Source organism: Actinophytocola sp. (assembly GCF_050699935.1).
GTDB lineage: Bacteria > Actinomycetota > Actinomycetes > Mycobacteriales > Pseudonocardiaceae > Actinophytocola.
This window is the reverse complement of sequence record NZ_JBOHGB010000007.1, coordinates 1-114503: the sequence shown is the minus strand read 5'-3', so window position 1 is coordinate 114503 and position 114503 is coordinate 1. Positions and strand designations below refer to the sequence as shown.

Here is a 114503-nt window from a genome sequence, read left to right as displayed (position 1 = left end):
CGCATCCCGCCGAACCCGGCGACGGCGACCACCCACGCACCGGCCAGCGAGGCGATGTGCAGGCCGTTGCGCACGTTGTGGTGCAGGTCGTGCAGGTCGGTCAGCGCCGCCTCGGCGAAGTAGTCGAGCGCGAGGTCGAGATGGCCGACCTCCGCGGCGAGCACCGCCTGCGGGCACGCGGACAGCGAGGAGTCCCGCACGGTGCGCGGCTCGTAGTAGGCGACGTTGCGTGCCTTCTGCTCGGCGGTGAACGCGTCACCGCGCAGGTACATCGCCATGACCAGGTCCGCCTGCTTGACCACCTGCTTGCGGTACAGGTCGAAGTACGGGTAGTTCAGCAGCAGCGGGTAGTGCTCGTTCGGCGTGTTCTCGAAGTCCCACTCGGCATGCTCGGTGAACCGCTCCGACTGCGGGTGCACCTCGAGCACGTCGTCGTAGGGCAGGACCATGTTGTCCGCCGCGTTCCGCCAGGCCTTCGTCTCGTCCTCGGTGACGCCGAGCATGGCCGCCGCCTCGGGCTGGCGCGCGCAGATGTCGCTCGCCTCGCGCAGGTTCCGTTGGGCCATCAGGTTCGTGTACACGTTGTTGTCCACCACGGCGGTGTACTCGTCCGGACCGGTGACGCCGTCGATCCGGAAGCCGCCGTGCACGTCGTGGTGGCCGAGCGAGGTCCACAGCCGCGCGGTCTCGACGAGGAGCTCGACGGCGTGGTCGTGCTCGAACTCGGTGTCCTCGGTGGCGGCGAGGTAGCGGACCGTGGCGTCGGCGACGTCGGCGGAGACGTGGAACGCGGCCGTGCCCGCCGGCCAGTACGCCGAGCACTCGGCACCGTTGATGGACCGCCAGGGGAAGGCGGCGCCGTCGAGGCCGAGCGCGTCCGCCCGCTCGCGCGCTTTGTCCAATGTGGAGTGTCGCCAGCGGAGCGCGTCGCGGGCGGACTCGGGCACGGTGTAGGTGAGCACAGGCAGCACGTAGGTCTCGGTGTCCCAGAAGGAGTGTCCGTCGTAGCCGGGGCCGGTGAGGCCCTTCGCGGCGATCGCCCGGCTCTCGCCGCGGGCCCCGGCCTGCAGGACGTGGAACAGCGCGAAGCGGACCGCCTGCTGCAGCTCGTCGTCGCCGGTGATCTCGACGTCCGCGTTGGCCCAGAAGTCATCGAGGTAGCGCCGCTGCTCGGTGAGCAGGCCCGCCCAGCCGGTCTGCAGCGCGCCGGACAGTGCCGCGTCGACCTGAGCGCGCAGCGCGGGCGCGGACCGGCGGGCCGACCAGCCGTAGCCGAGGTACTTGGTGAGGCACAGCTTCGAGCCGGCCGGCACGTCGACCGCGGCGGTGAGCCGGGCGAGGTCCTCCTCGGCGTGGATGTCGCAGCGCAGCCCGTCGTCGGTCTCGAGTTCGTGGTCCATCGCGGCGGCCAGCCGCAGGTGGGACCTCCTGGTGCGGTGGACGAGCACCGCGCGGTAGTCCTTCGCCACGGCGTCCTCGGCGACCAGCGGCGAGGACAGCGTAGCGGCCACGCGGGGGTCCTTGCTCTTGGACTCGATCGGCTCGTTGGCGAGCAGGTCCGACTGGACGACCAGCTGCACGCCGCCGTCCATGGGCTCGACCTCGTAGCGGATCGCGGCGACCGCACGCTGGGTGAAGGAGACCAGCCGCTCGGTGCGCACCCGGACCCGGCGGCCGGTCGGCGACTCCCAGACGGTGTCGCGGCGCAGCGTGCCGGAGCGGAAGTCGAGCACGCGGTGGTGCTCGACCGCGCGGCCGTAACGCATGTCGAGGGGCTCGTCCTGGACGAGCAGCCGGACGATCTTGCCGTCGGTGACGTTGACGATCGTCTGGCCGTCCTCGGGGTAGCCGTAGCCGGCCTCGGCGTAGGGGAGTGGGTGCTGCTCGTAGAAGCCGTTGAGGTAGGTGCCGGGCAGGCCGCGCGGCTCACCCTCCTCGAAGGTGCCGCGCAGCCCGATGTGGCCGTTGGAGAGCGCGAAGATCGCCTCGGTCTTCTCGAGCGCGTCGAGGTCGAGGGTGTTCCAGCGCAGTTCCCAGGGGGAGACCTGGAAGCCGTGGTTGTTCATGACTCGTCCAGCAGCTCGGCGAGGTCGGTGACGACGATGTCCGCGCCGTGGGCGCTCAGCGCGTCGGCCTGCCCGACCCGGTCGACGCCGACGATGTAGCCGAAGCCGCCGGTTCGGCCGGCCTGCACGCCGGAGAGCGCGTCCTCGAACACCGCGGACGCGGTCCGGTCGACGCCGAGCGCCTCGGCGCCGGCGAGGAACGAGTCGGGCGCGGGTTTGCCCTTCAGCGCGCGTTCGGCGATCACGACGCCGTCGATCCGCGCCTCGACGTACCCGGACAGGCCGGCCGCCTCGAGCACGGCCTCGCCGTTGGCCGAGGAGGTGACGACGCCGATCCTGATGCCGGCCGCCTTCGCGGCCTGGAGGTAGCGCACCGAGCCGGGGTAGGGGTTGACGCCGCGCTCGGCGATGATCTGCTGGACGCGCACGTTCTTCCGGTTGCCCACGCCGTGCACCGTGTCGTCGGAGGTCGGAGCGTCCGGCGCTCCCTCGGGCAGGGTGATGTCCCGCGAGGCGAGGAACGCGCGCACCCCGTCGAACCGCGGCCGGCCGTCGACGTAGTTGTTGTAGTCCGCCTCGGTGAAGGGCTCGTACGCGGCGCCGTCCCGTGCCCGCAACAGCGAGTCGAAGGTTTCCTTCCAGGCGGCGCGATGCAGCTCGGCGGTGCCGGTGAGCACACCGTCGAGGTCGAACAGGCAGGCGGTCACGTGGTCTGGAAGGCCGATCACAGGGGGCACGCTACCCAACCCGGGGCCGCCCTGTACGCACCCCGCCCGATCCTCGTAATGAGACTGTCAGGTAGTGGACCGACCCGGCGGCACCACACGGGTGCCGCCGGATCGGATACGTCCACTGGCCCTAGCGGGACAGACCAGACGATCGTCGGGACGCGTCGTTCACCGCTCGCCGTAGCCGCCGCCGCCCGGGGTCCGGATCTCCAGGGTGTCGCCCGGCTCGAGGTCGGCGCTGTCGCAGCCGGACAGCTCACGCACCTCGCCGTTCGCGCGGAGGATCCGGTTCCGGCCCAGGGCGCCGGGCTCGCCGCCCGCCATGCCGTACGGCGGCACGCGGCGGTGCCCGGTCAACGTCGACACCGTCATCGGCTCGCGGAAGCGGATCCTGCGCACCGCGCCGTCACCACCCCGCCACCGGCCCGCGCCGCCGCTGCCCCGACGCACGGCGAACTCGTCGAGGAACACCGGGAAGCGCCATTCCAGCACCTCCGGATCGGTCAGCCGCGAGTTCGTCATATGGGTCTGCACCACCGACGCCCCGGGGAAACCGTCACCGGCCCCCGAGCCCGAGCCCACCGTCTCGTAGTACTGGAGGCGCTCGTTCCCGAACGTCACGTTGTTCATGGTGCCCGAGCCTTCCGCCTGCGCGCCCAGCGCGGCGTAGAGCGCGCCCGTGATCGCCTGCGACGTCTCCACGTTCCCCGCCACCACGGCCGCCGGGTAGGTCGGCGCCAGCATCGAGCCGGGCGGGATGACTATCCGAAGTGGACGCAAGCAGCCGTCGTTGAGGGGGATCTCGTCGGCCACGAGCGTGCGGAACACGTACAGCACGGCCGCGGTCGCGACGGAGGACGGGGCGTTGAAGTTCGTGCCCAGCTGCGGGGACGTGCCGGTGAAGTCGATGACCGCGGAGCGGTCGGCCCGGTCGACCGTGATGCGCACGGCGATCACCGAGCCCGAGTCCAGCTCGTAGCGGTACTCGCCGGCCGCCTGGGACGTGGCGAGGGCGTCGATGACCCGCCGGACCGCCTCCTCGGCGTTGTCCTGCACGTGGCGCATGTACGCGCGCACCACGTCCAGTCCGAAGTGGTCGATCATCTTGCCGACCTCCGCCACGCCCTTGGTGTTCGCGGCGATCTTGGCCCGCAGGTCGGTGAGGTTCGTCTGCGGGTCGCGGGAGGGATACCGCGCGGACGACAGCAGCGCGAGCGTCTCCTCGTCGCGCAGCCGGTCGTCCTCGACCAGCAGCCAGTTGTCGAACAGCACGCCCTCCTCGTGCACCTCGCGGCTCGTGGCCGGCATCGAGCCCGGCGTGATGCCGCCGATCTCCGCGTGGTGACCGCGTGACGCGACGAAGAACAGCAGATCCTCGCCGGAGAACACCGGAGTCACGACCGTGACGTCCGGCAGGTGCGTGCCGCCGTGGTACGGGTCGTTCACCGCGTACACGCTGCCCGGCCGCATCTCGCCGCCCGCGCGCCGGATGACCTCCTGCACACTCGTGCCCATCGATCCCAAGTGGACCGGAATGTGTGGCGCGTTCGCGATCAGGTTGCCCTCGGCGTCGAACAGCGCGCACGAGAAGTCCAGCCGCTCGCGGATGTTGACCGACTGCGCCGTCGACTCGAGCGCGGTACCCATCTGCTCGGCGATCGACATGAACAGGTTGTTGAAGATCTCCAGCAGCACCGGGTCCGCCCGCGAAGCATCCACATCGGACTCATCGGCGACGGTCGCCTCGCGGGCCACGAGCAGGTGCCCCGACTCGGTCAGCGAGGCGCGCCAGCCCGGCTCGACCACCGTGGTCGCGTTCGCCTCGGCGATGATCGCCGGGCCGGTGACCGACTCGCCGGGGCGCATGCGTTCCCGTTGGTGCAGCGGCGCGTCCCGCCAGCCGCCCGCGGTGTAGAGCGACACCGTGCCCGGTTCGGCGGGCTCGCCCGCGATCGCGGCGTGCGAGAGGTCCGGCTGCTCGGTCAGGCCGGTCGCCTCGACCGACACCGCCTCGACGATCAGCGGGCGGTCCATGAGGAACGAGTACGTCCGCCGGTAGCCGCTCTCGAACTCGGCCGTCATGTCCGCCGGTGAGCTCAGCTCGACCTGCACGGTGGTGTCGGTGCCGTCGTAGCGTAGGTGCGCGCGGCGGGTGACCCGGATGCGGTCGGCCGGCACGCCCTCGTCGTGCAGCTCGGCGGTCGTGGTCGCGGCCAGCTCGTCGGCGACCTCGCGCAGCCGGGGCATCGTGCCCGCGTCCAGCGGGGCGACCACGGACTGCTCGCGCATCGCCGTCGTGTTCGCCAGACCGATGCCCAGCGCGGACAGCACGCCGGCCATCGGCGGCACGAGCACGGTCCGGATGCCGAGCGAGTCGGCGACCGCGCACGCGTGCTGGCCACCCGCGCCGCCGAACGTCGTCAGCACGTACTCGGTGACGTCGTGGCCCTTCTCGACGGAGATCCGCTTGACCGCGTTCGCCATGTTGGCGACGGCGATCCGCAGGAAGCCCTCCGCGACCTGCTCGGGCGTGCGCCCAGTTCCGGTGTGCCTGGCGATCTCGCCGGTCAGCTCGGCGAACTTCGCGCGGACGATCTCCGCGTCGAGCGGCTCGTCGCCGTCCGGGCCGAACACGTGCGGGAAGTGCGCGGGCTGGATGCGGCCGAGCATGACGTTGGCGTCGGTGACGGTCAGCGGGCCGCCGCCGCGGTAGCAGGCCGGGCCCGGGCTCGCGCCCGCGGAGTCCGGGCCGACGCGGTAGCGGCTGCCGTCGAAGTGCAGGATCGATCCGCCGCCGGCGGCGACCGTGTGGATCGCGAGCATCGGCGCACGCAGCCGGACCCCGGCGACCTGCGTGTGGAAGACGCGCTCGTAGTCGCCCGCGAAGTGGGACACGTCGGTCGACGTGCCGCCCATGTCGAAGCCGATGACCTTGTCGAACCCGGCGAGCTGGGACATCCGCGCCATGCCGACGATCCCGCCCGCAGGCCCGGACAGGATCGCGTCCTTGCCCCGGAAGTGACCGGCCTCGGCGAGCCCGCCGTTGGACTGCATGAACATCAGCCGCACGCCCGCGAGCTGGTCCGCCACCGCGTCGACGTAGCGGCGCAGCCCGGGGGAGAGGTACGCGTCGACGACGGTGGTGTCGCCGCGCGGGATCAGCTTCATCAGCGGGCTCACCTCGCTGGACAGCGAGATCTGGCCGAAGCCGAGCTCCTCGGCGAGCTTGCCGATCGCCTCCTCGTGCGCGGGGTGGAGGTGGCTGTGCAGGCAGACGACGGCGAGCGCGTCGATGCCGTCGTCGCGTGCCTGTCTCAGCTCGGTGCGCAGCGCGTCGAGGTCCGGCGGGCGGATGACGGTGCCGTCGGCCTGGATGCGCTCGTCGACCTCGATGACCCGCTCGTAGAGCAGCTCGGGCAGCTCGATGTGCCGCGCGAAGATCTTGGGCCGGTTCTGGTAGGCGATGCGCAGCGCGTCGCGGAAGCCCTTGGTGATCACCAGCGCGGTGCGCTCGCCGCCGCGGGTGAGCAGCGCGTTCGTGGCGACGGTGGTGCCCATGCGGACCTGGTCGACAGTGACTTTGCCGCTGACGGCGCCGCTGTGCGCGGGCATGTCGTCGTCGGGTCCGAGGCGCAGGAGCGCGCGGATGCCGGCGACCGCGGCGTCGGCGTAGCGGGCCGGGTTGTCGGAGAGCAGCTTGTGGGTCGTGAGTGCTCCGTCTGGGTCGAGCGCAACGATGTCGGTGAACGTGCCGCCGCGGTCAACCCAGAACTGCCACCCGGTCATCTACCCAGTGTTACCCACCTGGGCTGCGACAGCACACACTCAGTGACCGATATCCAGTGATCGCTCGATGCCGAGATGGGCTCGCAGCACGGACTGGAACGTGGCGTCGAAGTCGTCGTAGCGGGCACGCAGCGCGTCGCCGGGCCAGTCCGGCGGGAGCAGTTCCGGTGGCAGGAGCGGGTCGGCGACGAAGTGCCGCAGGACGGCCGCCGCGAGGATGAACCTCTCCGGCAGGGCCTCGGCCTCGTCGAGGGCGGCGTGCAGCAGCCGGGCCCGGGTTGCCCAGCCGTCCAGGTCCCACAGCGCCACCGCCAGGGCTCCGGGGTCGCTGTGGGACTCCGCCGGACGGCCGAGCAGCACCACGCAGTCCGTGCCGTCGAGGCCCGACAGCGGGCGGGTGAGGTTCGCCGGGCGCAGCCAGGTGCCCTCACGCAGCTCGGCCAGGCGCAGCTCGGCCATCGCCTGGCGGAACGCCGTGCGCTCGGCCGGCGGCCGGCGGTCCGCCGTGACCACGGCGATCTCCCACTCGCCGGACCACGGGCGGATCTCGGGCGCGCGGCTGTGATCCTGGCGCGCCTGGCGCCGGCTCAGCCGGGACGTGAGCGCGTAGTCGCCGTCGGTCTGCACGAGGTCGCCGGCCGCGACCATCCGGGACAGCGCCACCCGGATCGTGCCCTCGGCGATGCCGAACAGCTCGCCGACCTTCACCAGGCCGCGGGCCGCCAGCCGCGGCGGGTGTGCGCCGAGCAGCGTGCTGAGCACGGCCGACCGGGCGGTCAGCGGGCGCAGGCCGGGAACGTCGCGCATCCAGTTCCTTACGGATCTAGCATCACGTGTCCGACAAATGTAACATGGCCGCCATGCCGGCAACTCATGAAGTGACCAACCAGGTACCGCCGCTCACCGGGCACGACCTCGCCGACGACGCCGCGTTGCTCGAGGGCCTGCGTCGGGAGGGCGCCGCCTGGGCCGAGGACGACGTGCACGCGCTGGGCACCCTGGCCGGCGGCCGGGAGGCCCAGGAGTGGGGCCGCCTCGCCAACGAGCACGAGCCGGTCCTGCGGACCCACGACCGCTACGGCAACCGGATCGACGAGGTGGAGTACCACCCCGTCTACCACGAGCTGATGACCGTCGCGGTCGAGCAGGGCCTGCACGCCGCCCCGTGGGCCGACGAGCGCGCCGGCGCGCACGTGGCGCGTGCGGCGAAGTTCTACCTGTGGGGCCAGGCCGAGGCCGGGCACCTCTGCCCGATCTCGATGACCTACGCCGCGGTCCCCGCGCTGCGGCACGACGCCGAGCTCGCCGCGCGCTTCGAGCCGCTGCTCACCGCGGGCGTGTACGACCCGGGCCCGCGCGTGCCGGAGACCAAGCGCGGCCTGACCGCCGGCATGTCGATGACCGAGAAGCAGGGCGGCTCCGACGTCCGCGCGAACACCACCCGCGCGGTCCCGCGAGGCGACGGCGGCTACCTGCTGACCGGCCACAAGTGGTTCACCTCCGCGCCGATGTGCGATGTGTTCCTCGTGCTCGCGCAGGCGCCCGGCGGCCTGTCCTGCTTCCTGCTCCCGCGCGTGCTGCCCGACGGCACCCGCAACCGGATGCACCTGCAGCGCCTGAAGGACAAGCTCGGCAACCGGTCCAACGCCTCCTCCGAGGTCGAGTACGACGGGGCCGTCGCGTGGCTCGTGGGGGAGGAGGGCCAGGGCGTTCGCACGATCATCCAGATGGTCAACATGACCAGGCTGGACTGCGTGATCGCCGGCGCCGCCGGGATGCGTGCCGGGCTCGTGCAGGCCGTCCACCACGCCACGCACCGGCAGGCGTTCGGCGACTACCTCGTCGACACCCCGCTGATGCGCAACGTCCTCGCCGACCTGACCGTCGAGTCGGAGGCCGCCACGACGCTCGCGATGCGGCTAGCCGGCGCCACCGACCGCGCCGCCGCCGATGACGAGCGGGCCGCGGCCTTCCGCCGGCTCGGCCTCGCGGTGAGCAAGTACTGGGTGTGCAAGCGGACCTCCGCGCACGCGGCCGAGGCGCTGGAGTGCCTGGGCGGCAACGGGTACGTCGAGGAGTCCGGCATGCCGCGGCTCTACCGCGAGGCGCCGCTGATCTCCATCTGGGAGGGCTCGGGCAACGTGGCCGCGCTGGACGTGCTGCGCGCGATGCGGTCGGGTACCGAGGCGTTCCTCGACGAGGTCGAGCAGGGTGCCGGAGCCGACGCCCGGCTCGACGCCGCGATCCTCGCGCTGAAGGGGGAGATCGCCGGGCTCGCGGGCGACCCGGTCGCCGCGCAGGCCGGTGCGCGGCGGCTGGTCGAGCGGATGGCGTTGGTGCTGCAGGGATCCCTGCTCGTGCGGCATGGCCACCCGGCGGTGGCCGACGCCTTCTGCGCGTCCCGGCTGGAGCACGACTGGGGCGTGGCGTTCGGCACCCTTCCGTCCGGAGTGGACACCGCGGCGATCGTCGAGCGCGCTCGGATCAAGTGATGGCGCCGGCTGTCCGGACGGAGACCGAGGACGGGGTCCGGTCGATCATCCTGTGCCGTCCCGGCGAGTACAACACGATCACCCCGCAGCTGCGCGACGAGCTGGCCGCCGCCGTCGACGAGGCGGACGCGGACCCGGACGTGCGGGTGATGCTGCTGCGCGCGGAGGGTCGGGCGTTCTGTGCCGGCTACGGCCTCGACTGGTCGACCGAGCTGCAGGCGGACGAGCGGGCGTGGGACTCCGCGCGGGACTACCGGCTGCTGAGCACGTTCGTCGACGTGTACCTGAAGCTCTGGTACGCGGCGAAGCCGACGGTCGCGGCCGTGCAGGGCTGGTGCATCGCGGGCGGGACGGACCTGGTGCTGTGCACGGACCTGATCGTGGCGGGGGAGGGCGCGACGTTCGGCTACCCGCCGGCCCGGGTCTGGGGCGTGCCGACGACGCCGATGTGGGTGTACCGGCTGGGCTTCGAGCAGACGAAGCGCTACCTGCTGACCGGCGACGAGATCCCGGCCCGGCGGGCGGCGGAGATCGGCCTGATCTGTGAGTGCGTCCCGGACGAGGACCTGCTGGCGCACGCTACGGGCCTGGCCCGGCGGATGGCGATGCTGCCGGGCAACCAGCTGGAGATGCTGAAGCTGATGTGCAACCAGACCGCGGAGAACATGGGCCTGCGCTCGGCGACGACGCTCGGCCGGCTGTTCGACGGCGTCGCCCGGCACACGCAGGAGGGCCAGGACTTCGTGGCCAGGTCGCGTGAGGTCGGCTTCCGCCAAGCGGTCCGCGACCGAGACGACCCCTTCGGCGACTACGGCTCCCGCACCCGCTGACCAACCCGCGAGTCCAACGTTCCGGACCCGCGAGTCCAACGTTCCGGACCCGCGAGTCCAACGTTCCGGACCGGCGAGTCCGGCGTTCGGGCATCAGGAACAAGGGTCCAATTGGCGGAAATTGTCCAACTATCCGTTGACTTTGGTAGATCTGCGCTGCCACGATCTTCGCGGCGACGGACACCCCTGCACCGTCGCGTTTCCTTATGTGGAGGCGTAATGCGAAAACGTCTTACCTTCCTCCTCGCCGCTCTGGTCCTCGCGATCGCGGGCACGGTCACCGTGTCCATGGTCGCTTCGCCCGAGGCGGCGGCGGACGAGTGCTACACGTGGAACCGCACGCTGTCGCAAGGAGCGAGTGGCTCGGACGTGACCCAGCTGCAGATCCGGGTGGCCGGCTGGGTCTCGTCGGGTGAGAACCTCGCGCTCGACGGCCAGTACGGCCCGGCCACGGCCAACGCCGTGAAGCGGTTCCAGGCCGGGTACGGCCTCGGCGCGGACGGTGTCGCCGGCCCGCAGACCTTCGGCAAGCTCTACCAACTCCAGGACGGCGACTGCACCCCGGCGCACTTCGCCTACTCGGAGTTCGACGACAACTGCGGCGCCAACAACTTCAACGGCGGCCGGGTGTCGGCGGCGACGGCGAAGCGGAACGTCCTGCGAGTCATGTGGCAGCTGGAGGCGATGCGACACAAGCTGGGCGACCGGCCGATCGTGATCACCTCGTCCTTCCGCAGTGTCTCCTGCAACGCCTCGGTCGGTGGCTCGTCCACGAGCCTGCACATGTACGGGCAGGCGGCCGACCTCGGCCTGTCGAGCAGCCCGTCGCAGTGCCAGATGTGGAACGCGGGCAAGTCGGCCGGATTCGAGGAGCTGCTCAGCCAGGGCTACCCCGGCCACAACGACCACACCCACGTGGGCAACAAGTCGAGCCGCTTCTGGAGCGCGCCGAACTGCTGAGGTGAGTCACTGAGAAAGGCCCGGGTCCTGCGCGGACCCGGGCCTTTTCGGCAGGATTGCAGGCATGCGTGCGTGGCGAGTCGAGCGGCCGGGCCCGGCGGCGTCCGGCCCGATGCGGTTGCGGGAGGTCCCAACGCCCTCACCCGCGCCCGGCGAGCTGCTGGTCAAGGTGCGCGCCTGCGGGGTGTGCCGGACCGACCTGCACGTGGCCGAGGGCGACCTGCCCGTGCGCCGGCCGCTGGTGGTACCCGGCCACGAGGTCGTCGGGCAGGTGATCAACGGGGCCGGAGACTTCGTGCCCGGTGACCTGGTGGGTATCGCGTGGCTGCGGGGCACCTGCGGCGCCTGCCGGTACTGCCTGCGCGGCGCGGAGAACCTCTGTCCCGACTCGCGCTACACCGGCTGGGACGCCGACGGCGGCTACGCGGACCTCGCGGTCGTGCCGGTCGACTACGCGCTGCGGCTGCCCGACGGGTACAGCGACAGCACCCTCGCGCCGCTGCTGTGTGCGGGCATCATCGGCTACCACGCGCTCGTCCGGGCGGAGCTGCCGCCGGGCGGGCGGCTCGGCGTGTACGGGTTCGGGGGCAGCGCGCACCTGGCCATGCAGGTGGCGATCGCGCGGGGTGCGAGCGTGCACGTGATGACCCGCAGCCCGGCGGCCCGGCGGCTCGCGCTCGAGCTGGGTGCGGCCACGGCACAGGGGGCGGCCGACGAGCTGCCCGAGCCGCTGGACTCGGCGATCCTGTTCGCACCGGCCGGTGAGCTGGTGCTGCCGGCGCTGGCCGCGCTGGACCGGGGCGGGACGCTCTCGCTCGCGGGGATCCACCTGACCGACATCCCGCCGCTGAACTACGAGCGGCACCTCTTCCAGGACCGGCAGCTGCGCGGGGTCACGGCCAACACGCGTGCGCACGCGCGGGAGTTCCTTGAGTTCGCCGGGCGGCACCGGCTGCGCGTCGAGACGACCGACTATCCGCTCGAGACGGCCGACCGCGCGCTGCTGGACCTCGCCGAGGGGCGGGTGACCGGCGCGGCCGTCTTGGTTCCGTAGCGCCGCCGGCGGCGGGCCCGTTCAGCGGCAGCCACAGCCAGTCGAGCAACGCGGAACCAGCACGAACCGCGTACTTGCCTACCGCACCCAAGGGGAACGGGCTGAAAACCAGCTACCGGTACGTGCCGAACTGGACGGCACCGGCCCACGGTGACCACAAGGGTTAGATTCCGGGGAGGCGGATCTGTCTCGCACGGGCACACTCCGTCGTCCCGAATGGACAGCAGGTCGCGGATGTCGCGCAGGCGCAGCCCAGCCGCTGGCAGCCCTGGATGAAGCGCGGCCGGTCGACGGTCTCCGGCGGGAACCGCCGGTAGCCCCCGGAGGTTCGCGGCGGCGGCGCGAGCAGCCCCGCCCGCTCGTCGTAGCCGATGGTGTCCGGACCGACCCCGGCCGCCGCGGCGAGTTCGGCGACCAGCAGGCCGGCAGGCGCGCTGGTGGTCATGGCAGTTCCGCCTCCCCGGAATTCACAGTGTTGGTTTCGTTGAAGGACGGAAGGGTCTGCTTGGTCACGTACTTGTGGCTGGCTTGCGTCACGTTCCCCTGAGGTGCGGTCGCGATGCCCTCGGCCTGATTTGCTCTTGCGGTTGACACAAGGGGTGTCATGAACCGACGGTAAACCTTGGAGTCCGGTCCAGGGTCAAGCCTGCCGCTGCGGTCCGACCAGGGACATGCTGTGCTGTGCACACAACGCACACCCCCGCAACGAGCCGCAGGGAGTTGACATGCCGGGTACCGAGGTGGATGTCGTCGTCGTCGGGATGGGACCGGGCGGCGAGGACATCGGTGCGCGCCTGGCCAGGGCGGGCCTGTCCGTGGTGGGCGTGGACGCGCGCCTCGTCGGAGGCGAGTGCCCGTACTACGCCTGCGTGCCGACGAAGATGATGATCCGGGCCACCGACGCGCTCGGCGAGGCCCGGCGCGTCGAGACGCTGGCCGGCTCCGCGACCGTCCACCGGGACTGGTCGCCCGTAGCCAGGCGGATCCGGGAGGAGGCGACCGACAACTGGGACGACACGGTCGCGGTCGACCGGTTCACCGGCGCCGGCGGGACGTTCGTCCGTGGCCGCGCGAAGATCACCGGGGACCGCGAGGTCACGGTGTCCACATCGGACGGTTACCGGGTGTTCCAGGCCGGCCGCGGCGTCGTGCTGAACACCGGCACGGACCCGGCCGTGCCACCGATCGACGGGCTCGCCGAGACGCCGTACTGGACCAACAGGGACGCGGTGGCCGTGGACGAGGTGCCCGGCTCGCTGGTCGTGCTCGGTGGCGGTCCGGTCGGCTGCGAGCTGGCGCAGGTCTTCTCCCGGTTCGGTGCCGCGGTGACCGTGGTGCAGCGCCCGGAGCGGCTGGTCCCGGTCGACGAGCCGGAGGCGGGCGACCTGCTCGCCGAGGCCTTCGCCGCCGAGGGGATCACCGTGCGCACGGGGTTGTCCGCCGCGCGTGTCCACTACGACAGCCAGTTCTCCGTCAAGCTCGACAACGGCGAGACGCTCACCGCGGACCGCCTGCTCGTGGCCGCCGGCCGGAAGACGGACCTGGCCGCGCTCGGCGTCGGCGCGATGGGCCTCGACGAGTCGGCCCGTGGGGTGGAGACGGACGAGCGGATGCGTGCCGCGGACGGCTTGTGGGCGATCGGCGACATCACCGGCAGGGGTGCCTTCACGCACGTGTCGATGTACCAGGCGCGGATCGCGGCGGCGGACATCCTTGGCGAGGACGACCCGGAGATCGCCGACTACCGCGCGGTGCCGCGGGTGACGTTCACCGACCCGGAGATCGGCTCGGTGGGCCTGTCCGAGGCGAAGGCGCGGGAGCGGGGGCTGAACGTGCGGACCGCGATCACCCAGGTCCCGTCCTCGGCGCGCGGCTTCATCCACAAGATCGGCAACGACGGGTTCATCAAGCTCGTCGAGGACGCCGACCGCGGCGTGCTGGTCGGTGCGACGTCGGCCGGGCCCAACGGCGGCGAGGTGCTCGGCGCGCTCGTGGTCGCGGTGCACGCGGAGGTGCCGACCACGTTGCTGCGGCAGATGATCTACGCGTACCCGACGTTCCACCGGGCCATCGAGGACGCGCTCGGCCGGCTCGGCGCAGGCGTAACGACGCCGTGACCGCACCCGATAGCAGGGATGCCAATCGGCCGCGGACCAGTGAGACTGGTTCGGCCAGGGGCGGGAGTGGTCATGCCGGACGTCGCACGGGAGGAACCCCGGAGGTCACCCGTGGGCGCCCCGCTCGCCGGCCTGCGCCTCGACGAGCTGCTCAGCGAGCTGCAGGACCGGCTCACCGAGATCACCAACACCCGGGACCGCCTGCAGGGCCTGCTCGGGGCGGTCGTCGCGGTCGGCACCGGACTCGAGCTCGAGAGCATGCTGCAGCGGATCGTGCAGACCGCGGTGGACCTGGTCGACGCTCGCCACGGCGCGCTCGGCGTGATCGGTGACGAGGGGCTGTCGGAGTTCGTCTACGTCGGCATCGACCAGGCGACCCGCGAGCGGATGGGCCACCTGCCGGAAGGCAAGGGGCTGCTCGGACACCTCATCGAGCACCCGTACCCGATCCGGCTGCCGGACCTGACCGCCCATCCGTCCTCGGTCGGGTTTCCGTCCAACCATCCGCCGATGCGCAGCTTCCTCGGCACTCCGATCCGGCTGCGTGGCGAGGTCTTCGGCAACCTCTACCTCACCGAGAAGAAGGGCGAGGCCGAGTTCACCGCCGACGACGTCGTCGTGCTGGAGGCGCTCGCGGCGGCCGCTGGCGTGGCGGTCGAGAACGCCCGGCTGTTCGAGGAGGCGCGGCTGCGGGAGCGCTGGCAGCAGGCATCCGGAGAGGTCAACGCCCTGCTGCTGGGTGGCGCGTCCAGCGCCGAGGCGCTCACACTCATCGCCCGGCGCACCCGCGAGCTGTCCCGGTCGGACTGCGCGCTGATCCTGCTCGCCGACGGGGTCGAGGACACGCTCGTCGTCCGCGCCGCCGACGGACCGCGCGGCGAGCAGCTGATCGGTCGGACGATGCCCGCCGCCGCGGCTCCGTTCGCCGCCGTGCTGACCGACCGGACGCCGACCGCGTTCGTCGACTTCACCTACCTCGCCGGCGAGGACGCGGCGATGCTCGGCGACTTCGGCCCGGCGCACGCGGTGGCGCTCGGTCCCGGGTCCGCGGCCGCGGGCGGCCTGCTGCTGGCATTGCGCAACAAGGGCGGCGACCGGTTCGGACCGGAGCAGCTGCGCCTGCTCGCGTCCTTCGCCGACCAGGCCGCGCTCGCGCTGGAGCTCGCGGACAAGCAGCGCCAGCAACGGATGCTCGACCTGCTCGCCGACCGGGACCGGATCGCCGGGGACCTGCACGATCACGTGATCCAGCGGCTCTTCGCGGCCGGCATGAGCCTGCAGGGCATCGTCCGTCGCATCGCCGACCCGAGCGCGCGCGGCCGTGTCGGCCAGGTCGTCGGCCAGCTCGACGAGACCGTGCGCGAGATCCGGACGTCGATCTTCGACCTGCATGCCGTGCACGAGACCGAAGCGGGCGGCCTGCGCCGGCGGATGCTGGACGTCGTCGCGGAGACGAGCGCCGGCACCGGCGTCTCGCCGTCGGTGCGCATCTCCGGCGCGGTCGAGACGCTGGTGCCGCCGACGGTCGGCGAGCACGCCCTCGCCGTGTTGCGGGAGGGGGTCAGCAACGCCGTGCGGCATGGCCGGCCCACCGCGATCACGATCACCGTGGAGGCGGGCGCGGACCTGATCGTCGACGTGACCGACGACGGCGTGGGCATGCCGGCCGACGTCGCCCGCAGCGGTCTGGTCAACCTCGAGCGCCGGGCCGAGATGTGCGGTGGCAGCTGCGTGGTCACGTCCCGGCCTGCCGGCGGCACCCGCCTGACCTGGCGAGTCCCGCTCGCCGACGGGTGAAGGGTCAGCCGTGGTCGGCGCGAGGCATGATCGCGTGACGCAGCTCGTTGATGGTCTCGTCGATCCGGCCGATCGCCGCACCGATCCGCTGTCGCCTCCGGGGGTCGTGCTGCGCGCTGGCCAGCGCGCGGTGCAGGTCGAGGCCGGCCCGGAACAGCTGGTTCACCGCCCGGTCGACCAGCCGGTACGGCGCCGCGTCGGATGTGGACATGGCCCCTCCTCGACACTTGGTGCGTGCCGGTTTCCACGCGCGGCCGAAGTCAAACGTCGCGAGTCCGGGGCGCCATAGTGTTGCCGGCATGGACTTCCCCGAGCCGAACACACCCGCACCGTCCCGAGCCGCGGTGCTCGCCGGTTACCTGGACTTCTTCCGTTCGCGGGCGATCGAGAAGGTGCGCGCGCTGCCGCCGGATGAGCGCCGCGGCAGCCGCCTGCCGTCGGGCTGGACTCCCGTCGAGTTGCTGAAGCACCTGCGGTACGTGGAGCTGCGGTGGATCGAGTGGCGCTTCGAAGGCCGCCCGGTCCCGACCCCGTGGGGCGATGAGGAGGCCGGCCGCTGGCACGCGCCCGAGCCGCTAGCGGAGCTCGTCGCCGCCCTGGAGGCCCAGGCCGAGCACACCCGCGCGGTGGCGTCGTCGACGGATCTGTCCACAATGGGCACTCCGGGCCCGGGGTGGCACGGCGAACCGGCCTCGCTGGAACGGATCCTGTTCCACCTGCTGCAGGAGTATGCCAGGCACTTGGGCCACCTGGACATCGTCACGGAGCTGGCAGGCGGCCCGGCGGGGGAGTGACCCGGGGCGTGCCGTGGACGGTCAGTCGAGAACGGAGTTGAGGCCGTCGCTGCCGCGGCCCTGCGCGATGCGCGCGCGTAGCAGCCGGAGGACCACGCCGAGTTCTCCGGCACCCAGCCGCTGGCCGGACTGCAGCGCGATGAGTTTCGTGAGCACGGGCTCGTGCTCGGTCAGATCCGCGTGGCCGCGGGGGGAGATGCGGCTCGCGACCTCCCGCGCGGTGTTCTCCGCGTCCGCCACGACGTGCCCGAGTTGGGCGGTTGCCAGCGGGGCGAAGGTCCTGCACGGCGGCGGCGCCGGGGTCGGCTCCCGCGTAGCGGGCCGGGCACAGCACTGCGAGCGTGCTCCGGTACTCCTCGAAGGTCTGGGGCGGACCGCTGTAGAAGATCGTCGTGGCGTCGGCCCCGATGGCGTCGGGTGCGGTCTGCAGTCCGGCGTCCAGGTCGCCGGAGCCTGCCGCGGCGGCCGGGTGGGCGTCCGCCCGTGCCTCTTCCGGCGACCCGGTGGTCAACGCGACGAACGTCCGGCCACGCAGGGCGTCCCGCGCCTCCCGCAACGTCGCGCTCACGCCCCCGTAGTCGGTGAACGAGGCGATCACCAGCGAGCTCCTCGCCACTGCATCGGACGCCGTGGCCGCCCGCATGGCCCTTCCCCGGAGGAGGGCATCCGGACGCGCCGCGGTGCGGTTCCACACCGCGACACGCGAGCCCCGCGCCAGCAAGACCTTCGCCACCTGGCTGCCGACGGCGCCGGTGCCGAGCACGCTGACCGCCACGCCACTGTCGTTGAGCACCATGACCGACATGCCGCAACATCGAACGAACTCGAGGTGAAGGCGAGTGGATCGGGCTCCGACCATCGCCAAACGCGCCAGGGTGACCCCGATTTCTGAGCTCGACTGCCCTGTTTTTGCTCACTTTTTGTCCAGTAGCGAGATTATAGCCACTTTTCCGCCTGGTATTCCCGGGGGTGTGGTGCATAACATCAAGCGCGTGCCCGGCTACGAGTTCGATGTGTTCATCAGTTACAGCCGATTCGGCAGCGCGCCGAAATGGTTGATGAACCACTTCTACCCGAAGTTCCAGGACTGTCTCGCTGACCAGACCGCGCCCATGCCCAAGGTCTTCCTCGACAAGACGATGTCGCGCGGCACGCACTGGCCGTCTCAGCTGGAGAAGGCGCTGTGCCGCAGCAAGATCATGATAGCCGTGCTCACGCCGCCATACTTCGAGTCGCGCTGGTGCATGGCGGAGTGGCACAGTATGCGCGCGCGGGAGAAGCTGCTCGGGCTGACCAATCTGGACCGCCCGCAAGGTCTGATCTATCCCATTCTCTATTCGGATTCGGACAACTTTCCCATAGCGGGGCGGGAACTTGGATGGTGGGATTTCAAGGACCTGGCCACGCCGGAACCGGTCTTCCAGGAAAGCCGGGACTGGGTCCATTTCCATCGACGAGTCACCGATCTCGCCAGGGACCTCGTCCAACTGCTGCCGCAGGTTCCCGAGTGGCGATCCGACTGGCCGGTCGTCGAGCGACCTGACCCTGTGCTCCTGCCGCCACCGCCGATTCCGAGGTTCGACCTATGACCGGCACCGTCGTCACGTTCTACTCCTACAAGGGCGGGGTCGGGCGCAGTTTCACACTGGCCAATGTCGCCGTGCTGCTGGCTCGGTGGGGTTACCGGGTGCTCGCGATCGACTGGGATCTGGAGGCACCCGGCCTGCACCACTACTTCGCGCCGATGCTGCCCAAGGCACCCGAGGGTGGGGTGATCGACCTCGCCTACGACTTTCTCGTCGGTGCGGACGTCCCTGACGCCCATGCGACCCGGCTCGAGGTCGAGGACGGCACCGTGGCGCTGCTGGCCGCCGGCCGCCAGGACGAGACCTATGCGGGCCGAGTGCAGGGCATCGACTGGGTGGACCTGTACCGGCGCGGGTTCGCCGAATTCCTGGAGCGCTGCCGGGCGGCATGGACCGAGAAGTACGACTTCGTACTGATCGACAGCCGGACCGGCATCTCCGACATCGGCGGCATCTGCACCGCCCACCTGCCCGACCGCCTGGTCGTCGTGTTCACCGCCAACGAGCAGAGCGTCACGGGCGCTGTGGACATCGCACGGCGCGCCGACATCGCCCGGGACCGGATGCCCTACGACCGGCAGCGGCACCTCGTGCTACCGATCTTGTCCCGTTTGGACAACCGGGTGGAATACGAGCGGGCCGAGTCCTGGCGGCAGCGGTGTGCCGAGATCGCCGAGCCGCTGTTCCGAAACTGGCTGGCAAAAGGTGTACCCGAGGACCTGATGCTGCGGCACGTCACGCTGCCGTACGTCTCCTACTGGAGTTTTGGCGAGCAGTTGCCGGTGCTGGAGGAACACACACCGTCGGCGGACCAGGTCTCGTTCGCGCTGGAGACGGTGGCCGCGGTGATCGCGCAGCAGTTCGACCGCACCGACCTGCTCGCGGACAACAGGGACGCCTACGTGGCCGCGGCCCGAACGCACCGGCGTGCGTACGTCCTGGACCTGTTGGTGTCGAGCCCGCGGTCGATGCTGGACACCGCGACCGATCTCATCGATGAGTTGCGCGCGCTCGGTGTGCTGGCGCACCGGTCGCTGTCCGGCGATCCCGAGTTCCTCGACCAGACCAGCGAGCCGGCCAGGCACCTGTGCCTCGTCGTGGACGGCGAGGTGAGCCGCTGGCAGGCCACCGAGGCGGAGCGGTTTCTGCGCCACACACTCGGGGCGGACGACGACCGGCAGCTGTTCTGCGTGCTGACCCGCAACACCGACCGCGAGCGGTTGCCCGCGTTCCTGCGCAACCTGCGGCACATCGAGTTCGACGTGGGCGCGCGGCCTCGGCACGTGGCGCGGCAGCTGCACGACCTCATCACCGACGCTCCGCCGACCCGCACCGACTCTGACCGGAACGCGCTGCGGGACGCGGCGTTCGCCCTGCGCGCAGTGCCGCACGAGGTGGCCCATCGGGGGCGTTGGGCACTCATCGAGCAGACAGTGCGCGACATGACCGCGGCGCTGGACGACGGCGACCTGGCGCTGCTCCAGGACCTGACGGTGGACCTGGAACTGCTGAGCGAGGTCCGCGCGAACGGCGACCGGTTCACCGCGCCGGACGGCCTGCGTGCGCCGATCGGCGCGCTGCTCGACCGGATCGATCGCCGAGTCGATGTGTTCACCAAGTGAGGAGTGGCGGAATGCCGGAGACATACGGAACTCACGAGACAGCGGCACTGATCGTGCTGACGCTGGAGAACGAAGAGGTGCCCAATCCTGAACTGAGGCATGACTACGGGATCAGTCTCCCCCCGGCCGGTCGCGACAAGCTGAACAAGGCAGGCCTGCTCGCGAGCCGGAAAGAGAACGGGCGGTACATACACCAGATCACCGAGGCGGGTGTCGCCTGGTGCGAGACGGAGCTGGTGAGTGCCGAACCGCCGGCGAGGTCGGGCCCTCAGGTCCGCGCGGTGTTCGAGGTGTTCCGGCGCCTGGTCCGCCACCTCCAGCGGCGCGGGGTCCGTCTCATCGATGTGCTCCGCCCGGATCTGGAGTCGCCAGCCGGCCCGGATCTGGAGTCGCAGATCCGCGCGGCGTACCACGACCTGTCGGTGAAGCCGCAGGACTGGGTGCGCCTGGCCAAACTCCGCCCCAGGCTCGACGGCGCGGACAAGGACGAGGTGGACCAGGTGCTGCTGGCGATGACCAGGACCGGGCTCGTCCACCTCGCCCCGTCCTCCAACCGCAAGGCGCTGACCGATGCCGACCACGCCGCCGCCATCAAGATCGGTAGCGAGCACAAGCACCTCCTGGCGATCGAGGGATCATGACAGAACAGTTGCGCCAGGCACTTGCCGCACTCCATTTCAACTCCGCTGAAGGGCCGGACGACGTCTGGCGCGTCCCGCCCTCCCATGTAGACGGTCTCCACCTGAGAGCAGAGCGTCGCATTCAGACGAGCGTCCTGGAGGCAAAGCAGAGTGACGGCTCGAGCCCTATCGGGCTCGCCCTGCAGGGGCAGAAGGGAGTGGGCAAGACTCACCTGCTCGGCGGCGTCAGACAGACCGTGCAGCGCGAAGGTGGTTACTTCTTCCTGATCGACCTCTCCACCGGCGCCGCGTTCTGGGAAGACGTCGTGGAAGCCATGCGCAGCGAGCTGTTGCGGAAGAGCGACGACGGCATGCTCCAACTGACCGAATTGCTGCGGCGGTTGTGCGACAGGGCCGCCGTGCCCGATCCGGTCACCAGGGTGATCCTCGGCGATGTGCCGCTCACCATCGATGACCTGCACAGGTTCGTCGGCGCCATACGTCAGGTCAACGCTCAGGTCGCGGTCGAGTGTGGCGACACGATCCGGGCGTTGGTGCTCTACGCCGCCACGGACAGCAAGCACACCATCGGCAAGGACTACCTCGCGGGATTGCGGGAGGCCGACGGCGGAGATCGGCGAACCTGGGGCATCCACCCCCAGCCGAAGCCCCACCGTGCCCTGGTCACGGACATCTCACGAGTGCTCTCGCTCACCGGGCCGAGCGTCGTCGCGATCGACCAGCTGGACTCGTTGATCGACAAGAAGATCGACGCGATCGATGAGCAGGCGATGGACGCGGAGCGGGCGAGAGAGCTCGCGCTCATCGCCGACGGCCTGATGCAGTTGCGGGAGACGACGCGGCGCACTCTGTCCATTGTGGCCTGCCTGCCGGATACCTGGAAGCTGCTGAACTCGGTCGCTGCCGACACAGTCGCGGACCGGTTCATCGAGACACCGATCCTCGGCGCCATCGTTGATCCACAGCTCGGTCGGGCGCTGGTTGAGAAATGGCTCCGCGTGATCTACGAACCTATCGGCTTCACGCCACCGCATCTCACCTGGCCGGCCGCGCCGAGCGCGTTTGGTGAGCACTGGCGCACCTATACGCCGCGACAGTTGTTGCGACGAATCCAGGAGCATGCGGAGACATGCCTGTACGGGGAGATTCGCGAGCTGGCCTCGTTCGACGAAGAGGTGATCGAGGCACCGCCACAGGTCGTACCGGACCCGAACTACCTGGCGGAGTTCGACCGGCAGTTCGCGGAACTGCGCAAGCGTGCCGACGTGGACGCCGCGCTGAACCAGCACACCGAGGACACGGTCATGCCGGATCTGCTGCAGGCCGCGTTGCGGTCATGGATCAACGAAGTCGGCAACGACGACAGGTCATGGGAAACCGACCCGCCGGACGGCGGTGGCCGGCTACACGCCGGGGTGCGCCGAACCCTGGACGAGGAACGGGACCTCGCGGAGCGCTGGATGTTCCGCGCGATCGCCCCCCGGCACGGCAACGCGGTACTGCGGAAGCTGCGGGAGGCCAGGGCGGCCGCCGGGATTCGGAACGGCGTACGCAACCGGCATCTGGTGTTGATCCACTACGGACCAAAGGGCTGGACGGGTGCCAAGACCAGAGCCGAGGTCAGCGAGTTGGCCCGAGTCGGCAGCCCGCGGCTCGAGATCACCGAGGATGACGTCCGGACGTTCCACGCGCTCAAGGAGATGCTCACCAAGCAGAGCTACGAACTGCTGAACTGGCTGGTGGCGCGCAAGCCGGCGAGCCGGACGGCCCTGCTGCGGGAGATCCTCCCCGGTCCCAAGCAGTCCAGAAGCGACCACCAGGAGACACGGCCGCCGCCGACGGCGGGGGAGATCGTGCTCGGGATGGACGACGAGATCCGCATCGAGCTGGCGTCCCTGCGCAAGCACGCGGTGATCTTCGCCGGGTCCGGTACCGGCAAGACCGTGCTGTTGCGTCGCATCGTCGAGGAGTGCGCATTGCGCGGCGTCTCGGCCATCGTGCTGGATCCGAACAACGATCTCGCGCGACTGGGGGACGCGTGGCCGAGCCCGCCGGCGGAGTGGCGGTCGGGCGACGCTCGCCGGGCCGCCGAGTACCTCGCCAACACCGAGGTCGTGGTGTGGACCCCGGGTCGCGCCGGCGGGCGCCCGCTCAGTTTCCATCCGTTGCCGGACTTCGCTGCGGTGCGCGAAGACGCGGACGAGTTCGCTGCCGCGGTCGAGGCGGCTGTGGCCGGGCTGGTGCCGCACGCCAGGGTCGGTGGCGGTGCGAAGGCCGCCGTCCGCGGCCGGGCCGTGCTGCGCGAGGCGTTGACGCACTACGCGCGCATGGAGGCGCGCAGCCTGTCCGACTTCGTAGACATGCTCGCCGAACTGCCGGACGGGGTGAGCAAGCTCAGCACCGCCACCACGATGGCCGCCGACCTGGCCGAGACGTTGCGGGCCGCGATGGTCAACGATCCGCTGCTCGGCAGTGCGGATAAGCCGGCCGACCCCGCCGCGTTGCTCACTCCGTTGCCGGGCAAGCGGGCACGGATCTCGGTGATCAGCTTGATCGGGTTGCCCTCCGACGAGCAGCGACAAGGTTTCGTCAGCCAGCTCCAGCTGGAAGTGTTCGCCTGGATCAAGCGCAACCCGGAGGTGGACCGGGCGCTCGGCGGGCTGTTCGTGATGGACGAGGCCCAGACGATCGCGCCATCCGGTGCCTGGACGGCAAGCACGCAGAGCACCATCCTGCTCGCTTCGCAGGCGCGCAAGTACGGGCTCGGTCTGCTGCTCGCCACGCAGGCGCCGAAGGGCCTGCACAACCAGGTCACGGGCAACGCGACGACGCAGTTCTTCGGCCGGCTGAACAGCCCGGCGCAGATCGCCGCAGCGAACGAGATTGCACGGGCCAAGGGCAGCACGGTCGAGAACATCTCCCGGCTGGAATGCGGGCAGTTCTACGTCACCGGGGAGGCCATCGGTTTCCGCCGCATGCGGGCGCCGCTATGCCTGAGCCACCACCCGCCCGGCCCGCTGCGGTTGGAGGAGGTGCTCGACCGGGCCCTCAGCGGCCGCCACGCCGGCCGCTGACGCAAGGACGCGCTCCTCACCCTGGGCTGAGGAGCGCGTCCTTGCGTGGAGTCAGCCGGCGGTCGCCGTGAGCACCGTGTTGATCCGTTGCCAGAGCGCGGTGAACAGCTCCTCCCGCGTGTAGGTACGCGGCTCGCCGGCGCCGTGGCCGAACACCGACCGGTCGTGCAGCTCCAGCTTGGCCACACCCGCTTCGGCGTCGTACACCGGGCGCGCCCAGCCGTTGGTGCAGGCGCTTCCGGCGTCGTGGCGACCGACCACGAAGTTCACCGTCTCGTCCCCCCCGATGCCGCCGCGCTGGATGTCCAGTGCGTACACGGTGTCGCCCGCCCGCTCGATCCGCAGCGCGATCCGTGAGCCGCCGCGGTGCGCGGTGCCGACGAACCCGCGCCGGCGCAACCTCGGCACGGCCGCGGCGAACTGCTCGCCCAGGTAACGCATGGCCGCGTCCTGCTCCACGTAGCGGCTGAAGGTGGCTGGCACGTGCTCGCCGGCCGGCTCGTTCTCCCTGGCCCGGGTCACCACCGTGGCGAGCCCGGCCCGGTCCCAGCCGGCGGCCTCAGCCCGCTCGACCCGGCTGGCGAGAGCCTCGGCGAGCTGGTTCGGCTCGTGCTCGGCGCCGCGGAGATAGGTCACGTGCGGGTGCAGCAGGTCCGGCGGCACCGCCACGTCCCAGACCAGCACCGGCAGCACATGCCGGTCGCCGGCCCTGACCGCCCGCAGCATCGCAGCGGTGAACTCGTCCACCGTGGACACGAATGGGACGAAGAACCGGACGAGGACGTCCGGCAGGTCGCCCTCGCCCTTGTGGGCCCACCACTCATGGGTCTGCTCGGACCCGTGCAGCACGGTCAGCCCGCGTTGCCGGCACGCCTCCACCACCGCTTCGACAGCAGACCGCTGCTCATCGGCGAACGACACCGTGACGTCATAGCTGGCGACTTCTCTCACAGCGACACCTTCCTGTGCATGCCGGCCCGCACGGCCGGCCTCTCGCGTGACCGGCGAAGCATTCGGGTGGCGTGTGGACCGGACGTGGACAGGGCGTGGACGCGCGCACCGTTGACCGTTGTGAGCGGACAACGGTCAACTCCTTGTTGACAAAGCGGCTGTCGCGAATCCTCGGTGATGGGTGCGGAAATTCTGCCGAGCGCCCCAGGCGATATCACTATTCTTATGGAGGATTTGTCATGTCTTTGTCCAGTCTGCTGACCAAAATCGGCTTTCCGATGGTCGCGCTGTGTATTGTCGTCACGCTGCCAGGAATCGGTCCCGCCGCGACCGACGACGGTGGCTCCGGGTCGACGCCCCCGACCACCACGACGACGTCGGCCACAACCGACGGCCACCCGTGGCATGGTTGATGACCCGATAAACGTACGCCGGGTCGTCCGCGGCCACGGGCGACCCGGCAATTGCGCTTGGCGCCGTGGAAATGGTGTACTCGATGCCGGCCTGAATGGAGGCGTGAATGGCCGAATCATTTGGCGCACTGCTCCGAGAATGCCGCCTCGCCGCCGGCATCTCGATGGGCGAGCTCGCCAGGCGCGTCAACTACAGCAAGAGCTACCTCAGCAAGATCGAGAATGACGTCAAGCCTCCGAACGCGACCGTGGCCAGGCTGTGCGACGGCGTGTTGGACGCCGGCGGCGCGCTGATCGGCGCGGCACGTACCGCGCGCGAGCGGACGGATTCCGCGGTCGAGCTCGACGGCCTGGATCGCCGCCAGTTGCTGGCCGGTGCGGGCACGCTGCTCGGCATCGCGCTCGCCGGCGGGCCGCGACCGGTACCGGACGAGCAGGTGGTGGTCGGGCTGCGGACGTCGTTCGAGCAGCTGCGCCGTCTCGGCATGCAGACCAGTCCCGCGGTGGTTCTCGAACCGCTCGTTGCCCAGGTGCGCACGGTTCACGCGCTGGCACGGGAGAATCCGGAGCCCGTGCGGTCCCGGCTGCTGGTGCTCGCCGGTCGAACAGCCGAGTACACCGGGTGGCAGAGCCAGGAGGCCGGCAATGAGCCGGGCGCACTGTGGTGGACGCGGTATGCCGCGGAGCTGGCGCGAGCCGGTGGGGACCGCGAGATCGCGAGATACGCGCTCGTTCGGGAGGCCGGGATCGCACTGTACCGGCAGGATCCGATCAGCACGATCGACCTCGCCCGGCAGGCCCAGCGGGAGGGGCGGGCCGCCGGCTCGCGCCTCCTCGGCCTAGCCGCTCGGCGGGAGGCACAGGGGCACGCACTCGCCGGCGACCGGGATGCCTGCGAGCGCGCGCTGGACCGGGCTGCGAACCTCCTGCAATCGTCTACTGTGGACATACGACCCTACTCAGTGCTCGGCTCGACGGCGCCGGAACCGCTGGCGCTCGCCCGCGGGTGGGCACTGGTCGATCTTGGCAGAGTCGGCGAGGCGGCGACCCTCCTGGACCGGGAGGTGGCTCGACTGCCGGCGACCGCCCGCCGCACCCGGGCGCGATTCGGCGCCCGCCGGTCCCTGGCCTACGCACTTGCCGGCGAGATCGACAAGAGCTGCGTGACACTGGCCGAGACGATCGACGACGCGGCGCACGTCGACTCCGCGACCGTACGAGCGGACCTGCGGGAACTGGCGAGAAGCCTCAGCCGGTGGCGTGGCCACCACGCGGTCCGGGAGATACTTCCCGAGCTGAGCCGGGTGCTGCACCGGTACTGACGCGACCGCCGCTCATTCCTGCGAACGGCAGGCGCACGCCAGGGCCGCGCGTTCCTCACGGACTTCGAGGGCCTCAGGCAGATCGAGTGCGGCGAAGTCGGCTTCGGCCGCGTCCCAGTGGCGGACGGCGCGCTCGTGGTCACCCACCGCGTGCAACACCCCCGCGACGTCGCGGTGGGCGCGCGCCTGGTGGGCACGGTTCCCCGTGCCGGCCGCCAGATCCAGCGCAGCCTGGCAGGCGCGGAGTGCCTCCGCCTGGTCGCCTCTGGCCCACGCGGTCGCGCCACGATCGAGATAGAGCTGGGTGCGCAGGTCCGCATCGGACACGTCGGTCGCCACAGTCCTGGCCCGTTCCTGGTAGCGCACCGCCTCGGCGAGCCGGCCACACAGCCGGTGCACGTTGCCCATGTCGTTCAGCGCGTAGGCCACCGCGCAGTGGTCGCCGACCTCGGCGGCGTGCCTGTGCGCCGCCGAGTGACTCGCCAGCGCGTCCGCCAGCTGCCCCAGCCGTTGCTGCACGGAGCCGAGGTTGCTCAGGGCGTGCGCCATCCCTTGAACGTGGCCGACCTCGCGCAGCATCCGGGCCGCGGCCTCGTGCTGGTGCAGCGCGACATCCAGGTTGCCATGCAGCTCGTTGAGGTAGCCGAGCATGCTCAGCGCGTGAGCCTGCCCACGTGGATCCTCGCTCTGCTCGTACTTGGCCAGCGCGGCGGTGAAGTGCGCGATCGCCTGGTCGTGCTTGCCGAGCTCCATGGTGGGAATGGCGAGCGCGCACAACGTGGCAGCCTCGCCTCGCACGTCACCGAGCCGAATCCACTTGGGTAGCGCCCGAGCGGCCAGTTCCAGCGCCTCGGCGAGCCGCCCGAGCCGGTCGTGTGCGATGGCCAGCCGGAGCAGGACGTGTGCCTGACCATAGTCGTTCTCCGGGTCGGCGGAGACGATCTTCCAGGCGAGCTCCATGGTCTCAATCCAGTCCTCCAGCTGGCTCGTCGTGTTGAAGTAGCGCCACATCAACACGGCCAGCCGCCAGGTGTGCTCGGGCAGGTCGTGCGTGGCGGCATAGTGGACCGCGGCCACCAGGTTGTCCCGTTCGGCGGCGATCCACCGCAGTGCGGCGTTCGCGTCGGCGAAGTCCGGCATCACCGGGCAGGACCGGTTCACTGTGGGCAGTTGGGCACGGTCGAAGGGGTACCCGGTGCCGACCGCGGCGGCGAGTGTGACCAGGTAGAAGTCAAGCAGCTGGACCATGGCGTCCGCCTGCCCGGCCGGTTGCTCCGCCGCGGCGAACTCTTTGAGCGGGTCGAGCATCTGGTACCGCTCCGGCGCGACCTCCTCCAGCAGGCTCACCTCGTGCAGGTCGTCGAGCACCATGCGGGCCCTGGTGACGTCGACCTGCGCCAGCGCCGCCGCGCCGATCACGTCGACGTCCGGTCCCGGCAGGCAGCCGAGCAGCCGGAACATGGCTCGCTGCGGGTCGTCGAGCTGCTCGTAGGACACCCGCACCGCTGTGGTGGCCTCCATATCATCGGCGCTCGCGTCGGCGTCCGAACCCCAGGGCCCGCTCTCCTCCAGCAGCCGGAGCAGGTGATCCAGCGGCCACCGGGCGTGCCGGCGGAACAGCGCGGCCGCCACTCGGATCGGCATCGGCAGGAAGCCACACCGCTTGACCACCGCGGCCACCTCGGCCGACCGGCCACGCACCCGGATCGGGTCGCTCAGCGCGCGGAACAGCCCGGCGGCGTCCTCGGGCGGCAGCGGCGAGAGCCTGATGTGCTCGCCGGTGTCCGGATCGCCCATCCGCCGGCTGGTCACGATGGCAACACAGCCCGGCACCTCGGGCAGCAGCGGCCGGACCTGGTCCGGCGAGGCGGCGTTGTCCAGTACCACCAGCGTCCTGGTGCCGTACAGCGTGGTCTGGTACAGCGTGGCCTTCCGGCCCGCGGTGGCCGGAACCTGCTCGGCCGGTATGCCCAGCTCGATCAGCAACTGAGTCAGCGCGTCCGCGGCGGTCATCGCGGGCACGCCCGGAGTGAAGCCGTTCAACCGGACCAGAAGCTGCCCGTCCGAGAATCGGCCACGGAGCCGGTGTGCGGCCTCGATCGCCAGACCGGTCTTGCCAACGCCCGGCGCACCGCTCACCCACACCGGCCGGTGCTCGCCCGCGGCCGCGTCGATAGCGGTGAGTTCCACGGCGCGGCCGGTGAACGCGCCGGGCCGGGATGGCAGGGAGCTCGGCGGCTCGCCGTGTTCGGCCCGCGCGGCGAGGTTGCGCAGGACGTGGCCCGGCTCGATGCCGAGTTCGGCGAGAGCGTTCCGGGTGCTGTGAAAGACCCGGATCGCCGCCACCCGGTCACCACCCGCGACCAGCGCACGCATCAGGAGTTCGGCGTGCTTCTGGCTGGCTGGGTCGGCCTGTACCACGGGGCGCAGCCGGTCCCGCGCCGACCGGTGGTCGCCGGCGTCGAGCTCCAGCTCGGCCAGGTCACCGACCGCGTCGGGGTAGCTCTCGTCCGGAGAGATCACCTCGGGACCACCTACGCGGTCGATGTCGATGTCCTCGAGGAACCGCCCACGCCACAGGCCGACCGCGGCGCGCAGTAGCTCCACTGCCCGGCGCGGGTCGTCGCGCCGTACATCCTCTGCCCGTGCTCGCAGCCGGTCGAACCGGGCGGTGTCCAGCTGGTCCTCGCCGACCCGCAGCAGGTAGCCGGTCGGCGTCGTCTCGATGCGCACGTCGTCGGCGTCGCGGAACGCGTCGCGCAGCCGTTTGATGTAGCTCCGTACCAGGTCCCGGCGCGCCGGGTTGTCGCCCCAGACGATCTCGGTCAGCCGGGCGGTGGACACCGGTTTGTTCGCATGCAGCAGGAGTACGACGAGGATGAACCGCTGCTGCTGATCCCCCAGCAGCACCGGGGCGCCCTCGTGCCACGCCTCCAGCGGGCCCAGCATCCGAAACTCCACCAGTCCTCCCGGCTTGAGCTTGATGTCTGCAAGTCACATCGCACAAGCCGCCGTCCCAGTATCGGTGGAATCAGCCTTTCTTCCACGTCCGGTCAACACGGACCCGGCACGGTCCACCGGTCAGCAGGGATACGAAGGGGAAATCCGCATGGGGTCCGACGTCTTGCCGTGTTACGTGGTCTGCGACGTCTCGCTCTCGATGACCGACCACCTCGAGGAGCTGAACACCGGGCTGCGGGAATTCCGGGGAGCAGTGCACGCCGATGCGTCGGTCGCCGCGCGTGTCCGCTGCCGCGTGATCGGGTTCGCGGAGACGCCAATGGCTCCACAGCCCCTGGAGTCGTTCACCTCGCTACCGAAGCTGGAGCCTTGTGCCGGGACCAATTTCGGGCCGGCATTCACCTTCGTGCACGACACCATCGACCGGGACGTTCGCGGGCTCAAGGAAAAACGGCTGCGAGTACACCGACCGATCGTGTTCTTCCTGTCCGACGGCCAGCCGACCGATCCGGTGACCTGGCCGGCGGCATTCGCCGCGCTCGCCGAGCGTGCCTGGGCCGCACGGCCGAACGTGATCGCTTTCGGCATCGGCGAGGCCGACCGGGACACGCTATGCCGGATCGGCACCTTCCGCACGTTTCTGGGGCGGGATGGAGTGCGCATGAGTACCGCATTGATCGCGTCGGTGATATCTGTGTCACCGCTGCTGGACCGAATTTAGGCATGCACGATCTGTCCACTTCTGGTCCACCTGTCCACCGCACGCTGTCCCGGAAGGAGACGCCATGGAGATCCACTAGGGGAGAACAATGAGTGGGCGCACGGAGTTGGTCCGAGAGCTGAAGTCGCTCCGCAAGGGGCGGGGCCTGTACGCGGGCCGGATCGACGAACGGGTCGGTCCGACCTTGCGCGCGGCGTGCGAGGTGACCGACGGCGACGGGCTGGTGGTCATCAGGCAGAAGGTGGCCACCCGCCTGGCCGAGCTGGCCGAGGAGCTGCCGGACGACCTGCGCCTGGCCGCGCTCGCTGCGTTCGCCATCAACGTCGAGGCCCGGCTACCGCTGTACCAGGACCGGGTGCGCTGGGCGGCCATCAAGGTCGATCGCGACTCGCGCACGGTGCGCCGCCGGGTGGACGAGGCGATCGACCAGCTCGCCGAACTGGCCACCGGTGCGCCGCGCCGTCGGCCGGGCGATCCAGCCGGCGGCTGGCACACCACGGAGCTGCGCGTGGCTGTGGGGCTGGACCGGGAGTGGCCTGAGGTGCTGCAGCAGCGCCGCATCGTCGCCGACCAGGACGACCTGCGCGAGCTGGACCTCGCGGTCTCGCTCCCCGCAGGGCGGCGCGACCTGGAGGTCGGCGTGTTGTACGGCGGCACGTTGCTCGACCGCGGCATGGAGGCGAGCGACCGATGCGGCTTCGCACTCGCCTTGCCGAGCCCGCTTACCCGGGGCGAGTCCCACGACTTCGCGGTGCGGTTCCGGCTGCCGACGGCACGCGCCATGCGACCGCATCTGGTGTGCGTACCCAAGCGCCCGTGCGAGCTGTTCGACCTGCGGGTGCGGTTCGGTTGGGACTGGGTGCCGTCTCACGTGTGGATGGTGCACGGTGCCTTTCAGCGCGACGTGTCAGACCCGGTGTGCCACGGCTACCAGCATCCGGTCGACCGCGCCGGCGAGATCCACATGCGTTTTCGCCAGCTCACCCCCGGCCTGGCCTACGGAGCGCGGTGGGAGCCAGACGGTGGACTGCCTCGCGACAAGCATGCCCGGATTCTGGGCGGACCTTCGAGCGCGCGAGCCCAAGGGATGAACGAGCAATTGCGAATCAGCCGGTAGTGGCTGGTCGGGACGGTCCCCCGGTGCGGTTCGTTCATCGCTCCCCGGCAGCGACAGACCTCGACGTCCAACCCGCGCGCTTCGAGAACCCGCCGGGATGCCCGGTCGAGCCCGCAAGGACCTGGACAGCGCCAATTCGTAGCTCGCTGCACACCCGGCGTACGCGCGGAGCCTGCAGACGCTCGGCGAGTGGGGCGTGACGGTATTGCCGAACGAGGTCGTCCGTGTGGGCGCGGCGCGGGACGTCTTCGACTGGCGGCCGCTTGTCGATGCGCTGGACGGCGTGTGACGGCATCGGGACGACTCTCTTCGAACACGGCCCCTGAGCGGCGTTTGGGACGGCTGTGACGGGTCTGGGACGGCTACTTGTGCCGCTTCGGCATGCGGCTGCCGAGGATTTCGGCGGCCTTGCGGTCCGATGCGGCCACCCATGCGGCGTAGACCTTGAGGGTGGTCGCACCGCCGCCACCGTGGCCGAGGCGGCCGGCGACGGTCGGTAGGTCGACGCCAGCGGTCAGCAACTCGGTGGCGCTGTAGTGGCGTAGGGCGTGCAGGTGCGTCTTAATGCCCAGACGGGTGGCCATGTCCTTGTATCGCTGGGTCACGGCGTTGGGGGAGTACGGCTCGGAGTGGTCGGGAGTCCGGGCGTTGCTGAACACGAACAGGTTGTCGGTGAACGGGCGGTCGAGCGCTGCCAGGCGTGCCTCAACGCGGGTGCGTTGTTCGCGGAGCAGAGTCAGTGTCTCGGCGTCCAGGGCGACGCGGGCGAAGCGCAGGCCGCACAGCTCGCCTCGGCGCATGCCGGTGGTCATGGCCAGCCAGACGAGAGTGCCCCAATCGTCGTCCATCCGGAACGCCTCCTCCACGATGCGGCTCGCTTCGGCCGTGGTGGGCGGGCCGGGCTCTGGTGGCTTGCGGCGGGTCAGCTCTGCCGGGTTGCTGTTGATCCAGTCCCAGCGTTCGGCTCAGCCAGAGTGCCGCTGATGATCGAGTGGATCTGTTGGATCGTCGACGCAGAGAGGGCCATGCACTTGTGGGGCTGGCAGTCCAGTTCCGTGCAGTCGTGGTCGTCTGGGCTCTTGTGGACGGAGAACGGCTTGCCGTCGCAGCGGATGCGGCAGCGGCGTAGCTCCGTGTAGAAGCTCCCTAGGGTGCGGACGTCGATCTTCTTGATCGGTACCTGCCCGAGGACCGGCTTGATGTGGTTCGCGATGTAGCCGAGGTATGTCTTGCGGGTACTGGCTTCGATCTCACTCGTGCGTAGCCACTCGTCGATCACGTAGGAGAAGGACACGGACGAAGCGGCCGTCCGCTACTTGAGAACGTGGGTGCGGAACTCCGACAGCTTGTCTTCGGCCTTGCGCCGCGCGGCGTTGTCGGTATCCGGGACCGTAGCCCGCAAGTAGATCTGGCTGGTCAGAGAGGGTGCCCCCGGTGCGATTCGAACGCACACTGGACGGGTTTTGAATCCGTTGCCTCTGCCGATTGGGCTACGGGGGCTCGCCCGACGACTTTACGGGATTCGAGGGGCGCGGTTCGCGAGGGTGGGCCCTGTCGATCAACGTCTTGGCTGGGTGGCAAGACGGGGTGCGAGGGCGGGTGTGGCATGAAGTACGTGTTGCCAGCTCGTTGCGTTGTGGTGATCGCTGTCTCGGAGCCGGGCGAGGGGGCTGGGACCGCCGGTAGGCTGGGGTTTCCGCAGTAGCCGAGAACCCAGGAGGACCCCGGTGACCGAGCAGGCTGCCGAGGCCCGGACCGGCCCGGCCGTACAGCGCCGTGTCCTCGTCGCGGAAGATGAGGCGCTCATCCGGCTCGACCTCGTCGAGATGCTCAAGGAGGAGGGCTATCACGTCGCGGGCGAGGCGGCCGACGGTGAGCAGGCCGTCGCCATGGCCAACGAGCTGCGGCCCGACCTCGTGATCCTCGACGTGAAGATGCCCAAGATGGACGGCATCGACGCGGCGGCGGCCATCGCGGGCGAGCGCATCGCGCCCGTCGTCATCCTGACCGCGTTCAGTCAGCGCGACCTCGTCGAGCGCGCCCGCGAGGCCGGCGCCATGGCCTACCTGGTCAAACCGTTCGCCAAGCACGACCTCGTCCCGGCCATCGAGCTCGCGGTCAGCCGCTTCGCCGAGTTCGCCGCCCTGGAGTCCGAGGTCGCCACGCTGACCGACCGGATGGAGGCCCGCAAGCTGGTCGAGCGCGCCAAGGGCCTGCTCATGACCAAGCAGGGCCTCACCGAGCCGGAGGCGTTCCGCTGGATCCAGCGCACCGCCATGGACCGCCGCGCCACGATGAAGGACGTCGCCCGGGCCGTGGTCGAGAACATCACCTGAGGGCCGGCAAAACGGCTACTTGATCACGAAGTTCAACAGCGCGGACACGGGCCGCTCGTCGCGCATCCCGTACTCGCGAATCTCGATCGTGTGCGGGCCGAACGCGAGCCCGCCCACGGCGATCGACACCGCGTAGCGGCCGCCGACCCCGGGACCGTCGGCGGCCGTCGGGATGCCGGCGACCAGTGACCCGTCGAGCCGTACCTGCAGCCCCTGCACACCCCCGACCGCGCCCGAGTCCCACTGCGCGTGCATCGGCTCTAGCGTCACGTCCAGCACCAGCTGTCCGCGCCGCGGCACGGTCGTGCTCCGCAGCGGCTCGCCGCCGGCGTTGCCCAGCACCGCCCGGACCACCGGCAGCGCGTCGGGCAGCTCCGGCTGCTCCTTCGTGGGCTCGGCAGTCGGCGACCACCCGGGCGCCGGCGTGATCTCCAGATACGTCTCCAGCAGCGTGGACCGCACGCCCGCCCCCGGCGCCCGCAGCACGAACGGCGTGAGCGTGGCCGGCCCGTTCGCGCCGAGCAGTGAGCGCGGCACGTCCGCGACAACGGTCAGCGCCGCCCCCTGCTCGCGGGGCGGCACCGCCACCGTCGGCCGCGCCGGTACCCGAACGTCGCCCAGCTGCACCACCATCCGCCGCGGGTCCAGCTCCGGCGTCACCGTCAGCGTGGCCACCACCCGCGCGGACCGTGCCGACCGCAACGGCGTTCGCGCGATCCCCAAGCCCGGCTCCCGCTCGCCGAGCGCCAGCACCCGCTGGGTCCCCGCGTACACCGACTCCTCCACCACTGGCGCGGGCGCCGACGCCGGCCCGGTGAAGCCGGCCGAGGCCACGTGCACCCGCGACCGCCGACCGTCCGGCCCGCGAAACCCCAGCAGCACCCACGCCGACCGCCATGTCGGCACCACCTCGCGCACCGCCACCGCCAGGCCGTCCTGGTACACCCGCACTCCGGACGTGGTCAGCACGAACTCGAACAGGTGCACCACGCCCGCCCCGCGCCGCGGTGGCGAATGTATCTCCCGCGTCGGCCCGCGCGCGGGTACGCCAGGTGCCGTGCTCACCTGCACGCCGCCGTCCGCCACCGACACCCGGACCGTGCCGCCGGGCAGCGCGGGATCCGTCTCCTCCGTCCGGCTCGCCCGCCGCACCCCGACACCGACCCGGTCCGCCCGGCCGGGCACGAGATCCACGGTCAGCTCGCCGCCCGGCCCCGCCGCGTCGGTGCTCACCACGACCCGGCCGAGCACCCGGTCCAGCCCCTCCGGCGCGGTCAGCCGCATCGGCGTGCGCGCCCGCAGGATCGCGACGTCCGCCCCGCACCCCAGGTCGATCGGCAGCCCGCGGCCGTCCACCCGCCCGGCGCCCAGGCCGACGCAGCCGTGGTAGCCGGACAGGTGCCAACGCGAGTCCGGCGAGCTCGCCAGCGCGGTCGCCGGATCGGAGAAGTCGTCGTACATCCCGGTGAGCCCGGTGAGCCGCGGCCGCTCCCGGTGGCCCGGCACGCCGGTCACCGAGGTGGGGCGCGACCGCTGCCCGAACGCGTCGATGGCGCGCACCTCGATCTGGTAGCGCCGGCCGTCGGTGAGCCCGTCGAGTTGCACGTCGGGTGCCGCGATCAGGCGGCTCGCCGGCTCGGCGCCCGCCGCGTGCCAGCGGACCTCGTAGCCGCTAACCCCGCGCGGTGGCGTGCCGCCGGCCAGGCCGTCCGCCCACGACAGCCGCAGCCGATGGGCGTCGGGCGTGACCACGATCCGCTCCGGCGGTGCCGGCGGTCGCCCGGCGCTGGGCAGCACGACGAAGTTCGACGCGAACCGGTCCACCCGCACGGCCGGACCGTTCTCGTCGGGCGCTGCTCCGTCGGTGGCCCGCAACACGACAACCGAGCCGACCACGAGCACGATCCCGGCGAGCCACGCCAGCAGCCGGTTCCGTGTTGGCACGAGGAGAAGGTTATGAGCCAACCGCCGGTCAGGTCCGCGGCGTTGTCAAGTTGGGTGCGAAGTTGAGATCGCATGACCCGCGGATGACCGATAAGCCCGGGTTTGTTCGGTGAGCGGACGCCGGTGAGCAATTTCGTTGCAGTCTGGTCACGAGCGCCCTAGGGGCGTGACTCGCACCGCACATGGTTACTACGTTCCGGCCCAGCCCGCTGACATGGACGAGGGTGGGGTTCGGCATGCTATGCGCAAATGCTCGAACGAAGAGAGTGTGGAGAAGGGAAAGTCACGTGCGAAACCAGACGGTGAAGGCCGCGGCTCTGGTGGCAGCCGGAGTACTGCTGTTGGCGGCTTGTGGCACCAACAAAGAGGAGACGCCGGCTGGTGGCGGAAACAACCAGGGTGAATGCGACACCAGCAAGGGAACGCTGGTGATCGGCGTCATCTCCCCGCTCACTGGCGAGCTCTCGGCGCTGGGCCTGGGCATCAAGAACTCGGCCGACCTGGCAATCAAGCAGGCGAACGAGAAATGCGCCGTCAAGGGCTACAAGCTCACCATCCAGGCCGAGGACGACCAGAAGACCCCGCAGGTGGGCGCCCAGGCGGCGACCAAGCTGGCGTCCACTCCGAACGTGGTCGGCGTGGTCAGCACGCTGAACTCGAACGTGTCGCAGAGCGTGCAGCCGATCCTGGACCAGGCCGGGATCCTGCAGATCTCGCCGGCGAACACCAACGACACGCTGACCAAGGGCGAGGACTTCGCCAACAACCCCAAGCGCCCCTACCCGACGTACTTCCGCACCTGCACGGTCGACTCGCTGCAGGGCCCGTACGCGGCGAACTACCTGGTGGAAAAGTCGGGCAAGAAGAACATCGCCATCGTCACCGACGGTCTGACCTACGGTGAGGGCCTGGCCGACACGTTCACCCAGCAGGCCGAGAAGAAGGGTGCCAAGATCGTCACCCGGCAGAAGGTCGGCGAGAAGGACACGGACTTCTCCGGCGTCATCGCCGCCATCAAGCCGTTCAAGCCGGACGCGGTCTACTTCGGTGGCCAGTACCCGCAGGCCGGTCCGTTCTCCAAGCAGCTCGCCGGCGCGGGCCTGAGCATCCCGGTGATGGGCGGTGACGGCATCTTCGACGACACCTTCATCGAGCTCGGCGGCAGGGACGGCGACCTCGCGACCTCCGTCGGCGCGCCGACCGAGGACCTGGACAGCGCGCAGGCGTTCGTCGACGCGTACGACGCGGGCGGCTACTCGGAGGGCTTCAGCGCCTACGGTGCCTTCGCCTACGACGCCGCGAACGCGATCATCGCGTCGGTCGCCGAGACCGTCGGTGACGGCGAGTGGTCCGAGGAGATGCGGGAGGACCTCGTCAAGAACACCGGTTCATACGAGGCCGACGGCGCGACCGGCAAGGTCGCGTTCGACGAGTTCGGTGACAGCACGAACAAGGTGCTGACCATCTACCAGGTGACCGGCGGCGAGTGGGACGCGGTCGAGACCGGCGAATTCGCCGGCTGACCGACAGGATCAACAGATCTATCCACGTGAGCATCGAAAGACGGCGGGGGTGGGCCGAGCCCACCCCCGCCGCCTGTGGAGGTAGATGTGGGGACCCTGTTACAACAGATCGCCAACGGGATCGTGCTCGGCTCCACCATCGGTCTGATCGCGCTCGGCTACACGATGGTGTACGGCATCATCCAGCTGATCAACTTCGCGCACGGCGAGGTGTTCATGGTCGGCGCGTTCGGTGGCCTGGCGATCTATCGATGGGTACTTCCGGAGACCTGGCGGGAGATGTGGTACGTCGCGCTGCCGGCGATGTTGCTCGGCGGCGTGCTCGTCGCGGTGGTGATCGGGGTGCTCGTGGAGCGCTTCGCGTACCGCCCGCTGAGAAACGCGCCCAGACTCGCGCCGCTGATCACCGCGCTCGGTGTGTCGGTCGCGCTGCAGGAGGCGATCCGGCTGTGGTTCCCGGACGCCGACGCCGCACAGCCGTTCCCCCGGGTGTTCATCAACGCACGGATCGACCTCGGGATCATCGACATCTCCGCCTCGGGACTCCTGCTGATCGTCGTCTCGATCGGACTGGCGGTGCTGCTGCAGGCCTACGTCAGCCGGTCGCGGATGGGGCGCGCGATGCGGGCGACCTCCCAGGACCGGGACACCGCGCGGCTGATGGGCGTGAACCCTGACCGGGTCATCGTGCTGACGTTCGTGCTCGGCGCCGCCCTCGCCGGGGTGGCCGGCGTGCTGTACGGGTCCTACATCACCAACGTCGACAACTCCATCGGCTTCCAGAACGGCATCTTCGCGTTCACCGCCGCCGTGCTCGGTGGCATCGGCAGCCTGCGCGGCGCGATGATCGGCGCGCTCATCATCGGCCTGATCAAGACGCTCGGCGGCCAGTACCTGCCGGGCGGCACCCAGTACGACTACGTGTGGATCTTCGTGGTGCTCATCCTGGTTCTCGTGTTCCGGCCACAGGGTCTGTTCGGTGAAGCGGAGAGGGTGCGGGCATGACGAAGCTGACCGGTTTCCTGCCGCCCGCGCTTGCGCGCCCGTTCAGCGCGCTCGGCGGGGTGTTGCTCGCCATCGCGGCCATGCTGCCGTGGGCCACGTTCCTGTTGAACGGGGGCGCGTACCCGGACAAGGCGACGCTGCAGTTCTTCGACGCGCCGCTCGCGCTCACCGGGTTCCGGTGGCACGTGTTGCTGCTGGGCGTCGCGGCCGTGGTCCTCACGTTCGTGCCTATCGTCGGCCGGGCCCGAGTGCTGCGTGCGATCGGTTGGGGCGGCGTCGCGATCTCCGCGCTCAGCGCCGCCTTCATCGTCAGCGAGGGCGGCGGGCTCGGCGCGATCACCGCGGCCGACGGCAACACCGCGTTCGGCAGCATCGTCGGCGTGATCGGTGGCGTGGTGCTGGTCCTGGGAGCGGGCGCCACCGGCATCGAAGACGTGCCGCACTGGCCGACGGCGATCTTCGGCTTGACCGGCTGGGCCGGCCGGCTCGCCGCGTGGGGCGCGCTGGCGTTGGCGTTCGCGGCGGTGCTGTGGCTGGTGGCCCAGACACTGACCGCGGGTGGCATCGGTGGTGCGGCGTTCCCGTACGCCGGCCCGATCTTCCTGGCGTTCCTCGGCTTCGCGGGCGCGGTACTCGGCGCGCTGCACGGCGCCGGCATCACCGGCTGGGTGGCCCGGTTGTCCGAGGAGTACCGGGCGTTCAGCATCGTGGTCCTGCTGCTGTGCGCGTTCGCGCTGCCGTTCACCGACGCGGGCAACACCTACTGGATGCAGGTCGCGGCCAACATCGGGGTGTACGCCGCCACCGCGATCGGACTGAACATCGTGGTCGGCCTGGCCGGCCTGCTCGACCTCGGCTACGTGGCGTTCCTCGGCATCGGCGCGTTCGTGGCGGCCAACCTGTCGGGCGCCGCCGCCTCCGAGCTCGGTTGGCACCTGCCGTTCCCGCTCGCGGCGCTGATCGCGGCGGTGGTCGCCGGCGTCTTCGGCGCGATCGTCGGCTCACCGACCCTGCGGGTGCGCGGCGACTACCTCGCCATCGTGACGCTCGCGTTCGGCGAGATCTTCTACCGGTCCGCGCAGAACAACATCGGCGGCCTCACCGGCGGGGCCAACGCGATTCCCGGCATCCCGCCGATCGAGCTGTTCGGCCTCGGCTTCAACCAGTCGGTCACGTTGTTCGGCGCCGAGCTGCCGAGCGGGGTGCTCTACTACTTCCTGATCGTGCTGGTCGTGGCGGTCGTCATGGCGGTGTTCGCCAACCTGAAGAACAGCCGGATCGGTCGGGCCTGGATCGCGATCCGCGAGGACGAGGACGCCGCGCGGGCTATGGGCATCCGCACGGGCCAGGCCAAGATCCTCGCCTTCGTCGTCGGTGCCGCGCTCGCCGGCATCGCCGGTGCGGTCTTCGTGCACAAGCTGGGCACCGCGGCGGACGCGAGCTTCCGGTTCCTGGAGTCGGTGACGCTGCTCGCCGCGGTCGTCCTCGGCGGCATGGGCACGATCCCGGGCGCGGTGCTCGGCGCCTCGCTGCTGTTCGTGCTGCCGGAGAAGCTGCGCGAGTTCGACGAGTACCGGCTGCTGGTATTCGGTCTCGCGCTGGTCTTCATCATGCGGTTCCGGCCGCAGGGGCTGGTGCCCGACCGCGTCCGCCGCGCCGAGTTCGCCGGTGAGACCGAGGAGGGCAAGCGCATCGAGGAGGTTCAGGAACGGGCCGTGCTGGAACAGGAACTGGAGCTGGAACGAGAACATGAGGCTCCGCCGGGTCCGAAGGAGGGTGGCCGATGAGCGCCGCGGCACGGCACAGCGCGGCCGACACCGTGCTCGAGGCCACCGGAGTGTCCATGATCTTCGGTGGTCTGACCGCGCTCAACGACGTCTCGCTGACCCTGCACGAGGGCCGGATCGTCGGCCTCATCGGCCCGAACGGCGCCGGCAAGACGACGTTGTTCAACTGCCTCACCGGCCTCTACACGCCCACCCGCGGCGCGGTCCGGCTGCACGGCAGGGAGCTCCCGCACGACTCGGCGAGGGTCACCATGGCCGGCGTCGCGCGGACCTTCCAGAACATCCGGTTGTTCCCCAACATGACGGTCGTGGAGAACGTGCTCGTCGGCCGGCACATCCGGATGCGGCAGGGCCCGATCGCGTCCCTGTTCCACGGCCCGGTGTTCCACCGGGGCGAGGCCGCCGCGCGTCAGCGGTCGGCGGAGCTGCTCGAGTTCGTCGGACTGTCCGGATTGGACGATGAAGTCGCGCGCAACCTGCCCTACGGCGACCAGCGCCGGCTGGAGATCGCCCGGGCACTCGCCACCGAGCCGGACGTGCTGCTGCTGGACGAGCCCACGGCGGGCATGAACCCGCAGGAGACCGAGGCGGCCCGGCAGCTGATCTTCCGGATCCGCGACACCGGCGTGTCGGCCGTGGTGATCGAGCACGACACGAAGTTCATCTTCGGCCTCTGTGACACGGTGTCCGTACTGGTGCAGGGCGAGGTGCTGGTCGAGGGCTCGCCCGACACCGTGCGCGACGACCCGCGGGTGATCGAGGCCTACCTCGGCAAGCCACGTGAGGAGGTGGAGGCCTCGCTCACCGAGGCCGCCGCCGGCGGGAACGTGATCGAACACCGCGGTCCCGGCACCGGAGAGGAGAACGACGCATGACGGCCCTCCTGGAGGTCGAGAACCTCAGCGTGGCCTACGGCGCGATCGAGGCCGTGCGCGACGTGTCGTTCACGGTGGCGGAGGGCCAGATCGTCTGCCTCATCGGGGCGAACGGCGCGGGCAAGACGACCACGCTGCGCACCATCTCCGGGCTGCTGCGCCCGCGCGGGGGTGAGATCCGGTTCCAGAGCAGGTCGATCGTCAAGGCCCCGGCGCACTCGATCCTCAGCCAGGGGATCGCGCACTGCCCCGAGGGCCGGCGCGTGTTCGCCCGCATGTCCGTCGAGGAGAACATGCGGCTCGGCGCGTACACCCGCAAGGACGACGCGGGCGTGCGGGCCGACATGAACCGGGTCTTCGAGCTGTTCCCGGTGCTCGGTGAGCGGCGGGAACAGAAGGCGGGTCTGTTCTCCGGTGGCGAGCAGCAGATGCTCGCGATCGGTCGGGCGATGATGTCGCGGCCGCGACTGCTGATGCTCGACGAGCCGTCCATGGGCCTCTCGCCGATCATGACGCAGCTGATCTTCGACACGATCAAGGAGCTGCAGCAGCGCGGCACGACGATCCTGCTGGTCGAGCAGAACGCGCTGGCCGCGCTGGCGCTCGCGGACCGCGGCTACGTGGTCGACCTCGGTGCGACGACGCTGGAGGGCCCGGGCAACGAGCTGCTCGCCGACGAGCGGGTGCGGGCCGCGTACCTCGGCCAGTCCTGAGTGGACTGAGGCGGTGGGCGGCGCCTGGAAGGCTCCCTTCCGGTCACTGGACGCCCGGAAGGACGCCTTCCAGGCATGTCGTCGGGGGAGCGGCCGGCCGCGCGCACCACGCCGCGCAGCCGCTCGGGCGGGAGCTGGGGCCGGCGCACGACCCCGAGCGTGGTCACGCGCCGGGCGGCCGTTCCCTGACGATGCAGGTCAGCCGCGCCGTGCAGGTGCGCTTGCCCTCCTCGTCGGTGATCACGATCTCGAACGTGGACGTGCTGCGGCCGACGTGCAGCGGCGTGGCCACCCCGGTGACCTGGCCGGACCGGGCCGCACGGTGGTGGGTGCAGGAGAGCTCGAGCCCCATCGCCACGCGGTCGGTCCCCGCGTTCAGCGCCGCCGCGACCGACCCGACGGTCTCCGCGAGCGTGGCGTTCGCGCCGCCGTGGAGCAGGCCGTACGGCTGCAGGTTCCCCGCGACCGGCATGGTCCCGACGACGCGCTTCGGATCCCACTCGGTGATCTCGATGCCCATCTTCGTCGGCAGCAGCTGGTCGGCCAGGTCGTACCGAACCCCGGGCAGGCCCGGCGGGAAGTTCGAATCAGGGGTGCTCGACACGCTCTCTCCTCGCTGGTGGTCGTCACCGGTGTCGGTGCTCCACCCTAGACTCGGCCTGTGCCTGAGACGCCCGACACAAGTAATGCCCCTACCAGTACAAAGGCCGGTGCCGAGCGGCGGCTGCTGCTCATCGACGGCCACTCCATGGCCTACCGGGCGTTCTACGCGCTGAAGGAGGCGAACCTCGTCACCAAGAGCGGCCAGCACACCGAGGCCGTGTACGGCTTCACCTCGATGCTGATCAACCTGCTCCGCGACGAGCGGCCCACGCACGTGGCGGTCTGCTTCGACGTGTCCCGCAAGACGTTCCGCAGCGAGCAGTACGCCGAGTACAAGGCCAACCGGTCCGCGACACCCGACGAGTTCAAGGGCCAGCTCAGCCTCATCGAGGACGTGCTGGCCACGCTCGCGATCCCGTTCCTGACCAAGGAGGGCTACGAGGCCGACGACCTGATCGCCACGCTCACCACGCTCGCCACGGCGGAGGGCTTCGAGGTCTACATCAGCACCGGCGACCGCGACGCGTTCCAGCTCGTGAGCGAGCACGTGACGGTCCTGTACCCGTCGCGCGGCGTGTCCGAGATGTGGCGGATGACCCCGGAGGCGGTGCACACCAAGACGGGCGTGACGCCGGCGCAGTACGCGGACTACGCGGCACTGCGCGGCGACCCGTCGGACAACCTGCCCAAGATCCCCGGCGTGGGTGAGAAGACCGTGGCCAAGTGGATCAACCAGTTCGGCTCGCTCGCCGAGCTCGTCGACCGGGTCGACGAGGTCAAGGGCAAGGTCGGCGACGCGCTGCGCGAGCACCTGGCCAGCGTCATGATGAACCGCCAGCTCACCGAGCTGGTGAAGAACGTGCCGCTGGGCGTCGAGCCCGACGAGCTCGCCACCAGGCAGTGGGACCGCGACGCCGTGCACCGGCTGTTCGACGAGCTCGAGTTCCGGGTGCTGCGCGACCGGCTGTTCGGCGAGCTGTCCACCGCCGAGCCCGAGGCCGAGCACGGCTTCGAGGTCAGCGGCGGCGCGCTCGAGCCGGGGGAGTTGCCGGGCTGGCTCACCACGCACACGCCCGCCGGCTCGCGAGTCGGGCTGTCGTTCCGCGACGTGTCCACCGGGGTGGGCGGCGAGGCCGTCGAGCTGCGGTCGATCGCGATCGCGCTGGCCGACGGCACGGGCGTGTACGTCGACGTCACCACGCTCACCGAGGAGGACGAGACGGCGCTGGTCGCGTGGCTCGCCGACCCGGCGGTGGCCAAGCTGGGCTACGACGTCAAGCGGTCACTGCACGCGATCCGCCACCGCGGCTGGACGATGCGCGGCCTGGCCACCGACACCCAGCTGGCGGCGTACCTGGTGCGGCCGGGGCAGCGCTCGTTCGCGCTCGACGACCTGGTGCTGCGCTACCTCAAGCGGGAGCTGCGGGTGGAGCAGCAGCCCGAGGAACGCCAGCTGTCGCTTTTGGACGGTGAGGAGGGCGACGCGGCCAAGGTCGCGGAGTCGGAGATCGTCCGGGCACGCGCGATCGCCGAGCTGGCCGACGCGCTCGACGTCGCCCTGGAGAACACCGGCGGCGCGAACCTGCTGGCGGAGATCGAGCTGCCGCTACTGCACGTACTGGCGGAGCTGGAGGCGGTCGGCATCGCGGTGGACACCGAGCTGCTGGCCTCGCTCGAGGCGCACTTCGCCGGGCGGGTCAAGCACGCCGAGCAGGAGGCGTTCAAGGTCATCGACGAGGAGATCAACCTGGGTTCGCCCAAGCAGCTGCAGGTGGTGTTGTTCGACAAGCTGAAGATGCCGAAGACCAAGCGCACCAAGACCGGCTACACCACCGATGCCGACGCGCTGACCAGCCTGCACGAGCAGACCGAGCACCCGTTCCTCGCGCACCTGCTGGAGCACCGGGACGCGAGCCGGCTGAAGGTGACGGTCGAGGGCCTGATCAAGTCCGTGTCCGACGACAACCGCATCCACACCACGTACAGCCAGACGATCGCGGCGACGGGCCGCCTGTCGTCGACGGAGCCGAACCTGCAGAACGTGCCGATCCGTACGGACGAGGGCCGCACCATCCGCGACACGTTCATCGTGGGCGAGGGCTTCGCCGAGCTGATGACGGCCGACTACAGCCAGATCGAGATGCGGATCATGGCCCATCTGTCGGGTGACGCGGCGCTGATCGAGGCGTTCCAGTCCGGCTTCGACTTCCACGCAGCGACGGCCGCCCGGGTGTTCTCGGTCGAGCCGACGGAGGTCAGCGGCGGCCGGCGCGCCAAGATCAAGGCGATGAACTACGGCCTGGCGTACGGCCTGTCGGCCTACGGCCTGTCCCAGCAGCTGCGGATCTCCACCGAGGAGGCGCGCGGCCTGATGGAGGAGTACTTCGACCGCTTCGGTGGCGTGCGCGACTACCTGCACGAGGTCGTGGCGCAGGCCCGGAAGGACGGGTACACGGAGACGATCTTCGGCCGGCGCCGCTACCTGCCGGACCTGACGTCGGACAACCGACAGCGCCGGGAGATGGCCGAGCGGATGGCGCTGAACGCGCCGATCCAGGGCAGCGCCGCGGACATCATCAAGGTCGCGATGCTCAACGTCGACCGCGAGCTCCGCGCGGCCGGCCTGCGTACCCGCATGCTGCTCCAGGTCCACGACGAGCTGGTCCTGGAGGTCGCCGAGGGAGAGCGGGAGACCGCGGAGATGTTGGTGCGCAAGGGAATGGGCGGCGCGTACAAGCTCGACGTGCCGCTGGACGTGTCGGTCGGCTTCGGCCGTTCGTGGAACGACGCCGCTCACTGAGTCGCCATGGAGACGGTCGTCCACCTCAGGCGGGCACGGGACCTGATGGACTCCCGCTACGCCGACCCGCTCGACCTCGACGCCATGGCGTCCGAGGCGGGCTTCTCCCGCTACCACTTCGCGCGGGAGTTTCGGAACACGTTCGGCGAGACCCCGGGCGGCTATCTCAGCCGGCGGCGGGTGGAGCGGGCCAAGGAGCTCCTGGCGTCGGCGAACCTCACCGTGACCGAGATCTGCATGGTCGTCGGCTTCACCAGCCTCGGTTCGTTCTCGCGGCGGTTCACCGAGCTGGTCGGCTGCCCGCCGACCGAGTACCGCAGGCGGATGGTCGCCCGAGGCGGCCCGCCGCCCATCCCGGGGTGCTTCGCGATGGCGTGGGGACGTCCGCTCCCAGCAATCGCGGATAAGCACCCCGGCGAGCCCCCGCCGTAGCTTCGGTGTCCACACCGAACAGGAAAAGGGGAAGGCATGATCACCAAGCTCACGCACGCCACCATCTACGTCCTCGACCAGGACTCCGCGAAGGACTTCTACGTCGACAAGCTCGGCTTCGAGGTGCGCACCGACATCACCATGGGGGAGGACTTCGACGGCGCCGGCCAGGGCTTCCGCTGGCTCACGGTCGGCCCGGCGAGCCAGCCCGACGTCGAGTACATCCTCGCCGACTGCGCGATGGGCCACTCGCCGGAGAACGCCGACGAGGTCCGCGCGTTCGTGGCCAAGGGCGCGATCGGTGGCGGCGTGTTCGCCACCGACGACTGCCAAAAGACCTACGCCGAGCTGAGCGAGCGCGGCGTGGTCTTCCTGCAGGAGCCGGCCGAGCGCCCGTACGGCGTCGAGGCCGTCTTCCGTGACGACTCCGGCAACTGGTTCAGCCTCACCCAGCAGCGGCGCTTGTCAGAAGGCCGCTAGGCAGAAAACGGACACCGGCTCGGGTACGGTTGCGGGCGAGTCCCGACCCTGCGGAGGCTGGATGACCGGAAAGCGGGCCCTCGTCCTCGGTGGTACCGGAATGCTGGCCGGGTGCGCCGAAGCACTGGTCACCGACGGCTGGCATGTCGTGCTGCCGAGCCGGCGCCACGCGCCGATCCCGGCCGCGGAGGGCAACGGGAACGGTCACCGCAAGGCCATCTGGGTCCAGGCCTCCTGGTCCGAGCCCGCAGCCCTCGCCGAAGGGGCCGCGCGCGCCCTCGGCGGACTCGCGGACCTGCTCGTCGCGTGGGTGCACCGCACCGAGCGGGTCGCCGTGCTCCGCGCCGTGGCCCCGCTGCTCGCCCCGAACGCGCCGGTCGTCGAGGTCCACGGCAGCGCGTCGGCCAACCCGGTCGGCGGCTGCCCGGACCCGGTTCTCGAGGGCCATCCCACCCAGCAGATCGTGCTCGGCTTCGTCCAGCACGCCGGCCGCACCCGGTGGCTCACCCACCAGGAGATCTCGGCCGGCGTGCTGGACGGCGTGCGCCGGGCACTGGCCGGCAAACCCCCGGCGGTGCACCAGGTCGGCGAGTTCCGACCGGTGCACCGCTGAGTCCTCCCTCGGTCAGTCGACCTCGAACGTCCGCCAGTGCACACCGTCGACCGATGTCTGCACCTTCCGACTCGAGTTGGACCCCACCGAGACGTAGCCGAGCCCGGTCCGGTAGGCGTAGTCGCCGTAACGGCGCTTCGTCTCGGTGAACGTGCGACCGCCGTCGCGACTGAGGTAGGCAGTTCCGTCGGGGGTGTTGATGGTGAGCCCCTCCGCGCCGGCAACCATGTACCCGAAGACCCGGCGCGGCTGCTTGTCGTCGGCGGGGCGCCACGTCTGCTGCCAGGTGCGGCCACCGTCGGTACTGCGGAAGACACCCAGCAGCCCGTTGCTCGTGTCCGGCATCCCCCCGATCGCGGAGGCGTACAGGATGCCGTCGTGTGAGTCCACGAACCAGCCGCGGGAGGAGACGGTCTCTCGCCAGTCCAGGATCGTGGTCGTCCACGTTCGGCCGTCGTCGTCGCTGACGGCGAGGCCCCAGTGGTCGGTCTCCGGATCCCTCCCGGCGACCCACCAGATGCCGTCCTTGGTCGGCACCCGACCAGCGAGCATCGCGGTGAGCGGGGGCCGGTTCTCCAGCACGGCGGACTTGCCGGAACCGGGTAGCAGCACCGCGAAGCCTCGCTCGGCGCATTGCTTTCCGCCACCGACGAGCCGGGCGCACGATTCGACGAGAACCCCGCCGTCCGGGATCGCCGGGACGCGGTCGGTCACGACGCTCGGCACGGATACGGTCTCCCACGTCGCGCCGCCGTCCACGCTGTGCGCGCGGTGGACCCGCGTGCCGTCGAGAGTCGCCGACAACGGCCAGTCGACCGTGATCTCCTTCGGCCCGAGGACGCTGAGGTCTTCGCGGGCCCACGAGGGGGCCGAATCGGGCCGCGGCAGCTTCCGGGGCGTCCAGTTCGTGCCGTCGTCGGTGGCGAGCAGCTCACTCGTGCAGCGACCGGTTCCTTCCTTGCACCTGGATCGGATGACGTAACCGTGTTCGGGGTCGGCGAACTCCGCACGGTGAATGAACGTGCCCTTGGGATAGCTGGGCTCGGACGGAGGCGGCGGCGTGGCAGGGGGCACCGGTTCCGGCACCATCTGGGTGCGCAGCAGCGGGACCGCCACGCTCACCACCAGGACGGCCGCCACGGCGCCGATCTGCATGCGCCGGCGCACCACGCGCTGCTTGTGCCGCGCGACCACCTTGTCGAAGCCCGGTACCGGCAGCGAGCCGCGCAGGTCGTCGCGCAGCCGCTCGAGCTTCGTGTCGAGGTCGGTGTCAGGCATCTTGCACCTCCTCGGTGCGAAGTTCAGCGGCCAATGCCGCGCGGGCTCGGGAGAGGCGGGACTTCACCGTCCCGACTGGAACGTCCAAAATGGACGCGACGTCGGCCACGGGCAGGTCGGCGAGGTAGTGCAGCACGACCGCGGACTGGTACTCGTGGCTCAGCGCGCGGATCGCCGCGTGCAGGTCGAGGTGCTCGCCGAAGGCCTCGTCCGGTGTCTCGTCCACCTCGCGGTGCAGGATCCGGCCGAGCATCGCCCGCCGCCGCCAGTGCCGGCGGGCGAGGTTGACCACGACCGTGCGCACCCACGCCTCGGGGCTGTCCGCCCGTTCGACCCGGCCGCGGCGGCCGTAGGCGACCGCGAACGCCTCCTGCGTGACCTCCTCGGCCTCGCCCATGTCCCTGAGCGGTGCGTAGGCGGTCAGCACCAGGCTGCGATAGCTCTCCTGGTACAGCTGTGCGAACCATTCCCCATGGGCCACGATCGCTCCCGTCGGCTCATCTACCGTGCAAGAGTCATGAGCGATCCGCCAGGTTCCCGGCGAAAGTCGTCAGCGCAGCGCCGCGGCCGGGCGGACCTCCCAGATGGTCCACAGTGGACGGTAGCCGAGGCGTGGCCAGAACACCGAGGCCAGCGGGTTCGGCGGGTTGTAGTAGAGGAACGTGCCGGTGGCGCCGCGCCGGGCCAGCTCCTCGTGAGCGACCGCCATGAGATGCCGGCCGACGCCGGTGCCACGCGCCTCGGCCCGCACCGACACGCAGTTGACGTATCCCCACCGGCCGGCCCGCAGCCGGGTGGCCATCGTCGAGCCCGGCCGCACGTCGATCACCCGGCCATGCGCGAGCCCGACCACCACGCCGTCCCGCTCGGCGAGCCATACCGGATCGCCCTGCTCCAGATGCCGGACCAGCGCCGCGCGCTTGATCCGGCGCGCGTCCGGGCGCTCGATCGCGGCGCCGACCCGCGCGGAGTACGCCAGCTCGGCGAGCTCCAAATCCAGCGCCACCACGAGATCCCAGGTCGTCGCGAGCCGGACCGTCAGGTCCTCGGCGCCGGACTCCGCACCCGCCGGCTCGGTGCGCACGGCGAGCGTCGAGAGAGGAGCGAGCCCGTGGGCGAGCAGCGGTCCGGTCGCCGCCACGTCGCGGCTCGGCCACGTCACCAGGCACGCCGAGTCGCAGCCGGGCGAACCGCGTTCCAGCATCCGGCGCAGGTCCCGCAGCAGCAGGTCCATCCCGGCCCCGCCGTCACCGCCGGCCTCGCCGAGGAGCGGGTGCAGCTCCCACACCTCACGCGCGGACCACAGCGTCGGCGCCGTGCCGTCCTCGTACCGGTCGCGTACGACCACACCGGCCACCCGCTCGCCGTCCGGCAGCGCCGCGGTCAGCACGTCCCCGTCGGGTGGTGGTGCGGCGGGCGGCAGCAGCGGGTCGACGCGTTCGAACCGTGCGGTCTGGGCGGCCAGCAGCGTGTCCGCCGTGCTCATGAAAGCCGGCAGCGGAAGATCGCCGTGCCGGGGAACAGCGCGCCGCGCAGCGGGCTCCACTGGCCCCACTGCTCGGTGAGCTCCTCCGGCCAGGTCGGCTCCACGAGGTCGAGCAGCCTCAGCCCGGCACCGGTCAGCGCGCGCACGAAGTCGCCGAGCGTGCGGTGGTGCTCGACGTAGGTGGCCCGGCCCCGCGCGTCGACCTCGACGTACGGTCTGCGGTCGAAGTACGAGCCGGTCACTCGCAGCCCGCTCGGGCCGGGGTCGTCCGGGAAGATCCAGCGCATCGGGTGGGTCACCGCGAACACCCACGAGCCGCCGGGCCGCAGCACGCGGGCCACCTCCTGGAAGAGCCCGTTCAGATCGGCGACGAACGGCACCGCCCCGAACGCCGAGCACGCGACGTCGAAGGACCCGCTCGCGAACGGCAACCGCTCCGCGTTGGCCCGCACCAGCGGCACGTCGATGCCGGTGGCCTCGTTCGCCGCGGCCGCGTGGCGCAGCATGCCGGCGGACAGGTCGAGTCCGACCACCCGCGCGCCCGTGCCGGCCAGCCACCGCGCACACGGCGCGGACCCGCAGCCGACCTCGAGCACGTCGCGCCCGGCGACCTCGCCGAGCAGGCACGCGTCCGCCTCACGCAGCCGCTCCGGGCACCACACGAAGTCGGCCACGCCGAGGAACTCGCCGTGTTCGGTGTGGTAGTCGTCCGCGTCTGCGTCCCACCACGCGCGGTTGGCCGTGACCGACTCCGCGGACGAGGCAGGGCGCCGCTCGCTGCCGACCGTGCCGAGCGCCCGTTCCGCGGCCTGTACCGGCGGCAAGTCTGGATCTTCGGCCGGCACTGTCGTCATGCGTTCCCCCTCGGGCGCGTACAGGCGCGTACGTGCGCAGATGACCTACCCAGGTTTGCCGGGCCGTCGCGCAGCCGCGTAGGATACCGCCGCGCAGTGGTTTCGCGCTGCCGACTGTTCATCTTGCGGGAATCAGATCCGGTTGCGCGGCGTTGGCGGTGTCGTACAGGTTCGTTCGGTCCGTCGGCGAACTATCCCGCCGCGCGCCGACAACTGCAAATCCGTTGCCCATCTCTCGAACAATCCGTACCGGAGCCACCTAGCAAATGTCCACCGACACCACCACTGTCCCGGCTGACACCGCGCCGAAGCAGCAGGTCGCCGTTAACGACGTCGGGACGGGGGAGGATTTCCTCGCCGCCATCGACAAGACCATCAAGTACTTCAACGATGGCGACATCGTCGAGGGCACCATCGTGAAGGTCGACCGGGACGAGGTCCTGCTCGACATCGGCTACAAGACCGAGGGTGTCATCCCCTCGCGTGAGTTGTCGATCAAGCATGACGTCGATCCGAACGAGGTCGTCAAGGTCGGTGACGAGGTCGAAGCCCTCGTCCTCCAGAAGGAGGACAAGGAAGGCCGGCTGATCCTGTCCAAGAAGCGTGCGCAGTACGAGCGCGCGTGGGGCACGATCGAGGCCCTCAAGGAGTCCGACGAGCCGGTCAAGGGCACGGTCATCGAGGTGGTCAAGGGCGGTCTGATTCTCGACATCGGCCTGCGCGGCTTCCTGCCGGCGTCGCTGGTCGAGATGCGCCGGGTGCGCGACCTGCAGCCGTACGTGGGCCGCGAGCTCGAGGCGAAGATCATCGAGCTGGACAAGAACCGCAACAACGTGGTGCTCTCCCGCCGCGCCTGGCTGGAGCAGACCCAGTCCGAGGTGCGCAGCGAGTTCCTCAACCAGCTGCAGCGCGGCCAGGTCCGCAAGGGCGTCGTCTCCTCGATCGTCAACTTCGGCGCGTTCGTGGACCTCGGCGGCGTCGACGGTCTGGTGCACGTCTCGGAGCTGTCCTGGAAGCACATCGACCACCCCTCCGAGGTCGTCGAGGTCGGCCAGGAGGTCACCGTCGAGGTCCTCGACGTGGACATGGAGCGCGAGCGCGTGTCCCTGTCGCTCAAGGCCACCCAGGAAGACCCGTGGCGCCAGTTCGCCCGTACCCACGCGATCGGCCAGATCGTGCCGGGCAAGGTCACCAAGCTGGTTCCGTTCGGTGCGTTCGTCCGGGTGGACGAGGGCATCGAGGGCCTGGTGCACATCTCCGAGCTGGCCGAGCGCCACGTGGAGATCCCGGAGCAGGTCGTGCAGGTCGGCAACGACGTGATGGTCAAGGTCATCGACATCGACCTCGAGCGGCGCCGGATCTCGCTGTCCCTCAAGCAGGCCAACGAGGGCTTCACCACGGACACCGAGTTCGACCCGACCCAGTACGGCATGGCCGCGGAGTACGACACCGAGGGCAACTACATCTACCCCGAGGGCTTCGACCCGGACACCCAGGAGTGGCAGGAAGGGTTCGACAAGCAGCGGGAGGAGTGGGAGCGCCAGTACGCCGAGGCGCACACTCGCTACGAGCAGCACATGGCCCAGGTCAAGAAGGCCGCCGAGGCCGAGGCCGCCGCGGAGAGCGAGGGCGGCGGCACCGAGGCGGGCGAGGCCGGCGAGGGCGACTACTCGTCCGGCGGTGGCGGTGGTGAGGCGCCGAAGAAGAGCGGCGGCACCCTCGCCAGCGACGAGCAGCTCGCGGCCCTGCGCGAGAAGCTCTCCGGCGGCTTCTGAGTCTCCCGACATACCACGAGGGCCCCGTCGTTATCGGCGGGGTCCTCGTTTTTTGCCGTTTCTTGCTCACGGTCCCTTACCGTGATCCGGTGCGCACTTTGGTCCTCCTCGCCGTCGCGGCCGTCGTGGCGGGCTGCGCTCGCGCGGAGGAGGAGCCCGTGGTCGTGCCGGAGGTTCCGCAGATCGGCACTACCGCACCGGCGTCCGGCGCGCGGGAGCGGCCGGTGCCGCAGACGTGCGGCGAGCTCGCCACATCGGAGGACGTCGGCACGATCATCGGCACCCTGATCACCGGCGAACCCCAGCCGGTCGTCGGCGTGCCACAGGAGAGCATCGGCCGGACCGCGCGGCTGGACTGCTACTACGGCCTGCCCGCCGGCAAGCCGCTGTCCGCGGCGATCGTGTGGATCGGCGTCGCGAGCTACACCGACGAGGCATCGGCGCAGGGCCGCGTGACGGCGACGATCACCGGCGAGCGCGACGTCGGGGCGCGCGTCAACGAGGTCCCGGTCGGCCAGGGCCGTGGCGTGCTGCTGCGCGGGCAGACGTGGATGCTGGTCGCCATGCGGGGGAGTACGACGGTCGTGGTCAGCGTGCGGCCGGACCTGGTCCGGGAGGATCGCGCCGGTGCGATTCTGGGTCAGCTGGCGGACAAGGCACTCACCCCGCGCGAGCCGGCCCCGACGACGACGGGCTGAGCTTTCAGGCCGCGGCGCGGGTGACGGCGGTGGCGCCGCGGCGCGCGATCACGACCGGTGCCCAGGCACGCTCGGCGGCCGCGGCGGCGGCCCGGCGCCGCAGGCCGGCGAGACTGTGCCTGGCGGGCATGAGCGCCGCCGTCCACCAGGTGCGGCGGTACTCCTCCAGCGCGACGGCGACCGCGTGGTACCGCAGACAATGCACCAACCCGGGAATGCCGAGGCGATGCCTCCCTGGCTGATTGCCGCGTCGTCGCATGGGTTGTCCTCCGTGTGGGTGACGGCTTGGCGGCAACCGTAGGCGATCAAGTAACCAAATCACCGGAAGCGCCACGCGTGTCTTCATGCACTCGCGTAACAGATCGGCCACGAACAGGGTGATCACGTCGCCACGGCGAGCTGCCAGAATGCCGGCATGCTTCGTGTTGGCCTCACCGGCGGAATCGGCTCCGGAAAATCCACTGTGGCCGGTCGGCTGGCCGAGCACGGCGCCGTCGTGATCGACGCCGACAAGATCGCCCGCGAGGTCGTCGAGCCGGGCACCCCGGGCCTCGTCGAGCTGGTCGAGGCGTTCGGCGAGGACATCCTCGGCCCGGGCGGCGCGCTGGACCGCGCCCGGCTCGCCCAGCGGGTCTTCGCCGACGAGGCGGCCCGTGCGCGGCTGAACGGCATCGTGCACCCGAGGATCGGCAAGCGCACCGCCGAGCTGATGGCCGAGACCGCGGCGGACGCGATCGTCGTGCACGACGTGCCGCTGCTCGTGGAGAACCGGCTCGGTGCGGCCTACCACCTGGTGCTGGTCGTCGACGCCCCGATGGAGACCCGCGTGCGGCGGGTGGTCCGCGACCGTGGAATGTCCGAAGAGGACGCGCGAGCGCGGATCCGGGCCCAGGCCGACGAGGCCGCCCGCCGCGCCGCCGCGGACGTCTGGCTCGACAACGGCGGGTCGATCGACGAGGTTCTGGCCGCGGTCGACGCGCTGTGGGCGGACAGGCTGGTGCGCTACGAGTCCAACGTGCGGCTCGGCCACCGCAATACCTATGGCGGCCCGCGCCTGCGGCCGCCCGACCCGACCTGGCCCGTGCAGGCCGAGCGGCTGATCGCCCGCATCCGGACGGCGATCGGGGACCTGGACGCCCGCGTGGACCACACCGGCTCGACCGCCGTCCCCGGCATGCCGGCCAAGGACGTCATCGACCTGCAGCTGGCCGTCGGCTCGATCGAGGAGGCCGACCGGCACGCCGCGGCGCTCGCGGCCGCGGGCTTCCCCCGCCTCGGGTTCGTCGACCGGGACAACCCCAAGCCCTACGAGCCGGACCAGCGGATGTGGCGCAAGCGGCTGCACGCGTCGGCCGACCCCGGCCGGCTCGCGAACCTGCACGTGCGGGTCGAGGGCGGCCCGGGCTGGCGGCTGGCGCTGCTGCTGCGCGACTGGCTGCGCGCGGACGCGGCGGCACACGCGGAGTACCGGTCGCTCAAGGAGGAGCTGTCCCACCGGTACGCGACCGACGACGACACCGACAACTACGCCGAGGCGAAGGAGCCGTGGTTCGACCAGGCGGCCATCCGTGCGGAGCAGTGGGCGAACGACACCGGCTGGCAGCCATGACCGGCGCTCAGCCGCCGCGGGTGTGCATCTCCAGGTGCGGGTTGGCCTTGAGTGTCGCCACCGGGATGAACGGCATGCGGTCGCGCTCGGCGAGCCGATCCACCGCGCCGCGGTCCTCGCGCGCCTCCCACCTGCCCGTGATGAGCGCGCGCAGCTCCTCGAACGAGGCGCCGTCGCGCAGCGGGTCGCGCAGGTTCGTGCCCTCCACGGCGTACAGGCAGCGGAACCACATGCCGTCCGCGGTCAGCCGGCTGCGGTCGCACGTGGCGCAGAACGGCTGAGTCGTCGACGACACGATGCCGAACGTCGAGCCGTCCGGCAGCGCGAAGCGGTCGGCCGGCGCCGCGCCGGTGTCGGCCAGCGGCGTGATCGGGCCGTAGTGGTCGGTCAGCCGCGAGAGCATCTCCGCACGGGACAGCACGAGGTCCTTCGACCAGTTCGTCGCGCCGCCGACGTCCATGTACTCGATGAACCGCACCTCCGCGGGCACGGTCCGGCCGAACTCGATCAGGTCGGCCAGCTCGTCGTCGTTGACGCCGCGCATGGCCACCGTGTCGATCTTGGTGCCGGTGAACCCGGCCGGTGCGACGGAGGCGATGCCCTCGAGCACCGCCGCGTGCGAGTTGCGCTGCGACAGCGACCGCGACCGGTCCGCCCGCAGCGTGTCCAGGCTGACCGTCACCCGCCCCAGGCCGGCCGCCCGCAGTGCTTCGACGTGGTCGGCCAGCAGCACGCCGTTCGTGGTCATCGCGAGGTCGCGCAGCCCCGGCTTGCGGGACAGCATCGACACGAGCTCCGGCAGCTCGCGGCGCAGTAGCGGCTCGCCGCCGGTGAGCCGGACCTTGTCCACACCGAGCGACATGAAGACGTCGGTGAGCGTCGAGACCTCTTCGAACGTGAGCAGGTCGCGCCGCGGCAGCCAGACGTACTCGGCCTCGGGCATGCAGTACCGGCACCGCAGGTTGCACCTGTCGGTGACCGAGATTCGCAGGTTTCGCATCGGCCGCCGGTAGCGGTCGACGATCGCGTCTGCCGGCACTCCGCTAACGTATACGCGATCAGCGCCGTCCCGCCAGGAAGGCGGCAACCTGCGAGAATCGGCTGGTGCTCGTGACGAATCACCACTCCGCACCCGCGGTCTGAATCTCGCGCGCGGCGCCCGGATCGGGCGCACCCGGCCGGTCGTCTTTCCTGGCGTGCGGAAACTTCGCGACAGCGGTGCGTGTCACGGCGCAACGATCGGCGGACCCACGTTCCGGTCAGGGGTCAGTACGGCGGCCAGACGTCGAATATGTGCTTGTAGGCGAGCCAGCCACCCAGGTCGTGGCGAAACCGACTGAGCTCCTCAAGGGTCTTGTGCACCGTGCACAGCGCCAGGTCGGCCTCACCGGCGAGCAGCACCCGGCCGGCGACCGCGGCGGCGAACTCCTCGCACCGGACCAGCCGCGCGGAGGTGCCGCCGGGCGCGGCCAGGCCGAGCAAGAGGTCGGTGGTCCGCCAGTACCGGCCGTCGCTCGTCGCGCGCACCGCGGTCAGCACGCTCGGGCCGGCCTTGGCGTGCCGCGAGCGCGGCCGCTGGTGGGTGAGGCGAAGGTTCAGCTCCGGCAGCAGCCAGGTGACCTCCGCGTCGTAAAAAGGATCTTCCGGTGTGGGGCACTCCGTGCGCAGACCCCAGCGCTCCACCTGGCAGGTACGCAGGCGGCGGGTCGTGCCGGTGGAGACGTAGCTGCGGGACGATGTGAAGGTGTCGACGATGTCGATGAGCTGGGGAGTGATCGCCGTTGCCACGCGTCCAGAGGGTAGTCGTCGGCATGCTGTGGGTGATGGCCGGGTGCGATTCGTTATGTAACGTCTCGTAAGCGGACTTGTATCGATCGGGTAAATGTCATGCTGGATGGGCTGAGCACTATTGACTAACAGGTTTTAGCCATCGTTCCAGGTCAACGGGATCTTGAGCCATGCCTCGACGTCGTATCCGGCCGCCGCGATCCCGTCGACAGCCGCGAACGTTCGTTCGATCGCGCGTTGGGCCGTTCGGTCGTCGATGAGCCCGGCCGAACGGGCGGCGAGCACCTCGTCCGTATCGAGCACCCGGAGGTCGGTGTGATCGCGCACGAGGATGTCGAGGTAGAGATCGACGGTCCGCCACACCTCCCCGGGCTCGATGTCGACGACATCGATGTACACGTCGTGGTCGAGCCGGCGGCCCGGGTGCGCGCGCCAGCGCCCGACCCGCAGCCCCTGCGCGGGCAGCAACCAGGAGCGGAAGTAGCCGATCTCGGGGTGCCCGGCGAGCGGCCGCGCCATGTACAGCCCGAAGTCGGTCGTCCGGTAGTGGTCGACGGCGCGTACGAACCCCTTCGGATCGGTGTTGGTCATGCCGGCGAGGTCGAACAGTTCGATCTTGGGCGGGTGCACCTCGGTCACACGCACCACCCTGGCACGAGGCGCGCCGATCTGGTCCGAGGGCCCCGCTGACCTGCCCGAACGGAATTTGTCGGTGGTCGCGCGTAGCCTGCATTTCGTGGCAATGGTGATGGCTAACTCGCAGTTCCGGCCCATCGGTGACATCCCGCGCACCGGTGGCAGGTTCCAGATGATCAGCGACTACGTACCGGCGGGCGACCAGCCGGCGGCGATCGCCGAACTCGAGCGACGGATCGAGGCGAGCGAGAAGGACGTCGTGCTGCTCGGCGCCACCGGAACGGGAAAGTCCGCCACCACGGCCTGGCTGATCGAGAAGCTGCAACGGCCGACGCTGGTGATCGCGCCGAACAAGACGCTGGCCGCGCAGCTCGCCAACGAGCTGCGCGACTTCTTCCCGCACAACGCGGTCGAGTACTTCGTCAGCTACTACGACTACTACCAGCCGGAGGCGTACGTCCCGCAGACGGACACCTACATCGAGAAGGACTCCTCGATCAACGAGGACGTCGAGCGGCTGCGGCACTCCGCCACGTGGAGCCTGCTGTCCCGGCGCGACGTCGTCGTGGTGGCGTCGGTGTCGTGCATCTACGGCCTGGGCAGCCCGCAGGAGTACCTCGACCGCACGATCGGGCTCGAAGTGGGCGAGGAGGTCGAGCGGGACGTGCTGTTACGCGCCCTGGTCGACACCCAGTACACGCGAAATGACGTGTCGTTCAGCCGCGGCTCGTTCCGGGTGCGGGGCGACACGGTCGAGGTCATCCCGGCGTACGAGGAGCTCGCCGTCCGGATCGAGTTCTTCGGCGACGAGATCGAGGCGCTGTACTACCTGCACCCGCTGACCGGTGACGTGATCAAGCAGGTTGACACGATCCGGATCTCGCCGGCCACGCACTACGTGGCGGGGCCCGAGCGCATGGAGCGGGCGATCCGGGGCATCGAGGCGGAGCTGGAGGAGCAGCTCGCGAAGATGGAGAAGCAGGGCAGGCTGCTGGAGGCGCAGCGGCTGCGCATGCGCACCGCCTACGACGTGGAGATGATGCGCCAGGTCGGGTTCTGCTCGGGTATCGAGAACTACTCGCGGCACATCGACTACCGCGGCCCGGGCACCGCGCCGGCCACGCTGCTCGACTACTTTCCCGAGGACTTCCTGCTGGTCATCGACGAGTCGCACGTGACCGTGCCGCAGGTCGGCGGGATGTACGAGGGCGACATGTCCCGCAAGCGAACGCTGGTGGAGCACGGCTTCCGGCTGCCGAGCGCGATGGACAACCGGCCGCTGACCTGGGAGGAGTTCCAGGACCGAATCGGCCAGACGGTGTACCTGTCCGCGACGCCGGGCCCGTACGAGATGGGCCAGACCGGCGGCGAGTTCGTCGAGCAGGTCATCCGCCCGACCGGGCTCGTCGACCCCGAGGTCATCGTCAAGCCGACCGAGGGCCAGATCGACGACCTGGTGCACGAGATCCGGGTGCGGGCCGAGTGCGACGAGCGCGTGCTGGTCACCACGCTGACGAAGAAGATGGCCGAGGACCTCACGGACTACCTGCTGGAGCTGGGCATCCGGATCCGTTACCTACATTCCGAAGTGGACACTCTGCGCCGGGTGGAGCTGCTGCGTCAGCTGCGCATGGGCGAGTTCGACGTGCTCGTCGGCATCAACCTCCTCCGCGAGGGGCTCGACCTTCCGGAGGTGTCGCTGGTGGCGATCCTCGACGCTGACAAGGAGGGCTTCCTCCGCTCCGGCACGAGCCTGGTGCAGACGATCGGCCGCGCGGCCCGCAACGTGTCGGGCCAGGTCCACATGTACGCCGACACGATCACCGACTCGATGCGGCACGCCATCGACGAGACGAACCGCAGGCGTGCCAAGCAGATCGCGTACAACGAGGAGCGGGGCATCGATCCCCAGCCGCTGCGCAAGAAGATCGCCGACATCCTCGATCGCGTGTACCACGAGGCGGAGGGCTCCGACACGGAGTCCGTCCCGATCGGCGGCTCCGGACGCAACGCGTCTCGCGGCCGCCGAGCCGCGGGCGAACCGGGCGGCCGCTCGTCGGGCGTGTACGTCAAGGAGAACGTGGGCTCGATGGCCCGCTCGGAGCTGGCCGACCTGGTACAGCAGCTGACGGACCAGATGATGAACGCCGCCCGCGACCTCCAGTTCGAACTGGCGGCCCGTCTCCGCGACGAGATCGCCGACCTGAAGAAGGAATTGCGAGGTATGGACGCTGCCGGCGTGAGGTAACCCGCACGTCGGGCAAGCAAGCCGCGGGGTTCGGCTGCGAGTGGGTTCCGGGCGGGCCGGAAACGCGGTTCCTCACCTGAGGACGCGACGTTTCGTCTAGAAATAGCCCATGATCTGGAGCCGAGCCCGGTGAGCGTGCCCATCGACAGCGACCTGGCGGGCCGGCCACACGCACCCGCCGCCTCCGCGGTCGTGGTCGTGGGGGCGTTGCTCGTCGGCGCGGGGGCGCTCGCGGTGTCGTCCGTCCTCGGGTCCGATCTCGCGCGGGTACTCATCGCGCTGGTACTCCTCGTCGGCGGGCTTTGGGTCGCCCGGCCGGCGGGCGACCGGCGGCACCCCGGCACGCTCGCGCTCGGCGCCCACGTGCTGCGCGGCATCGGCACGTCCTATGTGGTACTCGGCGCCTACCTCGGCGGGCTGGCGTTGCTGACCGCCTCGGTGCCCGACGGGCCGATCATCATCGGCGAGTCCGCCGGACCGTCCACGACAGCGGTGATCCTGATGGTGTACGGCATCCCCGCACTCGCGCTGCTCGCCTTGGTCACCACCGGAATGCGCGCCTGGACGGCCGGCACCGGCGCGATCATGCCGATGATCACCGTGCTGCTGATGGCCGACGCGGGCGCCGGCGCGGCCGTGGTCTCGGTGACGATGCTCGTGGTCGCCCTGGTGCTCGCGGTCCTCGTCGTCCGCACGCCGGCCGGCTCGACGTGGGGCAACACGGCGTCCGCTGCCGCGGCGATGGCCACCTCGTTCGCGTTCGGCACCGGGTCGTCGCCGTTCGGCACGCTCGGCTCGACCCAGCTGGCCGGCGGCGCGGGTACCGCACCGGCCGGGCAGCTCGACGCGGCCGCGCTCGTCGCGGTGCTGGCCGGCGCGCTGCTGCTCGCGGCGATCCTCGTGCTGGTCGCGGTGATCCGGCGCGACCTCGCCGGCGGCGTGCTCGTCGGCTCGGTCTTCGCGATGCCGCCGGTCCTGCTGTCCACCTGGGTGCCGCCGGACTCCGGCTGGCCGGCGGAGGCGATGGTGGCGCTGGCGGGCGTACCGGTCTTCGTCGCCCTGACGGCCATGCTCGCGATCCGCGTACCCCGCGTCCGTGACGCACTGGTCGCGATCCTGTCCCCGAAGCCACCAACGCGGCCTGCGGCCCAACCCGCCAAGCCCCCGCCGACCGACGAGCCGCCGACGAACGACGAGCCGCCGACGAACGACCAGGAAATCGCCCAGCCCGAGCGTCAACCCTCGGGAGCGATCGCGGCCGCCGCATGCGCCGTGGTCGTCGCGGCGGCCGCGGTCGTGTTCGTCGTCCTCGCCGTGCCCGTCTTCGGCTGGGACCCGCGCGTTCAGGGGGCCGTCGCGCTGCTCGTGCTCGTCGCCGCCGGTGTGCTCGGCTCCTGGCTCCCCGCCACTCCCGGCGCGGCCGGCGCGATCGTCGCCCTCCTCGGGCTCGCCCTCGCGTCCCCGTGGGCCCGGCTTCTCGGTGGCACGTGGGCGAGCACGTCCCAGGCCGAGCGGATCATCACCGGCGTGCTCGACCTCGGGTCCGCCGCGGCGCTCGCCTGGTTCCTCGCCCGACGGCACTCGCGAACCGGCGTGTTCGCCGCCGCCGCGTACGCGCTGTCCGGGGCGATGGCCGCCTTCGTCGGCGTGCTCCTGCTCGACCCCGGCTACCCCACCACGGGCGGCCGGCCCTTCGGCAGCGACCTGGCGCCGGTCGCGATCCTGGCGCTGCCGCTCCTGCTGCTCGGTCTCGCCGCCCTGGTCGCCGTCGTCCGGGGCCGCGTCGCCGCGGGCCAGGCGGTCGGCGCGGTCGTGCTCGCCGCGGGCGCGTTCGTGCCGCTGAAGGTCCTCGTCAGCCAGTACTCCGGCGGCGGCGTGGACGGCTACGTCCTGCAGTTCGCGCTCGGCCCGCTCACGCCGACCGACTGGCTCCAAACCAGCACGGCCCTGCGCGAGCTCACCGGCCCGGCACTGGTCGCCGTGCTCGTGATGGTCCTGCTCGCGCTCGTGCTGGCGATCTCCCTCGCCATCAGGCCGTCCGCACCGCTCGCCGCCGCGGTCGCGCTGCTGCTGCTCGCCACCGTCCAGTCCGCCCTGCTGAGCGTGCTGTCCACGGGCACGACCGACGACGCGCGGCTGCTCGGCCAGGTGCTCGGCGGCGTCGCACTCGTGACCGTGGTGGTCGCCGCCGCGACCGCGGTCACGGCCGCCCGCCGCGAGTGACTGTCACGAACGTGCCGCCGCCCCCGTCCCGAGGTGAGACCGACGGAACGGGGAACTTCATGAACATCGCCTTGTGGGTCGGGCAGATCCTGCTCGCCTTCGTCTGCGTGGTGTCCGGCTCGCTGAAGTCCACGCAGAGCCGCCAGCGGATGATCGAGACCGGCCAGACGTCGGCCAAGATCGTCCCGCTGCCATACATGCGCACGGCGGGCGTGTCCGAGCTGCTCGCCGTGCTCGGGCTGACCCTGCCCTGGGCGACGGGAGTCGCGCCCGTGCTGACGCCCGTCGCCGCGGCCGGGTTCGGCCTGATCATGATCCTCGCCGCGACCGTCCACACGCGACTGCGTGAGCCGCGTGTGGTGGCGACGAACATGACGCTCCTGGCGGTCTGCGTGTTCGTCTCGGTAGGACGGTTCGCCGCACTTTGAGCTATCGCAGCGACAACCCGGCGGCGAAGTCCGCCAGCGCGGCGTCGACCAGCACGGCGAGGTCGGCGTCCGGGCTCCGCGTCCACTCGAACGCGGCCAGTAGCAGCACACCGAACATCGCGCCGACCGCGTTGCGCACGGCCGGGTCGGCCGGCGCCCGCCCGACGTGCCGCGCGCTCAGCTCGACCATGGTGTCGAGCGTCCTCGTGACGTTGCCCAGCGAGGCCGCCCACAGCTCGGGCACGGACAGGATGAGCAGCATGCGCTCCCGCTGGATGGCCATCTCCGCGTCGGTCAGCCTGTCGAAGGCCGCTCGGAGCGCGCCGCGCCACGCCTCCGCGATGCCGACCCCGGTCGGCTGGTCCTCGAACGCGGCGAAGATGACGGGGTCGACCTCGTCGGTCGTGACCAGCGCCTCCTTGGTGGGGAAGTAGCGGAACACCGTGCTCGGCGAGACCTCCGCGGCCTCGGCGATCTGCTCGACCGTGGTCGCCCCGTACCCCTGCGTACGGAACATGCGGACCGCGTGCTCCTGGATGGCGATCTTGGTCTTCGCCTTCTTCCGCTCACGAAGTCCACTCACGACGGTCCCTCGCAGGCTCGGTCCCGCCGCTCGCGGTCGCCCTGTGTTTGATGGTTCGCTCCGCAAGCTCCGCTCACTAGGCCGATTCTGCTCGCGCGGCCCCGACCGTGGCGACCCGGGGGGCGCGGGCCGGCAGGAACGCGACGGTCAGCAGCACGCCGAGCACGGCCACCCCGGCGGACACCCACAGCATCTGCACGAGCCCGTCGACGAACGCCGAGCGCACGTTCGCCAGCAGTTCCGGCGAGCCGAGCCGGCGGGCGACCTCGACCCCGGCGTACACGCTCTCGCGCATCGCGTCCGCGGCCGTGCCGGGCACGCCCGGCACGTCGAGCCGGTTCACGTAGCCGGCGTTGAGCACGCTGCCGAGGATCGCCGCCGCCAGCGGGGTGCCGAGCTTCTGCACGGCCTGCATGAGCGCCGACGCGACGCCCGCCCGCTCGGCGGAGATCGCGGCCAGCGCGGTCGAGGCCGCGGTGGCGAGCGCGAGGCCGGCACCGGCGCCGCCGATCGCGGTCCAGGTCGCCGCGAGGCCGTACCCGCTCGCCGCGGTCGTGGCGGTCGCGAGCACCAGCGCCACGCCAAGGACGACGAAACCCGCGGTGACGGTGACCTTGGCGCCGAGCCGGGAGGCGACGCGGTCGGCGAGTCCCGCGCCGACCATCATGCCGCCGAGCAGCGGCAACAGCCGGATCCCGCTGCCCATCGCGTCTGTGCCGAGCACGGCCTGGAAGTACTGCGGGGTCGCGAACAGCAGCCCGAAGAACGCGAAGATGCCGAGGCCGGCGATGATCGTGCCCCAGGTGAACCGCGCCGAGCCGAACAGCGAGAGTTCGACGAGCGTGCGGCCGGGCTCATGGCGGTCGAGGGCGCGTTCCCAGATCGCGAAGACGACCAGCAGCGCGGCGCCGCCGAGCATGCCGCCCAGTGCGCCGGCCGAGCCCCAGCCGTCCTGCCCGGCCTTCACGAGCCCGAACGTCAGCACGCCGAGCCCGGCGCTCGAGGTCAGCACGCCGATTGGGTCCAGGGCCGGCGGCCGTTCGCCGCGTGACTCCGGCAGCAGGACCGCCACGGCGATGATCGCGAGCGCGATGATCGGCAGGTTCATCAGGAAGACCCAGCCCCACCAGAAGTTCGACAGAATCCAGCCGCCCACGATCGGCCCGAGCGGCAGCGCGACGAAGTTCGCCGCGGCCCAGATGCCGACCGCCCGCGGCCGTTCCTCGGCGGTGAACAGCACCGCGATGCCGGACAGCACGAGCGGGATGACCAGCGCGGCGCCGAGCCCGAGCACCGCCTGCGCGGCGATGAACATCCCGGGCGTGGTCGAGGTGGCCGCGAGGACCGAGCCACCCGCATACCCGACGAGCGCGATGAGCAGCAGCTTCTTGCGTCCGTACCGGTCGCCGAGCAGGCCGCCGGGGAGCACGCCCGCGGCGAGCACGAGCGTGTAGGCGGAGACGAACCACTGCAGTTCGGCGGCGTCGGCGTGCAGTGCGGACGCCAGGGTCGGCAGCGCGACGCTGAGGATCGTCGCGGGCAGCGCGACCGCGAGTACGACGAGGCTCAGGGCGCCAAGGGCCCACCACCTGCGCGTCTCGGAAGTCATGACAGCGAACCTCATTCAGTAGTGAACTCTGAAATAAAAGTACGCTGTCAGATTTGACTTGGCCAGGGTGATCTGGCCGGCCGGCAGAGATTCACGGGAGTGGGGTGGACCAGTGGGGACGTGGGGCTATTCGGCGCGGTGGCGGCGTCGTGGCGTGGGGGTTTGTTCCGGGGGTGCGCTTCGGGTCTCCGGCTCGGTGGGCGGTGGCCCGGGCTCGGTGCGTTGGGCCATCTCGCGCAGGAGCTGGTCGAAGATCGGCGTCGACATCACGTTCTCACGTGTCATGCGCCCTCCTCACGTGAAAGTTCCACCGGCCGGGACCGTAACGCCGGAGTCGGCTCAGACTGCCAAACCCCGGCCGACACGATTGGGCGAACTCTTCGCGCGGACAGGAGATACTGCGCGTACGCCGCGGTTGGGCGGTACGGCAACGAGTGGGTGAGGATGGGGCACATGACCGACGACCTCGTGTCGCTGAAGCTGGACATCTCCGACCGGGTGGCCGAGGTGACCCTGCTCGGGCCGGGCAAGGGCAACGCGATGGGCCCGGACTTCTGGCATGAGCTCCCGGTGGTCTTCGGCGAGCTGGACGCGAACCCGGACGTGCACGCGGTGGTGCTCACCGGCAGCGGCGCCAACTTCTCCTACGGCCTCGACCTGCCCGCGATGATGCCGACCTGGGGCGAGCTGCTCGGCGGCACCGCGCTCGCGGCCCCGCGCACGAAGTTCCTCGACGAGGTGCGTCGCCTCCAGAACGCGGTCACCGCCATCTCCGCGTGCCGCAAGCCCGTGGTGGCGGCCGTGAGTGGCTGGTGCGTCGGCGGCGGGGTCGACGTGATCGCCGCCGCGGACGTGCGGCTCGCCAGCGCGGACGCGAAGTTCAGCGTGCGCGAGGTCAAGGTCGCGATCGTCGCGGACCTCGGCAGCCTGCAGCGGCTCGCCGGCATCATCGGCGAGGGCCACCTGCGCGAGCTCGCGTACACCGGCAAGGACATCGACGCCGCGCGGGCCGAGAAGATCGGGCTGGTCAACGACGTGTACCCGGACCAGGCGGCGGTACTGGCCGCCGCGCGCAAGCTCGCCGCGGAGATCGCCGCCAACCCGCCGCTCGTCGTGCAGGGCGTCAAGGACGTGCTCGACCACCGACGCGAGCCGCAGGTGGCCGACGGTCTGCGGTACGTGGCGGCGTGGAACTCGGCGTTCCTGCCCAGCGAGGACCTCGGCGAGGCCACGCGGGCATTCCTGGAGCGGCGGGCACCGCGGTTCCGCGGGAGATGACCCGGAAATGACCGGAGAGTGAGCCAGGGCGGACGATCGAGCAAGGAGGCGACCGGGTGAGCAGTGCGACCGAGACGTTTCGGGCGGCACGGGACTTTCTCCTCGAGCACCGGGAGGACTACCTCCGCGCGAGCGCGGACTTCCAGTGGCCGGGCCTGATCGAGTTCAACTGGGCGCTCGACTGGTTCGACGTCGTCGCGGCCAGCGAGCCGACCGCGAGCCGGCTCGCACTGTGGATCGTCGAGGAGGACGGCACCGAGGAGAAGTGGACCTTCGCCGACCTGTCCCGGCAGTCCAGCCGAGTGGCGAACTGGTTGCGCGCCAACGGGGTCCGGCGCGGTGACCGGCTGATCCTCATGCTGGGCAATCAGGCCGAGCTGTGGCAGACGATCCTCGCCGCGATGAAGCTCGGCGTCGTGCTGATCCCGGCGTCCACCCTGCTCGGGGCGGCCGACCTGCGGGACCGGGTGGACCGCGGCCGCGCGGCGCATGTCGTCGTGCGGGACGTGGACGCGCCGAAGTTCGCCGACGTACCCGGGGGCTACACGCGGATCGCGGTCGGCGAGCCGGTGGACGGCTGGCTGGACTTCGCCGACTCGCAGGGCGAGTCCGCCCACTTCACGCCGGACGGCGCCACGGCCGCGGACGACACCCTGCTGCTGTACTTCACCTCCGGCACCACCGCGCGGCCGAAGTTGGTGGCGCACACCCACGTGTCCTACCCCCTGGGTCATCTGTCCACAATGTACTGGATCGGCCTCGAGCCGGGCGACGTGCACCTGAACATCTCGTCGCCGGGTTGGGCGAAACACGCGTGGAGCAACGTGTTCGCGCCGTGGAACGCCGAGGCGACCGTGTTCATCCACAACTACACGCGGTTCGACGCCGGCTCGCTCATGTCGCAAATGGACCGTTGTGGCGTCACCTCGTTCTGCGCGCCGCCGACCGTGTGGCGGATGCTCATCCAGGCCGACCTCGGGCAGCTGCGCCGGCCGCCGGCCAAGGTCGTCGGCGCCGGCGAGCCGCTCAACCCGGAGGTGATCGAGCAGGTCTCGAAGTCGTGGAACGTCACGATCCGGGACGGCTTCGGGCAGACCGAGACCAGCGTGCAGGTGGCCAACACGCCGGGGCAGCCGGTGAAGCCCGGCTCGATGGGCCGCGCGCTGCCGGGCTTCGGCATCGCGCTCGTCGACGCCACCGGTGTGCCGAGCGACGAGGGCGAGATCTGCATCGACCTGTCCCGTCGCCCGGTGGGCCTGATGGTCGGCTACGCCGACGACGACGAGCGCACCGGTGAGGCCATGCGCGACGGCTTCTACCACACCGGCGACGTCGGTTCCCGGGACGCGGAGGGCTATATCACCTACATCGGCCGCGCCGACGACGTGTTCAAGGCGTCGGACTACCGGATCTCGCCGTTCGAGCTCGAGAGCGCGCTGATCGAGCACGAGGCGGTGGCCGAGGCGGCGGTCGTGCCCTCGCCCGACCCGATCCGGCTCGCGGTGCCGAAGGCGTACGTCGTCCTGGCGGCGGGCCACGAGCCGAACGCGGACACGGCCCGCTCGATCCTGGCGTTCGCCCGCGAGCACCTCGCGCCGTACCAGCGGATCCGCCGGCTGGAGTTCGCCGAGCTGCCAAAGACGATCTCCGGCAAGATCCGCCGCGTCGAGCTCCGCGGCCGCGAGCGCGAGGTGCACGCGGAGGCCGGCGCGGCGGTGGCGGGGGAGTACCGCGAGGAGGACTTTCCGGACCTGAAGTCCTGACCGCACCGGCCTCCGCCCGGGAGTCCGGCGCGTGCACGCGGACCTGCACCGACGTGGCTGGAGCCACACGCGAGAACCGGTACGACGCGCGGCCCTGGCCGGATACGCTCGGCGGCATGGTGGACAGCTCGCGGCCCGTGCCACCTCGGGATGCCGAGGAGCTGCCCGACCGGTTGCTGACCATCCCCAACCTGCTCAGCATCATTCGGCTGGCGCTCGTGCCGGTCTTCCTGTGGCTGCTGCTCGGTCCGCGAGCGGACGGCTGGGCCCTGCTGATCCTGGTGTACGCCGGGGTCTCGGACTGGGCGGACGGCAAGATCGCCCGCCTGTTCAACCAGACGAGCAGGCTCGGCGCGATGCTCGACCCGGCAGCGGACCGCCTGTACACGCTGGCGACCGTCGTCGCGTTCGTGGTGCGCGACATCGTGCCGTGGTGGTTCGCGGCCGTGCTCGTACTGCGGGACGTGGTCGTCGGCATCTGCATCTGGGTGCTCGGCCGCAACGGGTTCGCGCCGCCCGAGGTCACCTACATCGGCAAGGCGGCGACGTTCAACCTGCTCTACGCGATGCCGCTGATGCTGCTCGCCCAGGGCGGCTCCCTCGCCGCCACGCTCGCCCGTCCGGTCGCCTACGCGTTCACCGTCTGGGGCGGCGCGCTGTTCCTCTGGTCCGGCGTGCTCTACCTCGTGCAGACACGCATGGCGCTGCGAGCCTCGGTCCGTTGACGGCCTGGCACTAACCTTCCACATGTGACAGAACCGGACCGGACGTATCGACCCACCCCCAACCTGCTGTGGGGCGGCGGGTTCATGGTGCCTGCCGCGGCGGTGGCGGTGGCGGTGGCTATCGGTGGCTCGAATGCCGCGGTGGGGCTGGCGCCGATGCTGTGGGCGCCGTTTCTGTTCGTCGTGCTGGCCGTGCTCGGGTTCGTCACTTTCCTGCGCCCGAAGGTGGTGGTGGGCATCTCGTCGGTGGTGGTGGTGAACCCGTTGCGCTGCTACGTGGTGCCCTACCCGGCCATCCGCTTCGCTCAGATCGGACGCACCTACGTGGCGTTGGCACTGCATCGCGGCCCGATGATCGGCTGTTTCGCGTTGTCGTCCGGCAAGAACGGGCGCCTGTATCACGAGGCGCTCGCCAAGCGCATGGTCGACGACGTCAACGACCGTCGCAAGCGGCTCGGCGGCACGCCCTCCGACGGGGACAGTGCCGACGGGGACGGTGCCGCTGGGGAGGCTTCGGTCCGGCGGGCCCCGAACTGGCCCAGCCTGGCAGCCCTCGGCGCCGGTCTCGTGGTGGCGGTCGCGCTGGGCCTGCTGTTCTGGAGCGTGGCCGACGATCGGTGACGCCGCGCCAGGCGCGCACCGCCGCGTACCCGAGCGCCGCCACGCCGCACCAGTTGACGGGGAATCAATCATCTAGGATTTCGCCGGACACATCGCAGACGTCGCCGTGAGACATCGCCGAGACACCGCAACCGAGCGTGAGGATGGGGCCCGTGACGCCGGAGGAGCTCAAGTACACCGAGGAGCACGAGTGGCTGGCCACCAAGGCCCCCGGCACCGTACGGGTCGGTGTCACCGACTACGCCCAGCAGCAGCTCGGTGACGTCGTGTTCGTCGAGCTGCCCGAGGTCGGCAAGACCGTGGGCGCGGGGGATCCCGTCGGCGAGGTGGAGTCCACCAAGAGCGTGTCGGAGATCTTCGCGCCGGTCGCCGGTGCGGTCACCGCGGTCAACTCGGACCTCGACGGCCGGCCGGAGCTGATCAACAGCGATCCCTACGGCGAGGGCTGGATCCTCGAGCTCTCCGTGGCCGACGCGGACGCCCTCGGCGCGCTGCTCAACGCCGCTGCCTACCGGGAGCTGACGGAGAAGGACTGACCGGCCCGCACCCGGACGGGTCACCGTCCGGGCTGCTGATCGCGCACGGTAGGTTCTACGGACAGAGAAGTCAGCACCAGCAGGAGGAGAGCTCAGGTGAGCACGAACGACGGGCCCGGCGTCCCGCCGGAGCAGTCTCCGGAGCGGACTTCCGTCTTCCGGGCCGACTTCCTCGCCGAGGAGGGCACCGAAACCTCGGGCGCGGAGCCGTCCGTCGCCGGCGTGGACGCCCTTCCCGCCGGCTCGGCCCTGCTGGTGGTCAAGCGCGGGCCGAACGCGGGCTCCCGGTTCCTGCTCGACCGGGACACCACCAGCGCGGGACGGCACCCGGACAGCGACATCTTCCTCGACGACGTCACGGTTTCCCGTCGCCATGCCGAGTTCCGGCGCGAGGGCGGCGAGTTCGTGGTGATCGACGTGGGCAGCCTCAACGGCACCTACGTCAACCGGGAGCCGGTCGACCAGGCCGTGCTCGCCGGTGGCGACGAGGTACAGATCGGCAAGTTCCGCCTGGTGTTCCTCACCGGTCCCAACGCCTCCTAGGTCCCCTCGGGGGTGTCGGTGTGACGGCTGCCGGGCGGCCCGCGGGGGGCGGGCTGAGTATCGGGGCGGTGCTCGGCCAGCTTCGCCCGGACTTCCCGGACGTCACGATCTCCAAGATCCGGTTCCTGGAGTCCGAGGGCCTGGTCCAGCCGGCCCGCACCGCGTCGGGTTATCGACAGTTCACCCCGGCCGACGTCGCGCGGCTGCGCTTCGTGCTGGCCGCCCAGCGGGACCATTACCTGCCGTTGAAGGTGATCAAGGAGCAGCTCGATGCCGCGGACCGCGGGGAGACCGGCCAGGACCCGCCCCGACCGCCACGCGGGCTGATGTCCGTGCCGGCGCATGGTTTACCCGGCGCGGACGAGTTCGCCGACTCCCCGGTACGCCGGCTCACCCAGGAGGAGCTGCTCGAGCGGGCAGACATCGACACGGGCACGTTACGCGAGTTGGAGCAGTACGGGTTGGTCCGTCCGGGTGCCGCCGGGTTCTACGACACGGAGTCCGTGGCGGTCGCGCGGCTGGTGCGAAATATGGCCGGGTACGGGATCGAGCCGCGCCACCTGCGTGCCTTCCGCGCGTCCGCGGACCGCGAGGTCGGGCTGCTCGAGCAGATCGTCGCGCCGATGTACCGCCAGCCCGGCGAGGACGCCCGCGGCCGGGCCGACGAGGCGATGCGTGAACTCGCCGCGCTCTCGGTCGGCCTGCACACGTTGCTCGTGAAGGCCGGACTGCGCCAGGTTTCGGGCAGGTAAGGTAAAGATCAACAGGCCGCTCGCCAACATCCGTTCTCGCATCGTGACGCGGTTCGATGGCCGATAACGCAAGCGTCGAGCGCGGATGGCGGGTAGCGTCGAGGCCAGCGATGAGCGATCCTCGACGTGTGGTTGGACATCTTTCGCTGAGCGAAGGGAGGCGAACCCGATGAGCGAGATGCGAGTCGTGGGCGTGCGGGTGGAACTGCCCGCAAACCAACCGATCTTGCTGCTGCGCGAGACCGATGGTGAGCGTTACCTCCCGATCTGGATCGGCTCGGTGGAGGCCACCGCCATAGCCCTGGAACAGCAGGGGGTGCGGCCCGCCCGTCCGCTGACGCATGACCTGCTCAAAGACGTCATCGGCGCGCTGGGCCGGGAGCTGGAACAGGTCCGCATCACCGACCTGCGTGAAGGCACGTTCTTTGCCGAGCTGGTCTTCGACGGCGACGTGCGCGTGTCGGCACGGCCGAGCGACTCGGTCGCCTTAGCCCTGCGGGTCGGCGTACCGATCCACGCCGAGGACTCCGTCTTGCAGGAGGCCGGGCTGATCATCCCGGACGAGCAGGAAGACGAGGTCGAGAAGTTCCGCGAGTTCCTCGACTCCGTCAGCCCCGAGGACTTCCGCGGAGCCGACACCTGAGGGTTCTCGTGGGCAGCCGCGGAAGTCGATGGCCCGGGTGCGGGTGTCCCGCAGGGCACAGCCGGGGAGCGGACACCTGATCCAGGGTGCGGACTCCCCGAACGATAGGGTCGCGGGTCGGACGCTCGAAGCCTCTACTTGACGTTGAGGTTTGAGCTGGTTCGTCCGCGCGTCGCGTTGACCGGTCCCCGCCGCCGACCTACCGTCATTCCTGAGCGAATCGCGAGGATGTCATTTCACGCGTCCTCCGGGGTGACTCGCGGGCGGTTGAAGAGCGGAGGCAGGCGTGGTCGAGGAAGGTCCCGTCGAGGCCGGCACCGGTGAGCAGGGCGAGCTGTTCCCGGACGACTCAGCGCCCGACGAGCTCGTCGGCTACCGCGGCCCGGCCGCGTGCCAGATCGCCGGGATCACCTACCGCCAGCTGGATTACTGGGCCCGCACCGGGCTGGTCGCCCCCACGATCCGCAGCGCGCACGGCTCGGGGTCGCAGCGGCTGTACTCGTTCAAGGACGTGCTGGTCCTGAAGGTGGTCAAGCGGCTGCTGGACACGGGAGTCTCGCTGCAGAACATCCGCGTGGCGGTCGACCACCTGCGCCGCCGCGGCGTGCGCGACCTGGCGCGGATCACGCTGTTCAGCGACGGCACGACCGTCTACGAGTGCACCTCGCCCGAGGAGATCGTGGACCTGCTGCAGGGCGGCCAGGGCGTGTTCGGCATCGCGGTCAGCGGCGCCATGCAGGAGATCAACGGCACCATCCACGAGTTCCCGGCCGAGCGCGCCGACGGCGGCGTGGTCGAGGCGGTCGCCGAGGACGAGCTCTCCGCGCGCCGCAAGGCCCGCAACGCCGGCTGAGCCTTTCGCTCGACGGCGAGCGAGGTTCCGCCGCTCGCGCACGAAAGTGCCTGTTCGGCACGCCCGTGGGTGCTCCAGTGCGTCTCCTGTCGGTGGGGGTAGGCTGCGCGCGTAGTCGCAGTGCCCGCGCGGGAGAGATCGAGCCAGCTCGGCGCCGAAGGGGCAACACCTCCCCGGAACCTCTCAGGCACCCGAACCGTGTAGGGCAGACACTCTGGAAAGCGGGTGGCGTTCACCCCGCCGAAGGTGCAAGTCCGCCGCTGGTGGACGAAGCTCTCAGGCGCCCACGCACCGCGCGGGCACGGACAGAGGGGGAGGGCTTGCTTTGGCATGCCCACCACACGGAGGCGACAGTGACCCAGGACCGCATTCCCCTCGCCGCGCTCGAGGACGGCAGCCAGTTCGCCGACCGGCACATCGGACCGCGTCCCGCCGAGCTCGCGCACATGCTCGACGTGATCGGTGCCGGCTCGCTGGAGGAACTCGTCGAGCAGGCGGTGCCCGACTCCATCCGCGAGCAGGGGGTCGACACCGGGCTGCCCGCGCCCGCCGCCGAGCACCGCTCACTCGCCGAGCTGCGCGCGCTGGCCGACCGCAACGAGGTCCGCACCCAGATGATCGGCCTCGGCTACTACGGCACGCTGACCCCGCCGGTCATCCGCCGCAACGTCCTGGAGAGCCCGGCCTGGTACACCGCCTACACGCCCTACCAGCCGGAGATCTCCCAGGGCCGGCTCGAGGCGCTGCTGAACTTCCAGACGATGGTCTGCGACCTGACCGGCATGGGGCTCGCCAACGCCTCCATGCTCGACGAGTCGACCGCCGCCGCCGAGGCGATGACGCTGATCCGCCGGGCCGGCAAGGCCCGCACGCCCCGCTTCCTCGTCGACGCCGACACGTTCGGCCAGACCATCGCCGTGATCGAGACCCGTGCCGAGCCGCTCGGCGTCGAGGTCGAGGTGGTCGACCTGGCGGACGGACCGGCCGGGCTGCCGGACGGCGAGTTCTTCGGCCTGCTGCTGTCCTACCCGGGGGCGAGCGGCGCGGTTCGTGACCACGCCGCGCTGATCGAGGCGGCCCACGAGCGTGGCGCCCAGGTCGTGGTCGCCGCAGACATCCTGGCCCTGACGCTGCTTCGGCCACCGGGCGAGATCGGCGCGGACGTGGTGGCCGGCAGCACCCAGCGCTTCGGCGTGCCGATGGGCTTCGGCGGCCCGCATGCCGGCTACCTCGCCGTCCGCCAGGGCCTGGAGCGCCAGCTGCCCGGTCGGCTGGTCGGCGTGAGCGTCGACGCCGACGGCAACCGCGCCTACCGGCTCGCGCTGCAGACCCGTGAACAGCACATCCGCCGGGAGAAGGCGACCAGCAACATCTGCACCGCGCAGGTCCTGCTCGCGGTCGTCGCGTCGATGTACGCGGTGTACCACGGGCCCGAGGGCCTGCGGGCGATCGCGACCCGCGCGCACCGGATGGCCGCGGTGCTCGCCGCGGGCCTGCGCGAGGGGGGCGTGGAGGTCGTGCACGGCTCGTTCTTCGACACCGTGCTGGCCGAGGTGCCGGGCCGTGCCGCCGACGTGGTGGCGGCCGCGCGGGCGCTGGGCGTGAACCTGCGGCTGGCCGACGCCGACCACGTCGGCATCGCCTGCGACGAGACCACCACGCGGGCGCACCTGCGCCAGGCGTGGCAGGCGTTCGGGGTGTCCCCGGCCCCGATCGAGGAGCTGGACGCGGCCACCGACGACGCCTACCCGGCCGCGCTGGCCCGCACGTCGGAGTTCATGACGCACCCGGTCTTCGCCACCCACCGGTCGGAGACCGCGCTGCTGCGGTACCTGCGCACGCTGTCCGACAAGGACGTCGCGCTGGACCGGAGCATGATCCCGCTCGGCTCCTGCACGATGAAGCTCAACGCCACCGCGGAGATGGAGCCGATCACCTGGCCCGAGTTCGCCGAGCTGCACCCGTTCGCGCCGGTGTCCGACGCCGCCGGGCTGCTGCGGGTCGTGTCCGATCTGGAGGGATGGCTCGCGGCGCTCACCGGCTACGACGCGGTGAGCCTGCAGCCGAACGCGGGCAGCCAGGGCGAGTTCGCCGGCCTGCTCGCGATCCGCGCCTACCACCGGTCGAACGGCCAGGGCGACCGCGACGTCTGCCTGATCCCGGCGTCGGCGCACGGCACGAACGCGGCCAGCGCGGCGATGGCCGGCATGCGGGTCGTGGTGGTCAAGTGCGACGACGGCGGCAACATCGACATGGACCACCTACGGTCCACTGTGGACAAACACCGGGCCGGCCTGGCCTGCATCATGATCACGTACCCGTCCACGCACGGCGTGTACGAGGACACCGTGCGCGAGGTCTGCGCGCTGGTGCACGACGCGGGCGGTCAGGTCTATGTGGACGGTGCGAACCTGAACGCGCTCATCGGGCTCGCACGCTTCGGCGAGTTCGGCGCGGACGTGTCGCACCTGAACCTGCACAAGACGTTCTGCATCCCGCACGGCGGCGGCGGCCCGGGCGTTGGCCCGATCGGCGTGCGTGCGCACCTGGCGCCGTTCCTGCCGAACCACCCGCTGCAGCCCACCGCGGGCCCGGAGACCGGGGTCGGCCCGGTCAGCGCGGCGCCGTGGGGGAGTGCGTCGATCCTGCCGATCTCGTGGGCGTACGTGCGGATGATGGGCGCCGAGGGCCTGCGCCGCGCGACCATGACCGCGGTGGCGGCGGCGAACTACGTGGCGGCGCGGCTGCGCGACGCGTACCCGGTCCTCTACGCGGGGGCGCACGGCCGCGTAGCGCACGAGTGCATCCTCGACCTGCGCGGCATCACGAAGTCGACCGGCGTCACGGTCGACGACGTGGCGAAGCGCCTGGCCGACTACGGTATGCACGCCCCGACGATGTCCTTCCCGGTGGCGGGCACGCTGATGGTCGAGCCGACCGAGAGCGAGGACCTAGCCGAGCTGGACCGCTTCTGTGACGCCATGATCGCCATCCGCCACGAGATCGACCGCGTGGCCGCGGGCCACTGGCCGGCCGAGGACAACCCCCTCGTGGGCGCGCCCCACACGGCCGAGTCGATCGCCGGCAAGTGGGACCACCCGTACAGCCGCGAGGAGGCCGCCTACCCCACGGGCTCCGCGGGCCCGAAGGTGTGGCCACCGGTCCGGCGGATCGACGGTGCGCGGGGCGACCGCAACCTGGTTTGCTCCTGCCCGCCCATCGAGGCCTACGAGTCGTAGGATCAGCGGCCGGTGATCTGGTCCAGCAGGTCACCGGCCTCGTCCTGGTCGTACGGGCCCGTGATGACGACCTCGCCGCCGGTGATCGCGGACGAGATCTGGGGTGCGGAGATGACCTCGCCGTCCGCGACCATCGCCACCTGCTCACCGATGTGCTCGGTGGTCCAGTCGCCGAACACGTCGGCGTCCTCGTCGGTCAACCTGACCAACACGCCCCACGTGCTGCCGGCCTCCTGGAACTGGACCGTCGCGTTCTCGAGGCGGGTGATCGTCAGGAACGGCGGCTCCAGCGTGAGCGGCACGCCCTGCTGGTCGGGCACCACCGATGTGGTCGTCGCGGTGGTCCCGGCTGGTGTCACCCGTGACATGTCGATCGGTACGCGCAGGTCGACGGGCCCGGTGGCCGACTCGGGCAGCGAGGACGGCCGCGACGGCGAGCCGCCGACCCGCTCGGTCGTGCAACCGGCCAGCACGACGAACACCAGGAGTACCGCCCAGCGCCTCACGAACCCTCCAGAACCTCGCACAGCTCGATCAGCCGGGCCCGCAGCGGCGCCGCCCGCGCGGCGAAGCAAGCCTGCTGCCGCACGTACTCGGCGCGGCCGGACGCGGTCTCGATCTCCACCGGAGCGTAGCTGAGGGAGCTCAGGTCGTAGGGGCTCGCGCACATGTCGAGCACGCGGATGTCGTGCGCCAGCTCGAAGCAGTCCGCCACCAGGTCCGAGGGCACGAACGGGTCGAGCTTGTAGGCCCACTTGTACAAATCCATGCCCACGTGCAGGCAGCCCGGCTGCTCCAGCGCCACCTGGTCCGAGCGCGACGGCCGCACGGTGTTCAGCGGCCGGGCCGGGGGAGTGAAGAACCGGAACGCGTCGAAGTGCGTGCATCGGATCGGCATCGACTCCACCACCCGGTCCGTGCCCGCGGACCCCAGCCGCAGCGGCCAGCCCGCGTGCCGGACGGACTCGGTGCGGTACACCATCGCCCACTCGTGCAGCCCGAAGCACCCGAGCCACGGCGTGCGGCCGGCCGACGCCGACAGCAGCGACCGCACGAACCGCACGGTCGGCAGCCTCGCCGGCGGCAGCGGCCCAAGCTCGACCCCGTCCGGCTCGGCCCCGTCCGGCACGGCCCGGTACGCCGGCCACCGCAGGTAGGACGACGCACCGGCGAGCACCACGCCCGGCCCCGGGTGCCAGCGCAGCAACCGCGACGGCCGATGCGAGTAGTACGTGAACAGGAAGTCCAGCACCGGATGCCGCGTGCCCGTGGAACGCCGCTCCCGCAGGGGATCCGTCCACCTCCGCACCCGCGACACGTGCGCGTCCCGGCGGGCCCGCCAGTCCCCTGTGGACAGAACGGTGCGCACGCTCATGGTGTCCACGGTTCGCTCCTCCGCCACCCCCCGGCGCTCATGGCCGGCCGCCAATGCCCGGAAGGCGTCCTTCCGGGCGTCCAGTGTCCGGAAGGCGTCCTTCCAGGCCCGTCGCTCCCGCTCATGTCGCCGGGTCCGTGTGTGTGGCGTCCCGGACGGTGCCGACGTACTCCTCGACCAGGTCCTCCAACGCGACCACACCGATCACCGTACGGTCGGCCGCGACCGCCTTCGCCACGTGGCTCTGTGCCCGGCGCAGCGCCGCGAGCGCCTCGTCCAGGCGCGAGTCCACGGGGATCTCCGGCAGCCCGCGCACCCGGTGGTACGGCACCGGCGTGGACGGGTCCGCGTCCGCCTGGTCCAGCACGTCCTTCACGTGCAGGTAGCCGTTCAGCCGGCCGTCCGGCATGCGCACGGGATAGCGGGAGAAGCCGGTGCGGGTGACCGCCTCCTCGAGGTCGCCCACGGTCGGCGGGTACGGCACGGTCTCCACCTCGGCGAGCGGCACCAGCACGTCGGCCACCGTGCGCTCGGCGGACGACAGCGTCTTCGTCAGCCGGCGGTGCTCGGCCTGGTCGAGCAGCCCCTCGGCCCGCGAGTCCGCGATCAGCTCGGCCAGCTCCTGCGGCGTGTGCGCGCTCTCGATCTCGTCTTTGGGCTCCACCTTCAGCAGCCGCAGCACGCCGTTCGCCGACAGGTTCAGCAGCGAGATCACCGGGTGGATCAGCCGGATCCAGCCGGCCAGCACGGGCGTCAGCCACACCGCCGTGCGCTCCGGCGCGGCGATCGCGATGTTCTTCATGACCATCTCGCCCAGCACGATGTGCAGGATCGACACGATCAGCAGCGCCACCGCGAACGCGACCGGGTGCAGCACCGCCGCCGGCAGGCCCAGCGGGTGCAGGACGAACTCCAGGAACCGCGCCACGGTCGGCTCGCCCAGGGCGCCCAGGCCGATCGTGCACAGCGTGATGCCCAGCTGCGCGCCGGCCATCATCAGCGAGGTGCGCTCGGCCGCCCGCATGACGATCCGCGCCCGGTCCACGCCCTGCTCGGCGAGCGCCTCCAGCCGGTCGCGCCGCGCGCTGACGAGGGCGAACTCCGCGCCCACGAAGAAGGCGTTCGCGGCCAGCAGGAACACCGCGATCGTGAGGGCCACACCGCCGGTCACTGTGCCTCCGGTTCGCTTCGCTCAGTCGCTAACACGCCGCCTTCCCTCCTCACGTGCTCGGCGCTGGCGCGCCTGCGCGCGATCGTCAGTCCAGACGGCGTACGCTCCTTCACTCCCGCTCACTGTGCCTCCGGTTCGCTTCGCTCAGTCGCTAACACGCCGCCTTCCCTCCTCACGTGCTCGGCTGCGCGCGTTCGTCAGGCCAGACGGCGAACACGCCGTCACTCCCGCTCACGAGTCACCATCCGATCGCTCCGCTGGCCCGTGCCCTCGGGCAGCCTCGCCACCCGCAGCTCCGCGACCCGGTGCCGGTCCATGCGCATCACGGTGATCCGCCAGCCGTCGACCCGCACCTCGTCGTTGACCTCCGGGATGCGGCCGAGCCGGGCCAGCACGAGGCCGGCGAGGGTCTCGTAGTCACCCTCGGGCATCCGGAACCCGGTCGCCTCGGCGAGCTCGTCGTCGCGCAGCAGGCCGGACACCATCCAGCTGTCCCGGCCGAGCGGGCGCACCGGGTTGATCTCGCCCCGGTCGTGCTCGTCGCGCACGTCGCCGACGATCTCCTCGACCAGGTCCTCCAGCGTCACCAGGCCCGCCGTGCCGCCGTACTCGTCCACGACGATCGCGAGCTGCAGCCCCGAACTGCGCAGGTGGTCGAGCAGCGCGTCACCGTCCAGGCTCTCCGGCACGATCTGGGCGGGCCGCATGAGCGCCCGGACCAGCGTGCCGGCCCGGCTCGCGACCGGCACGCTGAACGCCTGCTTCACGTGCACCACGCCGCGGACGTCGTCGAGGTCGCCCTCGTGCACCGGGAAACGGGAGACCCCGGTCCGCCGGGTCAGCCCGATGAGGTCGGCCACGGTCGCGTCGGTCGGCAGCGACTCGACCCGCATGCGCGGGGTCATCAGCTCGCCGGCCGTGCGCTCCCCGAAGCGCAGCGAGCGGTTCAGCAGCGCCGCGGTGCCCTCGTCGAGCGTGCCCCGCTCGGCGCTGGTGCGGACCAGCGAGCCCAGCTCCTGCGGCGAGCGTGCCGAGGCCAGCTCGTCGGCCGGCTCCACGCCGAGCCGCCGGACCAGCCAGTTCGCCCAGGCGTTGAGCAGGTTGATGAACCAGCGCAACGCCGTGGAGAACCGGGTCTGCGCGCCGGCGACCGCGCGGGCCGTTGGCAGCGGGCGGGCGATGGCGAGGTTCTTCGGCACCAGCTCGCCGAACAGCATGGAGATCAGGTTCGCCAGCACCAGCGCCACCACCAGCGCGGTCGCGTGCGCGGCGACGACCGGCATCGACATCACGGACAGCAGAGGCGTGAACCAGCCGGCGATGACCGGCGCGGCGATGTAGCCCATGGTCAGCGTCGTGATCGTGATGCCGACCTGTGCGCCGGACAGCTGGAACGACAGCGTCTGGTGCGCGTGGTGCACCCGCCGGGCACGCGCGTCGCCGACCTGCCGCAGGTGGGTGTCGACCTGGCTGCGCTCAAGCGCGGTGAGGGAGAACTCGGCAGCGACGAAGATCGCGGTACCGAACGTCAGCGCCGCGACGGCGAGCACGCCGAGGACGTCGAGGAGCACGCCGGTCATGGCACTGGGAGCTCACTCCTCGCGGATCAGTGGTCGGCTGGCCCCGGCCAGTGTATTCGCCACAGGGATCGCGGCCGGGCAGTACGACCAGGCCGCCCGCACGGCCTGGTCCGCCTCGGTCCACGCGCGCAACCGCTAGCTCCTCGGGCCCGCGCGGCGCACCGACGACTCCACGAGGTCCAGCACCGGCTCGAGGTCGTCGGCCGGCAGGCCCATGGCGAGGTGCGACACGAGGCCTTCGAGCACGAGCTCGAGGTAGGACGTCAGCACGCTCACGTCGATGTCGTCCCGCAGGTTGCCCGCCTCCCGCTGGCGCTCCAGGCGCTGGCGGGTCGCGATGGTCAGCTGCTCGGAGCGTTCGGCCCAGCGGGCCCGGAAGTCGGGGTCGGTACGCAGCCGGCGGGAGAGCTCGAGCCGGCTGCCGAGCCAGTCCGCACCGTCCTGTGTGGACAGAAGGTCGCGCATGACCTGGACCAGGCCCTCGCGCGCCACCACGTCGGCCATCCGGTGCGCGTCGTCCTCGGCCAGGGCCAGGAACAGCGACTCCTTGTCCCGGAAGTGGTGGAAGATCGCGCCGCGGGACAGGCCGGTGGCCTCCTCGAGCCGGCGGACCGTGGCGCCCTCGTACCCGTAGCGAGCGAAGCACACCCGGGCGCCGTCGAGGATCTGCGCGCGGCGCGCGTCGAGGTGGTCCTGGCTGACCCGTGGCATCAGATGATCCTGTCAGCGGGCGGGTTTCGATGCAATCCGTACGTACGTACTGTGGCCCGTCCCGCCCGGCCGGACGTCGCTGCCCGGTGAGTGTCGGTGGTCGCGTGTAGCGTCGATTCCGACCTCGGGAACGGAGGGTGGAAGTGACCGCTTTGCCGCAAATACCAGGAAATTCGCAGGTAATCGAGCCGTTCCGGCAACGTCTGTCCGATCGCGTCGAGGCCGAGGCGTACGTCGCCTCGGTCTGCTTCAAGCACGGCCCACCACGTCTCACCGGTGTCGAGCTGGAGTGGATCGTTCACCACGAGGACGATCCCAGGCGGCCACTCGACGCGGACCGGCTCACCGCCGCACTGGGGCCCTACGCGCCCCGCACGTTGAACAAGGACAGTCCCCAGCTACCTCTTCCGGCCGGCTCGCCGCTCACGTTGGAGCCCGGCGGCCAGGTCGAGATCTCCGCCCTTCCCCAGCCCACGCTGACCGAGCTGTTCGGCGCCGTCACCGCCGACCTCACCTTCCTCAGCGAGCTGCTCGCCTCCGCCGGCCTCGTCCTCGGCGACACGGCCACCGATCAGCACCGAACACCCCGGCGCCTGCTCGACACCCCGCGCTACGCGGCCATGGAGCAGGTGTTCGAGCCGATCGGGCCGCACGGCATCACGATGATGTGTGCCACCGCCGGTCTGCAGGTCTGTGTGGACGCGGGCGAGTCCGACACGTTGCCCGCCCGGTGGGCGGCGGTCCACGCGCTCGGCCCGGTGCTCGTCGCCGCGTTCGCCAACTCTCCGACCCTCGAGGGCCGCGCCACCGGGTGGGCGTCGGCCCGGATGCGGGCCGTGCTCGGCACCGACCCGCCACGCAGCTCGCCGTCGGCGATCGTCGCCGACCCGGTCGCCGACTGGGCACGCCGGGTGCTCGACACACCCGTGCTGTGCGTCCGCGGCGACAGCGACCGCCCCGGCGACCGGTGGGCCACGCCGGAGGGCATGAGCTTCGCCGACTGGCTCGCCGGGGCCAGACCGGACAAGCCGACCACCGACGACCTCGACTACCACATCAGCACGATGTTCCCGCCGGTACGCCCGCACGGCTACCTCGAGGTCCGCTACCTCGACGCGCAGCGCGGCGACGGCTGGGTCATCCCGGTGGCGCTGCTCGCCGCGCTGCTGTCCACGCCGCGCACGGTCGACGCCGTGCTCGACGCCTGCGAGCCCGTGGGCGACCGGTGGTTACCCGCGGCCAGGGACGGGCTGGCCGACCGCGCGCTCGCCACGGCGGCCGCCGCGGTGCTGGATCTGGGTGCCCGCGCGCTGCCCGGCATGGGCCTGGGCCACGACCTGACCGAGGCCATCCTCGCCGGCCTGGACCGTCTTCCGCAGAGGAGCACGTCATGACTCAGACGACGAAGGCGGCCCAGGCCGGTGCCGAGGCACTGCGCTCGCACGTCGCCGCGCAGCTGGCGCGGGCCAGGGACCGCAGCGTCGCGCTCACCGACGCGGTGGACGACGACGACCTGGTGCGCCAGCACTCGAAGCTCATGTCGCCGCTGGTGTGGGACCTCGCCCACGTGGGCAACCAGGAGGAGCTCTGGCTGGTGCGCGACGTCGGCGCGCGCGAGCCGATCCGCTGCGACATCGACGAGCTGTACGACGCATTCCAGCACCCGCGTGCCGACCGGCCCGCGCTGCCGCTGCTCAACCCGGCCGAGGCGCGCGCCTACGTCGGCGAGGTGCGCGAGAAGGTGCTCGACATCCTCGACCAGAGCCCCCTGGAGGGCCGCCGGCTGGTCCAGGACGGGTTCGCGTTCGGCATGATCGTGCAGCACGAGCAACAGCACGACGAGACCATGCTGGCCACCCACCAGCTGCGCTCGGGCCAGCCCGTCCTGCACGCGCCGCCACCTCCGCCCGGCCGCCCGCTCGCCGCGAAGGAGGTCCTGGTCCCGGCGGGCTCGTTCACGATGGGCACGTCGGTCGACCCATGGGCGCTGGACAACGAGCGGCCCGCGCACGACGTGCACGTCGGCGCGTTCCTCATCGACATCGCGCCGGTCACCAACGCCTCCTACGCGGAGTTCATGGCGGCGGGCGGGTACGACGACGAGCGCTGGTGGAGCGCCGAGGGCTGGGCGTACCGGGTCAAGGCCGACCTGACCGCGCCACGGTTCTGGGTATGGGACGGCGACCGGTGGCTGCGCAACAGGTTCGGCGTCGTGGAGCCGATCCCGCCCGACGAGCCGGTGGTGCACGTCTGCTTCCACGAGTCCCAGGCATATGCCGCGTGGGCCGGCAAGCGACTGCCGACCGAGCCGGAGTGGGAGAAGGCCGCCCGGTTCGACCCGGCCACGGGCCGCTCCCGCCGCTTCCCGTGGGGCGACGAGGATCCCGGCCCCGAGCACGCCAACCTCGGCCAGCGGCACCTGTCGCCGGCCCCGGTCGGCGCCTACCCGGCGGGCGTGTCGCCGAGCGGGGTGCACCAGCTGGTCGGCGACGTGTGGGAGTGGCTGGACACCGACTTCCACGGCTATCCCGGGTTCCAGGCGTTCCCGTACCGGGAGTACTCGGAGGTGTTCTTCGGCAGCGACTACAAGCTGCTTCGCGGCGGCTCGTTCGGCACCGACCCGGCGGCCTGCCGGGCCACGTTCCGGAACTGGGACCACCCGATCCGCAGACAGATCTTCGCCGGCTTTCGGTGCGCCCGCGACGCGTCCCCCGACGAGCTCGCGTAGCGGATGTGCCGCCACATCGCCTACGTCGGTGAGCCGATCCGGCTGGCCGACCTGGTGCTCACACCCGCGCACTCCCTGCTGCGCCAGTCGTGGGCGCCGCGGGACATGCGGGGCGGGGGCACGGTCAACGCCGACGGCTTCGGCATCGGCTGGTACACCGGCACCTCGCCCGAGCCGGCCCTGGTGCGGCGGGCCGTTCCACTGTGGACGGACACGGCCCTGCCGCGCCTGGCCGCGGAGATCACGTCCGGGGCCGTGCTGGCCGCGGTCCGCTCGGCTACTGTCGGCATGCCGGTGGTCGAGACCGCGGCGGCGCCGTTCGCCTGGGACCGGTGGCTGTTCAGCCACAACGGCGTGGTCCGGGGCTGGCCGTCCTCGGTCACCCGGCTCGCGTCCACGCTGCCGGTGGAGGCGCTGCTGACGATGGACGCACCGACCGACGCCGCGCTGCTGTGGGCCTTGCTGCGGCACCGGATCGCCGCGGGCGACAAGCCGGCCGACGTGGTGGCGGCGCTGGTCACCGAGGTCGAGGCGGCGGCGCCCGGCTCGCGGCTGAACCTGTTGTTGACCGACGGCACCGTGATCATCGGTACCAGTTGGACCCATTCCCTGTGGGTGGCCGACCTCGGGCACGCGGTGGCGGTCGCCTCCGAGCCCTACGACGACCACCCCGCGTGGCGGGAGGTGCCGGACCGGCACCTGGTCGTCGCAAACTGGTCCACAGTGGACATCACCCAGATCGGAGCACCATGAGCGAGCTTGCGAGCGGATCATCAAACACCGGGCGACCGCGAGCGGCATCACCGAGCCTGCGAGGGGATGTCGGGAGTGACGTTGACCTGACCGTGCACCTGACCCCGGACGACCTCGTCCGGGGCCTGCGGTCGGACGTCCGCACGGGCCTGACGGCCACCCCGAAGTCCCTGCCGCCCAAGTGGTTCTACGACGAGCGAGGCAGCGAGCTGTTCGAGCTGATCACCCGGCTGCCGGAGTACTACCCGACGCGGGCGGAGCGAGAGATCCTGGCGGCCCGGTCGGCGGAGATCGCGGCGGTGACCGGTGCCGCGACACTGGTCGAGCTGGGCTCGGGCTCGTCGGAGAAGACGCGGCTGCTGCTGGACGCGTTGCGCCACAACGGATCCCTGCGCGAGATCGTGACGCTGGACGTCTCCGAGTCGGCACTGCGCGACGCCGCGTCGGCCCTGGCGGCGGCGTACGACCCGGTGCGCGTGCACGGCGTGGTCGGTGACTTCACCCAGCATCTGGCGCTGCTGCCGGGGTCGCCGGGCCGGCTGGTCGTGTTCCTCGGCGGGACGATCGGCAACCTGGTGCCGGCCGAGCGGGCGAAGTTCCTGGCCGGCGTGCGGGACGTGCTCGAGGAGGGGGAGTGGCTCCTGCTGGGCACCGACCTGGTCAAGGACCCCGCGGTGCTGGTCCGCGCGTACGACGACGCGGCGGGCGTGACGGCGGAGTTCAACCGGAACGTGCTGCGCGTCCTGAACCGCGAGCTGGCCGCCGACTTCGACCTCACGTCCTTCGACCACGTGGCCCTGTGGGACTACGAGGAGGAGTGGATCGAGATGCGCCTGCGCGCCACGCGGCCGATGCGGGTGCACGTCCCGGTGGTCGGGCTGACGGTGACCTTCGTCGAGGGTGAGGAGATGCGCACGGAGGTCTCGGCGAAGTTCCGCCCGGACCTGGTGGCCGCCGAGCTGGCGGACGCCGGGTTCGAGCTGACGCGTTGGTGGACCGACAGCGAGTCCCGCTTCGGCGTCTCGCTGTCGAGAGCCGTGGCGAGGTGAGCCAACGTTCGGCCGTGCCTGATCTCGACCCGATGCCGCGGGTCAACGACGGCGTCGAGTACGACCGCCCAGCGCACCGACAACCCGGTGCTTGCTGTTCGGGAACTACGACCCGGCCACGCAGTACGGGTTCTCCCCGGCGGATGGCCAAGCAGCTCGGCAACGCACGGCTGGTCAGCATCGACTCGTTCGGTCACCGCATTCTCGGCGGCGGCCAGTGCACCGACCGGATCGCGGCGGACTCCCTGATCGACCTGGCGGTGCCGGGTCCGGGCACGGCCTGCCATCCGGACGTGCGGCCCTTCCCCGCCGAGTTACACGATCCAGTGACAGAAATGGCCGGCGAGCGACTCGCCGGCCGTTTTTGTCGGTGTCCTCCCGCACAGTGTCGGACATGTGGCACGACATTCCCTACCGAGGCCCGTTCGATCTCACCGCCAGCACGCGGTTCCTGGAGGGGTTCGCTCCCGCGGCCCGCCCGGACGCGGCCGCGTCGGCCGGCGAGCTGAGACTGGCGTTCCCCGCCGCGCCGAGCTGGCGTCCGGCGGGCGTACTGGTTCGCCAGCCCGCCCGGGACGGGCCGGTGCGGGCCCGGGTGTTCGCCGACGCGTCCGATGCGGACGCCGTGCTCGACCAGGTGCGGCGGATGCTCTCGCTCGACGTCGACGGCTCCGGCTTCGCCGCCGTGGGCGAGCGCGACCCGGTGGTGGCCGAGCTGCGACGGTGCTACCCGGGCCTGCGCCCGGTCACGTTCCACTCGCCGTACGAGGCCGCGTGTTGGGCGATCATCAGCCACCGGATTCGCGTCGTGCACGCGGCCGGCATCAGGCAGCGGCTGGCCGAACGGTTCGGCACACCGGTCGACGTCGCCGGTGTCCGGCTGCCGACGTTCCCCGCGCCCGACGCGCTGCCGGAGCGGGTTGCGCTGGTGAGCGAGCTCAAGAGCGACCGGCTGCACGCCGTGGCCCAGGCCGCGCTGGCCGGTCGCCTCGACGCCGCCGCACTGCGGGCGCTGCCGCTCGACGACGCGATCGCCCGGCTCCGGGAGCTGCCCGGCATCGGCCCGTTCTCCGCGGAGCTGATCCTGCTCCGCGGTGCCGGGCATCCGGACGGCTTCCCGACCGCGGAGGCCCGCCTGCACGACGAGATGGCCCACGCGTACGGCCTGAGCGAACCGACGGTCGCCGACCTCGCGCGGGTGGCGGACGCCTGGCGCCCGTACCGGACGTGGGTGTCGCTGCTGCTGCGCACCCGCCGCGAGGAGGAGACCGCGGAGATCGCCACCGGACGGCGGGTACACCGATGACGGCCGCGCAGCTACTTCCGCAGCATCTTGCGCAGCACGTACTGCATGATGCCGCCGTTGCGGTAGTAGTCCGCCTCGCCCGGCGTGTCGATGCGCACCACGGCGTCGAAGTCCACTGTGGATCCGTCCGCGCGGGTCGCGCGCACCGCGACCGTGCGTGGGGTCTCGCCGTCGTTGAGGGCCGTGATCCCGGTGACGTCGTAGGTCTCCGTGCCGTCCAGGCCCAGCGACGACGCGGTCTCGCCGGCCGGGAACTGAAGCGGCAGTACGCCCATGCCGATCAGGTTCGACCGGTGGATCCGCTCGAACGACTCGGCGATCACCACCCGCACCCCGAGAAGGGCGGTGCCCTTCGCGGCCCAGTCACGAGACGAGCCGGACCCGTACTCCTTGCCGGCGAGCACCACCAGCGGCACCCCGGCCTTCGCGTACGCGACCGAGGCGTCGTAGATCGTCGTCTGCTCGCCGCCGACCGAGCCGTGCCCAATCGAGAACAAGCGGGTGAAGCCGCCCTGCACATCGTCGAGCAGCAGGTTGCGCAGGCGGATGTTCGCGAACGTGCCGCGGATCATCACCTCGTGGTTGCCGCGTCGGGAGCCGTAGGAGTTGAAGTCCCGCCGCTGGACGCCGTGCTCGGTGAGGTACTTGCCGGCGGGGGAGTCCGCCTTGATCGCGCCGGCCGGCGAGATGTGGTCCGTGGTCACCGAGTCGCCGAGCATCGCGAGCACGCGCGCGCCCGAGACGTCCGATACGGGCGCGGGCTCCGCGCCCATGTCCTCGAAGTACGGCGGCTTGCGCACGTAGGTCGACTCCGGGTCCCAGTCGAAGGTGTTGCCGGTCGGCGTCGGCAGCGACCGCCAGCGCTCGTCGCCGGCGAAGACGTCCGCGTAGTCGGTGGAGAACATCTCCGAGGAGATCGCCGAGGACACCACGTCCTGGATCTCCTGCGGCGACGGCCAGATGTCGGCGAGGTACACCGGCTCGCCGTCCGTCCCGGTGCCGAGCGGCTCGGTGGTGATGTCCTTGTCCATCGACCCGGCGAGGGCGTACGCGACCACGAGCGGCGGCGACGCGAGGTAGTTCATCTTGATGTCCGGGTTGATCCGGCCCTCGAAGTTGCGGTTGCCGGACAGCACCGACACGACCGCGAGGTCGGCCTCGTTGACCCCGGCCGAGATCTCGTCCTGCAGCGGACCGGAGTTGCCGATGCACGTCGTGCAGCCGTAGCCGACCAGGTGGAAGCCAAGCTTCTCCAGGTAGGGCAGCAGACCAGCGCGCTCGTAGTAGTCCATCACCACCTTGGACCCCGGCGCGAGCGTCGTCTTCACCCACGGCCTGCGGGACAGGCCCTTCTCGACGGCCTTCTTCGCCAGCAGCGCGGCGCCGATCATCACCGACGGGTTGGACGTGTTGGTACACGAGGTGATCGCGGCGATCGCGACCGCGCCGTGGTCGAGCTCGAACGACGCGCCGTCCACGGTCACCCGGGTCGGCCTGCTCGGCCGGCCCTGCGCGCCATCGGCGGCGGAGTGGTAGTCGAACGGCCGTCCCGCGCCGTTGTCCTGGTGGCCGTACGCGGGCGCGTCACTGGCCGGGAACGACTCGGCCGACGCCTCATCCACAGTGGACTCACTGAGCGGGTCCGGCGCGGCCCCGGAGACGTAGTCGCCGAGCACGCCGCGGAACGCGGGCTTGGCGTCCGCCAGTGCGATCCGGTCCTGCGGCCGCTTCGGCCCGGCGATCGACGGGACCACGGTGGACAGATCCAGCTCGAGGGTCTCGGAGTACGCGGCCTCCTGTGCCGGGTCGTGCCAGAGACCCTGTTCCTTGGCGTACGCCTCGACGAGTGCGACCTGCCCGGCGGACCGCCCGGTGAACCTGAGGTAGTCGATGGTCTCGGCGTCGATCGGGAAGATCGCGCACGTGGAGCCGAACTCCGGGCTCATGTTGCCGATCGTGGCCCGGTTCGCGAGCGGCACGGCGGACACGCCCGAGCCGTAGAACTCCACGAACTCGCCGACCACGCCGTGCTTGCGCAGCATCTCGGTGATCGTCAGCACCAGGTCGGTCGCGGTCGCGCCGTCCGGCAGCTCGCCGTTCAGCTTGAACCCGACGACCCGCGGGATCAGCATCGACACGGGCTGGCCGAGCATCGCGGCCTCGGCCTCGATGCCGCCGACGCCCCAGCCGAGCACGCCCAGGCCGTTGACCATCGTGGTGTGGCTGTCGGTGCCGACGAGCGTGTCCGGGTAGGCCTGGCCGCCCCGCGTCATCACGACTCGCGCCAGGTGCTCGATGTTGACCTGGTGCACGATGCCGGTGCCCGGCGGCACGACCTTGAACTCGTCGAACGCGCTCTGGCCCCAACGCAGGAACTGGTAGCGCTCCTTGTTGCGCTCGTACTCGAGGTCGACGTTGCGCTCGAAGGCGTCCGGGCGGCCGAAGATGTCCGCGATCACCGAGTGGTCGATCACCAGCTCGGCGGGCGCCAGCGGGTTGACCTTGGACACCTCGCCGCCGAGCCCGGTGACCGCCTCGCGCATGGTGGCGAGGTCGACCACGCACGGCACGCCGGTGAAGTCCTGCATCACCACGCGGCCCGGGGTGAACTGGATCTCCGTCGAGGGCTCGGCGCCCGGGTCCCACCCGGCGAGCGCCCGGACGTGGTCGGCGGTGATGTTGACACCGTCCTCGGTGCGCAGGAGGTTCTCGAGCAGGATCTTCAGGCTGTACGGCAGGCGCTCGGATCCGGTGACGGCGTCAAGCCGGAACACCTCGTGCGAGGAGTCGCCGACGGAAAGCTTGTGGCGGGCGCCGAAGGTGTCCTTGCTTGCTGGTGCGGTCACATCCAACTCCATCTGGCCTGGTGGTGTGTTCGGGAACGACCTCTCGACCCAAACAGTACGCTTGTCCTGTATTCGACGCCAAGGAGGGTCGCCACCATGCTGCACCACGTCCAGGTCTGCGCACCGGTGGACACCGAAGATCGCGCGCGGGAGTTCTACTCGGGCGTGCTCGGCTGGGCGGAGCTCCCGAAACCGCCCCTGCTCGCCGCCCGCGGCGGCTGCTGGTTCGGGGTGCCCGGGCATGGCGGTCCGGACGCCGAGCTGCACGTCGGTATCGAGGAGCCGTTCCACCCGGCCCGCAAGGCACATCCGGCGTTCGTGGTGGACATCGACGCCACCGCGGCCGCCGTCGCGTCGGCCGGCTACCCGGTCCGCTGGGCCGACCCGGCGGAGATCCCCGGCCGGCGCCGCTTCCACACCGACGACCCCTGGGGGAACAGGCTGGAGTTCCTCGACGGCGCGTACGCCGGTGGCCCGGCCCCACGAGGGGACCGGGCCACCGGATCGAGTGAGAACCGAACTACGTGTTGGACACCAGCGCGATGACGTCCTCCGGGGTCAGGTCGCTGATCGCGGACAGACCGAGCTCGGTGTAGGTCCGCAGCGGGCTGACGTACCACTTGCCGTCGAACTCGGTGGCAACGACGCCGGTGTTCTTCATGAGGCCGGACGCCAGGTTGGTCATGGCCTGCTTGAGCTCCGGGGGCATGTCGCTGCTGCCAGGAGCCGACGAACCGCCGGGAGCCGACGAACCGCCGATGCCGTCGGCGATGTCCTCGGCGCACATCTGCTGGGTCTCGCCCTCGCGCTCGGCGGTGTAGCAGTCGCCGTCCTTGCGGACCTTGAAGGTCTCACCATCGGCGACGACCTCGATCTCGGACAGCAGCACCTTCATGCCGCCTGACTCCGCGTCGGTCGTCTCGGTCTCCAGCTTGGTGACCTGCACCCCGCTCGGCGGCGGCGTGCCCATCTCCTCGAGCAGCACCGGGCCGGCGTCGTGCAGCGCGCCCATCTCGTCCGGCGGCAGCAGCTCGATCACGCGCTCCAGGTCGGCGTTGATCGAGGCCTGTACCATCTCCTTGACCGCGCCCTCGGCGTCACCGGCGCCGTTGTTCGCGATCGGCTCCTTCGGCCACGGCTTGTCCGCGCTCTGCAGCGCGTAGTCGGCGACCGTGTAGAAGAGGCTCGGGTACCACTTGCCGTCCACGTTGACCGTGGCGATGCGGATCGGCTCGCCGGTCTCCCGGACGATCTCGGCGATGTCGACCTGCTCGTCGACCGGCTCGGAGTTCATGCCGTCCGGGAACGCGGCGTTCACGAACTCCTCGGTCAGCGGCAGCTCGCTGGCGTCGGCGTGCAGTGACACCGTGCCGCCGACCAGCTTGGTGATCGTCAGGTGGTCGTTGACCTTCTCCGCGTTCTTCTCGTCGTACTTGAGGTTCGTCGGCTCGACCGACGCGCCGTGCAGCTTGTTCGGGTTGGCGTCCTCCTTGTAGACCTTCAGCTCCTTGAGCCGGTCGGTCGACTTCGCGTTGAAGTCGACCATCAGCGCGGACTCGGCGGGTGTGAGGCTCTCCAGCACGCCGAGCATGTCGCCCTGGCTCAGGCTGTTGACCAGGTTCGTCGCCGCCTCGGTCGGGTTGGCCTTGCCGGCCTGGTCCTCACTGCTGCGGTTGAGCACGAAGATCGTCGCGGCGACCCCGACCGCGACGATCACGACGGCCGCGATGGCACCGACGATCGGGCCCCGGCGGCGCTTCGACGGTGGCGGCATGCCGGGCCCGCCGTAGTTCGGCTGCCCGTAGCCGGGGCCCAGCTGCTGCCCCGGCTGCGGGCCGGGCTGGTACCCGGGCTGCTGGTACCCACCCTGCTGGGGGTAGCCCTGCTGCGGGTATCCGCCTTGCTGGGGGTAGCCACCCTGCTGCGGGTATCCGCCCTGCTGCGGATAACCCGGCTGCGCGGGGAACGGGCCACTCCCCGGCTGGTTCGGATCGTTCGGCTGCCATGGGCCGCCTGAACCTGGATAGGTCACGGTTCCCCTCCTACGTCTCCGGTAGCGCCACCGCGCCGCCCGGCGAAGATGCCTACGACACCGATCACGGTCAGTACGGACCCGATCAGCATGGTGATCGGACCGGCCTCGGCTATGCCGAGGCCTACGTCCTCGCCACCGCCTACGACGGTTGCTGCACCGGCAATGGTTCCGCAGATTATCGCCAGGATGGTCGAAATCGTTGCGGCGACCCGGCGAACTCCGAACGCATAGCCGATGGCACAGAGCACGATGACCGGGATGATCATCGTCCACCCGTCGAGCACCAGCTCGAGCGGGTTCCCCTCCACGGCCCGGATCGTGCGGATCACGCTGATCGACTGGTAGCTGTCGCGCAGCACCGCGCCGGACACGACCCATGGCAGCAACGTGCCGACCGCGACCAGCAGCAGGCCGAGGGCCGCGACGCACGTGGCGCCGATCCCGAACCGCGTGGCGGCGCGGGACTGCGTTCTGGTCGACACGCGGCACATGGTTACAGATCGTGAGCCGCCGAGGTCCGGTGCCCCCGGCGGCGACTCTCGGTGGTTCTCACGGGCACACAGGGGTGAATGTTGTCCGCGAGAAGCAAGTTTCTGGTGTTACGACTGGTGTACAACGAGGCAAGAGTGGCACAGTGGCCCGGTGGGAGCGATGCCGGTACGGCTGAGCGCCGGATTGCGGGTGGTCACGGTCAGCCTCGTGCTCGTCGCGAGCCTCGGGGCGGGCACCGCCGTGGCCGCGCCGCCCCCGCCGCCCAACCCCAGCGACGACCAGATCTCCGGCAGCCGGGCCAAGGCGAACGCGCAGGCCACCCAGGTCGGCCGGCTGACCAACCAGGTGGCCCGGGCCGAGTCGCAGCTCGTCCAGCTGCAGTCCGACGTCGAGCTCAAGATGGAGGAGGCCAACAAGGCGCTCGTCGACCTGCAGACCGCGCAGGACGAGGCGCGCCAGGCCAAGACCGACGCGGTCGCGGCGAAGGCGGCGGCCGACAGCGCGGCCCGCACGATCACCGACGCGCGCAAGGACCTCGACGAGTTCGCCGCCGGCAGCTACAAGCAGGGCAGCACGATCGGGTCGATGTCGGCCTACATCGGCGCGAAGTCCCCGCAGGACCTGCTGGCGCGAGCGCAGCTGCTCAACGCCGTGAGCGACAGCCAGCTCGACGCGCTCGACACCCTGGAGGTCGCGCGGACCGACAAGGCCAACAAGGACTCGGCCGCCCGCGCCGCGCTCGCGCTCGCCAACGAGAAGGAGGACCTGGCGCAGGCGGCGAAGGTCGCGGCGGACGCGGCCACCGCGGCGGCCCAGCAGGCGCGACGCGACGGCGTCGCCGCGACGAAGCGGGTGCAGGCTCGGAAGGCGTCCGCGGAGTCGCAGCTGATCGCGGCGCAGTCGGCGGTCAGTGGGCTGGAGAACCAGCGGCGGCGCTACAACGACTGGCTCGCGGCGAAGCGGCGCGAGGACGCGGCGAACGCCCAGCAGGCGGCGGGTGGCGGCGGTGGCGGTGGCGGCGGCACGCAGGTCGCGCCTCCGTCCGGCGGCTCCGTGCGAACGGTGATCAACCGCGCGCTGTCCCAGCTCGGCGTCCCGTACGCGTGGGGCGGCGGCAACGCCTACGGTCCGACCCGCGGCATCCACGACGGCGGCGTCGCGGACCTGCACGGCGACTACGACAAGGTCGGCTTCGACTGCTCCGGCCTGATGATCTACGCGTTCGCCGGGGTCGGGTACCAGCTGCCGCACTACAGCGGCTACCAGGCGCAGGCGGGCCGGCAGGTGCCGCTGAGCCGGAAGGCGCCCGGGGACATGCTGTTCTGGGCGACCGGCGGGCGCATCCACCACGTGGCGCTCTACCTCGGCAACGAGCAGATGGTGGAGGCCCCGTACTCGGGTTCCCACGTGCGCGTCGCGCCGGTCCGGTACAGCGGAATCGTCCCCTACGCCACCCGCCTCCTGTAGGTCTTCACAGCGGTCATACCGGGTTTCCGGTTCCCTTTCCGTGGGGAGAGACGAGCCTGCACATGGAGGTTGTCAGTGACCGAGCCGGCTGAGTCGGTGAACGGATCCGGGTCCGAAGCCAGCACACCAGCCCGCGACGCACAGCTGCTCGAGCGCACGGTGTTCGAGGTCAAACGGGTCATCGTGGGGCAGGACCGCCTCGTCGAGCGGATGCTCGTCGGGCTGCTGTCCAGGGGGCACCTGCTCCTCGAGGGCGTGCCCGGCGTGGCGAAGACCCTCGCGGTGGAGACGTTCGCTAACGTCGTCGGCGGGTCGTTCACCCGTGTGCAGTTCACCCCGGACCTCGTGCCGGCCGACATCCTCGGTACCCGCATCTACCGGCAGAGCAGCGAGAAGTTCGACGTCGAGCTGGGCCCGGTGGTGGCCAACTTCGTGCTCGCCGACGAGATCAACCGTGCGCCGGCCAAGGTGCAGTCCGCCATGCTCGAGGTGATGGCCGAGCGGCACGTCTCCATCGGTGGCCAGACCTTCCCGATGCCCGACCCGTTCCTCGTCCTCGCCACGCAGAACCCGATCGAGAACGAGGGCGTCTACCCGCTGCCCGAGGCGCAGCGTGACCGCTTCCTCTTCAAGATCATCGTGGACTACCCGACCGCCGAGGAGGAGCGGGAGATCGTCTACCGGATGGGCGTGTCGCCGCCGGAGGCCCAGCAGGTGCTGAGCCCCGCCGAGCTGGTCCGCCTGCAGGGCGTGGCCTCCCAGGTCTTCGTCCACCACGCGCTCGTCGACTACACCGTCCGCGTCGTGCTGGCCACGCGCACACCGCTCGAGCACGGCCTCACCGACGTCGCCGGCTGGGTCGCGTACGGTGCTTCGCCGCGCGCGAGCCTGGGCATCGTCGCCACCGCACGGGCGCTCGCGCTCATCCGCGGCCGCGACTACGTGCTTCCGCAGGACGTCGTGGACGTGGTGCCGGACATCCTGCGCCACCGGCTCGTGCTGTCCTACGACGCGCTCGCCGACGGCGTCCCCCTCGACCACATCATCTCCCGGGTGCTGCAGACGGTGCCGCTGCCGCAGGTGTCCGCCCGGCCGCAGTCGGGCGGTGTCCAGCCTCCGCCGGTCGGAGTGGCCGGCAGGTCGTGAAGGACAAGCGCGAGACTCGCGACCGCCCGTCGTGGGCGCCGCCGATCATGCAGGGCGAGCGGATGGAGCACGGGCTGCGGCTGCTGGAGCTCGACGTGCGCCGCCGGCTGGACGGGCTGCTGCAGGGCAACCACCTCGGCCTCGTGCCCGGGCCCGGCACCGAACCCGGTGAGGCTCGCACCTACCAGCCGGGCGACGACGTGCGCCGGATGGACTGGGCGGTCACCGCGCGCACCACGGTGCCGCACATCCGCGAGACGGTGGCCGACCGCGAGCTCGAGACCTGGATGGTCGTCGACCTGTCCGGCAGCCTGTTCTTCGGCACCGCCGCGTGTGAGAAGCGTGACCTCGTGGTGGCCGCCTCCGCCGCGGTCGCGCACCTCACCGGCGGCGGCGGGAACCGGCTCGGCGCGGTGATCGCGACCGGCGAGAAGACGATTCGGCAGCCGGCCCGCGGCGGCCTTGCGCACGCCCGCGGCCTCGTCCGCAAGATCGCCGAGACGCCCCGGGCGCCCGAGGGCGTACGCGGCGACCTCACCGACGCCATCGAGCAGCTGCGCCGCCCGCCGCGCCGGCGCGGGCTCGCCGTGGTGATCTCCGACTTCCTGGGTGACGTCGAGTGGCAGCGCCCGCTGCGCGCGTTGTCCGCCCGGCACGACCTGCTCGCCATCGAGGTGCTCGACCCGCGCGACATCGACCTGCCCGAGGTCGGCACCGTGGTGCTCGCCGACCCGGAGTCCGGCCGGCAGCGTGAGGTGCACGCGTCCGCCTTGCTGCGCAAGGAGTTCGCCGCGGCCGCTACCGAGCACCGGGCCATGGTCGCGGCGGCGATCCGCCGGGCGGGCGGCGGGCACCTGGTCCTGCGCACCGACTCCGACTGGATCGCCGACACCGTCCGCTTCGTCGTCGCCCGCAAGCGGCGGTGGTCGGGGGGAGGGGTGGCCTGATGCTGAACCTGAGCTTCCGCAACTTCACCGCGCCCTGGTGGTTCCTCCTGCTGGTCGTCGTCGCGGCGATCACGGTCGGGTACATCATGGTGCAGCGGATGCGGCACAAGCGCATGATGCGCTTCACCAACCTCGCGCTGCTGGAGCGGGTCATGCCCAAGCGGCAGGGCTGGATCCGGCACGTGCCGGCCATCGTCCTGGTCATCGCGCTGATACTGCTGACCACCGCGATGGCCGGGCCGACCGCCGAGCAGCGGGTGCCGCGCAACCGGGCGACCGTGATGCTGGTGATCGACGTGTCGCTGTCGATGGAGTCCACCGACGTCCGGCCGACCCGGCTGCGGGCCGCGCAGGACGCCGCGAAGGAGTTCGTCAGCGGGCTGACCCCGGGCATCAACCTCGGCCTGATCGGGTTCGCCGGCACGGCCACCGTGCTCGTGTCGCCGACCACCGACCGGGAGGGCGTGTCCAAGGCGATCGACAACCTGAGGCTGGCCGAGTCGACCGCGACCGGCGAGGCGATCTTCGCGGCGCTGCAGGCGATCGAGGGATTCGCGCAGGTCGTCAGCGGCGTGGAGGGCGCGCCCCCGGCACGGATCGTGCTGATGACGGACGGGAAGCAGACGATCCCCACCGACGACGGCAACGACCCGCGCGGTGCGTTCACCGCGGCGCGGGCGGCGGCCGACCAGAAGATCCCGGTGTCCACGATCTCGTTCGGCACCGAGAGCGGTCAGGTCACGATCGACGGCAAGACACAACCGGTGCCGGTGGACGACGAGTCGATGCGGGAGATCGCCAGGCTCTCCGACGGCGAGTTCTACAAGGCGGCGTCGGCTGACCAGCTGCACAAGGTCTACGACACGCTCGGCGAGCAGATCGGGTACGAGACGAAGGACGCGGACGCGAGCAGACCGTGGCTCGTGCTCGGCACGCTCGCCGCCCTGATGGCCGCCGGAAGCGCGTTGGTGATCGGGCAAAGATTGCCTTGACGGTGGCAGGTCGGCGGCTCGGCTGACGACTCGGCAGAGTCCGGCGCGGGCGGTCACGGCGGACCGAATACCCTGGTGGCCGCATAGGGTTCCCGGGGCTGTCGAGGAGTGTGCGTGGGACGTTCAGTGCTGGTCACCGGAGGTAATCGGGGGATCGGGCTCGCGATCGCGCGCGCGTTCGAGGCGCGGGGGGACAAGGTCGCGGTCACCTACCGGGGGAAGCCACCGCCGGAGAGCATGTTCGGCGTGCGTTGCGATGTCACCGACACCGCCGCGGTGGACGCCGCGTTCAAGGAGGTCGAGGACGCGCAGGGACCGGTCGAGGTGCTGGTGTCCAACGCCGGCATCACCGATGACACGCTGCTCATGCGGATGTCCGAGGAGCAGTTCACCCGGGTGCTCGATACCAACCTGACCGGCTCGTACCGGGTGGCCAAGCGCGCGTGCCGTGGCATGCTCAAGGCACGCTGGGGCCGGATGATCTTCATCTCGTCGGTGGTCGGCATGACCGGGGGACCGGGGCAGGTCAACTACGCGGCGAGCAAGGCCGGGCTGGTCGGCGTGGCCCGGTCGATCGTGCGGGAGATGGGCAACCGCAACATCACCGCGAACGTGGTCTCGCCGGGGTTCATCAGCACCGAGATGACCGAAGCGGTGTCCGACGAGCGGCGCGAGACGATTCTGAGCCAGGTCCCGGCCGGCCGGTACGGGGGGACCGACGAGGTCGCCGCCGCGGTGACCTTCCTCGCGTCGGACGCCGCCGGTTACATCACCGGCGCGGTGCTGCCGGTCGACGGCGGGCTCGGGATGGGCCACTGACGCGGTGCTGACAGACTGGTGCCCGCCATGCTCGCCGACCATCCAGGAGGGACGCTCGTGACCGGTCTGCTCGAGGGCAAGCGCCTGCTCATCACCGGCGTGATCACCGACGCCTCGATCGCGTTCCACGCGGCGAAGGTCGCGCAAGAGCAGGGTGCGACCGTGGTGCTGACCGGGTTCGGCCGGATGAGCCTGGTCGAGCGGATCGCGAAGCGGCTGCCGACGCCGCCACCGGTGCTCGAGCTCGACGTGCAGAACCAGGAGCACCTGGACACTCTGGCCGACCGGGTACGCGAGCACGTGGACGGGCTGGACGGCGTGCTGCACGCGATCGGCTTCGCGCCGCCGTCGTGCCTGGGCGCGCCGTTCCTGGACGCGCCGCGCGAGGACGTGTCGGTCGGGCTCGAGGTGTCCGCGTACTCGTTCAAGTCGCTGACCGGGGCGCTGCTGCCGCTGCTCGGGCGCGGTGCCTCGGTGGTGGGCATGGACTTCGACGCGCGGGTGGCGTGGCCGGCCTACAACTGGATGGGCGTGGCCAAGGCGGCGCTGGAGTCGGTGAACCGGTACCTGGCGCGCGACGTCGGCCCGCGGGGGATCCGGGTGAACCTAGTCTCCGCCGGGCCGCTGAAGACAATGGCCGCGAAGTCGATCCCCGGCTTCACCGAGCTGGAGAGCGGCTGGGACGGTCGCGCGCCGCTGGGCTGGGACGCCGAGGACGCCACCCCGGTGGCGAAGACGATCTGCGCCGTGCTGTCGGACTGGCTGCCCGCCACGACCGGCTCGATGATCATGGTGGACGGCGGGGTCCACGCGACGGGCCAGTAGTGGACGCGCTGCTGTGGCTGTCGTTCGGCGGCCCGGAGAAGCCCGCCGACGTCCGGCCGTTCCTGGAGAACGTGACCCGTGGCCGGGGCGTGCCGCTTTCGCGACTCGATGAAGTCGAGGCGCACTACCAGTCGTTTGGCGGCGTGTCGCCGATCAACGAGCTGAACCGGTCGGCGATGGCGGCGGTCACGGAGGCCTTCGCGCGCCACGGGATCGAGCTGCCGGTGTACTTCGGCAACCGCAACTGGCACCCGATGGTCGAGGACACGGTGGCGCGGATGGCCGCCGACGGTGTGCGGCGCGCGCTCGTGTTCCCGACGAGTGCCTACGGTGGCTACTCGGCGTGCCGGCAGTACGACGAGGACATCGCGCGCGCCCGGGCGTCGGTCGGCGCGGACGCGCCGGACCTGGTGAAGCTGCGACACTTCTTCGACCACCCGCTGTTCGTCGGCGCGTTCGCGGACGCGGTGCGCTCGGCGGCCGCGGGCCTGGCCGACCACCGGCTCGTGTTCACCGCCCACTCGGTCCCGCTGGCGGCGGACGCCGCGTCCGGCCCGCCCGACGAGGGTGGGGGCCGGTACTCGCGGCAGGTGGCCGAGGCCGCGCGCCTGGTGGCCGCCGAACTGGGCGTGGCCGACTACGACGTGGTGTGGCAGTCCAGGTCCGGTCCGCCGCGGGTGCCGTGGCTGGAGCCGGACATCCTCGACCACGTCGACGTGCTGGCGGCCAAGGGGGTGCCGGCCGTGGTCGTGTGCCCGGTGGGGTTCGTGAGCGACCACCTGGAGGTCGTGTGGGACCTGGACACGGAGGCTCGCGAACGCGCGGCGGTGCACGGCATGGGATTCGCGCGCGCCGCGGCACCCAGTGGTGACCCGCGCTTCGCGGAGCTGGTGGTCGAGCTGGTGCGGGAACATCTCACGGGCGCACCGGTCCGGAAGCTGTCGTCGTTCCCGGCCGCGGGCCGCACGGTGAACGGCGCCCCGTGCGCGGACCACTGCTGCGAACCCCCGCGGCGCTGACCCGCCCACCGACCTTCGCCGGCCTCCGCTACGTCCTGCCGCTGTCTCATCGAGACTGTCGGTCCCTTCCGGTAGCGTTGAAATCGGGGGGACCCCCGGCGATTGAATGGACCGTTCAATCGGTCGACTTGTCCACAGTCCCGCGCCGAGAAGCCGACACGTCGGTGCGGCCGCGTAGCGTTGAATTCGGGGGACCCCCAGCCGATTGAACGGTCCATTCAATCGGCCCGGCACGACAGGGCATGATCACACCAACGTGATCAACGAGTACTCGGCGACACGCCGGCAGCTTGATAGGCCATCAAGAGCCTGGCACCGCCATCGTCGCGGCGCCCCAGGGGTCGATCTACCTCGTCTCCCAGCAGGCGGAAGGCTACGTGCCGCCCGGGTGGCCTCCGGCCGAGGGGTGGCGGCGCACCATGGTGCGCTTCGATTTCCAGGTAGGAGACCTCGAACTCCGCCGTCGCCGACGCCATTGCGCTCGGAGCCACGCTCGCCGACCACCGACCGCAGGAGCATGTCCGCGTGTTGCTGGATTCGGCCGGGCATCCCTTCTGCCTCAGTCGCGACGAGAACGAGTGAACCGGCCACTCCCACGATTTGACCCGGCCCGGGCGGGGGTCAACGCAGGCGTAGGTAGGCCTCGCCGCGTGGGGAGAGGCGGTAGCCGCGCTCCAGGCTGAGGGTCAGACCGAGGTTCTTGAGCTTGCGAACGTCCACTTTGAATGGGAGCGTCTCGCGGCCCAGCTCGGTGGCGAGGTCGCCGGCGCGGACCGCGGGGCGGCGGCGGATGATGTCGAGTGTCTCCTCGGTCCAGGGTCCGTGCGCGGCGGCACGGTCCAGCCGGGTGAGGCGGCGGGTGATCTCCTCGATGTCCGAAGTGGACAGATGGGTGTCGTTCGCGAGGACGTCGCGTGGGTCGGGCTCGTCGACGTAGCGCAGGCGCAGCAGGTACACCGGGTCGGTCTCGTCGCCACGCAGGTCGGCGACCGCCTCGGCGACCGTGCGGTACCCGGCCGCCAGCGCGTCCACGTGCCGGATCCGCGTGGGTGACACCTCGTTCGCGGACTCGACGACGATCCGGCCTGCCGGCGTCCGGTACACGTTGCCGGCGGTGACCTGCCGGCGCCGCCACCGCCGGAACATCACGGTGATCGACCCGTCGCGGATCCCGGCGTGCAGTCGCTTCTCGATCAGCACTAGCCCGCCTCCCCGGAATTCAAAGTGTTGGTGGCGTTCCAGGGAACAGTGCGGACGTGCGGTTGATTGTGGCTGAGTGCCGTCACGGTCCCCTGAGGTTACGTTTGGTCGGACCAAGACCTCACACGATGATCCACGAAACAGGCGTTAAAGGCGTCCCGCGTGGTCGGAGAGGGCGCGCACCGCGTCGGCCACCGCCGCGCACCTGGCCGTGCGCACTGCCGAGAACAGCGGGCGCAGCGCCTCGGCACGCTTCAGCGCCGCGGACGCGGACAGTGCGCCACCCGGCTCGTCCTCCATCGCCAGCCCCAGGATCGCCGACACCTCGGCTGCCCGCTGCAGTACCCGCAGGGCCCGCTGCGGCATGCCGGCCGGCCAGCGCGCCTTCGTCCGCTCGGCGACCCTGGCCTGCAGCTCCTCTCGCACACCGGTCCGCTGCTTGGCGACCCCGAGCTCGAGGAGCATCCCCGCGGCCACCCGCATGGCACCGGTCAGCTCGTGCTCCGCCTCGCCCAGCGGCACGTTCGGCGGCGGGGTGGCCTGGGCGACCTCGAAGACCGCCCACCGGACGATCCCCTCCGCGACTCGCTCCGGCACGACGCCCAGGTTGCTCAGCACGACCGCCTCGCCGGCCCGTACCGCCTCGGTGGCGAACGCGCTCGCGCCGCCGAGCCCGCGGACGTCACCGGGCGCCGGCATCACCAGCCGCCCGCCGTCGACGCCGGCCCGGCGCAACGCGGCGAGCAACACGGTCGGCACGCCGCCTGGCTCGCCGCGCACGGGAATCTCCAGGGACGCCGCGAGGTTCTCGTCCACGGCGACGACCTCGTGCAGCTCGGCCCAGTCTTGCAGGGCATCGAGCACGTCGTCGGCGGCGGCGGCGCCGCTCAGCCACGCCGACGACCACACCGCCATTGTCACGCTGGGGGATGACACGGACGCAGATTACGCGATCACGACCGCCACCCGTTCGGGGTGGCCCCGTTTGATCAACGTCGCTCGGGGCCCACCTGGCGTTCGAGCAGCTCGCGGAAGCGGCGGCGCTCCTCCTGGGCTCCGAACGCGCGGTTGGGCACCGGGAACAGCGAGGTCGACTCGCCGGTGCGCAGCACGAAGCTGCGGTTGGTCTCCAGCCATCCGGCCAGCGACGACCAGCGCAGATCCGTGTACGCGGTGCCGTCGATGGTCATCATCCGCATCGAGGACTCGTCGGCGGTCGCGGTCACCGTCGCGGCGGCCACCGGGTTGCGGCGGAACGAGATGTACACGTCCAGCACCGGCAGCAGCGCGATGATCAGCCCGAAGACCATCCCGAAGATGCCGGCCGGGAGCGTCCCGAGCACCACCAGCACCGCACCGAACGTCGTGAGCGCCGTGGCGAACCACGGTGACCACCGGTAGAGCGGCGTGACGGCGCGCAGCGCGTCGCCCCAGTCGCCGGGCCGAGGGTCCCACCGCAGTTCGAGCTGCTCGTCCGACATCCTCGTGTCACCCTCCACACCAGGCCGTTCGTGGGCAAAACTAGGCACATGACACATCCCGCACGGGTTCGGGTCGAGCGGGTACGGGAAGCGAACACCGCCACGACCCTAGAGCTTTTCTTCGACCTGGTGTTCGTGTTCGCACTGACCCAGGTCACCGCGCTGATGGCCGCGGACGTGACCGGGCGCGGTCTGCTGCGCGGTGCGCTGTTGATCGCGGTCGTGTGGTGGTGCTGGGTCGGCTACTCCTGGCTGTCCAATGTGGTCAAAGCAGACGAGGGCTGGGCACGGGTCACCATGCTGGTCGCCATGGCCTCGATGTTCCTGCTGGCACTGGCCATTCCGGAGTCCTTCGAGGACCTTCCCGGCGGGCTGCCCGGCCCCACCGTGTTCGCGATCGGCTACCTCGTGCTGCGGTTGGCCCACCTGGTCCTGTTCTGGATCATCAGCGGCGACGACGCCGGGCTGCACCGGCAGGTCGCGAGGTTCGCGCCCACGATGGTCGGCGGCACCGCGTTCCTGCTGCTCGCCGCGGACACCTCCGGTGACGCGCAGCTGCTGCTGTGGGTCGCCGCGATCGTGGCCGACTACGGCGGCACGCTGATCATCGGCTCGCGGGGCTGGCGGCTGAACTCGGCGAGCCACTTCGCGGAGCGGCATGGGCTGATCGTGATCGTCGCGCTCGGCGAGTCGATCGTGGCCATCGGCATGGGCGTCACCGAGCTGCCGATCTCCTGGCCCATCATCGTGGCGGCGACGCTCGGCCTGTCCGTGTCGGCGAGCCTGTGGTGGGTGTACTTCGACACCTCGGCACTGCTCGGCGAGCGCTCGCTGGCCCGTTCCCGCGGCGAGCATCGCGTGGCGATGGCCCGGACCGCGTTCACCTACCTGCACCTGCCGATGATGGGCGGCATCGTGCTGGTGGCGCTGGGCCTGAAGAAGGTGCTCGAGTACGTCGGCGACACCGAGCACCACACGCTGTCCGACCCGCTCTACGGCGTGCCGCTGTGGGCGATGTACGGCGGCACCGCCCTCTACCTGCTCGCGCTCGTCGCGTTCTCCTACCGGTGCTACCGCAAGCTGAAGATCTTCCGTCTGGTCACGGTCGGCGTGCTCGTGGCCGTGGTTCCGCTCGTGGCGAACATTCCGGCGCTCGCGACCCTCGGCGTGCTGGCCGGGGCGCTGATCGCGCTGAACACGGCGGAGGTGCTCCGGTTCGCCGACGACCGCCGACAGCTGCGGCACGACGACGACCAGGTGCACGCCGGGTAGCTGGAGCGACTCCACGTCGACCGCCCGGCGCGGGTTGCGTAGCGTCGGGAAGGTGACAGGAGAGGCGAGGGCACCAGAGGGCCTCCCGCGCACCGCGGGTGAGCTGCGCGCGGGCGGGTACCACCCGCGCGGCGTCAAGACTGAGATTCGCGAGAACCTGCTGGCCGCGCTGCGCGAGGGACGCAACCCGTGGCCGGGCATCGTCGGCTTCGACCGGACCGTGCGGCCCCAGCTGGAGCGGGCACTGCTGGCCGGGCACGACGTGGTCCTGCTCGGCGAGCGCGGGCAGGGCAAGACCAGGCTGCTGCGTACGATCGCCGGCCTGCTCGACGAGTGGACGCCCGTGATCGCGGGCGCCGAGCTCGGCGAGCACCCACTCGACCCGATCACGCCGGAGTCCCGCCGCCGCGCGGTGGAGCTCGGCGACGACCTGCCGGTGGCCTGGCGGCACCGCTCGGAGCGGTACGCGGAGAAGCTCGCCACGCCGGACACGTCGGTCGGCGATCTCATCGGCGACGTCGACCCGGTGAAGGTGGCCGCCGGTCGCACGCTGGGCGACCCCGAGACCATCCACTTCGGACTCGTACCCCGCGCGCACCGCGGCATCGTGGCGATCAACGAGCTGCCCGACCTGGCCGAGCGGATCCAGGTGGCGCTGCTGAACGTGATGGAGGAGCGGGACATCCAGGTCCGCGGCTACACGCTGCGGCTGCCGCTGGACGTGCTGCTCGTGGCCACCTCCAACCCGGAGGACTACACCAACCGCGGGCGGATCATCACCCCGCTCAAGGACCGGTTCGGCGCCGAGGTCTGCACGCACTACCCGCTGACCGTGGCCGCCGAGATCGATGTGATCAAGCAGGAGGCCGACCTGATCGCGGAGGTGGGCGACCCGCTGCTGGAGGTGCTCGCGCGGTTCGTGCGCAACCTGCGTGACTCGTCGGCGATCGACCAGCGTTCCGGGGTGTCCGCCCGGTTCGCCGTGGCCGCCGCGGAGACCGTGTCGGCGGCGGCGCTGCGCCGCTCGGCGCTGGTGGGGGAGGACCCGCCGATCGCCCGGCCGATCGACCTGGAGGCCGTGCCGGGCGTGCTGCGCGGCAAGCTCGAGTTCGAGTCGGGCGAGGAGGGCCGGGAGACCGAGCACCTGACGCACCTGCTGCGCCGGGCGGTCGCCGAGACCGCCAAGGCGCACTTCGCCGGCCTCGACCTGCGCCCCCTCGTGGACGTAGTGGTCGACGGGCACCTGGTCGCCACCGGCGAGCGGGTGCCGGGCGCGGAGGTGCTCGGCGCGCTGCCGGAGCTGCCCGTGCTGCACGAGGTCGCCGCGCGGTTGGACGTCGGGCCGAACGACCCGTCGGGCCGCATCGCCGCCGCGGTCGAGCTCGCGCTGGAGTCGCTGTACCTCGCGCGCCGGCTGGCCAAGGACTCCGAGGACAACGGTGGGATGACGGTGTACGGGCCGTGACCTCGTCGGACCGCTTCAACTACGGTCCGTGGCACGACGGGCCCGACCCGCTGGCACCGCCGGTGGACCTGCGGGACGCGCTGGACGCGATCGGTCAGGACGTCATGGACGGCCGCTCGCCGCGTTCGGCGCTGGAGGAGCTGTTGCGGCGCGGCACCCGCGGCACTTCCGGTCTGGACGAGCTGACCCGGCGGCTTTGGGAACGCCGCTCGCGGATCCAGCGTCGGCACAACCTCGACGGCACGCTGCGGCAGGTGCGTGAGCTGCTGGACGAGGCGCTGCGGGCCGAGAAGACCGCGCTGTTCCCCGACCCGTCCGACGACGCCCGGTTCCGCGAGGCGCAGCTGGACGCGCTGCCGTCCGGGACCGCGGCGGCGGTGCGCGAGCTGTCCGCGTACGACTGGCGGTCCGACGAGGCGCGCGAGTCGTACCGGAAGATCCAGGACCTGCTGGGCCAGGAGCTGATGGAGTCCCGCTTCCAGGGCATGAAGCAGGCGCTGCAGAACATGCGGCCGGAGGACACCGAGCGGATCCGCCGGATGATGGCGGACCTGAACGACCTGCTGCTGTCCCACCTGCGCGGCGAGGACACGACCGAGCAGTTCCGGGACTTCATGCGCAAGCACGGAGAGTTCTTCCCGGAGAACCCGCGCAACACCGAAGAGCTGATCGACGCGCTGGCGCAGCGGTCCGCCGCGGCGCAGCGGATGCTGAACTCGATGTCGGCCGAGCAGCGCGAGGAGCTGGCGGAGCTGATGGCCGGCGCGTTCGGCGACCCGCGGCTGGTCGAGCAGGTCGCGTCGCTGGACGCGAATCTGCGAGCGCTGCGGCCGGGGGAGGACTGGACCGGGTCGGCCCGCTTCCGCGGCGACCAACCGCTCGGCCTGGGTGAGGGCGCGCAGGCGATGGCCGACCTGGCGGAGATCGACGCGCTGGCCGAGCAGCTCGCGCAGTCCTACCCGGGCGCGCGGCTGGAGGATATCGACGTCGAGGCGCTGGAGCGTCAGCTCGACGAGGACGCCGGGGTCGACGCGCGGCGGCTGGCCGAGCTGGAGCGGGAGCTGCGCGAGCAGGGGTTGCTCGAGCGGGCACCGGACGGCTCGCTGCGCCTCTCGCCCAAGGCGTTGCGCCGGCTGGGGCAGACGGCCCTGCGCGACGTGCTCAGCGCCTCGCGCCGGCAGGGCCGGAGGGACTCCCGGGACGCGGGCGCCGCGGGTGAGCCCACGGGGTCGACCCGGCCCTGGCAGTTCGGCGACACCGAGCCGTGGGACACCTCGCGGACCGTGCGTAACGCGGTGCTGCGCACGGCCTCGACGGGTGGCCCGGTGTCGCTGGACGTGGTGGACGTCGAGGTCGTGGAGACCGAGCAGCGGGCCCGGGCCGCGGTGGCGCTGTGCGTGGACACGTCGTGGTCGATGGTGCAGGACGGCCGCTGGGTGCCGATGAAGCGGACGGCGCTCGCGCTGCACCAGCTGATCACCACCCGGTTCCGGACCGACGCGCTGCAGCTGATCACGTTCGGTCGGCACGCGCGGTCGGTGGACCTGGCCGAGCTCGTGAGCCTGGAGGGGGTGTGGGAGCAGGGTACGAACCTGCACCACGCGTTGCTGCTGGCCGGCCGCCACCTGCGCAGGAACGCGGACGCGCAGCCGGTGGTGCTGGTCGTGACCGACGGCGAGCCGACGGCCCACCTGGAGCGCGACGGCGAGGCGGTGTTCGACTACCCGCCGCTGCCGGCCACGCTGCGCAAGACCGTGGCGGAGGTGGACGCGCTGGCGAAGCTGGGCGCGTCGGTCACGGTGTTCATGCTGGGCGAGGACCCGAGCCTGGCCCGGTTCGTCGACCTGATCGCCCGGCGCAGCGGCGGGAGCGTGGTGAACCCCGACCTGGACGGCCTGGGCGCCGCGGTGGTCGGTAACTACCTGCACAGCCGCCGGTCCCGCCACTGACGCCCCCGCGCCGACATGTTCGGTGCCCGGCCTGACGTGGACCGACTGACAAGACCACGAAGGCAACGAGTGCTGTCGGGAACCTGATCGCCGAGCCTTGGACGGTGGCCGGGGTTCGCGCCGCACCGCGAGGTAAGGCCGTGCCGAGCGCACATCAATGACACCAGGCGGTCGCTGGCTCGGGGACGTGGTGCGATCCTGGAGGCAACCGACCTCGCTGGGGGCGCCGATGGCCGACGGGTTCCAACCGGGGTACACGTACGACAACGTCTACTTGATCGTGGTCGATGCGTCCGGGTACTCGAGCATCGTGCGGCACAACCCTCTCGACCGCGCGGCGCACGCGTTCGACCTGCTGCGCGAACGGGCCGTGGCGCGGGTACGCAAGGCCGCGGCTCAGCGGTGCTGCACGCGCGCCGAGCTGTGGTCCTGGCGCGGCGACGGCGGGATCTTCGCGGTCCACGACGAGAACGAGAGCGTGGCCCGCGATGTCGCGCTGACCGCGGCATGCGACATCCTGCTGGTGGACCTGCGCCAGGTCCGCGCCGGCCTGGACCGAACCGAGCTGAAGGGAGAGCTGCGCCTGCGAGTCGCCGTCCACAAGGGCACGATCCGCAACGCCGACGACGGGCGCACGGGTGCCATCCACTCGCCGGTGATCAACCTCGCCGCGCACCTGGAGGAGCTGACCCCGCCGGACTGCCTGACGATCTCCGAGGCGGTGCACCAGGTGGCCGGCCCACACGCGGACGCGTTCGAGCTGGTCGGTGACTACGAGGGCAGCAAGGTCTACCTGATGACCCCGAGCGGTTCCGCCCAGGACGCCCGCCGCGCGTGGCTGGCGAAGGTCGGTCTGGCCGGGAGTACCCCGATCTTCGCGCAGCCCCAGCGCCCAAGCCATGCGGAGAAGGCCCGGCTCGTGCGGGCGGCGCGCGCGGACGTAGTCGACCTGGGCACCGCCTTGCGCACGTGCTCGCGTGCGATGACCACCACTGAGCGGCCGGCGCGTTACCGGGAGACGGTGCTCGACTTCCTCGCCCGGGGTGGCACCTACCGGGCCGTCCTGCTCGACCCGGCATGCGAGGCGACCGCGACGCTTTCTCGCTACCGCAACGAGAACCTGCCGAAGAAGATCCGGTCCTCGATTGTCGCGTTCGGACGGTTCAAGGAACGCCACAGCAGCGTGACCGACGGCCTGCACGTGTACCAGTCGCGCGCATTTCCCGGTTTCGCCGCTATAGCGGTGGATCTGGCTTCCCCCGACGCGATGATCCTGTACTCGCCGTACCTGATGAATACGGCCGATGTCCACATCGAGCGCGGCGACTCACCGCACTACGTCGCGACGACGTCGTCCGGCCCGCTGCTGACGGGCCTGGTCACCCTGCTCACCTCGACGCTCGACAACGGCGCGCTCGAACGCGTGCTGTGACCATGTCGTGGTCCCAGATCAGGGCGCTGAGCTGGGGAGCCGACTCTCGGCGGTACGAATTCACGGAGTAGATCGGTTACTCTCGGTCCTGAGCACAACAGCCTGGGGTGTCTATGGCCGAGCACAGCGAGCGTCGCAGAGTCGCATCGGGGCTCGTCTGGCGGAAGAGCAGCGCCAGCGAGCAAGAAGAATGCTTCGAGATCGCGGTCTCCTGGCACGCCGTCCTCGTTCGCGATTCGAAGAGTCGATCTGGCGCTGCGCTGGCGTTTCCGCGAGAAGGCTGGGAAGACTTCCTCGAGAAGTTCAGCCGCTGACCACGGTGTGTTCGAGTGGCAGGCATTTGGCGAGCAGGGACCGTACGTACGCGGCCGCCGTCAGTGAGGCGTACCGGCGCCAGGCATCGTCGCGGTGGCCGTCGCCGTAGTCGCTGATGCCACGGACCACGAACCATTCCTTGCCGTTCAGGAAGCTGCTGCGACCGATGCCCGCCCCTTCCATCTCCACGGCGAGGAATCCGTGCCGCGCGGCCAGTTCGTCACGCGTGGCTGCGTCTCGCACCGAGATGTCCGCACTGCCGATCGATCCGTAGTGCACCTTGGGCATGCCGCTCGCGGGATGCCCGCTCAGGTTCCGCCGCGGATGCGGTATTTCGTTGCCCGCGCTGTCACGCAGCACGTCGGTGCGGCGCGGAGGCCTGCTGTACCGCACGAGGTTCGGAGGCCGACCGGTTCCGATCCACTGTTCCCACGGTCGTAGGCCACCCAGTTCGTCCGCGTTCAGCATGTCCGCGCACCGCACGAACCGAGGGGAGGGGCGGGGAAACTGGCGGCGTTGCTGATCGCCATGGGCGGCGCTGCGGATGTGGCCGTAGTCGATGACGCCTCGGGTGGCGACGACGATGTCGCCAAGGCGGACGTGACGTTCGGGCTGATCGCGGTTCGGGATGCCTGCGGCGATACCGACCATGAGGACCGCGACGATTGACGGGAAGCTGCGTAACAAGTGCGTGCAACCATCGGCCGCCGCGTCCGTGGCTGTCTCGCCGAGCAGGGTCAGGGCTACACGATGTCCACGCTCCGTCCGCCTGCTCGGCACCGATGCGAGCACGTAGGCCGCCGGATCGCCGACCACATCGCGTTCCGCGGGTGTGTTGAGCAATGCGCGCACGGCAGCGAACTCCTCCGGTATCGCCGTGACGATCCCGATGGTGGGCGGGCCGTGCCTCGCCGGCTCTGGCCGCCGCGGCCGGGGGAACTCCTCCAGGGCCGCTGGTGGCTGGGCCCTGTAGTCGCGGTTGTGCCTACTCGCTGATGGAGTCATGGCACGACCGAACCTCCCTCCCGCATCACCGGGTGTCGAGCTGCATCCTGTCGACCACGGCATTGAGCGCCGCGTCGCTCTCCTCCTCCGGCGTGGCGATGTCCTCCAGAATCGAGAAGCGCTCGACGAACTCGCTCGTGGTCTCGAAGTCGTCCTTGATGAGCGCGACGCCGTCCGGGTTCTCGATGCTGACGATGGTGTCCTCGTCGTCGGAGGCGAAGTCGAGAATTGTGAACGATGCCCGAATCCCTGGATGCATGCCGACAGAGGACGGCACGACTCGGATGCTGAGGTTCGGCTGCTTCGCCATCTCCCTGAGGTGGTCGAACTGCCGCCGCGTCACCTCCTGGCCGCCGATCCACCTGTGCAGCGCCGCCTCGTCGATGATGAACCAAGCCTGCTTGCCGTCCTCGGGTGCCAGGATCCGCTGGCGTCGCGTACGCACCTGAACCGCGCGCTCGATCCAGTCCTCGTCGTGGCTCAAGCCTTCGAAGAGTGCTCGCATGTAGTCCTCGGTCTGCAGCAAGCCGGGTACGACGAACGAGATGACCTGCCGGACTTGTGTCGCCGAGTCCTCGTAGTCGAGGTAGTCGAGGAACTGCTGGCGGTACACCGATCGGTAGGCGTCCCACCATGCCTCTTCCTTCGCGCGGGTGATCGCGAGTAGATCGTCTGTCTTGGTCCGGTCGCTGACGCCGTAGAAGTGCAGCATGGCTCGGACGTCCGAGCTCGACACCTGCACGGCGCCGGTCTCGATTCGGATGATCTTCGAGATTGACCAATCGAGCCCGGCCGCGGCGGCTTTTTGCGTGCAGCCGGCCGACTCCCGTAGTCGACGAAGCTCGGACCGGAGTCGACGCTGTTGCATCACACGGCTGCCGCCCTGTGCCATCGGTGAGTCCTCGTTTCTGCATGGTGGTGAGGTGCCACTAGCAGGACGCCATGTTGCATCATGATACCTCGTATCCTGCGAGCGGCATACTGATGGGCGGCACGCTAGCAGCTAGCGCGCTGACAGCTTTCAGCGACGGGGTTGCGGACGTGCACGACGAGGCCGCGCCGAGGGGGCTTGCGGCGTGCGCGGTCCCGGGGGCTAGGCAGGCGGCACTATCTGCTCACCCGGCGTGCGTCACCGGCCGAGCGAGTTCGAGGCCCGATCAGCCGAGTGCGGACGAGACGCTTTTCCCGCCTGCTCAACCCATGTCGTCCACGAGTGACGGTTAGGAGGTGATGTCCTTGGTGCGGAAGCGGCGCCAGGCCAGGAGGCCGAAGAAAGCGCCGTAAGTCACCGCGGAGAACGCGCCGGCGGCCATGTCCGACCAGTCGATGTCGGTGGAGATCAGGTCGGACCAGGCGAACGCGTAGTGCGTCGGCAGGTAGTTGCGGAGACCTTCCAGCGCGGTGATCTGGTCGAGGATCTGCGACAGGATCGCAACCAGCACCGTGCCACCGACCGCGCCGAGCGGGGCGTCCGTCGAGACGGTGAGGAACAGGGCCACGCCGGCCACCCACAACAGGTGCACCGCGAGGTAGCAGATGGTCAGCACGAGCGCGACCATCGCCTGGCCGAAGGGGATCGCGTCGCCGGTGGGGCTTACGGCCTGGCCGGTGCCGTAGAACACGACGCCGACGCCGAGCGCCACGGCCGGCAGCAGCGTGATCGCGAACAGGGACAGCAGCGCGGAGGCCACGGCCTTCTGGCGCATCAGCCGGTGGCGTGGGATCGGCATCGCCAGCAGGTATTTCAGGCTCGACCACGAGGCCTCGCTCGCGATCGTGTCGCCGAAGAACAAGGCGACGATCATCGGGAGCAGGAAGCTGCCCGTGGCGAACAGCGCGAACACCACGAAGTTCGGCGCGCTGCGGGTCGCGAGGTCGACGAAGCCGCCGGAGCGCGCGCCACCGTCGTCGGTGCCGAACTCGAACGCCGCCCACAGGATGAACGGCAGCAGCACCAGGAAGCCGAGCGTCACCTGCACTCGCCGCCGCCGCAGCTGCCGGATCAGCTCGACCCGCAGCCGCAGGGTTCGCCGCGCCCGGTAGCCGACCACGGACCCGTCGGGCGCAACCTCGACCGTCTCGTGTGCCGCCGCCTCGGCGAGCACCTCCAGCGCCGCCGGGTCGGTGTGCACGTCGTGCTCGTCGTAGGCCTGGACGTCGGCCGTGTCGCGGGGGCTCATCGGCCTGCCTCCTCGGCGGTGTGGACGGTGGGGCGCCGGTCGGCGGCGCCGGGCGAGTCGGGGTGGCTCATGCCCGTGTCTCCTCTCCGACCAGCTGGAGGAAGGCGTCCTCCAGGCGGCGGCGCGGGCCGGCCTGTTCGACGGCCACGCCGGCCCGGACCAGAGTGGCCAGGGCGTCGGCCCGGGGGAGGCCGTCCAGATCGGCATGCACCATGGTGCCGTCGACCACGACGCCTTCCACGCCGTCGACCGCGCGGAGGACCTCCGCTGCCTCGGCGGGCCGGTCGACCCGGAAGGTGGCCTCGCCCGCGCCACCGACGATGGCGTCCACCGGGCCGGCCGCGACCAGGCGGCCGTGGTGCATCACGACCACGTGGTCACAGGTCTGCTCGACCTCCGCCAGCAGGTGCGAGGACACCAGCACCGTCCGCCCGGCCGCCGCGTACCGGCGCAGCACTTCGCGCATCTGGTGGATCTGCGGCGGGTCGAGCCCGTTGGTCGGCTCGTCGAGCACGAGCAGGTCCGGCAGCCCCAGCATCGCCTGCGCGATCGCCAGCCGCTGCCGCATGCCCTGGCTGTACGTGCGCACCCGCCGGTCCACGGCGTCGCCGAGGCCGGCGATCTCCAGCGCCTCCGTGAAGTGCGCCTTGTCCACCGGACGCCCGGTCGCCGCCCAGTACAGTTCCAGGTTCGCGCGCCCGGACAGGTGCGGCAGGAACCCGGCCCCCTCGACGAACGAGCCGATCCGGGACAGCACCGGGGCGCCCGAGTACACCCGGTGGCCGAACACCCGGATGCCGCCGCCCGTCGACTTGATCAGGCCCATCAGCATCCGCAGGGCCGTCGTCTTGCCCGCGCCGTTCGGGCCGAGCAGCCCGAGCACCTGCCCGCGCTCGACCCGGAACGACAGGTCGTCGACCGCCGTGACGCCGCCCGGGTAGGTCTTCGACAGGTTCTCGATCACCAGTGGCACGTCGACGAGCGACGCGTCCGAGTCGACCGACCGGCGGCGCCGCAGCGCGCCCCAGATGCCGGCCAGCACGCAGATGCCCAGGACCACGGCGATGCCGGTCAGTGGGCCGGTCGGCAGGCCGGTGTCCGACCGGGTGCCGGCCACCACGGGCGCGTCGACCGTGGCGTTCGGCGCGACCGACACCCGGTACGCCGCTGCCTGCGCCGGGGTCGCGTACGCCTGGTCGGTGGTGCTCACGACGAGCTCGATTCGCCGGTCCGTCTCGATAGGACGGACGATGCCGGGCAGCGTCACGGTCAGCTCGACCGGCCGCCCGTCGGCGGGCAGGGAGGGGATCCGCAGCGGCGAGACCGCCGAGCCGGGCAGGAGCCGCGCGCCGTCCGGGCTGACGTCGTACAGCTTCGCGAACAGCACGGCGCCGCCCTGCGGCACCGGCGCGCCCGGCACGGCCGACACCCGCAGCCGGACCGTGCTCGACCCGGCGATCAGCAGCTGCGAGCTCAGCGGCCGGCTGGTGAACCGCGCGGCCTGGCCGGGCAGGTCGATCGCCACCCGGCCCGCGAGCCGCGACGAGCTGCCGATGATCGCGCCCAGCCCGGGCATGCTGCTGACCGAGGCCGGGTTGCCGCCCGGCGGGTTGATGATCGTCTGCTCCGGCCCGTAGACCCGCACCTGCCGCCGGTCCGTGGTCGTGCCGTCCAGCCCGGGATAGGTGTCGGTCGACACCGTGCGCACCGACGGCGCGCCCCGCACCCGCAGCGCGCCCTGCACCGCGTACTCGAGTCCGGTTCCCGGGTCGTCGCCACGGCCGCGCAGGTGGAAGTCGAACCAGTCGGCGATCTGGCCACGCAGGTCCGGCCCCGGCTGGCCGCCGTCGTGCCCGCCGGTGTACCAGACGACCTTGACCTTGCCGCCCGCCTCGTCGATCTGCCGCGCCGTGGCGTCGGCCTGGTCGAGTCCGAACAGCGTGTCCTGCTCGCCCTGCACGAGCAGCGTCGGCTGGGTGATCTGGTCGGCCACCGAGACCGGCGACACCGAGCGCAGCAGGTCGACGGTCTGCTGGCTGGCCCGCCCGGTGGTGGCGACCTCGGCGTAGGCGAGGCAGAAGTCCTCGCGGAACTTGCCGCACGGGTCGCCGCTGTCGAGCCGGGGCCCCGCGCCACCCGCGCCGGCCGGCGCTCCGCCCGACGGGTCGGCCTCGGTCGGCGCACCTCCCGGATTCACCGGGGCGTCCGCGTCGTCGTCCTCGTTGCCCGGCTCGATGGCGTCGGTCGACGGGTCGGCGAGGCCCGCGCCGCCGACCCCGGCCGCGAAGAAGATGCCCGCCCAGGACCGCTTGAACACGCCGTTCTCGGTGGCCGCGTTGGCCGCCGGGGTGGCCGGGACCGGGCCCTGTGTGGCCGAGTTCGGCAGCAGCGCCTGGCTCAGGTCGTTGTAGGTGATGGTCGGCGCGAGCGCGTCGACCCGCTTGTCGGTGCCCGCGAGCAGCAGCGACAGGGCGCCGCCGTAGGAGCCGCCGGTGACCCCGACCCGCGGGTCGTCCGGCCCGTCCTGGAGCACCTCCGGTCGTGACGCGAGCCAGCTGACCAGCTCGCTCGCGTCCGCGACCTCGGCCTCCCGCGAGTTCAACGCGATCTCCCCGCTGCTGCGGCCGAATCCGCGCGCGGAGTACGTGAGCACCACGAACCCGCGCTGTGCGAGCTCACGCGCGTCGCCGTCGACGCTCTGCTTGTTGCCGCCGAACCCGTGCGCCACGATGATCGCCGGCGCGGGGGTCTCCTCCGGCACGTACAAGGTCGAGTCGAGCCTGGTTCCCTGGCCGGCGCCGGTCAGGGTCTCCTCCCGGGTGTGGACCGCGGGCGGTTCGTCGACACGGTTGAGCCAGACCACGCCGCCGGTCGCGACGACGGCGACGGCCAGCACGACCAAGATCCAACGCATGCGGGAGCGGGAGATTCGGGCCACGAGGAGACCGTATGCGACTCTTCCTGAGAGTGGCTGAGAGTCTGCCCAGTCGGCCCGAAATGTCCGTTCCGTACGAAAGTGACCAAGCGCATCCACCCTGGACTGGTGCGTCTCCGGAGCGCACGCGACAATGAGCGCAGTGGAGGGGAGTATTCCTTCGCGTCGATGTCGTCAACACGGATCGCCCAGCACCGATCCCGGCGTCGGCGGCCGGTTCCGACCGGCGGAAGAGACCTCCGGTCAGACGCGTCGTTGCGGACCGGAGGTTCGGTGAATGAACGTTCCCATGTGGGTGTGGCTCGCCACCATCGGCGGCCTCCTGGTGTTGCTTGCCATCGACCTGATCATCGTCGATCGCAAGCCGCATGAGGTGACCATCGGCGAGGCGGCCCGCTGGGTGACCTTCTACGTGGCGGTCGCCGTACTGTTCGGCATCGGCATCTGGATGTTCGCGGACGGCACGCATGCCGGGGAGTACTTCGCGGGTTACATCACCGAGTACTCGCTGTCGGTCGACAACCTGTTCATCTTCCTGGTGATCATGTCGGCCTTCGCGGTGCCGACGATCCACCAGCACCAGGTGCTGCTCGTCGGCATCGTGCTCGCGCTCGTGCTGCGTGGCATCTTCATCGCCATCGGCGCGGCCGCGATCGCCCAGTTCAGCTGGGTCTTCTACGCGTTCGGCGTGTTCCTCGTCTACACCGCCGTCAAGCTGTCCCGCTCCAACATCGGCGGGGACTCGGACGAGGACTACGAGGAGAACCGGATCACCCGGTGGTCCAGGAAGCTGTTCCCGGTCACCGAGGACTACCACGGCGCCAAGGTATTCACCAGGATCAGCGGCAAGCGGTACGCGACGCCGCTGTTCATCGTGATGATCGCGATCGGGTCGGCGGACGTGATGTTCGCGGTCGACTCGATCCCGGCGATCTTCGGCCTCACGAAGGAGCCGTTCCTGGTCTTCGCCGCCAACGCGTTCGCGCTGATGGGCCTGCGGCAGCTGTACTTCCTGCTGGGCGGGCTGCTCAAGCGGCTGGTGTACCTGTCGGTCGGACTCGCGGTCATCCTCGGCTTCATCGGCGTCAAGATGATCCTCGAGGCGCTGCACACCAACGCGCTGCCGTTCATCAACGGCGGCGAGCCGCTGCACGTGCCGACCGTGAACATCGCGGTGTCCCTGTCGGTGATCGTGGGCGTGCTGGTGATCACCGCGGTGGCGAGCCTGCTCAAGACCCGCCGTGACGACCGCCGCGAGGCGGTGGCGGCGGCCGAGTCCGCGGACCGGTCCAAGCCCTGATCAGGCCACCTCGACGAGGTCGTACCGCGAGTTCAGCTCCGTCCACGTCACGTGGTGCCGGCCGTCCGCGGAGTGGTAGCGACCATCGTCGCCGGGCTGCCAGGTGCGCATGCGGATGTCGCGCACGGTCGGCAGGTCGGTCGGGTTCGGCGTGGTGCCGACCAGCCAGACGCGGGGTCTCTTCTCGTGCTCGTTCGTGTTCATGGTGGGCCTCTCGATGCTCTGTCCGGTGATGTGATGCCGCTCACCAACCCTTCGTCACTGACGCTAAGAGCCTGTCCTTGATCCCGGTGTTGGGCATAGGTCGGGCCTCTGCTAGATGATCTTGACACCACATCATGATCACGACCAGCAGAGGCCCGGCCCACTTTGTACCCTGTCGCCGATCTGCCCATGT

General features: G+C 70.9%; 99 protein-coding genes, 1 tRNA gene, 2 pseudogenes and 2 riboswitches (1 of these 104 running past the window's edge). Of the genes and pseudogenes, 60 read left to right on the top strand and 42 right to left on the bottom strand.

Going from position 1 to position 114503, the window contains the following annotated elements; all coding sequences use genetic code 11:
- The 4 genes from ACRDTB_RS05065 to ACRDTB_RS05050 form a co-directional block, all read right to left on the bottom strand.
- Window positions 1-2066 carry the 5' portion of a glycoside hydrolase family 65 protein gene (locus ACRDTB_RS05065; protein ID WP_431428758.1) on the bottom strand. It extends 277 nt beyond the left edge of the window, so 2066 of the gene's 2343 nt are visible here — the first part of the coding sequence; it begins with the start codon at window positions 2064-2066; the stop codon falls past the left edge of the window.
- Entirely contained in the window at window positions 2063-2794 is a 732-nt protein-coding gene (locus ACRDTB_RS05060; protein ID WP_431428755.1) for an HAD family hydrolase, read from the bottom strand. The genes ACRDTB_RS05065 and ACRDTB_RS05060 overlap by 4 nt, the downstream gene beginning before the upstream one ends.
- A gap of 168 nt (window positions 2795-2962) precedes the next feature.
- Window positions 2963-6580 (bottom strand): hydantoinase B/oxoprolinase family protein, encoded by a 3618-nt coding sequence (locus ACRDTB_RS05055; protein WP_431428753.1) that lies wholly within the window; start codon window positions 6578-6580, stop codon window positions 2963-2965.
- A gap of 39 nt (window positions 6581-6619) precedes the next feature.
- Window positions 6620-7387 carry a PaaX family transcriptional regulator C-terminal domain-containing protein gene (locus ACRDTB_RS05050; protein ID WP_431428752.1) on the bottom strand — a complete coding sequence of 256 codons (768 nt, stop codon included), beginning with the start codon at window positions 7385-7387 and terminating at the stop codon, window positions 6620-6622.
- Window positions 7388-7440: 53 nt separating this feature from the next.
- Between ACRDTB_RS05050 and ACRDTB_RS05045 the strand changes: the two genes are divergently transcribed.
- The 4 genes from ACRDTB_RS05045 to ACRDTB_RS05030 all read left to right on the top strand — a co-directional run bounded on the left by ACRDTB_RS05045 (window position 7441) and on the right by ACRDTB_RS05030 (window position 11916).
- Window positions 7441-9072 carry an acyl-CoA dehydrogenase family protein gene (locus tag ACRDTB_RS05045; RefSeq protein ID WP_431428751.1) on the top strand — a complete coding sequence of 544 codons (1632 nt, stop codon included), beginning with the start codon at window positions 7441-7443 and terminating at the stop codon, window positions 9070-9072.
- Window positions 9072-9902: a crotonase/enoyl-CoA hydratase family protein gene (locus ACRDTB_RS05040; RefSeq protein WP_431428750.1), complete on the top strand. Its 831-nt coding sequence runs from the start codon at window positions 9072-9074 to the stop codon at window positions 9900-9902. Before ACRDTB_RS05045 ends, ACRDTB_RS05040 begins: the two co-directional genes overlap by 1 nt.
- A 219-nt stretch (window positions 9903-10121) precedes the next feature.
- Window positions 10122-10862: a D-Ala-D-Ala carboxypeptidase family metallohydrolase gene (locus ACRDTB_RS05035; RefSeq protein WP_431428749.1), complete on the top strand. Its 741-nt coding sequence runs from the start codon at window positions 10122-10124 to the stop codon at window positions 10860-10862.
- 64 nt (window positions 10863-10926) lie between these two features.
- Window positions 10927-11916 carry a zinc-binding alcohol dehydrogenase family protein gene (locus tag ACRDTB_RS05030; protein WP_431428748.1) on the top strand — a complete coding sequence of 330 codons (990 nt, stop codon included), beginning with the start codon at window positions 10927-10929 and terminating at the stop codon, window positions 11914-11916.
- A 163-nt stretch (window positions 11917-12079) separates the two neighbouring features.
- Here ACRDTB_RS05030 and ACRDTB_RS05025 read toward each other — a convergent pair whose 3' ends face one another.
- The gene (locus ACRDTB_RS05025) at window positions 12080-12361 is read right to left on the bottom strand and encodes a MerR family DNA-binding transcriptional regulator (protein ID WP_431428746.1); all 282 of its coding nucleotides are present in this window, start codon (window positions 12359-12361) and stop codon (window positions 12080-12082) included.
- A gap of 280 nt (window positions 12362-12641) precedes the next feature.
- Here ACRDTB_RS05025 and ACRDTB_RS05020 point away from each other — a divergent pair, with 280 nt between their 5' ends.
- Window positions 12642-14033, top strand: a complete 1392-nt coding sequence (locus tag ACRDTB_RS05020) for a dihydrolipoyl dehydrogenase family protein (protein ID WP_431428745.1) — start codon at window positions 12642-12644, stop codon at window positions 14031-14033.
- Window positions 14034-14105: 72 nt separating this feature from the next.
- The gene (locus tag ACRDTB_RS05015) at window positions 14106-15830 is read left to right on the top strand and encodes a GAF domain-containing protein (protein ID WP_431428744.1); all 1725 of its coding nucleotides are present in this window, start codon (window positions 14106-14108) and stop codon (window positions 15828-15830) included.
- 4 nt (window positions 15831-15834) lie between these two features.
- On the opposite strand, the gene ACRDTB_RS05010 is transcribed toward ACRDTB_RS05015, so the two are convergent.
- Window positions 15835-16041 carry a hypothetical protein gene (locus ACRDTB_RS05010; RefSeq protein ID WP_431428743.1) on the bottom strand — a complete coding sequence of 69 codons (207 nt, stop codon included), beginning with the start codon at window positions 16039-16041 and terminating at the stop codon, window positions 15835-15837.
- Between the two features lie 88 nt (window positions 16042-16129).
- Between ACRDTB_RS05010 and ACRDTB_RS05005 the strand changes: the two genes are divergently transcribed.
- Window positions 16130-16624, top strand: coding sequence for a DUF664 domain-containing protein (locus ACRDTB_RS05005; RefSeq protein WP_431428742.1), 495 nt, complete (start codon window positions 16130-16132; stop codon window positions 16622-16624).
- Window positions 16625-16645: 21 nt separating this feature from the next.
- Here the strand turns inward: ACRDTB_RS05005 and ACRDTB_RS05000 are convergent, their stop codons facing one another.
- Window positions 16646-16864: a hypothetical protein gene (locus tag ACRDTB_RS05000; RefSeq protein ID WP_431428771.1), complete on the bottom strand. Its 219-nt coding sequence runs from the start codon at window positions 16862-16864 to the stop codon at window positions 16646-16648.
- Window positions 16865-17015: 151 nt separating this feature from the next.
- A pseudogene (locus ACRDTB_RS04995) lies at window positions 17016-17420 on the bottom strand (NAD(P)-binding domain-containing protein); the annotation flags it as partial.
- A gap of 196 nt (window positions 17421-17616) precedes the next feature.
- Between ACRDTB_RS04995 and ACRDTB_RS04990 the strand changes: the two are divergent.
- The 4 genes from ACRDTB_RS04990 to ACRDTB_RS04975 all read left to right on the top strand — a co-directional run bounded on the left by ACRDTB_RS04990 (window position 17617) and on the right by ACRDTB_RS04975 (window position 23547).
- Complete coding sequence (locus ACRDTB_RS04990) at window positions 17617-18213, top strand: toll/interleukin-1 receptor domain-containing protein (RefSeq protein ID WP_431428741.1); 597 nt, start codon at window positions 17617-17619, stop codon at window positions 18211-18213.
- The gene (locus tag ACRDTB_RS04985; protein ID WP_431428740.1) at window positions 18210-19832 is read left to right on the top strand and encodes a CATRA system-associated protein; all 1623 of its coding nucleotides are present in this window, start codon (window positions 18210-18212) and stop codon (window positions 19830-19832) included. The genes ACRDTB_RS04990 and ACRDTB_RS04985 overlap by 4 nt, the downstream gene beginning before the upstream one ends.
- Before the next feature lie 11 nt (window positions 19833-19843).
- Window positions 19844-20473 carry a hypothetical protein gene (locus tag ACRDTB_RS04980; protein ID WP_431428739.1) on the top strand — a complete coding sequence of 210 codons (630 nt, stop codon included), beginning with the start codon at window positions 19844-19846 and terminating at the stop codon, window positions 20471-20473.
- Window positions 20474-20670: 197 nt separating this feature from the next.
- Entirely contained in the window at window positions 20671-23547 is a 2877-nt protein-coding gene (locus ACRDTB_RS04975; protein WP_431428738.1) for a helicase HerA domain-containing protein, read from the top strand.
- Between the two features lie 51 nt (window positions 23548-23598).
- Here the strand turns inward: ACRDTB_RS04975 and ACRDTB_RS04970 are convergent, their stop codons facing one another.
- Window positions 23599-24498 carry a hypothetical protein gene (locus ACRDTB_RS04970; protein ID WP_431428737.1) on the bottom strand — a complete coding sequence of 300 codons (900 nt, stop codon included), beginning with the start codon at window positions 24496-24498 and terminating at the stop codon, window positions 23599-23601.
- Window positions 24499-25018: 520 nt separating this feature from the next.
- On the opposite strand from ACRDTB_RS04970, the gene ACRDTB_RS04965 reads away from it, so the two are divergent.
- Window positions 25019-26233 carry a helix-turn-helix domain-containing protein gene (locus ACRDTB_RS04965; RefSeq protein WP_431428736.1) on the top strand — a complete coding sequence of 405 codons (1215 nt, stop codon included), beginning with the start codon at window positions 25019-25021 and terminating at the stop codon, window positions 26231-26233.
- 12 nt (window positions 26234-26245) lie between these two features.
- Here the strand turns inward: ACRDTB_RS04965 and ACRDTB_RS04960 are convergent, their stop codons facing one another.
- On the bottom strand, window positions 26246-29182 hold the full coding sequence (locus ACRDTB_RS04960; RefSeq protein WP_431428735.1) for a tetratricopeptide repeat protein: 2937 nt from the start codon (window positions 29180-29182) through the stop codon (window positions 26246-26248).
- A 211-nt stretch (window positions 29183-29393) separates the two neighbouring features.
- Between ACRDTB_RS04960 and ACRDTB_RS04955 the strand changes: the two genes are divergently transcribed.
- On the top strand, window positions 29394-29915 hold the full coding sequence (locus tag ACRDTB_RS04955) for a vWA domain-containing protein (protein ID WP_431428734.1): 522 nt from the start codon (window positions 29394-29396) through the stop codon (window positions 29913-29915).
- 88 nt (window positions 29916-30003) lie between these two features.
- Window positions 30004-31032, top strand: coding sequence for a hypothetical protein (locus ACRDTB_RS04950; RefSeq protein WP_431428733.1), 1029 nt, complete (start codon window positions 30004-30006; stop codon window positions 31030-31032).
- A gap of 362 nt (window positions 31033-31394) precedes the next feature.
- Here ACRDTB_RS04950 and ACRDTB_RS04945 read toward each other — a convergent pair whose 3' ends face one another.
- The 3 genes from ACRDTB_RS04945 to ACRDTB_RS04935 all read right to left on the bottom strand — a co-directional run bounded on the left by ACRDTB_RS04945 (window position 31395) and on the right by ACRDTB_RS04935 (window position 32532).
- Complete coding sequence (locus tag ACRDTB_RS04945) at window positions 31395-31880, bottom strand: tyrosine-type recombinase/integrase (RefSeq protein ID WP_431428732.1); 486 nt, start codon at window positions 31878-31880, stop codon at window positions 31395-31397.
- Between the two features lie 74 nt (window positions 31881-31954).
- Window positions 31955-32311, bottom strand: a complete 357-nt coding sequence (locus ACRDTB_RS04940) for a hypothetical protein (protein WP_431428731.1) — start codon at window positions 32309-32311, stop codon at window positions 31955-31957.
- Between the two features lie 147 nt (window positions 32312-32458).
- Window positions 32459-32532: transfer RNA gene (locus tag ACRDTB_RS04935), tRNA-Leu, on the bottom strand.
- A 227-nt stretch (window positions 32533-32759) separates the two neighbouring features.
- Between ACRDTB_RS04935 and ACRDTB_RS04930 the strand changes: the two genes are divergently transcribed.
- Complete coding sequence (locus ACRDTB_RS04930) at window positions 32760-33368, top strand: ANTAR domain-containing response regulator (protein WP_431428730.1); 609 nt, start codon at window positions 32760-32762, stop codon at window positions 33366-33368.
- A 15-nt stretch (window positions 33369-33383) separates the two neighbouring features.
- On the opposite strand, the gene ACRDTB_RS04925 is transcribed toward ACRDTB_RS04930, so the two are convergent.
- A complete protein-coding gene (locus ACRDTB_RS04925; protein ID WP_431428729.1) occupies window positions 33384-35312 on the bottom strand; it encodes a fibronectin type III domain-containing protein in 1929 nt (642 codons plus the stop codon).
- 287 nt (window positions 35313-35599) lie between these two features.
- Here ACRDTB_RS04925 and ACRDTB_RS04920 point away from each other — a divergent pair, with 287 nt between their 5' ends.
- The 5 genes from ACRDTB_RS04920 to ACRDTB_RS04900 all read left to right on the top strand — a co-directional run bounded on the left by ACRDTB_RS04920 (window position 35600) and on the right by ACRDTB_RS04900 (window position 41215).
- Entirely contained in the window at window positions 35600-36835 is a 1236-nt protein-coding gene (locus ACRDTB_RS04920; protein WP_431428728.1) for a branched-chain amino acid ABC transporter substrate-binding protein, read from the top strand.
- Window positions 36836-36922: 87 nt separating this feature from the next.
- Window positions 36923-37840, top strand: coding sequence for a branched-chain amino acid ABC transporter permease (locus ACRDTB_RS04915; RefSeq protein ID WP_431428727.1), 918 nt, complete (start codon window positions 36923-36925; stop codon window positions 37838-37840).
- Window positions 37837-39627: a branched-chain amino acid ABC transporter permease gene (locus ACRDTB_RS04910; protein ID WP_431428726.1), complete on the top strand. Its 1791-nt coding sequence runs from the start codon at window positions 37837-37839 to the stop codon at window positions 39625-39627. Before ACRDTB_RS04915 ends, ACRDTB_RS04910 begins: the two co-directional genes overlap by 4 nt.
- Entirely contained in the window at window positions 39624-40502 is an 879-nt protein-coding gene (locus tag ACRDTB_RS04905; protein WP_431428725.1) for an ABC transporter ATP-binding protein, read from the top strand. The genes ACRDTB_RS04910 and ACRDTB_RS04905 overlap by 4 nt, the downstream gene beginning before the upstream one ends.
- Window positions 40499-41215 (top strand): ABC transporter ATP-binding protein, encoded by a 717-nt coding sequence (locus ACRDTB_RS04900; RefSeq protein WP_431428724.1) that lies wholly within the window; start codon window positions 40499-40501, stop codon window positions 41213-41215. The genes ACRDTB_RS04905 and ACRDTB_RS04900 overlap by 4 nt, the downstream gene beginning before the upstream one ends.
- A gap of 163 nt (window positions 41216-41378) precedes the next feature.
- Here ACRDTB_RS04900 and ACRDTB_RS04895 read toward each other — a convergent pair whose 3' ends face one another.
- Window positions 41379-41819, bottom strand: a complete 441-nt coding sequence (locus tag ACRDTB_RS04895; protein ID WP_431428723.1) for a PaaI family thioesterase — start codon at window positions 41817-41819, stop codon at window positions 41379-41381.
- A gap of 57 nt (window positions 41820-41876) precedes the next feature.
- Here ACRDTB_RS04895 and polA point away from each other — a divergent pair, with 57 nt between their 5' ends.
- The 4 genes from polA to ACRDTB_RS04875 all read left to right on the top strand — a co-directional run bounded on the left by polA (window position 41877) and on the right by ACRDTB_RS04875 (window position 46143).
- The gene (gene polA, locus ACRDTB_RS04890) at window positions 41877-44618 is read left to right on the top strand and encodes a DNA polymerase I (RefSeq protein WP_431428722.1); all 2742 of its coding nucleotides are present in this window, start codon (window positions 41877-41879) and stop codon (window positions 44616-44618) included.
- Window positions 44619-44624: 6 nt separating this feature from the next.
- Window positions 44625-45050 (top strand): helix-turn-helix domain-containing protein, encoded by a 426-nt coding sequence (locus ACRDTB_RS04885; RefSeq protein WP_431428721.1) that lies wholly within the window; start codon window positions 44625-44627, stop codon window positions 45048-45050.
- Between the two features lie 36 nt (window positions 45051-45086).
- On the top strand, window positions 45087-45530 hold the full coding sequence (locus tag ACRDTB_RS04880) for a VOC family protein (RefSeq protein ID WP_431428720.1): 444 nt from the start codon (window positions 45087-45089) through the stop codon (window positions 45528-45530).
- A gap of 61 nt (window positions 45531-45591) precedes the next feature.
- On the top strand, window positions 45592-46143 hold the full coding sequence (locus ACRDTB_RS04875; protein WP_431428719.1) for a hypothetical protein: 552 nt from the start codon (window positions 45592-45594) through the stop codon (window positions 46141-46143).
- Window positions 46144-46155: 12 nt separating this feature from the next.
- Here the strand turns inward: ACRDTB_RS04875 and ACRDTB_RS04870 are convergent, their stop codons facing one another.
- From ACRDTB_RS04870 to ACRDTB_RS04855, 4 genes are all read right to left on the bottom strand, one after another.
- The gene (locus ACRDTB_RS04870; protein WP_431428718.1) at window positions 46156-47421 is read right to left on the bottom strand and encodes a WD40/YVTN/BNR-like repeat-containing protein; all 1266 of its coding nucleotides are present in this window, start codon (window positions 47419-47421) and stop codon (window positions 46156-46158) included.
- On the bottom strand, window positions 47414-47902 hold the full coding sequence (locus tag ACRDTB_RS04865; protein ID WP_431428717.1) for a sigma-70 family RNA polymerase sigma factor: 489 nt from the start codon (window positions 47900-47902) through the stop codon (window positions 47414-47416). Before ACRDTB_RS04865 ends, ACRDTB_RS04870 begins: the two co-directional genes overlap by 8 nt.
- Window positions 47903-47971: 69 nt before the next feature.
- Window positions 47972-48907, bottom strand: coding sequence for an N-acetyltransferase family protein (locus ACRDTB_RS04860; protein WP_431428716.1), 936 nt, complete (start codon window positions 48905-48907; stop codon window positions 47972-47974).
- Window positions 48904-49761, bottom strand: coding sequence for a class I SAM-dependent methyltransferase (locus ACRDTB_RS04855; protein WP_431428715.1), 858 nt, complete (start codon window positions 49759-49761; stop codon window positions 48904-48906). The genes ACRDTB_RS04860 and ACRDTB_RS04855 overlap by 4 nt, the downstream gene beginning before the upstream one ends.
- 266 nt (window positions 49762-50027) lie before the next feature.
- Between ACRDTB_RS04855 and rpsA the strand changes: the two genes are divergently transcribed.
- Both rpsA and ACRDTB_RS04845 read left to right on the top strand, forming a co-directional pair.
- Window positions 50028-51536, top strand: coding sequence for a 30S ribosomal protein S1 (gene rpsA, locus ACRDTB_RS04850; RefSeq protein ID WP_431428714.1), 1509 nt, complete (start codon window positions 50028-50030; stop codon window positions 51534-51536).
- Between the two features lie 89 nt (window positions 51537-51625).
- Complete coding sequence (locus ACRDTB_RS04845; RefSeq protein ID WP_431428713.1) at window positions 51626-52234, top strand: hypothetical protein; 609 nt, start codon at window positions 51626-51628, stop codon at window positions 52232-52234.
- A gap of 4 nt (window positions 52235-52238) precedes the next feature.
- Here the strand turns inward: ACRDTB_RS04845 and ACRDTB_RS04840 are convergent, their stop codons facing one another.
- A complete protein-coding gene (locus ACRDTB_RS04840; protein ID WP_431428712.1) occupies window positions 52239-52493 on the bottom strand; it encodes a hypothetical protein in 255 nt (84 codons plus the stop codon).
- Window positions 52494-52649: 156 nt separating this feature from the next.
- On the opposite strand from ACRDTB_RS04840, the gene coaE reads away from it, so the two are divergent.
- Window positions 52650-53843: a dephospho-CoA kinase gene (gene coaE / locus ACRDTB_RS04835; RefSeq protein ID WP_431428711.1), complete on the top strand. Its 1194-nt coding sequence runs from the start codon at window positions 52650-52652 to the stop codon at window positions 53841-53843.
- A gap of 7 nt (window positions 53844-53850) precedes the next feature.
- Here the strand turns inward: coaE and moaA are convergent, their stop codons facing one another.
- The 3 genes from moaA to ACRDTB_RS04820 all read right to left on the bottom strand — a co-directional run bounded on the left by moaA (window position 53851) and on the right by ACRDTB_RS04820 (window position 56270).
- A complete protein-coding gene (gene moaA, locus ACRDTB_RS04830) occupies window positions 53851-54882 on the bottom strand; it encodes a GTP 3',8-cyclase MoaA (protein WP_431428710.1) in 1032 nt (343 codons plus the stop codon).
- Between the two features lie 227 nt (window positions 54883-55109).
- Window positions 55110-55631 (bottom strand): DUF402 domain-containing protein, encoded by a 522-nt coding sequence (locus tag ACRDTB_RS04825; protein WP_431428709.1) that lies wholly within the window; start codon window positions 55629-55631, stop codon window positions 55110-55112.
- Window positions 55632-55766: 135 nt separating this feature from the next.
- The gene (locus ACRDTB_RS04820; protein WP_431428708.1) at window positions 55767-56270 is read right to left on the bottom strand and encodes a DUF402 domain-containing protein; all 504 of its coding nucleotides are present in this window, start codon (window positions 56268-56270) and stop codon (window positions 55767-55769) included.
- A 103-nt stretch (window positions 56271-56373) separates the two neighbouring features.
- On the opposite strand from ACRDTB_RS04820, the gene uvrB reads away from it, so the two are divergent.
- The 3 genes from uvrB to ACRDTB_RS04805 all read left to right on the top strand — a co-directional run bounded on the left by uvrB (window position 56374) and on the right by ACRDTB_RS04805 (window position 61166).
- Window positions 56374-58515 carry an excinuclease ABC subunit UvrB gene (gene uvrB, locus ACRDTB_RS04815; RefSeq protein WP_431428770.1) on the top strand — a complete coding sequence of 714 codons (2142 nt, stop codon included), beginning with the start codon at window positions 56374-56376 and terminating at the stop codon, window positions 58513-58515.
- Window positions 58516-58644: 129 nt separating this feature from the next.
- Window positions 58645-60738: a hypothetical protein gene (locus ACRDTB_RS04810; RefSeq protein ID WP_431428707.1), complete on the top strand. Its 2094-nt coding sequence runs from the start codon at window positions 58645-58647 to the stop codon at window positions 60736-60738.
- Between the two features lie 59 nt (window positions 60739-60797).
- Window positions 60798-61166: a DoxX family protein gene (locus ACRDTB_RS04805; RefSeq protein ID WP_431428706.1), complete on the top strand. Its 369-nt coding sequence runs from the start codon at window positions 60798-60800 to the stop codon at window positions 61164-61166.
- A 1-nt stretch (window position 61167) separates the two neighbouring features.
- Here the strand turns inward: ACRDTB_RS04805 and ACRDTB_RS04800 are convergent, their stop codons facing one another.
- The 3 genes from ACRDTB_RS04800 to ACRDTB_RS04790 form a co-directional block, all read right to left on the bottom strand.
- Complete coding sequence (locus tag ACRDTB_RS04800; protein WP_431428705.1) at window positions 61168-61749, bottom strand: TetR family transcriptional regulator; 582 nt, start codon at window positions 61747-61749, stop codon at window positions 61168-61170.
- A 76-nt stretch (window positions 61750-61825) separates the two neighbouring features.
- A complete protein-coding gene (locus ACRDTB_RS04795; RefSeq protein WP_431428704.1) occupies window positions 61826-63358 on the bottom strand; it encodes an MFS transporter in 1533 nt (510 codons plus the stop codon).
- A gap of 126 nt (window positions 63359-63484) precedes the next feature.
- Window positions 63485-63643: a hypothetical protein gene (locus ACRDTB_RS04790; RefSeq protein ID WP_431428703.1), complete on the bottom strand. Its 159-nt coding sequence runs from the start codon at window positions 63641-63643 to the stop codon at window positions 63485-63487.
- Between the two features lie 168 nt (window positions 63644-63811).
- Between ACRDTB_RS04790 and ACRDTB_RS04785 the strand changes: the two genes are divergently transcribed.
- The 10 genes from ACRDTB_RS04785 to gcvP all read left to right on the top strand — a co-directional run bounded on the left by ACRDTB_RS04785 (window position 63812) and on the right by gcvP (window position 74311).
- On the top strand, window positions 63812-64636 hold the full coding sequence (locus tag ACRDTB_RS04785; protein ID WP_431428702.1) for a crotonase/enoyl-CoA hydratase family protein: 825 nt from the start codon (window positions 63812-63814) through the stop codon (window positions 64634-64636).
- 56 nt (window positions 64637-64692) lie between these two features.
- A complete protein-coding gene (locus ACRDTB_RS04780; protein WP_431428701.1) occupies window positions 64693-66399 on the top strand; it encodes an AMP-binding protein in 1707 nt (568 codons plus the stop codon).
- Window positions 66400-66515: 116 nt separating this feature from the next.
- Complete coding sequence (locus ACRDTB_RS04775) at window positions 66516-67124, top strand: CDP-alcohol phosphatidyltransferase family protein (protein ID WP_431428700.1); 609 nt, start codon at window positions 66516-66518, stop codon at window positions 67122-67124.
- Between the two features lie 84 nt (window positions 67125-67208).
- Window positions 67209-67745, top strand: a complete 537-nt coding sequence (locus tag ACRDTB_RS04770; protein WP_431428699.1) for a hypothetical protein — start codon at window positions 67209-67211, stop codon at window positions 67743-67745.
- Window positions 67746-67897: 152 nt separating this feature from the next.
- Entirely contained in the window at window positions 67898-68281 is a 384-nt protein-coding gene (gene gcvH / locus ACRDTB_RS04765; protein WP_431428697.1) for a glycine cleavage system protein GcvH, read from the top strand.
- A 96-nt stretch (window positions 68282-68377) separates the two neighbouring features.
- A complete protein-coding gene (gene garA / locus ACRDTB_RS04760; protein ID WP_431428696.1) occupies window positions 68378-68824 on the top strand; it encodes a glycogen accumulation regulator GarA in 447 nt (148 codons plus the stop codon).
- A gap of 20 nt (window positions 68825-68844) precedes the next feature.
- A complete protein-coding gene (gene ftsR / locus ACRDTB_RS04755) occupies window positions 68845-69576 on the top strand; it encodes a transcriptional regulator FtsR (protein ID WP_431428695.1) in 732 nt (243 codons plus the stop codon).
- 169 nt (window positions 69577-69745) lie between these two features.
- Window positions 69746-70219, top strand: coding sequence for a bifunctional nuclease family protein (locus tag ACRDTB_RS04750; protein ID WP_431428694.1), 474 nt, complete (start codon window positions 69746-69748; stop codon window positions 70217-70219).
- Between the two features lie 286 nt (window positions 70220-70505).
- Window positions 70506-71072, top strand: a complete 567-nt coding sequence (locus tag ACRDTB_RS04745; RefSeq protein ID WP_431428693.1) for a MerR family transcriptional regulator — start codon at window positions 70506-70508, stop codon at window positions 71070-71072.
- 119 nt (window positions 71073-71191) lie between these two features.
- A riboswitch (glycine riboswitch) is annotated at window positions 71192-71281 on the top strand.
- A gap of 1 nt (window position 71282) precedes the next feature.
- Window positions 71283-71385: riboswitch (glycine riboswitch) on the top strand.
- A 40-nt stretch (window positions 71386-71425) separates the two neighbouring features.
- Complete coding sequence (gene gcvP, locus ACRDTB_RS04740; protein ID WP_431428691.1) at window positions 71426-74311, top strand: aminomethyl-transferring glycine dehydrogenase; 2886 nt, start codon at window positions 71426-71428, stop codon at window positions 74309-74311.
- Window positions 74312-74313: 2 nt separating this feature from the next.
- On the opposite strand, the gene ACRDTB_RS04735 is transcribed toward gcvP, so the two are convergent.
- From ACRDTB_RS04735 to ACRDTB_RS04715, 5 genes are all read right to left on the bottom strand, one after another.
- Window positions 74314-74817, bottom strand: coding sequence for a SecDF P1 head subdomain-containing protein (locus tag ACRDTB_RS04735; RefSeq protein ID WP_431428690.1), 504 nt, complete (start codon window positions 74815-74817; stop codon window positions 74314-74316).
- Window positions 74814-75686, bottom strand: coding sequence for a 3-methyladenine DNA glycosylase (locus tag ACRDTB_RS04730; RefSeq protein ID WP_431428769.1), 873 nt, complete (start codon window positions 75684-75686; stop codon window positions 74814-74816). The genes ACRDTB_RS04735 and ACRDTB_RS04730 overlap by 4 nt, the downstream gene beginning before the upstream one ends.
- A gap of 121 nt (window positions 75687-75807) precedes the next feature.
- The gene (locus tag ACRDTB_RS04725) at window positions 75808-76857 is read right to left on the bottom strand and encodes a hemolysin family protein (protein WP_431428689.1); all 1050 of its coding nucleotides are present in this window, start codon (window positions 76855-76857) and stop codon (window positions 75808-75810) included.
- A 221-nt stretch (window positions 76858-77078) separates the two neighbouring features.
- Window positions 77079-78437, bottom strand: a complete 1359-nt coding sequence (locus ACRDTB_RS04720; protein ID WP_431428687.1) for a hemolysin family protein — start codon at window positions 78435-78437, stop codon at window positions 77079-77081.
- A 135-nt stretch (window positions 78438-78572) separates the two neighbouring features.
- Window positions 78573-79148 (bottom strand): TetR/AcrR family transcriptional regulator, encoded by a 576-nt coding sequence (locus ACRDTB_RS04715; RefSeq protein ID WP_431428686.1) that lies wholly within the window; start codon window positions 79146-79148, stop codon window positions 78573-78575.
- A 143-nt stretch (window positions 79149-79291) separates the two neighbouring features.
- Here ACRDTB_RS04715 and egtA point away from each other — a divergent pair, with 143 nt between their 5' ends.
- The 5 genes from egtA (at window position 79292) to ACRDTB_RS04690 (ending at window position 84984) form a co-directional block, all read left to right on the top strand.
- Window positions 79292-80542 (top strand): ergothioneine biosynthesis glutamate--cysteine ligase EgtA, encoded by a 1251-nt coding sequence (gene egtA, locus ACRDTB_RS04710; RefSeq protein ID WP_431428685.1) that lies wholly within the window; start codon window positions 79292-79294, stop codon window positions 80540-80542.
- Window positions 80539-81876 carry an ergothioneine biosynthesis protein EgtB gene (gene egtB, locus ACRDTB_RS04705; protein WP_431428684.1) on the top strand — a complete coding sequence of 446 codons (1338 nt, stop codon included), beginning with the start codon at window positions 80539-80541 and terminating at the stop codon, window positions 81874-81876. Before egtA ends, egtB begins: the two co-directional genes overlap by 4 nt.
- Before the next feature lie 3 nt (window positions 81877-81879).
- Window positions 81880-82629: an ergothioneine biosynthesis protein EgtC gene (egtC, locus tag ACRDTB_RS04700; protein ID WP_431428683.1), complete on the top strand. Its 750-nt coding sequence runs from the start codon at window positions 81880-81882 to the stop codon at window positions 82627-82629.
- A gap of 92 nt (window positions 82630-82721) precedes the next feature.
- Window positions 82722-83678: an L-histidine N(alpha)-methyltransferase gene (egtD, locus tag ACRDTB_RS04695; protein ID WP_431428682.1), complete on the top strand. Its 957-nt coding sequence runs from the start codon at window positions 82722-82724 to the stop codon at window positions 83676-83678.
- A 394-nt stretch (window positions 83679-84072) separates the two neighbouring features.
- Entirely contained in the window at window positions 84073-84984 is a 912-nt protein-coding gene (locus tag ACRDTB_RS04690; protein WP_431428680.1) for a DNA-3-methyladenine glycosylase family protein, read from the top strand.
- 11 nt (window positions 84985-84995) lie between these two features.
- On the opposite strand, the gene ACRDTB_RS04685 is transcribed toward ACRDTB_RS04690, so the two are convergent.
- Window positions 84996-87830 carry an aconitate hydratase gene (locus ACRDTB_RS04685; protein ID WP_431428679.1) on the bottom strand — a complete coding sequence of 945 codons (2835 nt, stop codon included), beginning with the start codon at window positions 87828-87830 and terminating at the stop codon, window positions 84996-84998.
- Window positions 87831-87926: 96 nt separating this feature from the next.
- On the opposite strand from ACRDTB_RS04685, the gene ACRDTB_RS04680 reads away from it, so the two are divergent.
- Window positions 87927-88376 (top strand): VOC family protein, encoded by a 450-nt coding sequence (locus ACRDTB_RS04680; RefSeq protein ID WP_431428678.1) that lies wholly within the window; start codon window positions 87927-87929, stop codon window positions 88374-88376.
- Here the strand turns inward: ACRDTB_RS04680 and ACRDTB_RS04675 are convergent.
- Together ACRDTB_RS04675 and ACRDTB_RS04670 are read right to left on the bottom strand one after the other, a co-directional pair.
- Window positions 88351-89862, bottom strand: a complete 1512-nt coding sequence (locus ACRDTB_RS04675) for a flagellar basal body protein FliL (RefSeq protein ID WP_431428677.1) — start codon at window positions 89860-89862, stop codon at window positions 88351-88353. The genes ACRDTB_RS04680 and ACRDTB_RS04675 overlap by 26 nt on opposite strands.
- Entirely contained in the window at window positions 89859-90347 is a 489-nt protein-coding gene (locus tag ACRDTB_RS04670; RefSeq protein ID WP_431428676.1) for a hypothetical protein, read from the bottom strand. Before ACRDTB_RS04670 ends, ACRDTB_RS04675 begins: the two co-directional genes overlap by 4 nt.
- 169 nt (window positions 90348-90516) lie before the next feature.
- Between ACRDTB_RS04670 and ACRDTB_RS04665 the strand changes: the two genes are divergently transcribed.
- From ACRDTB_RS04665 to ACRDTB_RS04630, 8 genes and pseudogenes are all read left to right on the top strand, one after another.
- Window positions 90517-91824 carry an NlpC/P60 family protein gene (locus tag ACRDTB_RS04665; protein ID WP_431428768.1) on the top strand — a complete coding sequence of 436 codons (1308 nt, stop codon included), beginning with the start codon at window positions 90517-90519 and terminating at the stop codon, window positions 91822-91824.
- A gap of 69 nt (window positions 91825-91893) precedes the next feature.
- On the top strand, window positions 91894-92970 hold the full coding sequence (locus ACRDTB_RS04660) for an AAA family ATPase (RefSeq protein ID WP_431428675.1): 1077 nt from the start codon (window positions 91894-91896) through the stop codon (window positions 92968-92970).
- A gap of 47 nt (window positions 92971-93017) precedes the next feature.
- Window positions 93018-93917: a DUF58 domain-containing protein gene (locus ACRDTB_RS04655; RefSeq protein ID WP_431428767.1), complete on the top strand. Its 900-nt coding sequence runs from the start codon at window positions 93018-93020 to the stop codon at window positions 93915-93917.
- On the top strand, window positions 93917-94909 hold the full coding sequence (locus ACRDTB_RS04650) for a VWA domain-containing protein (RefSeq protein WP_431428674.1): 993 nt from the start codon (window positions 93917-93919) through the stop codon (window positions 94907-94909). The genes ACRDTB_RS04655 and ACRDTB_RS04650 overlap by 1 nt, the downstream gene beginning before the upstream one ends.
- A 114-nt stretch (window positions 94910-95023) precedes the next feature.
- The gene (fabG, locus tag ACRDTB_RS04645) at window positions 95024-95728 is read left to right on the top strand and encodes a 3-oxoacyl-ACP reductase FabG (protein ID WP_431428673.1); all 705 of its coding nucleotides are present in this window, start codon (window positions 95024-95026) and stop codon (window positions 95726-95728) included.
- Window positions 95729-95785: 57 nt separating this feature from the next.
- Window positions 95786-96553, top strand: coding sequence for an enoyl-ACP reductase FabI (gene fabI / locus ACRDTB_RS04640; protein ID WP_431428671.1), 768 nt, complete (start codon window positions 95786-95788; stop codon window positions 96551-96553).
- The gene (locus tag ACRDTB_RS04635; RefSeq protein ID WP_431428670.1) at window positions 96553-97572 is read left to right on the top strand and encodes a ferrochelatase; all 1020 of its coding nucleotides are present in this window, start codon (window positions 96553-96555) and stop codon (window positions 97570-97572) included. The genes fabI and ACRDTB_RS04635 overlap by 1 nt, the downstream gene beginning before the upstream one ends.
- A 465-nt stretch (window positions 97573-98037) precedes the next feature.
- A pseudogene (locus ACRDTB_RS04630) lies at window positions 98038-98154 on the top strand (VOC family protein); the annotation flags it as partial.
- Window positions 98155-98193: 39 nt separating this feature from the next.
- Here ACRDTB_RS04630 and ACRDTB_RS04625 read toward each other — a convergent pair.
- From ACRDTB_RS04625 to ACRDTB_RS04615, 3 genes are all read right to left on the bottom strand, one after another.
- Window positions 98194-98772: a hypothetical protein gene (locus tag ACRDTB_RS04625; protein ID WP_431428669.1), complete on the bottom strand. Its 579-nt coding sequence runs from the start codon at window positions 98770-98772 to the stop codon at window positions 98194-98196.
- Window positions 98773-98919: 147 nt separating this feature from the next.
- Window positions 98920-99708, bottom strand: coding sequence for a hypothetical protein (locus ACRDTB_RS04620; protein ID WP_431428668.1), 789 nt, complete (start codon window positions 99706-99708; stop codon window positions 98920-98922).
- A 53-nt stretch (window positions 99709-99761) separates the two neighbouring features.
- On the bottom strand, window positions 99762-100253 hold the full coding sequence (locus ACRDTB_RS04615) for a YcxB family protein (RefSeq protein WP_431428667.1): 492 nt from the start codon (window positions 100251-100253) through the stop codon (window positions 99762-99764).
- A gap of 48 nt (window positions 100254-100301) precedes the next feature.
- On the opposite strand from ACRDTB_RS04615, the gene ACRDTB_RS04610 reads away from it, so the two are divergent.
- The 5 genes from ACRDTB_RS04610 to ACRDTB_RS04590 all read left to right on the top strand — a co-directional run bounded on the left by ACRDTB_RS04610 (window position 100302) and on the right by ACRDTB_RS04590 (window position 106685).
- Window positions 100302-101525 carry a low temperature requirement protein A gene (locus ACRDTB_RS04610; protein WP_431428666.1) on the top strand — a complete coding sequence of 408 codons (1224 nt, stop codon included), beginning with the start codon at window positions 100302-100304 and terminating at the stop codon, window positions 101523-101525.
- Between the two features lie 52 nt (window positions 101526-101577).
- Window positions 101578-102990, top strand: coding sequence for a sigma 54-interacting transcriptional regulator (locus ACRDTB_RS04605; protein ID WP_431428664.1), 1413 nt, complete (start codon window positions 101578-101580; stop codon window positions 102988-102990).
- The gene (locus ACRDTB_RS04600; protein WP_431428663.1) at window positions 102987-104939 is read left to right on the top strand and encodes a VWA domain-containing protein; all 1953 of its coding nucleotides are present in this window, start codon (window positions 102987-102989) and stop codon (window positions 104937-104939) included. Before ACRDTB_RS04605 ends, ACRDTB_RS04600 begins: the two co-directional genes overlap by 4 nt.
- Before the next feature lie 229 nt (window positions 104940-105168).
- Entirely contained in the window at window positions 105169-106371 is a 1203-nt protein-coding gene (locus ACRDTB_RS04595; RefSeq protein WP_431428662.1) for a hypothetical protein, read from the top strand.
- Window positions 106372-106484: 113 nt separating this feature from the next.
- A complete protein-coding gene (locus ACRDTB_RS04590) occupies window positions 106485-106685 on the top strand; it encodes a DUF397 domain-containing protein (RefSeq protein WP_431428660.1) in 201 nt (66 codons plus the stop codon).
- Here the strand turns inward: ACRDTB_RS04590 and ACRDTB_RS04585 are convergent.
- The 4 genes from ACRDTB_RS04585 to ACRDTB_RS04570 form a co-directional block, all read right to left on the bottom strand.
- Entirely contained in the window at window positions 106675-107691 is a 1017-nt protein-coding gene (locus ACRDTB_RS04585) for a hypothetical protein (RefSeq protein WP_431428659.1), read from the bottom strand. The two genes, ACRDTB_RS04590 and ACRDTB_RS04585, sit on opposite strands and share 11 nt — an antisense overlap.
- A gap of 25 nt (window positions 107692-107716) precedes the next feature.
- Window positions 107717-108583, bottom strand: a complete 867-nt coding sequence (locus ACRDTB_RS04580) for a helix-turn-helix domain-containing protein (protein ID WP_431428658.1) — start codon at window positions 108581-108583, stop codon at window positions 107717-107719.
- Between the two features lie 328 nt (window positions 108584-108911).
- Complete coding sequence (locus tag ACRDTB_RS04575; protein WP_431428657.1) at window positions 108912-109871, bottom strand: ABC transporter permease; 960 nt, start codon at window positions 109869-109871, stop codon at window positions 108912-108914.
- A gap of 67 nt (window positions 109872-109938) precedes the next feature.
- Entirely contained in the window at window positions 109939-112785 is a 2847-nt protein-coding gene (locus ACRDTB_RS04570; protein WP_431428656.1) for an alpha/beta fold hydrolase, read from the bottom strand.
- A 298-nt stretch (window positions 112786-113083) separates the two neighbouring features.
- Between ACRDTB_RS04570 and ACRDTB_RS04565 the strand changes: the two genes are divergently transcribed.
- Complete coding sequence (locus ACRDTB_RS04565) at window positions 113084-114106, top strand: TerC family protein (RefSeq protein WP_431428655.1); 1023 nt, start codon at window positions 113084-113086, stop codon at window positions 114104-114106.
- Here ACRDTB_RS04565 and ACRDTB_RS04560 read toward each other — a convergent pair whose 3' ends face one another.
- Window positions 114107-114310, bottom strand: a complete 204-nt coding sequence (locus tag ACRDTB_RS04560; protein ID WP_431428654.1) for a hypothetical protein — start codon at window positions 114308-114310, stop codon at window positions 114107-114109.
- Window positions 114311-114503 lie beyond the last annotated feature (193 nt).

What these genes read in the sequence shown, in the direction of transcription:
- ACRDTB_RS05055 (WP_431428753.1), bottom strand. Translation starts at nt 6,580, where the DNA reads ATGACCGGGTGGCAGTTCTGGGTTGACCGCGGCGGCACGTTCACCGAC.
- ACRDTB_RS05050 (WP_431428752.1), bottom strand. Translation starts at nt 7,387, where the DNA reads ATGCGCGACGTTCCCGGCCTGCGCCCGCTGACCGCCCGGTCGGCCGTG.
- ACRDTB_RS05045 (WP_431428751.1), top strand. Translation starts at nt 7,441, where the DNA reads ATGCCGGCAACTCATGAAGTGACCAACCAGGTACCGCCGCTCACCGGG.
- ACRDTB_RS05040 (WP_431428750.1), top strand. Translation starts at nt 9,072, where the DNA reads ATGGCGCCGGCTGTCCGGACGGAGACCGAGGACGGGGTCCGGTCGATC.
- ACRDTB_RS05035 (WP_431428749.1), top strand. Translation starts at nt 10,122, where the DNA reads ATGCGAAAACGTCTTACCTTCCTCCTCGCCGCTCTGGTCCTCGCGATC.
- ACRDTB_RS05030 (WP_431428748.1), top strand. Translation starts at nt 10,927, where the DNA reads ATGCGTGCGTGGCGAGTCGAGCGGCCGGGCCCGGCGGCGTCCGGCCCG.
- ACRDTB_RS05025 (WP_431428746.1), bottom strand. Translation starts at nt 12,361, where the DNA reads ATGACCACCAGCGCGCCTGCCGGCCTGCTGGTCGCCGAACTCGCCGCG.
- ACRDTB_RS05020 (WP_431428745.1), top strand. Translation starts at nt 12,642, where the DNA reads ATGCCGGGTACCGAGGTGGATGTCGTCGTCGTCGGGATGGGACCGGGC.
- ACRDTB_RS05015 (WP_431428744.1), top strand. Translation starts at nt 14,106, where the DNA reads ATGCCGGACGTCGCACGGGAGGAACCCCGGAGGTCACCCGTGGGCGCC.
- ACRDTB_RS05010 (WP_431428743.1), bottom strand. Translation starts at nt 16,041, where the DNA reads ATGTCCACATCCGACGCGGCGCCGTACCGGCTGGTCGACCGGGCGGTG.
- ACRDTB_RS05005 (WP_431428742.1), top strand. Translation starts at nt 16,130, where the DNA reads ATGGACTTCCCCGAGCCGAACACACCCGCACCGTCCCGAGCCGCGGTG.
- ACRDTB_RS04985 (WP_431428740.1), top strand. Translation starts at nt 18,210, where the DNA reads ATGACCGGCACCGTCGTCACGTTCTACTCCTACAAGGGCGGGGTCGGG.
- ACRDTB_RS04980 (WP_431428739.1), top strand. Translation starts at nt 19,844, where the DNA reads ATGCCGGAGACATACGGAACTCACGAGACAGCGGCACTGATCGTGCTG.
- ACRDTB_RS04965 (WP_431428736.1), top strand. Translation starts at nt 25,019, where the DNA reads ATGGCCGAATCATTTGGCGCACTGCTCCGAGAATGCCGCCTCGCCGCC.
- ACRDTB_RS04960 (WP_431428735.1), bottom strand. Translation starts at nt 29,182, where the DNA reads ATGCTGGGCCCGCTGGAGGCGTGGCACGAGGGCGCCCCGGTGCTGCTG.
- ACRDTB_RS04955 (WP_431428734.1), top strand. Translation starts at nt 29,394, where the DNA reads ATGACCGACCACCTCGAGGAGCTGAACACCGGGCTGCGGGAATTCCGG.
- ACRDTB_RS04950 (WP_431428733.1), top strand. Translation starts at nt 30,004, where the DNA reads ATGAGTGGGCGCACGGAGTTGGTCCGAGAGCTGAAGTCGCTCCGCAAG.
- ACRDTB_RS04945 (WP_431428732.1), bottom strand. Translation starts at nt 31,880, where the DNA reads ATGGACGACGATTGGGGCACTCTCGTCTGGCTGGCCATGACCACCGGC.
- ACRDTB_RS04910 (WP_431428726.1), top strand. Translation starts at nt 37,837, where the DNA reads ATGACGAAGCTGACCGGTTTCCTGCCGCCCGCGCTTGCGCGCCCGTTC.
- ACRDTB_RS04905 (WP_431428725.1), top strand. Translation starts at nt 39,624, where the DNA reads ATGAGCGCCGCGGCACGGCACAGCGCGGCCGACACCGTGCTCGAGGCC.
- ACRDTB_RS04900 (WP_431428724.1), top strand. Translation starts at nt 40,499, where the DNA reads ATGACGGCCCTCCTGGAGGTCGAGAACCTCAGCGTGGCCTACGGCGCG.
- ACRDTB_RS04885 (WP_431428721.1), top strand. Translation starts at nt 44,625, where the DNA reads ATGGAGACGGTCGTCCACCTCAGGCGGGCACGGGACCTGATGGACTCC.
- ACRDTB_RS04880 (WP_431428720.1), top strand. Translation starts at nt 45,087, where the DNA reads ATGATCACCAAGCTCACGCACGCCACCATCTACGTCCTCGACCAGGAC.
- ACRDTB_RS04875 (WP_431428719.1), top strand. Translation starts at nt 45,592, where the DNA reads ATGACCGGAAAGCGGGCCCTCGTCCTCGGTGGTACCGGAATGCTGGCC.
- ACRDTB_RS04870 (WP_431428718.1), bottom strand. Translation starts at nt 47,421, where the DNA reads ATGCCTGACACCGACCTCGACACGAAGCTCGAGCGGCTGCGCGACGAC.
- ACRDTB_RS04860 (WP_431428716.1), bottom strand. Translation starts at nt 48,907, where the DNA reads ATGAGCACGGCGGACACGCTGCTGGCCGCCCAGACCGCACGGTTCGAA.
- ACRDTB_RS04855 (WP_431428715.1), bottom strand. Translation starts at nt 49,761, where the DNA reads ATGACGACAGTGCCGGCCGAAGATCCAGACTTGCCGCCGGTACAGGCC.
- rpsA (WP_431428714.1), top strand. Translation starts at nt 50,028, where the DNA reads ATGTCCACCGACACCACCACTGTCCCGGCTGACACCGCGCCGAAGCAG.
- ACRDTB_RS04840 (WP_431428712.1), bottom strand. Translation starts at nt 52,493, where the DNA reads ATGCGACGACGCGGCAATCAGCCAGGGAGGCATCGCCTCGGCATTCCC.
- coaE (WP_431428711.1), top strand. Translation starts at nt 52,650, where the DNA reads ATGCTTCGTGTTGGCCTCACCGGCGGAATCGGCTCCGGAAAATCCACT.
- uvrB (WP_431428770.1), top strand. Translation starts at nt 56,374, where the DNA reads ATGGTGATGGCTAACTCGCAGTTCCGGCCCATCGGTGACATCCCGCGC.
- ACRDTB_RS04805 (WP_431428706.1), top strand. Translation starts at nt 60,798, where the DNA reads ATGAACATCGCCTTGTGGGTCGGGCAGATCCTGCTCGCCTTCGTCTGC.
- ACRDTB_RS04795 (WP_431428704.1), bottom strand. Translation starts at nt 63,358, where the DNA reads ATGACTTCCGAGACGCGCAGGTGGTGGGCCCTTGGCGCCCTGAGCCTC.
- ACRDTB_RS04790 (WP_431428703.1), bottom strand. Translation starts at nt 63,643, where the DNA reads ATGACACGTGAGAACGTGATGTCGACGCCGATCTTCGACCAGCTCCTG.
- ACRDTB_RS04785 (WP_431428702.1), top strand. Translation starts at nt 63,812, where the DNA reads ATGACCGACGACCTCGTGTCGCTGAAGCTGGACATCTCCGACCGGGTG.
- ACRDTB_RS04775 (WP_431428700.1), top strand. Translation starts at nt 66,516, where the DNA reads ATGGTGGACAGCTCGCGGCCCGTGCCACCTCGGGATGCCGAGGAGCTG.
- ACRDTB_RS04770 (WP_431428699.1), top strand. Translation starts at nt 67,209, where the DNA reads ATGGTGCCTGCCGCGGCGGTGGCGGTGGCGGTGGCTATCGGTGGCTCG.
- ACRDTB_RS04750 (WP_431428694.1), top strand. Translation starts at nt 69,746, where the DNA reads ATGAGCGAGATGCGAGTCGTGGGCGTGCGGGTGGAACTGCCCGCAAAC.
- ACRDTB_RS04730 (WP_431428769.1), bottom strand. Translation starts at nt 75,686, where the DNA reads ATGAGCGTGCGCACCGTTCTGTCCACAGGGGACTGGCGGGCCCGCCGG.
- ACRDTB_RS04720 (WP_431428687.1), bottom strand. Translation starts at nt 78,437, where the DNA reads ATGACCGGCGTGCTCCTCGACGTCCTCGGCGTGCTCGCCGTCGCGGCG.
- ACRDTB_RS04715 (WP_431428686.1), bottom strand. Translation starts at nt 79,148, where the DNA reads ATGCCACGGGTCAGCCAGGACCACCTCGACGCGCGCCGCGCGCAGATC.
- egtB (WP_431428684.1), top strand. Translation starts at nt 80,539, where the DNA reads ATGACTCAGACGACGAAGGCGGCCCAGGCCGGTGCCGAGGCACTGCGC.
- egtC (WP_431428683.1), top strand. Translation starts at nt 81,880, where the DNA reads ATGTGCCGCCACATCGCCTACGTCGGTGAGCCGATCCGGCTGGCCGAC.
- ACRDTB_RS04690 (WP_431428680.1), top strand. Translation starts at nt 84,073, where the DNA reads ATGTGGCACGACATTCCCTACCGAGGCCCGTTCGATCTCACCGCCAGC.
- ACRDTB_RS04680 (WP_431428678.1), top strand. Translation starts at nt 87,927, where the DNA reads ATGCTGCACCACGTCCAGGTCTGCGCACCGGTGGACACCGAAGATCGC.
- ACRDTB_RS04665 (WP_431428768.1), top strand. Translation starts at nt 90,517, where the DNA reads ATGCCGGTACGGCTGAGCGCCGGATTGCGGGTGGTCACGGTCAGCCTC.
- ACRDTB_RS04655 (WP_431428767.1), top strand. Translation starts at nt 93,018, where the DNA reads ATGCAGGGCGAGCGGATGGAGCACGGGCTGCGGCTGCTGGAGCTCGAC.
- ACRDTB_RS04650 (WP_431428674.1), top strand. Translation starts at nt 93,917, where the DNA reads ATGCTGAACCTGAGCTTCCGCAACTTCACCGCGCCCTGGTGGTTCCTC.
- ACRDTB_RS04615 (WP_431428667.1), bottom strand. Translation starts at nt 100,253, where the DNA reads ATGTCGGACGAGCAGCTCGAACTGCGGTGGGACCCTCGGCCCGGCGAC.
- ACRDTB_RS04610 (WP_431428666.1), top strand. Translation starts at nt 100,302, where the DNA reads ATGACACATCCCGCACGGGTTCGGGTCGAGCGGGTACGGGAAGCGAAC.
- ACRDTB_RS04595 (WP_431428662.1), top strand. Translation starts at nt 105,169, where the DNA reads ATGGCCGACGGGTTCCAACCGGGGTACACGTACGACAACGTCTACTTG.
- ACRDTB_RS04590 (WP_431428660.1), top strand. Translation starts at nt 106,485, where the DNA reads ATGGCCGAGCACAGCGAGCGTCGCAGAGTCGCATCGGGGCTCGTCTGG.
- ACRDTB_RS04585 (WP_431428659.1), bottom strand. Translation starts at nt 107,691, where the DNA reads ATGACTCCATCAGCGAGTAGGCACAACCGCGACTACAGGGCCCAGCCA.
- ACRDTB_RS04580 (WP_431428658.1), bottom strand. Translation starts at nt 108,583, where the DNA reads ATGGCACAGGGCGGCAGCCGTGTGATGCAACAGCGTCGACTCCGGTCC.
- ACRDTB_RS04575 (WP_431428657.1), bottom strand. Translation starts at nt 109,871, where the DNA reads ATGAGCCCCCGCGACACGGCCGACGTCCAGGCCTACGACGAGCACGAC.
- ACRDTB_RS04570 (WP_431428656.1), bottom strand. Translation starts at nt 112,785, where the DNA reads ATGCGTTGGATCTTGGTCGTGCTGGCCGTCGCCGTCGTCGCGACCGGC.
- ACRDTB_RS04565 (WP_431428655.1), top strand. Translation starts at nt 113,084, where the DNA reads ATGAACGTTCCCATGTGGGTGTGGCTCGCCACCATCGGCGGCCTCCTG.
- ACRDTB_RS04560 (WP_431428654.1), bottom strand. Translation starts at nt 114,310, where the DNA reads ATGAACACGAACGAGCACGAGAAGAGACCCCGCGTCTGGCTGGTCGGC.